The organism is Geomicrobium sp. JCM 19055 (assembly GCF_000698185.1).
Classification (GTDB): domain Bacteria; phylum Bacillota; class Bacilli; order Bacillales; family Marinococcaceae; genus Geomicrobium_A; species Geomicrobium_A sediminis.
The window spans coordinates 1-115,343 of record NZ_BAXL01000016.1; the positions used below are offsets into that span (position 1 = coordinate 1).

114 protein-coding genes, 33 pseudogenes and 1 other annotated feature (1 of these 148 running past the window's edge) are annotated in these 115,343 nt (G+C 43.1%); of the genes and pseudogenes, 141 read left to right on the top strand and 6 right to left on the bottom strand.

Features of this window, described 5'->3' with window-relative positions:
• Nucleotides 1-129 precede the first annotated feature (129 nt).
• Complete coding sequence (locus tag JCM19055_RS14265; protein ID WP_042360204.1) at nt 130-1,083, bottom strand: nuclease-related domain-containing protein; 954 nt, start codon at nt 1,081-1,083, stop codon at nt 130-132.
• A gap of 267 nt (nt 1,084-1,350) precedes the next feature.
• Here JCM19055_RS14265 and JCM19055_RS14270 point away from each other — a divergent pair, with 267 nt between their 5' ends.
• The 22 genes and pseudogenes from JCM19055_RS14270 to JCM19055_RS14370 all read left to right on the top strand — a co-directional run bounded on the left by JCM19055_RS14270 (nt 1,351) and on the right by JCM19055_RS14370 (nt 21,403).
• Nucleotides 1,351-1,596 (top strand): YlmC/YmxH family sporulation protein, encoded by a 246-nt coding sequence (locus JCM19055_RS14270; protein WP_042360205.1) that lies wholly within the window; start codon nt 1,351-1,353, stop codon nt 1,594-1,596.
• Nucleotides 1,597-1,675: 79 nt separating this feature from the next.
• Nucleotides 1,676-2,497: a peptidoglycan editing factor PgeF gene (gene pgeF, locus JCM19055_RS14275; protein ID WP_042360206.1), complete on the top strand. Its 822-nt coding sequence runs from the start codon at nt 1,676-1,678 to the stop codon at nt 2,495-2,497.
• A 5-nt stretch (nt 2,498-2,502) separates the two neighbouring features.
• Entirely contained in the window at nt 2,503-3,201 is a 699-nt protein-coding gene (locus JCM19055_RS14280) for a YggS family pyridoxal phosphate-dependent enzyme (protein WP_042360207.1), read from the top strand.
• A gap of 16 nt (nt 3,202-3,217) precedes the next feature.
• Nucleotides 3,218-3,635, top strand: a pseudogene (locus tag JCM19055_RS14285) (cell division protein SepF).
• 23 nt (nt 3,636-3,658) lie between these two features.
• Complete coding sequence (locus tag JCM19055_RS14290; RefSeq protein WP_042360208.1) at nt 3,659-3,913, top strand: YggT family protein; 255 nt, start codon at nt 3,659-3,661, stop codon at nt 3,911-3,913.
• A 146-nt stretch (nt 3,914-4,059) separates the two neighbouring features.
• A complete protein-coding gene (locus JCM19055_RS14295) occupies nt 4,060-4,671 on the top strand; it encodes an RNA-binding protein (RefSeq protein ID WP_052366383.1) in 612 nt (203 codons plus the stop codon).
• 37 nt (nt 4,672-4,708) lie between these two features.
• Nucleotides 4,709-5,239 (top strand): annotated as a pseudogene (locus JCM19055_RS14300) (DivIVA domain-containing protein).
• A 43-nt stretch (nt 5,240-5,282) separates the two neighbouring features.
• Nucleotides 5,283-5,504, top strand: a binding site (T-box leader).
• A gap of 189 nt (nt 5,505-5,693) precedes the next feature.
• Nucleotides 5,694-8,031: pseudogene (ileS, locus tag JCM19055_RS14305) on the top strand (isoleucine--tRNA ligase); the annotation flags it as partial.
• Nucleotides 8,032-8,082: 51 nt separating this feature from the next.
• Nucleotides 8,083-8,304, top strand: coding sequence for a zinc finger domain-containing protein (locus JCM19055_RS29925; protein WP_265182215.1), 222 nt, complete (start codon nt 8,083-8,085; stop codon nt 8,302-8,304).
• Between the two features lie 65 nt (nt 8,305-8,369).
• Nucleotides 8,370-9,017, top strand: coding sequence for a TraR/DksA C4-type zinc finger protein (locus tag JCM19055_RS14310; protein ID WP_265182216.1), 648 nt, complete (start codon nt 8,370-8,372; stop codon nt 9,015-9,017).
• A gap of 16 nt (nt 9,018-9,033) precedes the next feature.
• Nucleotides 9,034-9,513 carry a signal peptidase II gene (gene lspA, locus JCM19055_RS14315; protein WP_042360275.1) on the top strand — a complete coding sequence of 160 codons (480 nt, stop codon included), beginning with the start codon at nt 9,034-9,036 and terminating at the stop codon, nt 9,511-9,513.
• Nucleotides 9,506-10,420: an RluA family pseudouridine synthase gene (locus tag JCM19055_RS14320; protein WP_042360209.1), complete on the top strand. Its 915-nt coding sequence runs from the start codon at nt 9,506-9,508 to the stop codon at nt 10,418-10,420. Before lspA ends, JCM19055_RS14320 begins: the two co-directional genes overlap by 8 nt.
• A 190-nt stretch (nt 10,421-10,610) precedes the next feature.
• A complete protein-coding gene (pyrR, locus tag JCM19055_RS14325) occupies nt 10,611-11,147 on the top strand; it encodes a bifunctional pyr operon transcriptional regulator/uracil phosphoribosyltransferase PyrR (protein ID WP_042360210.1) in 537 nt (178 codons plus the stop codon).
• A gap of 141 nt (nt 11,148-11,288) precedes the next feature.
• Nucleotides 11,289-12,605 carry a uracil-xanthine permease family protein gene (locus tag JCM19055_RS14330; RefSeq protein WP_265182201.1) on the top strand — a complete coding sequence of 439 codons (1,317 nt, stop codon included), beginning with the start codon at nt 11,289-11,291 and terminating at the stop codon, nt 12,603-12,605.
• A gap of 28 nt (nt 12,606-12,633) precedes the next feature.
• Nucleotides 12,634-13,535, top strand: a pseudogene (locus JCM19055_RS14335) (aspartate carbamoyltransferase catalytic subunit).
• Nucleotides 13,536-14,615: pseudogene (gene carA / locus JCM19055_RS14340) on the top strand (glutamine-hydrolyzing carbamoyl-phosphate synthase small subunit). It begins immediately after the preceding pseudogene.
• 6 nt (nt 14,616-14,621) lie between these two features.
• A pseudogene (gene carB, locus JCM19055_RS14345) lies at nt 14,622-17,840 on the top strand (carbamoyl-phosphate synthase large subunit).
• Nucleotides 17,837-18,613 carry a dihydroorotate dehydrogenase electron transfer subunit gene (locus JCM19055_RS14350; RefSeq protein ID WP_042360212.1) on the top strand — a complete coding sequence of 259 codons (777 nt, stop codon included), beginning with the start codon at nt 17,837-17,839 and terminating at the stop codon, nt 18,611-18,613. The pseudogene carB and the gene JCM19055_RS14350 overlap by 4 nt, the downstream one beginning before the upstream one ends.
• Complete coding sequence (locus tag JCM19055_RS14355) at nt 18,610-19,527, top strand: dihydroorotate dehydrogenase (RefSeq protein ID WP_042360213.1); 918 nt, start codon at nt 18,610-18,612, stop codon at nt 19,525-19,527. Before JCM19055_RS14350 ends, JCM19055_RS14355 begins: the two co-directional genes overlap by 4 nt.
• A gap of 29 nt (nt 19,528-19,556) precedes the next feature.
• Nucleotides 19,557-20,251: pseudogene (pyrF, locus tag JCM19055_RS14360) on the top strand (orotidine-5'-phosphate decarboxylase).
• Nucleotides 20,248-20,905: pseudogene (pyrE, locus tag JCM19055_RS14365) on the top strand (orotate phosphoribosyltransferase). Before pyrF ends, pyrE begins: the two co-directional pseudogenes overlap by 4 nt.
• A 12-nt stretch (nt 20,906-20,917) precedes the next feature.
• Nucleotides 20,918-21,403: a GNAT family N-acetyltransferase gene (locus JCM19055_RS14370; protein WP_265182202.1), complete on the top strand. Its 486-nt coding sequence runs from the start codon at nt 20,918-20,920 to the stop codon at nt 21,401-21,403.
• 46 nt (nt 21,404-21,449) lie between these two features.
• On the opposite strand, the pseudogene JCM19055_RS14375 reads toward JCM19055_RS14370, so the two are convergent.
• Nucleotides 21,450-22,425: pseudogene (locus JCM19055_RS14375) on the bottom strand (dicarboxylate/amino acid:cation symporter).
• 195 nt (nt 22,426-22,620) lie between these two features.
• Nucleotides 22,621-24,329: pseudogene (locus JCM19055_RS14380) on the bottom strand (NFACT family protein).
• Between the two features lie 93 nt (nt 24,330-24,422).
• On the opposite strand from JCM19055_RS14380, the pseudogene JCM19055_RS29930 reads away from it, so the two are divergent.
• The 3 genes and pseudogenes from JCM19055_RS29930 to JCM19055_RS14400 all read left to right on the top strand — a co-directional run bounded on the left by JCM19055_RS29930 (nt 24,423) and on the right by JCM19055_RS14400 (nt 29,841).
• A pseudogene (locus JCM19055_RS29930) lies at nt 24,423-27,122 on the top strand (calcium-translocating P-type ATPase, SERCA-type).
• 394 nt (nt 27,123-27,516) lie between these two features.
• Entirely contained in the window at nt 27,517-28,317 is an 801-nt protein-coding gene (locus JCM19055_RS14395; RefSeq protein ID WP_052366385.1) for an SDR family NAD(P)-dependent oxidoreductase, read from the top strand.
• A gap of 33 nt (nt 28,318-28,350) precedes the next feature.
• A complete protein-coding gene (locus tag JCM19055_RS14400) occupies nt 28,351-29,841 on the top strand; it encodes a class I adenylate-forming enzyme family protein (RefSeq protein WP_042360217.1) in 1,491 nt (496 codons plus the stop codon).
• Nucleotides 29,842-29,886: 45 nt separating this feature from the next.
• Here JCM19055_RS14400 and JCM19055_RS14405 read toward each other — a convergent pair whose 3' ends face one another.
• On the bottom strand, nt 29,887-30,792 hold the full coding sequence (locus JCM19055_RS14405) for a VanW family protein (protein ID WP_052366386.1): 906 nt from the start codon (nt 30,790-30,792) through the stop codon (nt 29,887-29,889).
• 253 nt (nt 30,793-31,045) lie between these two features.
• On the opposite strand from JCM19055_RS14405, the pseudogene JCM19055_RS14410 reads away from it, so the two are divergent.
• From JCM19055_RS14410 to spoVM, 20 genes and pseudogenes are all read left to right on the top strand, one after another.
• Nucleotides 31,046-31,911, top strand: a pseudogene (locus JCM19055_RS14410) (YicC/YloC family endoribonuclease).
• 28 nt (nt 31,912-31,939) lie between these two features.
• Complete coding sequence (gene remA, locus JCM19055_RS14415) at nt 31,940-32,203, top strand: extracellular matrix/biofilm regulator RemA (RefSeq protein WP_042360218.1); 264 nt, start codon at nt 31,940-31,942, stop codon at nt 32,201-32,203.
• Between the two features lie 19 nt (nt 32,204-32,222).
• The gene (gmk, locus tag JCM19055_RS14420; protein WP_081831648.1) at nt 32,223-32,840 is read left to right on the top strand and encodes a guanylate kinase; all 618 of its coding nucleotides are present in this window, start codon (nt 32,223-32,225) and stop codon (nt 32,838-32,840) included.
• Nucleotide 32,841: 1 nt separating this feature from the next.
• A pseudogene (gene rpoZ / locus JCM19055_RS25655) lies at nt 32,842-33,040 on the top strand (DNA-directed RNA polymerase subunit omega).
• Nucleotides 33,041-33,142: 102 nt separating this feature from the next.
• On the top strand, nt 33,143-34,372 hold the full coding sequence (gene coaBC, locus JCM19055_RS14430; RefSeq protein WP_042360220.1) for a bifunctional phosphopantothenoylcysteine decarboxylase/phosphopantothenate--cysteine ligase CoaBC: 1,230 nt from the start codon (nt 33,143-33,145) through the stop codon (nt 34,370-34,372).
• A pseudogene (priA, locus tag JCM19055_RS14435) lies at nt 34,344-36,740 on the top strand (primosomal protein N'). The gene coaBC and the pseudogene priA overlap by 29 nt, the downstream one beginning before the upstream one ends.
• A gap of 55 nt (nt 36,741-36,795) precedes the next feature.
• Nucleotides 36,796-37,746: a methionyl-tRNA formyltransferase gene (fmt, locus tag JCM19055_RS14440; RefSeq protein ID WP_042360221.1), complete on the top strand. Its 951-nt coding sequence runs from the start codon at nt 36,796-36,798 to the stop codon at nt 37,744-37,746.
• Nucleotides 37,733-38,092: a transcription antitermination factor NusB gene (locus JCM19055_RS24205; RefSeq protein ID WP_052366388.1), complete on the top strand. Its 360-nt coding sequence runs from the start codon at nt 37,733-37,735 to the stop codon at nt 38,090-38,092. The genes fmt and JCM19055_RS24205 overlap by 14 nt, the downstream gene beginning before the upstream one ends.
• Nucleotides 38,065-39,150 (top strand): 16S rRNA (cytosine(967)-C(5))-methyltransferase RsmB, encoded by a 1,086-nt coding sequence (gene rsmB / locus JCM19055_RS14445; protein WP_081833730.1) that lies wholly within the window; start codon nt 38,065-38,067, stop codon nt 39,148-39,150. Before JCM19055_RS24205 ends, rsmB begins: the two co-directional genes overlap by 28 nt.
• Complete coding sequence (gene rlmN / locus JCM19055_RS14450) at nt 39,078-40,175, top strand: 23S rRNA (adenine(2503)-C(2))-methyltransferase RlmN (RefSeq protein ID WP_042360222.1); 1,098 nt, start codon at nt 39,078-39,080, stop codon at nt 40,173-40,175. Before rsmB ends, rlmN begins: the two co-directional genes overlap by 73 nt.
• A gap of 2 nt (nt 40,176-40,177) precedes the next feature.
• The gene (locus JCM19055_RS24210; RefSeq protein ID WP_052366390.1) at nt 40,178-40,579 is read left to right on the top strand and encodes a protein phosphatase 2C domain-containing protein; all 402 of its coding nucleotides are present in this window, start codon (nt 40,178-40,180) and stop codon (nt 40,577-40,579) included.
• A 131-nt stretch (nt 40,580-40,710) separates the two neighbouring features.
• Nucleotides 40,711-40,920, top strand: coding sequence for a hypothetical protein (locus tag JCM19055_RS24215; protein WP_193745446.1), 210 nt, complete (start codon nt 40,711-40,713; stop codon nt 40,918-40,920).
• Nucleotides 40,917-41,174 (top strand): hypothetical protein, encoded by a 258-nt coding sequence (locus JCM19055_RS29935; RefSeq protein WP_052366392.1) that lies wholly within the window; start codon nt 40,917-40,919, stop codon nt 41,172-41,174. The genes JCM19055_RS24215 and JCM19055_RS29935 overlap by 4 nt, the downstream gene beginning before the upstream one ends.
• 90 nt (nt 41,175-41,264) lie before the next feature.
• The gene (locus tag JCM19055_RS29940; protein ID WP_265182217.1) at nt 41,265-41,942 is read left to right on the top strand and encodes a protein kinase; all 678 of its coding nucleotides are present in this window, start codon (nt 41,265-41,267) and stop codon (nt 41,940-41,942) included.
• On the top strand, nt 41,918-42,070 hold the full coding sequence (locus tag JCM19055_RS29945) for a hypothetical protein (RefSeq protein WP_265182203.1): 153 nt from the start codon (nt 41,918-41,920) through the stop codon (nt 42,068-42,070). Before JCM19055_RS29940 ends, JCM19055_RS29945 begins: the two co-directional genes overlap by 25 nt.
• The gene (locus JCM19055_RS26555) at nt 42,054-42,233 is read left to right on the top strand and encodes a PASTA domain-containing protein (RefSeq protein WP_052366394.1); all 180 of its coding nucleotides are present in this window, start codon (nt 42,054-42,056) and stop codon (nt 42,231-42,233) included. Before JCM19055_RS29945 ends, JCM19055_RS26555 begins: the two co-directional genes overlap by 17 nt.
• On the top strand, nt 42,230-42,874 hold the full coding sequence (locus JCM19055_RS24235) for a PASTA domain-containing protein (RefSeq protein WP_052366395.1): 645 nt from the start codon (nt 42,230-42,232) through the stop codon (nt 42,872-42,874). The genes JCM19055_RS26555 and JCM19055_RS24235 overlap by 4 nt, the downstream gene beginning before the upstream one ends.
• A 12-nt stretch (nt 42,875-42,886) precedes the next feature.
• Nucleotides 42,887-43,749 (top strand): annotated as a pseudogene (rsgA, locus tag JCM19055_RS14465) (ribosome small subunit-dependent GTPase A).
• 4 nt (nt 43,750-43,753) lie between these two features.
• Entirely contained in the window at nt 43,754-44,401 is a 648-nt protein-coding gene (gene rpe / locus JCM19055_RS14470; RefSeq protein ID WP_042360223.1) for a ribulose-phosphate 3-epimerase, read from the top strand.
• A 116-nt stretch (nt 44,402-44,517) separates the two neighbouring features.
• Nucleotides 44,518-44,592: pseudogene (gene spoVM / locus JCM19055_RS14475) on the top strand (stage V sporulation protein SpoVM); the annotation flags it as partial.
• A gap of 82 nt (nt 44,593-44,674) precedes the next feature.
• Here spoVM and rpmB read toward each other — a convergent pair.
• Nucleotides 44,675-44,863: a 50S ribosomal protein L28 gene (gene rpmB / locus JCM19055_RS14480; protein WP_042360224.1), complete on the bottom strand. Its 189-nt coding sequence runs from the start codon at nt 44,861-44,863 to the stop codon at nt 44,675-44,677.
• 165 nt (nt 44,864-45,028) lie between these two features.
• Here rpmB and JCM19055_RS14485 point away from each other — a divergent pair, with 165 nt between their 5' ends.
• The 13 genes and pseudogenes from JCM19055_RS14485 to rnc all read left to right on the top strand — a co-directional run bounded on the left by JCM19055_RS14485 (nt 45,029) and on the right by rnc (nt 56,161).
• Nucleotides 45,029-45,391 carry an Asp23/Gls24 family envelope stress response protein gene (locus JCM19055_RS14485; RefSeq protein WP_042360225.1) on the top strand — a complete coding sequence of 121 codons (363 nt, stop codon included), beginning with the start codon at nt 45,029-45,031 and terminating at the stop codon, nt 45,389-45,391.
• A gap of 27 nt (nt 45,392-45,418) precedes the next feature.
• Nucleotides 45,419-47,092: a DAK2 domain-containing protein gene (locus tag JCM19055_RS14490; RefSeq protein WP_370543163.1), complete on the top strand. Its 1,674-nt coding sequence runs from the start codon at nt 45,419-45,421 to the stop codon at nt 47,090-47,092.
• 22 nt (nt 47,093-47,114) lie between these two features.
• Nucleotides 47,115-47,768, top strand: a complete 654-nt coding sequence (locus tag JCM19055_RS14495) for a DegV family protein (RefSeq protein ID WP_265182204.1) — start codon at nt 47,115-47,117, stop codon at nt 47,766-47,768.
• Nucleotides 47,731-47,982: a DegV family protein gene (locus JCM19055_RS29950; RefSeq protein ID WP_265182205.1), complete on the top strand. Its 252-nt coding sequence runs from the start codon at nt 47,731-47,733 to the stop codon at nt 47,980-47,982. The genes JCM19055_RS14495 and JCM19055_RS29950 overlap by 38 nt, the downstream gene beginning before the upstream one ends.
• Nucleotides 47,983-47,992: 10 nt before the next feature.
• Entirely contained in the window at nt 47,993-48,655 is a 663-nt protein-coding gene (sdaAB, locus tag JCM19055_RS14500) for an L-serine ammonia-lyase, iron-sulfur-dependent subunit beta (RefSeq protein ID WP_042360226.1), read from the top strand.
• A gap of 21 nt (nt 48,656-48,676) precedes the next feature.
• Nucleotides 48,677-49,564 carry an L-serine ammonia-lyase, iron-sulfur-dependent, subunit alpha gene (gene sdaAA, locus JCM19055_RS14505; RefSeq protein ID WP_042360227.1) on the top strand — a complete coding sequence of 296 codons (888 nt, stop codon included), beginning with the start codon at nt 48,677-48,679 and terminating at the stop codon, nt 49,562-49,564.
• Nucleotides 49,561-51,593 (top strand): annotated as a pseudogene (gene recG / locus JCM19055_RS14510) (ATP-dependent DNA helicase RecG). Before sdaAA ends, recG begins: the two are co-directional and overlap by 4 nt.
• Nucleotides 51,594-51,670: 77 nt before the next feature.
• Nucleotides 51,671-52,228, top strand: coding sequence for a transcription factor FapR (fapR, locus tag JCM19055_RS14515; protein ID WP_042360228.1), 558 nt, complete (start codon nt 51,671-51,673; stop codon nt 52,226-52,228).
• Between the two features lie 37 nt (nt 52,229-52,265).
• Nucleotides 52,266-53,261 (top strand): phosphate acyltransferase PlsX, encoded by a 996-nt coding sequence (gene plsX, locus JCM19055_RS14520; RefSeq protein ID WP_042360229.1) that lies wholly within the window; start codon nt 52,266-52,268, stop codon nt 53,259-53,261.
• A gap of 5 nt (nt 53,262-53,266) precedes the next feature.
• Nucleotides 53,267-54,211, top strand: a complete 945-nt coding sequence (fabD, locus tag JCM19055_RS14525) for an ACP S-malonyltransferase (protein WP_042360230.1) — start codon at nt 53,267-53,269, stop codon at nt 54,209-54,211.
• 53 nt (nt 54,212-54,264) lie between these two features.
• Nucleotides 54,265-54,963: a 3-oxoacyl-[acyl-carrier-protein] reductase gene (gene fabG / locus JCM19055_RS14530; RefSeq protein WP_042360231.1), complete on the top strand. Its 699-nt coding sequence runs from the start codon at nt 54,265-54,267 to the stop codon at nt 54,961-54,963.
• 113 nt (nt 54,964-55,076) lie between these two features.
• Nucleotides 55,077-55,313, top strand: coding sequence for an acyl carrier protein (acpP, locus tag JCM19055_RS14535; RefSeq protein WP_042360232.1), 237 nt, complete (start codon nt 55,077-55,079; stop codon nt 55,311-55,313).
• An 84-nt stretch (nt 55,314-55,397) separates the two neighbouring features.
• A pseudogene (gene rnc, locus JCM19055_RS14540) lies at nt 55,398-56,161 on the top strand (ribonuclease III).
• On the opposite strand, the gene JCM19055_RS25665 reads toward rnc, so the two are convergent.
• Nucleotides 56,088-56,438 (bottom strand): DUF1128 domain-containing protein, encoded by a 351-nt coding sequence (locus JCM19055_RS25665; protein ID WP_193745447.1) that lies wholly within the window; start codon nt 56,436-56,438, stop codon nt 56,088-56,090. The pseudogene rnc and the gene JCM19055_RS25665 overlap by 74 nt on opposite strands.
• Nucleotides 56,439-56,561: 123 nt before the next feature.
• Between JCM19055_RS25665 and JCM19055_RS24240 the strand changes: the two are divergent.
• The 83 genes and pseudogenes from JCM19055_RS24240 to dxr form a co-directional block, all read left to right on the top strand.
• Nucleotides 56,562-57,308, top strand: a pseudogene (locus JCM19055_RS24240) (chromosome segregation SMC family protein); the annotation flags it as partial.
• Nucleotides 57,309-57,385: 77 nt separating this feature from the next.
• A complete protein-coding gene (locus JCM19055_RS24245) occupies nt 57,386-57,814 on the top strand; it encodes a hypothetical protein (RefSeq protein ID WP_052366397.1) in 429 nt (142 codons plus the stop codon).
• On the top strand, nt 57,759-58,352 hold the full coding sequence (locus JCM19055_RS24250; protein WP_081833732.1) for a hypothetical protein: 594 nt from the start codon (nt 57,759-57,761) through the stop codon (nt 58,350-58,352). Before JCM19055_RS24245 ends, JCM19055_RS24250 begins: the two co-directional genes overlap by 56 nt.
• Complete coding sequence (locus tag JCM19055_RS24255; RefSeq protein WP_052366399.1) at nt 58,309-58,599, top strand: hypothetical protein; 291 nt, start codon at nt 58,309-58,311, stop codon at nt 58,597-58,599. The genes JCM19055_RS24250 and JCM19055_RS24255 overlap by 44 nt, the downstream gene beginning before the upstream one ends.
• Entirely contained in the window at nt 58,562-58,852 is a 291-nt protein-coding gene (locus tag JCM19055_RS24260) for a hypothetical protein (protein WP_052366400.1), read from the top strand. Before JCM19055_RS24255 ends, JCM19055_RS24260 begins: the two co-directional genes overlap by 38 nt.
• Nucleotides 58,845-59,945, top strand: coding sequence for a hypothetical protein (locus tag JCM19055_RS27475; protein ID WP_052366401.1), 1,101 nt, complete (start codon nt 58,845-58,847; stop codon nt 59,943-59,945). The genes JCM19055_RS24260 and JCM19055_RS27475 overlap by 8 nt, the downstream gene beginning before the upstream one ends.
• Nucleotides 59,839-60,153 carry an AAA family ATPase gene (locus JCM19055_RS25670; protein WP_193745448.1) on the top strand — a complete coding sequence of 105 codons (315 nt, stop codon included), beginning with the start codon at nt 59,839-59,841 and terminating at the stop codon, nt 60,151-60,153. Before JCM19055_RS27475 ends, JCM19055_RS25670 begins: the two co-directional genes overlap by 107 nt.
• Nucleotides 60,154-60,173: 20 nt before the next feature.
• A pseudogene (gene ftsY, locus JCM19055_RS14560) lies at nt 60,174-61,156 on the top strand (signal recognition particle-docking protein FtsY).
• A 198-nt stretch (nt 61,157-61,354) separates the two neighbouring features.
• Nucleotides 61,355-61,675: a putative DNA-binding protein gene (locus JCM19055_RS14565; RefSeq protein ID WP_042360233.1), complete on the top strand. Its 321-nt coding sequence runs from the start codon at nt 61,355-61,357 to the stop codon at nt 61,673-61,675.
• 13 nt (nt 61,676-61,688) lie between these two features.
• The gene (gene ffh / locus JCM19055_RS14570) at nt 61,689-63,050 is read left to right on the top strand and encodes a signal recognition particle protein (RefSeq protein WP_042360282.1); all 1,362 of its coding nucleotides are present in this window, start codon (nt 61,689-61,691) and stop codon (nt 63,048-63,050) included.
• A gap of 160 nt (nt 63,051-63,210) precedes the next feature.
• Nucleotides 63,211-63,483, top strand: coding sequence for a 30S ribosomal protein S16 (gene rpsP, locus JCM19055_RS14575; RefSeq protein WP_042360234.1), 273 nt, complete (start codon nt 63,211-63,213; stop codon nt 63,481-63,483).
• A 12-nt stretch (nt 63,484-63,495) separates the two neighbouring features.
• Nucleotides 63,496-63,726 (top strand): KH domain-containing protein, encoded by a 231-nt coding sequence (locus tag JCM19055_RS14580; RefSeq protein WP_042360235.1) that lies wholly within the window; start codon nt 63,496-63,498, stop codon nt 63,724-63,726.
• Between the two features lie 94 nt (nt 63,727-63,820).
• The gene (locus JCM19055_RS14585; RefSeq protein WP_042360236.1) at nt 63,821-64,249 is read left to right on the top strand and encodes a YlqD family protein; all 429 of its coding nucleotides are present in this window, start codon (nt 63,821-63,823) and stop codon (nt 64,247-64,249) included.
• A complete protein-coding gene (gene rimM, locus JCM19055_RS14590) occupies nt 64,233-64,766 on the top strand; it encodes a ribosome maturation factor RimM (RefSeq protein WP_042360237.1) in 534 nt (177 codons plus the stop codon). The genes JCM19055_RS14585 and rimM overlap by 17 nt, the downstream gene beginning before the upstream one ends.
• Nucleotides 64,763-65,488, top strand: coding sequence for a tRNA (guanosine(37)-N1)-methyltransferase TrmD (gene trmD / locus JCM19055_RS14595; protein WP_042360238.1), 726 nt, complete (start codon nt 64,763-64,765; stop codon nt 65,486-65,488). The genes rimM and trmD overlap by 4 nt, the downstream gene beginning before the upstream one ends.
• Nucleotides 65,489-65,598: 110 nt before the next feature.
• A complete protein-coding gene (gene rplS, locus JCM19055_RS14600) occupies nt 65,599-65,949 on the top strand; it encodes a 50S ribosomal protein L19 (RefSeq protein ID WP_042360239.1) in 351 nt (116 codons plus the stop codon).
• Between the two features lie 73 nt (nt 65,950-66,022).
• A pseudogene (ylqF, locus tag JCM19055_RS14605) lies at nt 66,023-66,872 on the top strand (ribosome biogenesis GTPase YlqF).
• 51 nt (nt 66,873-66,923) lie between these two features.
• A pseudogene (locus JCM19055_RS14610) lies at nt 66,924-67,684 on the top strand (ribonuclease HII).
• Between the two features lie 16 nt (nt 67,685-67,700).
• Nucleotides 67,701-68,630 carry a hypothetical protein gene (locus JCM19055_RS14615; RefSeq protein ID WP_042360240.1) on the top strand — a complete coding sequence of 310 codons (930 nt, stop codon included), beginning with the start codon at nt 67,701-67,703 and terminating at the stop codon, nt 68,628-68,630.
• Entirely contained in the window at nt 68,611-69,126 is a 516-nt protein-coding gene (locus JCM19055_RS14620) for a hypothetical protein (RefSeq protein WP_042360241.1), read from the top strand. The genes JCM19055_RS14615 and JCM19055_RS14620 overlap by 20 nt, the downstream gene beginning before the upstream one ends.
• 161 nt (nt 69,127-69,287) lie before the next feature.
• Nucleotides 69,288-69,443: a hypothetical protein gene (locus JCM19055_RS27480; protein ID WP_193745449.1), complete on the top strand. Its 156-nt coding sequence runs from the start codon at nt 69,288-69,290 to the stop codon at nt 69,441-69,443.
• Nucleotides 69,433-69,606 (top strand): hypothetical protein, encoded by a 174-nt coding sequence (locus tag JCM19055_RS27485; protein WP_193745450.1) that lies wholly within the window; start codon nt 69,433-69,435, stop codon nt 69,604-69,606. Before JCM19055_RS27480 ends, JCM19055_RS27485 begins: the two co-directional genes overlap by 11 nt.
• A gap of 159 nt (nt 69,607-69,765) precedes the next feature.
• Nucleotides 69,766-71,519: pseudogene (locus JCM19055_RS14630) on the top strand (ABC transporter ATP-binding protein).
• Between the two features lie 17 nt (nt 71,520-71,536).
• Nucleotides 71,537-73,340: pseudogene (locus JCM19055_RS14635) on the top strand (ABC transporter ATP-binding protein).
• A 97-nt stretch (nt 73,341-73,437) separates the two neighbouring features.
• Nucleotides 73,438-73,956, top strand: coding sequence for a GNAT family N-acetyltransferase (locus tag JCM19055_RS14640; RefSeq protein WP_042360242.1), 519 nt, complete (start codon nt 73,438-73,440; stop codon nt 73,954-73,956).
• Between the two features lie 153 nt (nt 73,957-74,109).
• Nucleotides 74,110-75,270, top strand: a complete 1,161-nt coding sequence (sucC, locus tag JCM19055_RS14645; protein ID WP_042360243.1) for an ADP-forming succinate--CoA ligase subunit beta — start codon at nt 74,110-74,112, stop codon at nt 75,268-75,270.
• A gap of 19 nt (nt 75,271-75,289) precedes the next feature.
• Nucleotides 75,290-76,201 (top strand): annotated as a pseudogene (sucD, locus tag JCM19055_RS14650) (succinate--CoA ligase subunit alpha).
• A gap of 62 nt (nt 76,202-76,263) precedes the next feature.
• Nucleotides 76,264-77,118, top strand: a complete 855-nt coding sequence (gene dprA, locus JCM19055_RS14655; protein WP_042360244.1) for a DNA-processing protein DprA — start codon at nt 76,264-76,266, stop codon at nt 77,116-77,118.
• A gap of 126 nt (nt 77,119-77,244) precedes the next feature.
• Nucleotides 77,245-79,336: pseudogene (gene topA, locus JCM19055_RS14660) on the top strand (type I DNA topoisomerase).
• 215 nt (nt 79,337-79,551) lie between these two features.
• Nucleotides 79,552-80,853, top strand: a pseudogene (trmFO, locus tag JCM19055_RS14665) (FADH(2)-oxidizing methylenetetrahydrofolate--tRNA-(uracil(54)-C(5))-methyltransferase TrmFO); the annotation flags it as partial.
• Nucleotides 80,854-80,924: 71 nt separating this feature from the next.
• The gene (gene xerC, locus JCM19055_RS14670; RefSeq protein WP_042360245.1) at nt 80,925-81,806 is read left to right on the top strand and encodes a tyrosine recombinase XerC; all 882 of its coding nucleotides are present in this window, start codon (nt 80,925-80,927) and stop codon (nt 81,804-81,806) included.
• Between the two features lie 11 nt (nt 81,807-81,817).
• Nucleotides 81,818-82,357, top strand: coding sequence for an ATP-dependent protease subunit HslV (hslV, locus tag JCM19055_RS14675; protein WP_042360246.1), 540 nt, complete (start codon nt 81,818-81,820; stop codon nt 82,355-82,357).
• Between the two features lie 42 nt (nt 82,358-82,399).
• Complete coding sequence (gene hslU, locus JCM19055_RS14680) at nt 82,400-83,806, top strand: ATP-dependent protease ATPase subunit HslU (protein WP_042360247.1); 1,407 nt, start codon at nt 82,400-82,402, stop codon at nt 83,804-83,806.
• 26 nt (nt 83,807-83,832) lie between these two features.
• Nucleotides 83,833-84,611: pseudogene (gene codY / locus JCM19055_RS14685) on the top strand (GTP-sensing pleiotropic transcriptional regulator CodY).
• Between the two features lie 638 nt (nt 84,612-85,249).
• Nucleotides 85,250-85,585, top strand: coding sequence for a flagellar basal body rod protein FlgB (flgB, locus tag JCM19055_RS14690; protein ID WP_265182207.1), 336 nt, complete (start codon nt 85,250-85,252; stop codon nt 85,583-85,585).
• 1 nt (nt 85,586) lies between these two features.
• A complete protein-coding gene (gene flgC, locus JCM19055_RS14695; protein WP_042360248.1) occupies nt 85,587-86,045 on the top strand; it encodes a flagellar basal body rod protein FlgC in 459 nt (152 codons plus the stop codon).
• A 28-nt stretch (nt 86,046-86,073) separates the two neighbouring features.
• The gene (fliE, locus tag JCM19055_RS14700; protein ID WP_265182208.1) at nt 86,074-86,388 is read left to right on the top strand and encodes a flagellar hook-basal body complex protein FliE; all 315 of its coding nucleotides are present in this window, start codon (nt 86,074-86,076) and stop codon (nt 86,386-86,388) included.
• A 29-nt stretch (nt 86,389-86,417) separates the two neighbouring features.
• Nucleotides 86,418-86,558, top strand: a complete 141-nt coding sequence (locus tag JCM19055_RS31985) for a hypothetical protein (RefSeq protein ID WP_370543164.1) — start codon at nt 86,418-86,420, stop codon at nt 86,556-86,558.
• A 28-nt stretch (nt 86,559-86,586) separates the two neighbouring features.
• A complete protein-coding gene (fliF, locus tag JCM19055_RS14705; RefSeq protein WP_370543165.1) occupies nt 86,587-87,765 on the top strand; it encodes a flagellar basal-body MS-ring/collar protein FliF in 1,179 nt (392 codons plus the stop codon).
• Entirely contained in the window at nt 87,759-87,992 is a 234-nt protein-coding gene (locus JCM19055_RS31990; protein WP_370543166.1) for a hypothetical protein, read from the top strand. The genes fliF and JCM19055_RS31990 overlap by 7 nt, the downstream gene beginning before the upstream one ends.
• A gap of 15 nt (nt 87,993-88,007) precedes the next feature.
• Nucleotides 88,008-89,021, top strand: coding sequence for a flagellar motor switch protein FliG (gene fliG, locus JCM19055_RS14710; RefSeq protein WP_042360249.1), 1,014 nt, complete (start codon nt 88,008-88,010; stop codon nt 89,019-89,021).
• A complete protein-coding gene (locus tag JCM19055_RS14715) occupies nt 89,014-89,538 on the top strand; it encodes a hypothetical protein (protein WP_042360250.1) in 525 nt (174 codons plus the stop codon). Before fliG ends, JCM19055_RS14715 begins: the two co-directional genes overlap by 8 nt.
• A 10-nt stretch (nt 89,539-89,548) precedes the next feature.
• A complete protein-coding gene (locus JCM19055_RS14720) occupies nt 89,549-89,797 on the top strand; it encodes a FliH/SctL family protein (RefSeq protein ID WP_042360251.1) in 249 nt (82 codons plus the stop codon).
• On the top strand, nt 89,784-91,079 hold the full coding sequence (gene fliI / locus JCM19055_RS14725; protein WP_042360252.1) for a flagellar protein export ATPase FliI: 1,296 nt from the start codon (nt 89,784-89,786) through the stop codon (nt 91,077-91,079). The genes JCM19055_RS14720 and fliI overlap by 14 nt, the downstream gene beginning before the upstream one ends.
• Nucleotides 91,080-91,535, top strand: a complete 456-nt coding sequence (fliJ, locus tag JCM19055_RS14730) for a flagellar export protein FliJ (protein ID WP_042360253.1) — start codon at nt 91,080-91,082, stop codon at nt 91,533-91,535.
• A gap of 11 nt (nt 91,536-91,546) precedes the next feature.
• Nucleotides 91,547-92,083, top strand: coding sequence for a MotE family protein (locus tag JCM19055_RS14735; RefSeq protein ID WP_042360254.1), 537 nt, complete (start codon nt 91,547-91,549; stop codon nt 92,081-92,083).
• A 23-nt stretch (nt 92,084-92,106) separates the two neighbouring features.
• Nucleotides 92,107-92,805: a hypothetical protein gene (locus tag JCM19055_RS14740; protein ID WP_042360255.1), complete on the top strand. Its 699-nt coding sequence runs from the start codon at nt 92,107-92,109 to the stop codon at nt 92,803-92,805.
• A complete protein-coding gene (locus JCM19055_RS14745) occupies nt 92,802-93,311 on the top strand; it encodes a flagellar hook-length control protein FliK (protein ID WP_042360256.1) in 510 nt (169 codons plus the stop codon). Before JCM19055_RS14740 ends, JCM19055_RS14745 begins: the two co-directional genes overlap by 4 nt.
• A gap of 18 nt (nt 93,312-93,329) precedes the next feature.
• Entirely contained in the window at nt 93,330-93,683 is a 354-nt protein-coding gene (gene flgD / locus JCM19055_RS14750) for a flagellar hook assembly protein FlgD (protein WP_052366403.1), read from the top strand.
• Nucleotides 93,670-93,819, top strand: coding sequence for a hypothetical protein (locus tag JCM19055_RS29955; RefSeq protein ID WP_265182209.1), 150 nt, complete (start codon nt 93,670-93,672; stop codon nt 93,817-93,819). The genes flgD and JCM19055_RS29955 overlap by 14 nt, the downstream gene beginning before the upstream one ends.
• Nucleotides 93,816-94,217 (top strand): TIGR02530 family flagellar biosynthesis protein, encoded by a 402-nt coding sequence (locus tag JCM19055_RS14755; RefSeq protein ID WP_042360257.1) that lies wholly within the window; start codon nt 93,816-93,818, stop codon nt 94,215-94,217. The genes JCM19055_RS29955 and JCM19055_RS14755 overlap by 4 nt, the downstream gene beginning before the upstream one ends.
• A 58-nt stretch (nt 94,218-94,275) precedes the next feature.
• A pseudogene (flgG, locus tag JCM19055_RS14760) lies at nt 94,276-95,110 on the top strand (flagellar basal body rod protein FlgG).
• A gap of 40 nt (nt 95,111-95,150) precedes the next feature.
• The gene (locus JCM19055_RS14765) at nt 95,151-95,363 is read left to right on the top strand and encodes a flagellar FlbD family protein (protein WP_042360258.1); all 213 of its coding nucleotides are present in this window, start codon (nt 95,151-95,153) and stop codon (nt 95,361-95,363) included.
• Complete coding sequence (locus JCM19055_RS29960; protein ID WP_265182210.1) at nt 95,360-95,485, top strand: hypothetical protein; 126 nt, start codon at nt 95,360-95,362, stop codon at nt 95,483-95,485. Before JCM19055_RS14765 ends, JCM19055_RS29960 begins: the two co-directional genes overlap by 4 nt.
• Nucleotides 95,457-95,786: a flagellar basal body-associated FliL family protein gene (locus tag JCM19055_RS14770; RefSeq protein ID WP_193745451.1), complete on the top strand. Its 330-nt coding sequence runs from the start codon at nt 95,457-95,459 to the stop codon at nt 95,784-95,786. Before JCM19055_RS29960 ends, JCM19055_RS14770 begins: the two co-directional genes overlap by 29 nt.
• Before the next feature lie 15 nt (nt 95,787-95,801).
• Nucleotides 95,802-96,794 carry a flagellar motor switch protein FliM gene (gene fliM, locus JCM19055_RS14775; protein ID WP_042360259.1) on the top strand — a complete coding sequence of 331 codons (993 nt, stop codon included), beginning with the start codon at nt 95,802-95,804 and terminating at the stop codon, nt 96,792-96,794.
• Nucleotides 96,787-98,013 carry a flagellar motor switch phosphatase FliY gene (fliY, locus tag JCM19055_RS14780; protein ID WP_042360260.1) on the top strand — a complete coding sequence of 409 codons (1,227 nt, stop codon included), beginning with the start codon at nt 96,787-96,789 and terminating at the stop codon, nt 98,011-98,013. Before fliM ends, fliY begins: the two co-directional genes overlap by 8 nt.
• 18 nt (nt 98,014-98,031) lie before the next feature.
• Nucleotides 98,032-98,394 carry a response regulator gene (locus tag JCM19055_RS14785; RefSeq protein ID WP_042360261.1) on the top strand — a complete coding sequence of 121 codons (363 nt, stop codon included), beginning with the start codon at nt 98,032-98,034 and terminating at the stop codon, nt 98,392-98,394.
• Between the two features lie 14 nt (nt 98,395-98,408).
• On the top strand, nt 98,409-98,741 hold the full coding sequence (locus JCM19055_RS14790; protein ID WP_042360262.1) for a hypothetical protein: 333 nt from the start codon (nt 98,409-98,411) through the stop codon (nt 98,739-98,741).
• Entirely contained in the window at nt 98,704-99,018 is a 315-nt protein-coding gene (locus JCM19055_RS14795; RefSeq protein WP_193745452.1) for a flagellar biosynthetic protein FliO, read from the top strand. The genes JCM19055_RS14790 and JCM19055_RS14795 overlap by 38 nt, the downstream gene beginning before the upstream one ends.
• Nucleotides 99,015-99,701 (top strand): flagellar type III secretion system pore protein FliP, encoded by a 687-nt coding sequence (gene fliP, locus JCM19055_RS14800; RefSeq protein WP_042360264.1) that lies wholly within the window; start codon nt 99,015-99,017, stop codon nt 99,699-99,701. The genes JCM19055_RS14795 and fliP overlap by 4 nt, the downstream gene beginning before the upstream one ends.
• An 18-nt stretch (nt 99,702-99,719) precedes the next feature.
• Nucleotides 99,720-99,990, top strand: a pseudogene (fliQ, locus tag JCM19055_RS14805) (flagellar biosynthesis protein FliQ).
• 7 nt (nt 99,991-99,997) lie between these two features.
• Entirely contained in the window at nt 99,998-100,771 is a 774-nt protein-coding gene (gene fliR, locus JCM19055_RS14810) for a flagellar biosynthetic protein FliR (protein WP_042360265.1), read from the top strand.
• A 1-nt stretch (nt 100,772) separates the two neighbouring features.
• Nucleotides 100,773-100,973 (top strand): EscU/YscU/HrcU family type III secretion system export apparatus switch protein, encoded by a 201-nt coding sequence (locus JCM19055_RS31995; RefSeq protein ID WP_370543167.1) that lies wholly within the window; start codon nt 100,773-100,775, stop codon nt 100,971-100,973.
• Nucleotides 100,954-101,865 carry a flagellar biosynthesis protein FlhB gene (gene flhB / locus JCM19055_RS14815; RefSeq protein ID WP_370543168.1) on the top strand — a complete coding sequence of 304 codons (912 nt, stop codon included), beginning with the start codon at nt 100,954-100,956 and terminating at the stop codon, nt 101,863-101,865. The genes JCM19055_RS31995 and flhB overlap by 20 nt, the downstream gene beginning before the upstream one ends.
• 3 nt (nt 101,866-101,868) lie before the next feature.
• Nucleotides 101,869-103,898: pseudogene (flhA, locus tag JCM19055_RS14820) on the top strand (flagellar biosynthesis protein FlhA).
• Nucleotides 103,888-104,472: a hypothetical protein gene (locus tag JCM19055_RS26560; protein WP_042360266.1), complete on the top strand. Its 585-nt coding sequence runs from the start codon at nt 103,888-103,890 to the stop codon at nt 104,470-104,472. The pseudogene flhA and the gene JCM19055_RS26560 overlap by 11 nt, the downstream one beginning before the upstream one ends.
• Before the next feature lie 11 nt (nt 104,473-104,483).
• A complete protein-coding gene (locus JCM19055_RS14830; RefSeq protein ID WP_265182218.1) occupies nt 104,484-104,945 on the top strand; it encodes a hypothetical protein in 462 nt (153 codons plus the stop codon).
• On the top strand, nt 104,942-105,376 hold the full coding sequence (locus tag JCM19055_RS14835; RefSeq protein WP_265182211.1) for a hypothetical protein: 435 nt from the start codon (nt 104,942-104,944) through the stop codon (nt 105,374-105,376). The genes JCM19055_RS14830 and JCM19055_RS14835 overlap by 4 nt, the downstream gene beginning before the upstream one ends.
• On the top strand, nt 105,373-106,428 hold the full coding sequence (locus JCM19055_RS14840; protein WP_042360269.1) for a chemotaxis response regulator protein-glutamate methylesterase: 1,056 nt from the start codon (nt 105,373-105,375) through the stop codon (nt 106,426-106,428). The genes JCM19055_RS14835 and JCM19055_RS14840 overlap by 4 nt, the downstream gene beginning before the upstream one ends.
• 102 nt (nt 106,429-106,530) lie before the next feature.
• A complete protein-coding gene (locus tag JCM19055_RS14845; protein WP_052366405.1) occupies nt 106,531-107,043 on the top strand; it encodes a chemotaxis protein CheD in 513 nt (170 codons plus the stop codon).
• 19 nt (nt 107,044-107,062) lie between these two features.
• A complete protein-coding gene (locus JCM19055_RS14850) occupies nt 107,063-107,722 on the top strand; it encodes a FliA/WhiG family RNA polymerase sigma factor (RefSeq protein ID WP_370543169.1) in 660 nt (219 codons plus the stop codon).
• A 17-nt stretch (nt 107,723-107,739) separates the two neighbouring features.
• Nucleotides 107,740-107,832: a hypothetical protein gene (locus tag JCM19055_RS32000; RefSeq protein ID WP_370543170.1), complete on the top strand. Its 93-nt coding sequence runs from the start codon at nt 107,740-107,742 to the stop codon at nt 107,830-107,832.
• A gap of 57 nt (nt 107,833-107,889) precedes the next feature.
• The gene (locus JCM19055_RS14855; protein ID WP_052366406.1) at nt 107,890-109,263 is read left to right on the top strand and encodes a DUF342 domain-containing protein; all 1,374 of its coding nucleotides are present in this window, start codon (nt 107,890-107,892) and stop codon (nt 109,261-109,263) included.
• A 29-nt stretch (nt 109,264-109,292) separates the two neighbouring features.
• Nucleotides 109,293-109,691 (top strand): hypothetical protein, encoded by a 399-nt coding sequence (locus JCM19055_RS14860; RefSeq protein ID WP_042360270.1) that lies wholly within the window; start codon nt 109,293-109,295, stop codon nt 109,689-109,691.
• A 156-nt stretch (nt 109,692-109,847) separates the two neighbouring features.
• The gene (gene rpsB, locus JCM19055_RS14865; RefSeq protein WP_042360271.1) at nt 109,848-110,585 is read left to right on the top strand and encodes a 30S ribosomal protein S2; all 738 of its coding nucleotides are present in this window, start codon (nt 109,848-109,850) and stop codon (nt 110,583-110,585) included.
• 97 nt (nt 110,586-110,682) lie between these two features.
• Nucleotides 110,683-111,565: pseudogene (tsf, locus tag JCM19055_RS14870) on the top strand (translation elongation factor Ts).
• An 88-nt stretch (nt 111,566-111,653) separates the two neighbouring features.
• Nucleotides 111,654-112,374 (top strand): annotated as a pseudogene (gene pyrH, locus JCM19055_RS29965) (UMP kinase).
• A gap of 35 nt (nt 112,375-112,409) precedes the next feature.
• Nucleotides 112,410-112,931, top strand: a complete 522-nt coding sequence (gene frr, locus JCM19055_RS29970; protein ID WP_265182219.1) for a ribosome recycling factor — start codon at nt 112,410-112,412, stop codon at nt 112,929-112,931.
• A 240-nt stretch (nt 112,932-113,171) separates the two neighbouring features.
• Entirely contained in the window at nt 113,172-113,840 is a 669-nt protein-coding gene (locus JCM19055_RS14885) for an isoprenyl transferase (protein WP_265182212.1), read from the top strand.
• 11 nt (nt 113,841-113,851) lie between these two features.
• The gene (locus JCM19055_RS29975; protein WP_265182213.1) at nt 113,852-114,358 is read left to right on the top strand and encodes a phosphatidate cytidylyltransferase; all 507 of its coding nucleotides are present in this window, start codon (nt 113,852-113,854) and stop codon (nt 114,356-114,358) included.
• Nucleotides 114,264-114,647, top strand: coding sequence for a phosphatidate cytidylyltransferase (locus tag JCM19055_RS29980; RefSeq protein ID WP_265182214.1), 384 nt, complete (start codon nt 114,264-114,266; stop codon nt 114,645-114,647). The genes JCM19055_RS29975 and JCM19055_RS29980 overlap by 95 nt, the downstream gene beginning before the upstream one ends.
• A 4-nt stretch (nt 114,648-114,651) precedes the next feature.
• Nucleotides 114,652-115,343, top strand: partial view of a 1-deoxy-D-xylulose-5-phosphate reductoisomerase gene (gene dxr, locus JCM19055_RS14895; RefSeq protein WP_042360273.1) — the 5' portion only. It continues 448 nt past the right edge of the window; 692 of the gene's 1,140 nt are visible here — the first part of the coding sequence; the start codon lies at nt 114,652-114,654; its stop codon lies beyond the right edge, outside the window.

Genomic DNA, 115,343 nt, shown 5'->3' on the forward strand with positions numbered 1-115,343 from the left:
GCGGATGCGAGGGTGTAGCGAGCGGATATGTGGGTGTAGCAAGCGGATGCACGGGTGTAGCAAGCGGGGGAGCTACTCACTGTAGCTAGAAAACGATATAATGTATTGCATAATGAAATTAATGTGAAGTCATTTTTGTTCCCATGGTAATATCAATCGATAACAGATTTTATTATTTGTATAGCGGGTGTAATGAGACATTTTCTGTAATGATCGTAGCATTGTATGTCGATCTTGTATGTTTAAAAATTGCCTGGCTTCTTTGTTTGTGCAATAGTGATTGATGAGTAGGGCATAATCAACAAGCCCCGCTTGAATATTATCATAAGAATAAGTCTGACATTTTTTACAGTAGAAACGTACGTGATTAGACGCTCGTTCCACTGGAATATGATTACATTGCGTACAAGGGACGCCGAGACGTAAGTTGGCATACGTAAGATTATAATCATGCAATACATTTCGCCACTTTGGTCGATGATTTGTGTTTATGAGTGATGTAATTTTGGCTATTTTCCGATGACCTGTCATTGAATCATGAACGTTGGATAAAAGTTTTGGAATAGCTTCTGCACGAATTACATAGCGTTGGATTTCTTCTTGCAGTCTAGAGGGATAAGAGAGTTCGGTGTAAGGAGAGGTCAGAACGACATAAGGACGAATGGTGATCGGGGTTGTAATGCGCTGTTGATGGAGGAACGTTTGAAATAACCGTTCGTGGCGTTTGACTTGATGAATCGGATTGTTTAACGTTTCGGTTTCATTACCAGATGTTTTTGTCACGGTTTCATCGTCGTGAAAATGAATGTGTCCTTTCATCTGTTTCGTATCAAAAAGATAAACGGTGTCGGATGTGAGTACGATGAGGTCGAGTTGAAAGTAATACGGTTCGTAACTGGGGAGTCGTTTGTTGTGGAGCACTTGCCAATGTGGGAGTTGAATGGCGTTTAGAAGATTGTAAAGTTGTATTTCACCGTTTAAACCAGCTTTAAATTTTTCAATGTCAGAATGTAGAGCGGGGACGTAGTCGAAGCAGCGTTTTTCTAGTGCTTGCAGTTGAAGCAATGTTTCATTAATGAGCAATGTGACACCTCCTAAATGAGTTATTCGACTCTCAATTGATTACCCCTTTATTATTAATGGATGAAGTGTACTGACTGTCGGATGCAAATACATTATAATTTCACATACCGTATTAATACTTGAAACAACCCACAAAAAACACCATGCGTTCATCAAGCGCAAGCAAGCGTAAACACAAGCGCTAAATAGATGGAAACCAGGCGTAAAACCTACCAAGCCATCATATGGATAAGCAAGGGATGTTTTTATTAGAAAGGAGTCCAAGTGATGCTTAAAATAACCGATTTACAAGTAAAAGAGGTTGTGAATGTGCAAACGGGTAAGCGGCTCGGGACGCTTGGTGATGTGGATATTAATTTATCGACGGGGATGATTGAATCTTTGGTCGTGACGGGAAATAATCGGATGCTTAATATGTTTGGAAAGGAAGAGGAGTTGATTATTCCATGGAGTCAGATTGCTAAGATTGGAACGGATGTAATCCTTGTCTATGTTTATGGCAATAACTCTTGACATTTTTCTGCAAAACTACCGTCAAACGCTCGATATGTGCTAAAATATAATGAAAGACTGCTATAAAGGAAGGCGTTTCATGGGGAAAGAACCGTTTGTGTATAATCCAGTCGATAAGCTATTTCATTTAGAACCTATAGATCAGCGGATTGTTGCTGGTTTTACGAGTCGTAACGAAGGCGTTAGTCGTGCTCCGTATAACGAAGCGAACCTCGGATTACACGTTGGTGACGATCATGATGATGTGATCAGTAATCGTGAGCGTTTGAGTGCGAAACTGGGCGTAAGCCTTGATGACTTTGTTTATTGTGAACAAGTGCATAACAATATCGTTCAGAAGGTCACGTCAAATGAGCGAGGTCTTGGCACGAAGAGTATGGAATCTGTCGTCTCTCACGCTGATGGTTTGTACACTCGAGATGAGCAGGTTGTTTTAGCGACGCTTTATGCGGATTGTGTGCCCCTTCTTTTTACTGGGGACCGTGGCACAATTGTAGGAACTGCACATGCGGGATGGAAAGGGACTGCTGGTAACATTGGCGGTGAACTTGTCCGTCAATGGGTTGAAGGTGAGAACGTTGATGTGACGAGTATTCATGCATATGTTGGGCCTTCCATTGGGAAAGAAAAATATGTTGTAGATGATCGTGTGATTGACCAGTTAAGCGCGGTGTTGCCAAGTGGTGTTACGACTTGGAATCGTGTAAGCGATGGTCAATATGAGCTTGATCTCAAACTGACAAATGCTCTTTTAATTGAGCAAGCGGGTGTTCCTCGTCGTCAAATAACAGTAAGTGGTTATTGTACAGCGAGTGAGCCGGACCTGTTTTATTCCCATCGTCGAGACGGCAGTAAAACGGGGCGTATGGCAGCGTATATTATGAGATCAAGTGGGAGTTGAGCGTCATGGTTGTAGTGAGCGACAATTTACTGAACATAAATCAAGAAATTAAACAAGCTTGTGAGCGTGTAGGTAGGCAACAAGAAGAGATTAACATCGTTGCAGTGACGAAGTATGTGTCAAATGAGCGTGCAGAAGAAGCTGTGGCGTCTGGTGTGAAGCACCTTGGTGAAAGTCGAGCAGAAGGACTCCTAGAAAAACGCGAGGCGATCACTGGTGCTGCTACGTGGCATTTTATCGGTCAGCTTCAAAGCCGGAAAGTGAAAGATGTGATCCATGAATGTGATTATCTTCATTCGCTTGACCGCATATCGCTTGCCAAAGAGATTCAAAAGCGATACAAAGGAGACGGGACTGTAAAGTGCTTCGTACAAGTGAACGTCTCAGGTGAAGAGTCAAAGTCTGGATTAACACCTGATGGTGTTATGAGCTTTATTGAGCAATTGCAAGCGTATGACGCAATTGAAGTCGTCGGACTTATGACGATGGCACCGTATGAAAGTAAACCTGAAGATACGAGGCCGCATTTTAAAAAGCTCAAGGAATTGCAACAAGAGATTGTAAAACGTGAGTTTGCACATGCTCCGTGTCGTGAGTTATCGATGGGGATGTCCAATGATTATACAGTCGCAATCGAAGAAGGTGCGACATTTATTCGAGTAGGCTCTCGTCTTGTTGGAGATGAGCGCAGCAATTTAGCGTAAAGGAGGTTCGTTCATATTGAGCATAAAATCTCGCTTTAAACGTTTTTTTTGATGTTGACGAAGATTATGTTGAGGAAGAATTAGATGCTCCTGTTGAAGAGTCAAAGTCTGACAGTGAGCAAAAAGATCGTACTCAAAATGTCGTAAGCTTGCAAAGCATTCAGCAGTCTGCCAAGATGGTTTTAATTGAACCGAGAACGTATGAAGAAGCTCAAGATGTTGCCGATCATTTGAAAAATCGACGATCGGTGATTTTGAATATGCAGCGCATTCAAAAAGACCAAGCCAAACGGATTGTAGATTTTCTAAGTGGCACGGTTTATGCCATTGGCGGTGACATTCAAAAGATTGGTGGGAACATCTTTTTGTGTACACCAGACAATGTAGAGATTTCAGGGGCAATCTCGGAGCTCATGCAACAAGATTTTGATTAGAAGAGGTTGGGGTGAGTGGTTTTATGGCAATGATCGGCCAGATCGTATTAATGGCGATGTCACTTTATCAAATTGCAGTAATTATTTATGTTCTTTCTAGTTGGTTACCTGGATTACGTGAATCAGGCTTTGGACAAGCATTAGCAACCATTGTTGAACCGTATCTAGAACCGTTTCGTAGAATTATCCCGAATTTAGGTATGATTGACATTTCACCAATCGTAGCATTGATTGCTTTGGCATTAGCGCGACAAGGTGTAATTGCAATCTTTTTCTAATCGATGGATATCTTTCAACATTTTCGTAAGGAAGAGCACGAATGGATTGTACAAGTACAAGACTTAAAAGATGCTGTTGAAACGACGTACGAAGCAAAGCTCACTGGTTTTTTTTAAATCCGAGGGAAGTTGACATTGTACAGTCGGTGATCGGTGCCGATGAAACCGTTAAGGTTGCTTTTTTTGGAGGGGTTGAAGGTGTTGAGCGTAAACGAGCGCTCATCTATCCTTTTTTTGAAGAAGTGTCGCCTGAGCGGTACAACATCGTTATGTTTCACGGGGCATTTGACCCGAAATTCTCAACTGTCTCACACCGAGATCTTCTTGGCGCATTAATGGCTTTAGGTGTAAAGCGAGAGATGTTTGGAGACATTCACGTTTTTCAAGGCAAGGTTCAATGGTTCGCAACAGAAGAAATGCAAGACTTTATTCTGATGAATCTTGAAGGTGCAGGGAAAACGCCGTTAAGACTTTCGACACTTCCGCTACATAATGCGTATGATATAACTGATGAGTGGGAAGAAAAGACAGGATTCATCTCATCGCTTAGACTAGATACTGCTATTTCAGAGATGTACAACTTGTCGAGAACGAAGGCAAAGGCATATATAGAGAATAGCCGGGTTAAAGTGAATTGGAGAACGGTGGAGGATCCGAGTTTTCAAATTCAAACTGGCGATACATTATCACTTCAAAAGCATGGACGTAGAAAGCTTTTTCAATCGATAGCGAAACGAAGAAAGGCAATTTACGTGTAACCTATGGTTTGAAGAAATAACTATGGAGGTGGCTTTCTTGGCATTAACACCGATGGACATTCACAATAAGCAATTTGCTAAAGGGTTCCGAGGCTATGATGAAGACGAAGTGAATGAGTTTCTTGATCAAGTCATCAAGGATTATGAAACCGTCATTCGTGAGAAAGAAGAGCTGTTTTCTAAAGTTAATGAGCTTGAAGAGCGTTTGAATCATTTCTCAAACATTGAAGAAACGTTAAGCAAATCGATCCTCGTTGCGCAAGAATCAGCAGAAGAACTAAAGCGTAGTTCTAAAAAAAAGAGTCGCAGCTTATCATTAAAGAGTCTGAGAAAAACGCTGATCGCATTATTAACGATGCTCTTTCGAAATCGCGTAAGATTGCGCTAGAGCTTGAAGAATTGAAAAAAACAAGCAGCCGTGTACCGGATGCGATTTAAGATGCTTATTGAAGCACAACTAGAGCTTTTAGATGATGAAGACTGGGATAGCCTAACAAACGGTGTAGAAGATGAAGAAGAGGAACATACAAGTCATACATACGAAGACCAAAAAAAGTCGCTGACTTGACGTTCATGTAGAGATCGACTATACTTTTAGCAATACTAACTAAATGTAAGCGTTGATTGGGACAGTAGTGATCAATAGACTTTTTGAGCGAGCGAGGGAAGGTGTGAGCCTCGTAAAGAGTTGATTCACGAAGATCACCCAGGAGCTACCGAACAGAAAGCGTTCGAATAAGACGTGAGTAGAGTTTGGCGTGACTAAAGCGATAATTAGGCTGAGTGGCTTATGAGCTATCAGGGTGGTACCGCGGGTAAACCTCGTCCCTAAGATTGGGATGGGGTTTTTTTATTTTGTACTGACTTAGGAGGAAAGAAATGAATTTCAAAAAAACGCTACGAATGCCACAAACGGAATTCCCGATGAGAGGAAACCTTCCAAATCGCGAACCTGTATGGCAAGGTGAATGGAAGAAGCAAAGCTTTACGAACAAGTGATGACGAAAAATGCGGATAAACCGATGTATGTGCTTCATGATGGACCGATCTATGCAAATGGAAATATTCACGTTGGACATGCAATGAACCGAATCGTAAAAGACATGATCGTTCGTCATCGCAACATGGATGGCTTTAAAGCACCGTTTGTTCCAGGTTGGGATGCGCACGGATTGCCGATTGAAACGGCGCTTACGAAAACAAAAAAAAGTTGACCGTAAGAAAATGTCCGTTTCTGAATTCCGAGCGGCGTGTGAAGCGTACGCGTGGGATCAAGTTGAAACGCAAAAAGAACAGTTTAAGCGTCTTGGTATGATCGGTGACTTTGATAACCCGTACGTCACATTAACACCAGACTTTGAAGCGAACCAAATTAAAGTGTTCGGTGAAATGGCTAAAGCGGGTCACGTTTATCAAGGGAAAAAGCCTGTGTATTGGTCACCTTCCTCTGAATCGGCACTTGCTGAAGCAGAGATTGAATATCATGACAAGCGTTCACCTTCGATTTACGTAGCGATGAAAGTAACCGACGGTAAAGGGGTCATCGACAACGGTTCAGAGTTCATCATCTGGACAACAACACCGTGGACATTGCCAGCAAACCTCGGTATTTCTGTGCATCCAGATTATGACTATGCGCTTGTTTCTGTCGCTGATCGAACGTTTGTTATTGCGAGTAAATTGTTCGATGAAGTAAGCGAAACGTTAGAATGGGAAGACGCTAAGATTGTTAAGACGGTTAAAGGTGCTGAGCTTGATCAAGTCGTTGCTGCACATCCGTTTTACGATCGTGACTCCCTTGTTATGACAGGACAGCACGTAACACTTGATGCAGGTACCGGCGCAGTTCATACTGCACCAGGACACGGGGAAGATGACTTTATTATTGGTCAACAGTACGGCTTAGAACCGCTTTGTCCTGTAGACAACAAGGGCGTTATGACCGAAGAGGCTCCGGGATTTGCAGGTATTTTCTATGATGAGGCGAACAAGCCAATCACAGAAAAGCTGGATGAGAACGGCGCGTTGCTTAAATTGAAGTTCATCACTCACTCTTACCCACACGACTGGCGTACGAAAAAGCCAGTAATTTACCGTGCGACTGAGCAATGGTTTGTCTCTGTTGAGAACATGCGTCAAGAACTTTTAGACGCGATTGCACGTGTGGATTGGCAACCGAAGTGGGGAGAAGTTCGTCTTCACAATATGATTCGCGACCGTGGTGATTGGTGTATTAGCCGTCAACGTGTTTGGGGCGTTCCAATTCCGGTATTCTATGAAGAAGACGGTTCTCCAATTATTACAGATGAGACGATTGCACACGTTGCTGATTTGTTCCGTGAACAAGGATCAAACATTTGGTTTGATTGGGAGACAAAAGACTTAATGCCGAGCGGTTATTCTTCTGAGAAAAGTCCAAATGGTAACTACACGCGTGAAACAGATATTATGGACGTTTGGTTCGACTCCGGTTCTTCACACCAAGGTGTTTTAGAAGAACGTGACGACCAGCACCGTCCTGCTGATCTTTACTTTGAAGGTAGTGACCAATATCGTGGATGGTTCAACTCATCCCTCATTACGAGCGTAGCCGTAACAGGAGATGCACCGTACAAAAAGGTATTGAGCCACGGCTTTACGCTTGACGGTAAAGGCGAAAAGATGTCGAAGTCACTCGGGAATGTTATTGATCCTGCGAAAGTGATGAAGCAACTCGGTGCTGATATTTTACGTTTGTGGGTGTCTTCAACAGACTTCCAATCGGATGTTCGTGTATCCGATGACATTTTGAAACAAGTGTCTGAAACGTACCGTAAAATCCGTAACACACTTCGCTTTATGCTTGGAAACTTAAGTGACTTTGATCCTGCAACTGATCGGGTTAAAATGAGCGACATGAATGACGTGGATTTGTTCATGTATCAACGTCTAAATGATGTCATTTCACGTGCTCAAAAAGGGTATCGGGAGTATGCTTTTGGGACGACGTATCAAGCGTTGCATCATTTCTGTTCAATCGATTTAAGTGCATTCTATATGGATGTTGCCAAAGATGCATTGTATTGTGATCATGAAAACGATGCCGAAAGAAGAGCGATGCAAACAGTGCTTTACGATAGCGTTGTTGCACTTACAAAACTACTTGCACCAATTACACCGTACACGGCTGAAGAAGCATGGTGTTTCATTAAAGATCGTGAAACAGACTATGTTCAACTTACAGAGATGCCTGACGTATTTACGATTGAGAACGAACGCGAACGCGAAGCACGCTGGGCACACTTGTTAAACGTCCGTACCGTTGTGCTTAAGGCATTAGAGGAAGCAAGGGCAGACAAAGTCATTGGTAAATCATTAGAAGCAAAGCTCGTTCTTACTGTGGATGAAACAGCTTATGCAATGTTAAACGAGATGAGTCACCCTGAGAAGTTGTTTATCGTTTCGCAACTTGAGCTAATTAAAGGCGAAGAAACGAATGTTTCCGTACAAAAAGCTGAAGGTGATGCGTGTGAACGTTGTTGGCACGTGAAAGAAGATGTGGGTGAAGATGAAAGCTTCAACACACTTTGTACACGTTGTGCAGATGTTGTAAAGACGTATGACCCTGCGATTTTGGAAGAAACGGCAAAATAAGCCTCGGTTAAATGACTCCCTATGAAGAGAAACTAACTTTGTAGGGAGGAATTTACGTGTCTTGGATGGAACAAATAAAGCATGATTTAGAAGAACGCAAAAAAGACATTGAGCGACGAGAACATGCCCACGAAGAAGATGGGCGGGATAATGAATTGTCGGTGTTTGACAATCATCCTGCCGATTCTGCGGATATTTTTTATGAGGCAAGTAAAGATGATGCGCTTCATATGCATCGCCACGTTGAACACGAAGAAATTGTTCATGCCTTAAAGAAATTTGAAAACGGTACGTATGGGATCTGTGAAGAGACAGGTGCTGAGATTCCTAAAGAACGACTTCTAGCGAATCCAACGGCGCGTACAGTTGTGAATCCGGAGAAACCTGCAGATCATAGCGGCGTCTTTCTTGGAACGGCACAAGGAAATCCGAGTCCGTATAGTGGTGGTCAGGTCGCTTCTGACGGAGTAGATATGTGGGAAGCACTGATGAATACGACTGAAGATCAAAGTTATCATGAAAGCGCGACGAGCGACTTTTGGGTTGAGAAAGAGCCTGGATTTACTGAGGAGTTTGAGCGCTATGCAAGTACTGGGATCGAAGGGTATCATGGAGCGGAACACGTACACGTCGTCAAGCTCCAGACGATGACTTTACAAATGAAATTGAAGGAGAAGAGCGGCAGTAATTATCTGCCGCCATTTTCCTTGTAAAGGAGAGACAAAGTTGATCGCATTATACTATCTGATTGCGTTAGTCATTATCGGACTTGATCAGCTAACTAAAATTATTGTCGATCGCAACATGGAAATTGGGGAATCGATTCCGATCATTGAACAAGTGTTACATATTACCTCACATCGAAATATGGGGGCAGCATTTGGAATTTTACAAGGGCAAATGTGGTTGTTTTTTATCGTAACTGCGGTCGTTGTCGTCGGAATCATTTATTACATGCCTAAGCTTATTAAAGAACATCGCGGATACGGTATAGCGCTTGGTGTTTTATTAGGCGGAACGATTGGTAACTTTATTGACCGGTTGTTTAGAGGTGAAGTTGTTGATTTTGTCGATGTGTACATTGGAAGTTATAGCTTTCCAATTTTTAATGTCGCAGACGCAGCATTAACTCTTGGTGTGATTTTCTTGCTCATTTTAATGTTTATGCAAGATCGGAAAGAGAAAAAGGAGCAAAGTAGTCATGAGTAAATTCGAATGGGTTATCGAAGAAGAAGCGGGAACCCGTATAGACAAAGTCATCGTTACCAGAACAGGAGAATCTAGAACGACGATTCAGGACTGGATTAATGAAAATCACGTAACGGTAAACGATGCGAATGTGAAAAGTAACTACAAAGTACAAGACGGTGATCGTGTCACTGTAATTCCAAAAGAAAAAGAACAACTTGAGGCAGTCCCAGAAGACATTCCACTCGACATTCGCTATGAAGATGAGCATGTTCTCGTTATTAACAAACCAAGAGGCATGGTCGTGCATCCGGCACCAGGGCATCCAAGCGGTACTGTCGTCAATGCATTGCTCGGGTTAAAAATGCAATTGTCGACGTTGAATGAGGAAATGCGACCGGGTATCGTTCATCGAATTGATAAAGATACGAGCGGGCTATTGATCGTTGCAAAAACGGATCAAGCGCATCAACATCTCGTGCAACAATTGCAAGGGCGTACGTTAAAGCGTACGTATGAAACGATTGTTCACGGTGTGATTGCACACGAATTTGGAACGATTGATGCACCGATTGGTCGTCATCACCACGATCGTCAAAAGATGACGGTGACAGACGTCCACTCACGTGAAGCAATTACACATTTTACCGTCATCAAACGGTACAAAAATTACACGCGCGTAGAATGTCAATTAGAGACAGGAAGAACGCACCAAATCCGTGTTCATATGGAATACATTGACCATCCAATTGCTGGGGACCCGAAATACGGTCCAAAGAAGACATTGCCAATTGAAGGGCAAGCACTACACGCAAAGGAACTGTCATTTATTCATCCAGCGACTGAAGAGACAGTAACTGTAACCGCAGAACTTCCTGATGATATGGAGCAATTAATCTACAATTTAGAACATTCATCAGAGCATTGACAAAAAAATACGTTCAATGAAATAATAACGTTAGAAATTAAATAGCCCTTTAACACAGTCCAGAGAGGCTGAGAAGGATACGGTAGAAGACACGTCTTAGGTGACGTCTGTTTTCTGAATATGTATACTCAACCCCTCTCTATTACGGAGCAGGGGTTTTTTTATATGTAGGGCGAAAGGAGATTCTTTCATGACAACCCGGACACAGACATTATTTGATGAAGCGGCAATGCGAAGAGCATTAACACGGATTTCTCATGAGATGCTCGAGAAGAACAAAGGAATGGAAGACGTACTTTTAGTCGGGATCAGAACGAGAGGATATCCACTAGCACAGCGTTTAGCAAGTAATTTGAAGCGTATTGAAGGCATTGAAGTTCCAGTCGGCTCCATGGACATTACGTTGTACCGAGATGACTTAACGCAAAAGAAAGAAGAACCAGAGATTCATCACGTAGATTTGCCAGTATCGGTTGATGGTAAACGCGTCATTCTTGTGGATGATGTCTTGTATACAGGACGTACTGTACGAGCAGCGATGGATGCATTGATGGATATAGGAAGACCTTCGCAAATTCAATTAGCAGTGTTGATTGATCGAGGGCACCGAGAACTACCGATACGAGCAGACTTTGTAGGAAAGAACATACCGACGTCGTCCAGTGAGACAATTCAGGTACAGTTAGAAGAAAGTGATCAAGTCGATCTCGTTAGCATTACAAACTAATAATGAATACTCTTTAACCCAGTCCCGAGAGGCTGAGAAGAGGTTTACCTTGTTTACACTTAAATTAGCTCATATGGCTACGTGTAACTCAAGGTCCATCTCTTTGCCGCCGGGTAAAGAGATTTTTTTATGGAGGTAAACATGAAGCCAGTATTAGACATACACGAACGCCCTAAACTCGCAAAATGGATCATTCTTAGCATGCAGCACTTATTCGCCATGTTTGGCGCCACAATCTTAGTTCCGGTATTAACCGGTTTAAGTCCTTCCGTTGCCCTCGTCTCGAGTGGACTTGGGACAATCGCTTACTTGATCACAACGAGAGGAAAGATTCCTGCTTACGTCGGATCATCATTCGCATTCATTAGCCCACTCATAAGTGCGATGACGTTTGGTGGACCTGGAGCGGTCATGCTCGGAACGTTCTCGGCCGGGATTGTTTACGGGCTCACATCACTACTCATTATGGCATTCGGTGTGAACTGGTTACTAAAGCTTTTACCTCCAATCGTCGTCGGACCCGTCATTATGGTCATCGGATTAGGTCTAGCATCAACGGCCATCGAGATGGCGATGAATTATGACGCAAGTACAGGTGAATATGTCGATACGGCATTACACTTTACAATCGCACTCATCACGCTTACCGTAACGATCGTTTCATCAGTCTTCTTTAAAGGTTTCTTACGACTCATCCCGGTCTTGATCGGACTCGTAACAGGTTATGTGATTAGCATTTTTGCTGGGCTTGTCGACTTAACGCCAGTTCAACAAGCTCCGTGGTTCCACATTCCAGACTTTGCGATTCCATACATTACGGTAGATCCGGTTTACTCGCTTGCGATCATCGGGATTATGGCGCCAATCGCACTCGTGACGATGGCTGAACATATCGGAGATCAAATGGTACTAAGTAAAATTACAGGTCGCAACCTTTTGAAAACCCCTGGTCTTCATCGCTCATTACTCGGTGACGGGATTGCCTCAGTCATTGCCAGTTTCGTCGGTGGTCCACCGAATACAACGTATGGGGAGAACATCGGAGTTCTAGCAATTACGAAAGTGTTTAGCGTGTTTGTCATCGGTGGTGCAGCGGTATTTGCAGTCGTGTTCGGCTTCTCAGGAAAAATTGAAGCGCTAATCGCAAGTATTCCAGGATCGGTCATGGGTGGTGTCTCCATCTTACTGTTCGGGATCATCGCGTCATCAGGTCTTCGATTAATCGTAGAAAATCGCTTAGACATGTCAGAGAACAGAAACTTAGTGATTGCCTCAACTATACTCGTTATTGGAATTGGCGGAGCGTTCATTGAAATTACAGAAGACCTAGTAATTCCTTCTATGGCACTAGCAACGTTTATCGGCATGATTTTACACGGAGTATTACCGAATAAAACGATCGGTTACGGAAATGGTCAATTGTTCGAAAGTGTTGAAGACGATCAAAACAACGGCTAACACAAATTTTAGTGAGGAGTGGTCAACAATGCGTCACTTTACAACGATGGAGCAGTTAGAAAAGCAGGACATTTATGAGTTACTTGAGGAAGCAAAGCGTTGCAAAAAACAAAATGGATTTAAAGCATCATCCGAAGCGTTTATTGCAAATGTTTTTTATGAACCGAGTACTCGAACGAAATTGTCATTTGAAGCTGCTGAAAAACGACTGGGCTATACACCGCTAAATGTCGATTGTGACCACTCAAGCATTCAAAAAGGTGAATCGCTGTACGACACCGTTCGAACGCTCCAAGCTCTAGGAGCAGCGGCTGTTGTTATCAGACACCCTGAAAACAATTATTACAATCAATTACAAGACATATCGATACCAATCATTAATGGAGGCGACGGTAGTGGTCAACATCCGTCGCAATCCCTTCTTGATATGTTCACGATTTACGAAGAGTTTGGTACCTTTCAAAGTGTTCGCGTTGCAATTATCGGAGATGTGTTACACAGCAGAGTTGCTGGATCGAATATTAACGCTCTTCAGAAACTCGGCGCAGAAGTGATTGTCGCTGGACCTAGTGAGTGGACGAAGCGAGTAGATCAATCACTAAACGTAATGACGGTAGATGAAGCAATAGCAAACGCCGACGTTGTCATGATGCTTCGAGTTCAACATGAACGTCATGTTGAAACGCTTGATATGAGAAATTATCACGAAGCTTATGGGCTAACAGTTGAGCGGGCAGAAACGATGAAAGATACGAGCATTATCATGCATCCAGGACCGTTTAATCGAGACGTTGAGATTGCTCGGAGCTCGTAGAGTGCCATAAATCAAGAATTTTTACGCAAGTGGAAAACGGAGTATTTTGTAGAATGGCAATAATCAATGCAATGGTACGTGCAAATTTAGTTCAGGAACTTAAAGGAGTGATGTAAATGGTACGCAAATTAATTTTAGAAGATGGGTATGTATTCACGGGCACAGGATTTGGAAGTGACAAAGAACAGAGTGGAGAGATTGTCTTTAATACTGGAATGACAGGTTATCAAGAAATTATGTCAGACCCGTCGTATGCAGGCCAAATCATTACCTTTACGTACCCTTTGATCGGTAACTATGGAGTCAATCGTTCAGACTTTGAAACGCTCGTTCCAGCTGTGAAAGGTGTTGTCGTGAAATCCCGTTCACCTTATCCGAATCACTGGAAGAGTGAAGAATCGTTTGATGAACTACTAACTCGCTTTGACATACCAGGGATTGAAGGTATTGACACTCGTGAATTAACGAAGCGCATTCGTGAAAAAGGAACCGTTCGTGCGATCATTTGCAATGATGATGTGAATGAAGAAGACGTTATCAAACGCCTAAAATCAGAAGCACCACTTACGAATCAAGTGGAAAGTGTTTCTACAAAAAATACATATACCGTTCCAGGTGGAGGAGGACCAAAAGTTGTCCTAATCGACTACGGAGCGAAACAGAACATTATGAGAGAACTATTAAAGCGCGGATGTGAAGTAAAAGTTGTTCCGTTTGATGTCTCAGCAGAAGACGTGTTAGCAGAAAACCCTGATGGTGTGATGCTCTCAAACGGACCAGGAGATCCAAGGGATGTCAAAGAGGCCGTCGAAACGGTAAAAGCACTCGTCGGCAAGACGAAGATCTTCGGCATTTGCTCGGGCATCAACTGCTGTGCCTAGCCCTCGGAGCCGAAGCGGAAAAAAATGAAGTTCGGACACCGTGGTTCCAATCATCCCGTTAAACACATTCCAACTGGTAAAGTGACGATGACTGCGCAAAATCACGGGTTTGCCATTAAACGAGAGTCGCTCGAAAACACACCGCTAATCGTAACGCATGTGGCAGTAAACGATGGTTCTGTAGAAGGCGTAGAACTGAAAGATCAAAGTGCATTTAGTGTGCAATATCATCCAGAAGCAGCACCAGGCCCAATGGACGCAAACGATTTGTTTGATCAATTTATGAACCGAATCTTACAACCAGCAGGGAGATGACGAAAAATGCCTAAACGTCAAGATATTCAAAAAGTACTCGTACTCGGATCAGGACCCATCGTAATCGGTCAAGCGGCAGAGTTTGATTATTCGGGGACACAAGCTTGCCAAGCGTTAAAAGAAGAAGGGTACGAGACGGTGCTGATTAACTCAAACCCTGCAACGATTATGACTGATACGAATATGGCAGATAAAGTGTACATTGAACCGTTGACGTTTGAGTTCGTCTCTCGAATTATTCGCCAAGAGAGACCAGACGGTTTAATTGCGACAATGGGTGGTCAAACAGCTTTAAACTTAGCGATGGAACTAAACAACCATGGTGTACTAGAACAGTATGGAACAGAATTACTCGGGACGGACCTCGTAGCGATTGAAAAAGCAGAAGATCGTGAAGCATTCCGCTCACTCATGCACGAACTCGGCCAACCAGTTCCGGCAAGTGAGATCGTTCATACCATTGATGACGGGATGGCATTTGCGAAGACAGTTGGCTTGCCGGTTATCGTTCGTCCAGCTTACACACTCGGTGGAACGGGTGGAGGAATTGCGAAGACGTTTGAAGAGCTAGCGGAAACACTTGAGTCAGGCCTCTCCTACAGCCCAGTAAATCAATGCCTCGTTGAACAAAGCATTGCGGGAATGAAAGAAGTCGAATACGAAGTGATGCGTGATGCAAATGACGATGCGATCGTCGTTTGTAACATGGAAAACATCGACCCTGTCGGGGTGCACACAGGAGACTCAATCGTTGTAGCCCCTTCACAAACGTTAAACGATCGTGACTACCAACGACTTCGCGATGCCTCGTTAACGATTATCCGTGCCCTTGGCATTGAAGGGGGTTGCAACGTTCAATTTGCACATGACCCTGATCGCGATGCTACTACGTCATTGAAGTAAATCCTCGCGTGAGTCGCTCATCTGCGCTTGCATCTAAAGCGACAGGATATCCGATTGCTAAATTAGCAACGAAGATCGCTGTCGGTTACTATTTGCAAGAGCTTAAAAACCCCGTGACGGAGCGAACTTATGCAAGCTTTGAACCGGCATTAGACTATATCGTAACGAAAATCCTCGCTGGCCATTTGATAAGTTCTCATCTGCAAACCGTAAGCTCGGTACACAAATGAAAGCGACCGGTGAGATCATGTCAATCGGTCGTACGTTTGGGGAATCGCTACTTAAAGGCATTCGCTCCTTAGACATGAAAGAAGATCACCTCTTAGTACCACGCTACGAACAAAAAAAAGTGATCAAGAGCTCATCGAGCAATGGGAAGCCGCTGATGATGAAAGGCTTTATGCGGTAGCAGAAGGGTTTAGAAGAGGGTATTCAATTGCCCAATTGCATGAGCACTCAAAAATCGATGAGTTTTTCCTCATGCACATTGAAGGACTCGTTCAACTCCACAAAGCGATCGAAGCGAAACCGAATGATAAAGAGATTTTAGCTGTCGCAAAAGAGAATGGCTTCTCAGATAAAGTGATCGCCTCACTTTGGAACGTGTCAGAGATGGACGTTCGAGACGTAAGAAAATCACATCAATTAACACCAGTTTTCAAAATGGTCGACACGTGTGCTGCTGAATTTGAATCAAAAACGCCGTACTACTACAGTACGTATGAGCGAGAAAATGAATCATTCAAAACCGATCGTCCGTCCGTTCTTGTCTTAGGATCAGGTCCAATCCGTATCGGTCAAGGTGTTGAGTTTGACTATGCAACAGTTCATGCAGTTTGGGCGATTCAGCAAGCAGGCTATGAATCGATCATCATTAATAACAATCCTGAGACGGTCTCAACGGATTTCAGTATGTCAGATAAGCTTTACTTCGAACCATTAACGTTTGAAGAAGTAATGAACGTCATTGATTTAGAACAACCTGAAGGAGTTGTCGTGCAATTCGGAGGTCAAACAGCGATTAACCTTGCGGAGAAACTGGCCAATGCGGGCGTGAAGATTTTAGGAACGTCGCTTGAAGCGATGGACACAGCAGAAGATCGTGATAAATTCGAGCGCGCATTAAAAGCACTTGATGTACCGATGCCACCAGGGAAAACGGCAACGTCAGTGGAAGAGGCAGTCGCTGCTGCGAACACATTAGGCTACCCAGTGCTCGTTCGTCCGTCGTACGTACTTGGGGGTCGGGCGATGGAAATTGTCGAACATGAAGATGAGCTGCGCACGTACATGGAAGAAGCAGTTCACGTGCATAGCGAGCACCCGGTATTGATCGATCGTTACTTCTACGGAAAAGAAATAGAAGTTGATGCCATTTCGGATGGTGAACACGTCTTTATACCAGGGATGATGGAGCACATTGAACGTGCAGGTGTTCACTCTGGTGACTCGATTGCAGTTTATCCTCCGCAATCATTGTCTGCGACAACGAAACAAGAAGTGATTGATCAAACGGTAAAGTTAGCTCGAGGCTTAGACATTGTTGGTCTACTCAACATCCAATTCGTTCTTTATAACGACAAAGTGTATGTGATTGAAGTGAACCCTAGAGCGAGTCGCACAGTCCCGTTCTTAAGTAAGATGACAGGCGTACCGATGGCACAAATCGCAACACACGTCATTTTAGGGAAAACGTTAAAAGAACTCGGTTACGATGAGGTGTATCACACTGAGCCGGATCGTGTTGCGGTAAAAGCACCTGTGTTCTCCTTTGCGAAGTTGCGCCGAGTTGACATTCATTTAGGACCTGAAATGAAATCAACAGGTGAGGTGCTCGGTCGCGATTTAACGTTAGAAAAAGCGTTATACAAAGGCTTAGTCGCTTCAGGGATGAACATTCCTAGAAAAGGAAACGTCTTGTTCACGATTGCTGATAAAGATAAAGATGAAGCGATCAAACTGGCGCATCGCTTCGATCGTCTCGGATTTCAACTGCTCGCTACGAAAGGAACGGCAGACGTTTTACAAAACGAAGGCATCTCCGTACAAAACGTTCATAAGATTGGTGAAGGTAAACAAGACATTTCATCGATCATCCGTGAAGGCGGTGCTCAACTTGTCATCAACACGTTCACAAAAGGCAAGCAACCAGCGAGAGACGGATTTAGAATTCGCCGTGAAGCGGTTGAACATGAAATCATTTGTCTCACATCAATGGATACAGCATTTGCACTTCTCCACGTGCTTGAAATGATGAGCTTTGCGACAGAGCCAGTGCCAAAACTGCAGCAAGCAACATCAAAAGAGGAGGTACACGCATGAAATCAGTTCCTCTAAAGGTCGTAAGAAATCAAGAAATTGCTGAAGAGACGTATGAAATGATTTTAAGCGGCGGACTTGTTCAAGAAATGAACCGCCCTGGGACGTTTCTCCATATTAAAATTCCTTCTAGTCATCACGTTTTGCGTCGTCCCATCAGCATAGCCTCAGTAAATCAAGAGCTCGGTACGTGTACACTCGTCTACAAATGCACAGGTGAAGGGACGAGGGCGTTAACGAACGTACGACCGAATGATTGTTTGCAAGTGCTAGGACCGCTTGGAGGGCAAGGGTTTCCAACAGAAGAACCGTCAACTGATCAGGAAGTAACGCTGATCGGTGGCGGTGTCGGAGTACCACCGATGTATTTTGCAGCCCGTAGTCTCTCAGAACGTAACATACCATTTCGCGTCATTCTTGGTTTTCAGAACGAAGCCGCTGTCTTTTATGAAGAGGCGTTTAAGCAGTTACAAGCAACGGACGTGACGATTATGACGGATGACGGAAGTTACGGAGAGAAGGGTACAGTCATTGATGCCTTGCAAAACCTCGAACAACCGTCCACATATATCTATACGTGTGGGCCAAGAGGGATGTTAAAAGCGGTTAAAGCTGCCGCGCATCATGATACAACCGTGTACGTATCACTAGAAGAACATATGGGCTGTGGCATCGGGGCTTGTTTCGCTTGCGTGTGCAAAACTGAAGATGAAACGTCGTATGTCAAGATTTGTACGGACGGTCCTGTATTCCAATCAAACGAGGTGTTACTATGAGCGAACGTTTAGCGGTGAATTTGCCTGGTTTATCGATGAAAAATCCAATCATGCCCGCATCAGGGTGCTTTGGATTTGGTCGAGAGTTCAGTGAGCTCTATGATTTAAGTTTACTCGGTGCGATTGCGATTAAAGGGACGACTGGTGAACAACGCTTTGGAAACAACACGCCCCGTGTTGCAGAAAGTCCGTCAGGAATGCTCAATAGCATCGGCCTACAAAACCCTGGTGCACAAGCAGTTCGGGACAATGAACTTCCATTTCTTGAACAATTTAATGTTCCGATTCTAGCGAACGTATCCGGTTCTTCTCCAGAAGAATACGTAAAGGTCGTCAACACGCTTAATGAGGCCAGTAATGTTGGGGCTTTTGAAGTTAACATCTCGTGTCCGAATGTGAAAACAGGTGGCATACAGTTCGGGACGGATCCTGAACAGGCGGCGATGCTAACGAGCTTAATTAAAGAAGCGACAAACAAACCTGTGTACGTGAAGCTATCGCCGAACGTCACGGACATTGCGGCGATTGCCAAAGCGGTAGAACAAGCAGGAGCAGACGGATTATCGCTGATTAATACGCTCATCGGCATGCGCTTTGATTGGCGAACGAAAAAGCCAATTTTAGCAAATGAAAAAGGCGGCTTATCAGGTCCGGCGGTAAAACCGGTTGCACTTCGAATGGTTTACGATGTAAGGCAAGTTACAGACTTACCAATTATTGGTATGGGTGGTATTGAATCAGCGAAAGACGTGATTGAATTTTTGATCGCAGGGGCTGATGCAGTCGCTGTCGGTACGGCGAACTTTACGAATCCGTTTGCTTGTATTGAAATTATTGACGAACTGCCAACGTGGTTAGATCAGCTTAATGTAAATCAAGTGTCAGAGTTACAGAGAAGGGGTGTTGTACTGTGACACATGCACCTCTTTTCATAGCCTTGGACATGAATAATGAAAAAAAACAGCGATGGCTTTTTTAGAGAGATTCGAAGATGTACGACCAGATCTTAAAGTCGGAATGGAATTGTTTTATTCAGCTGGACCGAAGCTCATACACGACCTGAAAGAACGAGGCCATCATCTGTTTTTGGATGTGAAATGTCATGACATTCCGACAACCGTAGGCAAAACAATGAAGCAACTGGCGTCTTTCGGCGTGGATGTGATTACGACCCATGCAATCGGTGGAAAAGAGATGTTAGTAGCAGCAAGGGAAGGCATTGAAGCGGGTACACCATCAGGCGCAAATCGACCGAAACTCATTGCCGTCACTGCACTGACGAGTACGACCGAAGACATGTTAAAACAAGACTTATTAATTCAAGAAAATCTTAAACAGATGGTTCATCACTATACGACTCGAACGGTAGAAGCGGGACTTGATGGAGTCGTTTGTTCTGTCCACGAAGTTGCGATGCTTCGGAAAACTTTCGGACATGATCTTTATACACTAACACCAGGAATTCGTAATCATGACGGTAATTTGCATGACCAAAAGCGTGCAGCAACAGCTGAAGAAGCAAGAGTTGCAGGGAGTAGTGCCATCGTTGTCGGACGTGCCATTACTGAGCATAACGATCCTCGCGTAGCTTATGAAGCCATGCTTTCACAATGGAAAGGAATGAGTGTTTCATCATGAATCGTAAACAACAACTTGCAAGTGAATTGTTAGACATTGAAGCCGTTAGCTTAAAGCCAAATGATCCGTTTACGTGGTCATCAGGATTGCAAGCACCGATCTATTGTGATAACCGCCTTACGCTATCACATCCGTCACTTCGTAGTGAGATTGCAGAAGGATTTAAGGCCGTTATTACTGAAAACTACGCTGATTGTGATGTGATTGCAGGGACAGCAACAGCTGGAATTCCACACGCAGCAATCGTAAGTGATCGCTTGGAATTACCGATGATCTATGTGCGTGGAAGTGCCAAGAAGCATGGCAAAGGCAATTTAATTGAAGGTAAGCTCTCTAAAGGTGATCGTGTTGTTGTCGTTGAAGATCTTATTTCAACCGGCAAAAGTTCCATTGATGTTGCTAATGCAATTCAAGAAGCTGGTGGCGTCGTTGTTGGTGTCGTAGCGATCTTTTCTTACGGATTAAAGATTGGTACGAAGAACTTCGCTGAACATAACATCTCGCACAACACGTTAACAGACTTTGAAACATTGATTGAACAAGCGATTAAAAAAAGGTGTCATTCAAGAAGAAGAACAAGTACAATTAAAGCAATGGCAAAAAAACGCCAGAAAATTGGCGATAGAGACCACAGTTGTGGTTTCTTTTTTGTAGGAGGAGCTATTGTTGAGGATTCGTGACATGGAACAAGCAGATTATGAACATATGCAGCCGATCTATCAAGCAGGGATTGACTCTTTGTTAGCAACGTTTGAAACAACGGTACCTTCTTGGTCCGAATGGGATGAAAAACACCACGATCATAGTCGTTGTGTGGCAGTGACTGACGAACGGGTAGTTGGCTTTGCGGCTCTTGCACCGGTCTCAAATCGTTACGCATATCGCGGCGTTGCAGAAGTGAGCGTGTATGTAGACGAATCGCAGCACGGCAAAGGAATTGGTAAGACGCTCGTCAATGAACTTATAGAACGTTCAGAAGAACAAGGGATTTGGACGTTGCAATCAGTCATTCTTAGTGAGAACAAGGCGAGCATACATATTCATGAGCAGTGTGGGTTTCGACATGTTGGTGTACGAGAGAATATCGCCAAGCTTAATGGAGAGTGGCGAAGTACAGTGATGATGGAACGGAGAAGTTCCGTTATTACATAAAAAAACCGTCTACGATTGTGATCGTAGACGGTTTTTAATTGTCTAATTAAGAATGTTTTCCGTTAACAAATCGATCAACGAGGAGTGCAATCGCACCGTCGCCAGTTACGTTCGTTGCTGTACCAAAGCTGTCTTGTGCCATATAAAGGGCGATCATAATACCGACCGCAGCTTCAGTAAATCCGAGCATTGTCGTGAGTAATCCGAGTGAAGCAATAACCGCACCACCTGGAACACCAGGAGCTGCAATCATAATGACGGCAAGGGCAAAGATGAATGGCAACATCCCTAATACCGTTGGTGTTGCTAAATCGCCGTACATCATCATAACCGTGGTTGCAGCTAATACGATGGTAATAGTACTACCTGCTAAATGGATATTTGCGCCGAGTGGAATGACCGTTTCTGCCATGCTTTCTCGAACACGGTTCTTCTTCGTTGCTTCGACGGTTACTGGAATTGTCGCTGCACTAGACATCGTACCGACCTGTAAAGTAGGCTGGTAGCATGTTTTTAAGCGCTGAAAATGGATTTTGACCAGCAACAGACCCGGCAATGGTAAAGGCGCCAATTAAATATAACCAATGCGTAGCAATCGCTAAAACTAACACGAGAGCAAATGACGAAAGTGTTTCCCAAACTGTACCGTCTGCAGCCATTTCAGCAAAAATACTTGCAATGTAAAATGGTAAGAACGGAATAACGACTTTCCACAGCAACTTTTCAATGATGTTTTTTCCTTCATCGAAAAATGACTTTAATGTCGGTGAATTCGTTCGTGCAATACCGATTCCGAACACAAACGCCATGACAAGTGCGGTAATTACACCGAGTGCAGGATCAATTTCTAATTCAAATAACGGCGTGAAGCCTGCTTCTTCTCCGACCATAGGAACAGATTCAGTAATGAATAATGGTAAGACGACAAGAGCAATAATAAGTGCGAATACACCTGCCAGAACCGAAGAGGTATACGCGATTCCCGTCGTAAGACCAAGGGTTTTGCCAGAACCTGCGCCCATGCTCGCAACGCCACTCGTAATAAAAATAAAATAACAAAAGGAATGATAAAGCCTAGAAATTGGCCAAAGATCATCTGGAAGGTCACGATCGCATCCATTACCCAAGACGGAAGTGAAACAGCGATAAGACCAACAACAATACCCCCGATAACACCTAGAAGCAGTTTCAAAATTAACTTCAAAGCAAGATTCCCCCTATTTCTTCAGTTTCCTTACGACGTGTTCTTCTGGTGTGACGAACAATGTTTTTTTGTTCGTCATACGTAACAAAACCAGGCTTGGCACCGCTTGGCTTTTTCACATGTCGTATTAATGTATAGTCAACTGGGACACTCCCAGATTCTCGTGCTTTCGAGAAGTAAGCTGCAAGTTGAGCGGCTTCGTGAAGTGTTTCTTCTTGGAAGTTGTCGCTTCGAATGACAACGTGGGAGCCTGGAATGTCTTTTGTGTGCAGCCACGTGTCGTTGCGATTTGAAAAACGCATCGTGAGAAATTCATTTTGTTTATTGTTTTTGCCAACAAAAATTTCGATTCCTTCACTTGATTCATAACGCTCTGGTTTTGGCTTTTGAGGCTTGTTTTTCTTTTTGCCACGATGTTTCTGCTTCAAGTAACCTTCTTCTTCAAGCTCGTCTCGGATGTCTTGGACTTCATGTTGAGAAATGTAATCCATTTGTTGAATTAAGTTGTCAAAGTAAAGAATTTCTTCATCCGTTTGTTTAAGTTGTTCTTTTACCGCATGTTGGGCACTTTTCGCTTTGTTGTACAACTTAAAGTAATGCTGCGCGTTGTCAGCTGGACTTTTTTTCAGGGTTAAGGGCGATCGTTAACGTTTGGCCTTCAGGGTCGTAATAATCAACGACTTCCACGTCACGATCTCCTAGTTTCATAAGATGCATGTGGGCGGTGAGTAACTCGCCGAGCTTTTGATTTTCTAATCCTTTTAATGAAGACTGTTCAGTTTGTTGGAGTTTCTTTTTCTTGCGCTCATTTTTTTTGGCGCTGAGTTTTTAAGAAACGTTCTAAATCGTGCGCTTGCTGCTTTACGCGATCCCGTTCTGCTTTTCCACTATAGAACTGCGCAATCATTTCGTTTGTTGACGTAAACGTCGTCTTCTCTCCGCCAATATGTGAGAGTGGTAAAAGATAGAAGTACTCTTTATTTTGAGGAGATTGATGGATCGTCGGTTGAATCGTGTGCGTCTTGAGCGTTGCCATCATGTCCAAGAAAGATTTCGCAAGGGTTGATCGATCGCCAATGCCTGCTTGCTCAACAATTTCTTTTGCTAAGAGGGGAGACATTCCTGAAAAACGACTCACGAGTTGCTTATCGATTTTGCCACTGTTCCAATCAATTGCCCGGTAGACATCATCAGTCATTGCAGACAAAGGATTTTGCTTTTCTTGTTGTGGAGGCTCGTATACGTTTGACCTGGTAAAAGCGTTCGATGACGGTTTACTGCTGGAGAAATATGTTTAATCGCATCAATGATATTACCATTCGCTGCAACTAAGACTAAGTTGCTATGCTTACCCATAATCTCAGCAATGAGTTTCTTCTCTTCACGATCACCAATCTCATCAGTTGATTCAATAGTAAATGTTGCCACTCGTTCTAGATCCGTTTGTTCAATCCGTTTAATGAATCCACCTTCAAGATGCTTTCTTAGCATTCGGCAAAACATTGGTGGTTCTTGATGATCGCCCGCAGGACTCGTGCTTTCATGCATGCGAGCAAAGCTTGGGTGAATGGAAAGAAGTACGGTTATATTTTGACGTTGATTTCGAATCGTCATATAAATATCGGTTGCGCTCGGTTGTTTGATTTTCGTAATTCTGCCACCAACAAGTTTTTCTTGCCACTCGTTTAGGACAGAACGTAGTACAAATCCATCGTAAGACATAATTTCACCCTTTCTAACCTCAACAGTATAGCATGTTTTCCAGACTCACTGAATAGGATGGATTGAGAAGTCCAAGCTGTGGGGTGGGAAGAGATGAAATGGCATCAAATCGATCCGCTTACGGTCTATAAGAAGTTAAACACGGAAGTAACGACCGGTTTGTCGGAAAAAGAAGCAGAAGAACGACTACACATCCATGGTCAGAATAAACTTCAAGAAGAAAAAGCAACTCCATGGCCGATTTTGTTCTTAGAACAGTTTAAAGATTTTATGGTTATTATTTTGCTTGTCGCAACGTTCGTATCAGGCTTACTGGGCGAATACATTGATGCCTTGGTCATCATGGGAATTGTTCTCGTCAACGCCATTCTCGGTTTTGTACAGGAGAGAAAGGCTGAACGATCGTTAAAAGCGTTAAAAGAATTATCTGCTCCAGAAATTACCGTATTTAGAGATGGAAAATGGACGAACATTGCTTCTCAATATGCCGTCCCCGGAGATATCGTACAACTAGAGAACGGAGATCGTATTAGTGCAGATATCCGCTTAATCGAGACGATGAGACTTGCTATTGAAGAATCATCGTTAACGGGTGAATCTGTCGCTTCTGAAAAAAATGAGCACATTGTTTCAAACAGTGAGGCAGCTCTTGCGGATCAACACAATATGGCGTTTGCCGGCACGATGGTGACGAGAGGACGCGGAAAAGGCGTCATCGTTCATACAGGAATGAAAACGGAGATGGGGAAAATTGCGCATTTGTTGCAATCGACTGAAAGTGTCTCCACGCCACTGCAGCGTCGTCTAGAGCAGTTAGGTAAAATCCTCATTGTCGGTGCGATTTTCTTAACAATTCTAGTCGTTCTACTCGGTATTATGCAAGGACAACCTGCATATGAAATGTTCTTGGCAGGTGTATCGCTCGCTGTAGCAGCAATTCCAGAAGGGCTACCAGCAATTGTAACTGTTGCACTAGCGCTCGGCGTACAGCGAATGATCCGTCATAAAGCGATCGTAAGACGTTTGCCAGCAGTCGAAACGCTCGGTTGTGCTTCCGTCATTTGTTCAGATAAAACGGGAACGTTAACGAAAAATGATATGACAGTAACAGAACTTTGGACATTCTCACAGCATGTACAAGTTGAAGGCGAAGGGATCGAAGGCAAGTTTTTAAGTAACCAAAAGCCAACAAAGGTTCAAAAGGACAGTGAAGATTTACTCACTTATGGACTGCTGTGTAACAATGCAGAATTACAACTTGAGGTAAGCGACCGCAAACAGCACGTGAAATCGTCGGATCAGTTTACCGTAAGTGGGGAACCAACAGAAGTAGCACTAGCTGTTTCAGCAGCAAGGCACAGCGTCTATCAGCAGCAATTAACGAATGAGTGGATTCGACTCGATGAGATTCCATTTGATTCAAATCGTAAACGCATGACCGTCATCGTTCGAAATCGCGAAGGACAAAAGTTTGTCATTACAAAAGGTGCACCAGACGTCTTAATCTCTCGATGTACGAGTGTTCAAGTAAGTGGTGAAGTGAAGTCGCTGTCAATGACGATGCGCTCCAAATGGGATCAAACGGTAAGTCGCATGGCAAAAAAAGCATTGCGGACGATTGCTGTAGCCGTTCGACCATTGCCTGAAGGGGCGACCGTTGGTGTAGACATTGAACAAGACATGACGTTAATCGGTTTACAAGCGATGATGGACCCGCCAAGGCTGATGTGAAAGATGCCATTAAAGAATGCCGTGAAGCCGGCATTAAAACCGTTATGATTACCGGTGACCATGTGGACACAGCAAAAGCAGTTGCAGAGAGTCTAGATATGCTTCCAGAACACGGTTCTGTTATGACTGGCAGTCAGCTAGATCAACTAAACGATGGTGAACTAAAAAAAAGCACGTCGCAAAACGTACGTATTTGCCCGTGTCACACCTGAACATAAGCTCCGCATCGTACAAGCGATGCAACAAAACGGGCACGTTGTTGCGATGACAGGTGATGGTGTAAATGATGCACCAGCATTAAAAGCTGCCGATATTGGCGTTGCGATGGGTAAGACGGGAACGGATGTAGCTAAAGAGGCTGCTGCACTCGTTCTAGCGGATGACCACTTTTCGACGATCAAAGCTGCCATTGCAGAAGGTCGTACGATTTATGATAATATTCGTAAGTTTATTCGTTATATGCTTGCTTCAAACGTCGGGGAAATTTTAGTCATGTTGTTTGCACTTTTACTCGGTTTACCGTTGCCACTCGTTGCGATCCAAATCTTATGGATTAACCTCGTTACGGATGGTTTACCAGCGATGGCACTCGGAGTTGATCGAGCGGAAAATGACGTGATGAAACGGGCGCCAAGGCATCCAAGAGAAGGGATCTTCGCGAGAGGTCTCGGAGTTAAAATTATTACACGAGGCTTTCTAATTGGTGCGGTGACCCTCATCGGCTTTGTCGTTACATTGTATGGAACTGCCGGTATTCCAGATTTAACGAAGGCGCAGACAGTAGCCTTTACTACGCTCGTCGTCGCACAATTGATTCATGTGTTTGATTGTCGTAGCGAATACTCGGTGTTCCACCGAAATCCGTTTAGTAACAAAGCGCTCGTCGTTGCCGTCGTTCTTTCATTCGTCATGATGTTAGCCGTTATTTACGTACCATTCTTACAACCAATCTTCTATACAACAGCACTTAGCTTAAACGAATGGTTCCTCATTGTTGGTCTCGCAGCCATTCCAACTGTTGCGTTAAGCTGGTCTGGTCTTAAAAAAAGGAGAATAGCATGAAGTGTTGCTCTAAAAGGTCGCCTTAAGATCTTGAGGGCACTGAAAAAGTCTCTAACTAAAGAACGGAAGCTCGAATTTAATCGAGTTTCCGTTCTTATGTTTTATAAACTGAACTGGAGTCATGATTTCCACTGCGAGCGGATTACATCGCGCATGGAGTTGCAGGACTCGGTGGCTATATTCACGGTGAACATCAAACAAATTCTGAAGTTAATGGGGAATAGATTCCCCATTAACGCTAAAATCATAAAAAAAACGGAAACACAAAAGTCGGTCATATGAACAGACGTCGTATTCATAAACAACGATGAAAAGAACAATCAAGTTACAGTAAAATAATTATGTAAACTAACAATATTCACATTATATGGTAAACTGGATCCGGGTGATTAACATGAACCAACTGGTAGAAGCATTGCTCTTTCCGAAAACCTCTCTAAACGAAAGACAAATAGCAAAAGCATTCAACAAGAAAACCGTTCTCATTACAGGTGCAAGCTCCGGTATTGGTAAAGAGATGGCATTCCTATTCGCTAATGCGACGTGCCACCTTCTCTTAGTAGCAAGAGACCATGAACGATTGGACGAGGTAAAACGAGTGGTTGAACAAAAACAAAACGCTACTGTATCCATTTATGCACTCGATTTACGCGATGAATTAGCACGTGAGCACTTTTTACATACGATTCAAAAAGAGACGGACGGTATTGATGTATTGCTATCAAATGCTGGACTGTCAATTCGACGATCGCTCTATGAATCATTGGATCGCTTCCATGATGTAAAGCGAACGCTGAATATTAACTATGAAGCACCTGCTGCAATTGTTATGTCGATGCTGCCGCTACTAGAGAAACGTGGTGGCCAGATCGTGAATGTGTCTACGATTAATTGCCAATTACCTCCGATGTCTCACTTTGCCGCTTATCAAGCATCAAAAAGTGCCTTTGATACGTGGCTTCGCTCGGTCACACCAGAAGTAAAGAAGCGTGGAATGAACGTAACGAGCATCTATTTGCCGCTCGTTCGAACGCCGATGATTGCGCCTACAAAACACTACGAGAAAATGCCTGCAATGTCGCCAGAACAAGCGGCGATAAAAATCATTGCTGCGACGATTAAACAGAAAAAACGTTATGAGCCGTGGTGGCTTACATTTGCGAAGCTTTATAGTTCAAGAAAAGTGAGTTTATAAAGTGATCGAGTTGTAAAAGGGGAGTAGCATCCATTGATTCAATTATTGAAAGCATTATATAACATTCGTTTACTACATCCAAAAGCACTGGCTACGCTCTTGTACTCCTGTGTACGTCGAGGCGTTAACGTTATGGCGTTGTTAGAATTTGCAAAACGAACGTATCGACACGCTCCGATGGTTAGAAGTGATGGTGTTGTGTGGAGTTTCGAAGATTTGCATGAGAAAGTGCTCATCACTGCTCGTAAATTGAGTAACCATGAAGTTGACATAAAATCAGGAGATCGGGTGGCTCTCGTCGTAACGAACAATACGTCGTTTACGACGTTGCTATTTGCTTGTACGTCGATAGGAGCTGATGTGTTTTTGATGAACCCGTCGTTGTCTACGAAGCAGCTTCATGCCTTTTGCACGGAAAATAACATAAAAGCCATCATTCACGACAGTACATACTCATTTACGGACAACGTGGCAGCACTTACCGTCCAAGAGATAGAGCAAACAAAAGCTGCTAAGAAACGTCCTGGTAGGGCACGTGTTAATCGGGTGATTATTCCTTCAGGAGGGTCCACTGGGAAAGCGAAAGCAATCGCGCACAAACCCTCATTGACGAATTATTTGGCTCCATTTCGTGCATGTATAACGACCCTAAACATGAAGCATCATCAACACGCTTACATCGCAACGCCGATGTACCATGGCTACGGGTTTGCGGTTTTTTTATTGTGTGTTGCTGCTGGGAAAGAAGTGATTGTTGATGAACGGTTTAACGCAAACCTCGTGATGAAGCGAATGACAGATCACAACGTTCATCTTTTAATTGTGACACCGACGATGCTACACGATCTTGTCCAAGTCAAATCACCAAAAAAGCTAACGATTCAGTGCATCGCTTCAGGTGGCGCGCCGTTAAATGAACCACTGATTCAGCGTGCTACCGAGTTGTTTGGCCCCGTTGTACACAATTTATTCGGTACGACAGAAACAGGGTTAAATTTCATCGCTACTCCAAACGATTTACGACAGGACCCAAGAGCGTTAGGCAAACCAATTAAAGGGATGAAAGCAAGAGTTGTAGACACAAGAGGCAAGGTGGCGAACAGTCAAGAGACTGGGTCATTGCAAATTTTAACGAAGAGCGGTATGGAAAAGGCGAAACAAAGCTGGTATTCAACTGGAGATCTCGTAGTGAAAGACGAAAAAGGACGTTATTATAGCCGAGGAAGAGAAGATGAACAAATCCTATCGGGAGGAATTAGCGTCTATCCAATTGAATTAGAACAACTGTTACACGAACATGAACAGGTTGAACGAGTGGCTGTTGTCGGTATCCCTGATGAGCGTTTTGGGGAGCGGCTACATGCCTTTGTCGAGCCTAAAGTTAGCGCGTTAACAGAAGAAGAGTTACGACGCTGGTTAAAAGAACAAGCAAGACGAGAATTAATGCCAAAAAAAATAACCTTTCGTTCACAGCTTCCGTACGAACAAACTGGAAAAGTAAACAAAAAGAATTTACGTGATTGAACAAAGAAAGCGAGATTCCTGAGAATCTCGCTTCTTAACCTCACCTTAAATGCTTTCGGCAGCCGTAACTTCAAACGTGACTTGCCCGCTAGATGCATCAACAGAACCAGTAATCATAACAGGGAAGTCGTGACCGTTTTCAAACTTAAAGTCCGCCCATCCCCAACTTACCATTGCATCGTCACCTTCTGGGACGTAACTGATCGGCAATGAATGGTGATGACGTTCAACAATGTCGAGTCCCGCACGTTCTACGGCATTGTAAAGGGTTGTGGACGTTTGGCAAATGCCACCACCCATACCATTGGTGAACTCCCCATCAACGATTACATTGGCTTCTTGATAGCCTCGTTCTGCAGTTGCAGGCCCAACGACTTCATGGAACGAAAAGCGGTCGCCAGGACCTAGAATAGAGCGGTGGATACTTTCGGTTGATAAACGAATGTTCTCAACTCTTCCCGTTGTGCTTGCATCAAAAGACGTTGAAAATGATCCAATTGTCTCATCGGAGATAGCTTGTAGATCATCGTCAGTAACGTTAGGAGACGTTACTTCGATCGGTAGTTTAATAGAATCATGATAATACGAATGATTCAATATATTCTCAACAAGAGCATTTTCGTCTAAGATCACTTGGTCTTGGCCGCCTTCGACTTGACCGTCGATGTTCTTAGGGGTTTTCATTGATTGATCATAACCGTTCTCGCCACGGGCAAGTTCTTTTGCAAAAGAGCGTAGCTCATCTTCTTGCAATTCATCTCGCGTAAATTCTACATGAAAATCTTCATCATTTTCGTCATAAACACTCACTTTATGAGTTGGAGTTTCACGTAATTCGTGAAGTGGTTTTTCTCCAAATACAGGTGCGCTTGCCATCACTTCTTCATCAACACCGCAAGCACTACTTAGTACGAATAGTCCTACAATAGGCAATAAACGTAACGGCTTCATACAATTCCCCTCCATAAAACTTGGTCGTAGTATAGACGTTTCAAATTGGGAAAAGTTTCACATCTTTTCTACTTATAATGTACCATAAATTCCCACCTTGTAATATATGTAATAGTAAAAAAACGACAACGAAAATCCGACTTCTTTTCAGCAAATTTCGCGGTTCTCTTTTTAAAGACAACGGTGAACTACTTGTTGTCTAAAGCAAAAACGTATAAAATAAAATGATGGAGTGAATCGAATGGTAAATAGTATGACTGGTTTTGGACGAGCAGAACAGACATTTTCAGGTGGAAAGTTACTCGTCGAAATGCGTACCGTAAATCATCGTTTTTAGATGTTCATATGCAGTTGCCTACTTCACTAAGACACATAGAACAAGACCTTCTAAAGCTTATAAAGTCTCGGGTAAACCGAGGAAAGTTTGATCTGAAAGTTGAGATTGAAGAAAATCGAGGTCGTCTAAAAAAACTCCAAGTGAATGAAACATTGTATGATGATTACATCAAAACAATGCGTAGATTTATGAAAACGGAGAATGTTGAACAGAAGATCTCGCTCGATTTAAGCTTAATTGATTTAGGGATCATTGAAGTTGTTGATGATGAGTCGACGACAAACGGTTTGGAGGAACTTGTTCTAAACACATCGAAGGACGCTCTCGTTCAGCTACTAAGCATGAGAGAAACAGAAGGAGAGTATTTGTACGGTGATGTTTATGAGCGATTGCTCGAGCTCGAACAGATGGAGCTTAAGATAAAAGGGCATGTACCTGAAGTAGAAACGATGTATCGTGAACGCTTAGAGTTAAAGCTAATTGAGTCGTATAGACTATTAGATGGACACGATGAGCGGTTGCATCAGGAAATTGCCTTTTTACTAGATAAGAGTGATATTACAGAAGAATTAACGAGACTACATTCGCACCGATTGCAGTTTTTACAAACGCTTACTGAACAACCCCCGATGGGTCGTAAGCTGGAGTTTATTCTTCAAGAAATGAATCGTGAAATAAATACAATTGGCTCTAAAGCCAACCATGCAGAAATCTCCAAAAGTGTCGTTTCGTTCAAAGCTGAGCTTGAAAAGTTACGCGAACAAGCGCAAAATATCGAATAAACGACGTGCAGAAAAGGAGGGTAACATAATGAACGTAAAACTCATTAATATCGGTTTTGGAAATATGGTTTCAGCAAATCGAATTATTACCATTGTAAGTCCTGAATCTGCACCGATTAAACGAATTATTCAAGAAGGTCGCGATCGTAACATGCTGATCGATGCTACATATGGAAGAAGAACGCGAGCGGTTATTATTTCAGATAGTGACCATGTTATACTGTCAGCGGTCCAACCAGAGACCGTTGCTCAACGATTGCATTCAAAAGACGAAGGCGAAGAAGAATCATAAGTGTAGGAGTGAACCGATGTTGAAAAAGGACAAAGGGTTGTTAATTGTTTTATCAGGGCCTGCAGGAGTTGGGAAAGGCACAGTTTGTAACGCACTAAGAGGCGTGAATGATCGAATTTCTTACTCCGTGTCTGCAACGACCCGCTCTCCTAGAGAAGGTGAGCAAGAAGGTGTCAATTATTTCTATAAGACAAAAGAAGTCTTTGAAGAAATGATCGCAAATGATGAGCTTTTAGAATGGGCGAAGTATGTTGATAATTATTATGGAACACCACTACACTATGTAAAAGAACAGCTCCGTGAAGGACAAGACATTATTTTGGAGATTGAAGTTCAAGGTGCTGCCAAAGTAAAAGAGAAATACCCAGATGGTGTTTTTATATTCCTAGCTCCGCCAAACTTAGATGAGCTGAGAAAGCGAATTGAAGGGCGAGGAACGGAAGATTCTGATCTAATTAACCAACGCATGAATGTTGCGAAAGCTGAAATTGAAATGATGGCGCAATACGATTATGTTGTTGAAAATGACCAGGTCGACAATGCTGTAAGTAAAGTTCAAACGATCATTGATGCAGAACACCTCCGTCAAGAGCGTGTGATCGATTATTATCGTAATTTAGTAGAGGGAAGTGAATAAGATGTTATACCCATCGATTGATTCATTGTTAAAGAAGATTGATAGTAAGTATTCACTCGTTACAATTTCAGCGCAACGCGCACGTGCACTTCAAGAGCAAGAAGAAAGAAGTTTTGGAGTGAACAAACCAGTATCAAAAAAAGAATGTCGGTGTTGCACTTGAAGAAATTCAAGAAGGCTACTTAAACATCAAAGCGTAACGGTCAAAGAGGCTGTCTATTTACAGGCAGTCTTTTTTTTATTTACATAGGAATTTGCTATAATAAATAGCAAAAAGAACAGTGCGGAAGGGTGTAGGACGTATGGACGGTAAGAAAATCGTGCTCGGTGTAACCGGAGGAGTTGCAGCTTTTAAAGCAGCCGCCCTTGCTTCGAAATTGAAACAAGCTGGAGCGAGTGTAAAGACGATCATGACAGAAAGTAGCAAAGAATTTGTTACACCACTAACGTTTCAAGCGCTCACGAGGGACCGGGTTTATGACAATACATTTGTAGAAGAAGATGTCTCAAAAATTGCTCATATCGACGTTGCTGATTGGGCAGATGCGTTTGTAATCGTGCCTGCGACCGCAAATTTCATTGGGAAATATGCTAATGGCATTGCAGATGACATGTTAACGTCCACGTTGCTTGCGACAAAAGCTCCTGTATACGTTGCGCCAGCAATGAATGTGAACATGTATGACCATCCTGCCGTGATCCAAAACCTCGAAACATTGATGAACCGCGGTGTGACATTTATTGAACCCGGTGCGGGGTACTTAGCGTGTGGGTGGATTGGCAAGGGACGATTAGCCGAGCCAGAAGATATCCTGAATTTCTTACACGGTGAATTCAGTGAACGAAAAGAAAAGACGCTAATGGGTAAAAACGTCCTCATAACCGCTGGTCCAACAAGAGAAGTCATTGATCCTGTACGGTTTTTGAGCAATCGTTCGACAGGTAAGATGGGCTATGCAATCGCCAAAGCAGCTATTGATTTAGGAGCGAAAGTGACACTTGTTAGTGGACCTGTGCAATTGGAGGCGCCGCAAGGCGTCACGCTCATTTCGGTAACGAGCGCAGAGGAGATGTATGAACAAGTGATGAAGCATTTTGACGATGCGGACCTTGTCATTAAAACCGCTGCAGTTTCTGATTATCGTCCAACAAAGGTAGAAGCGCATAAAGTAAAGAAACAAGCAGGCAACCTGACAATTGAAATGGAGCGGACGAAAGACATTCTTCGTACACTCGGAGAGAATAAACATCATCAAGTGCTCGTAGGTTTTGCCGCTGAAACGCAAGATGTAGAAACGTACGCAAAAGAAAAGCTTGAAAGAAAACGACTGGACTTAATTGTAGCGAATGATGTTTCGGACCGCTCAATTGGTTTTGAAAGTGATGAAAACCGTGTGTTATTGATTGATCGCGAAGGTGGCGTAAAGCGAGTTGATCAACAGAAGAAAGAGACGTTAGCATATACGATTTTAGAAAACGCATCGAAGCTTTTACGTGAGGAGAATCACCGTGTACACGAAAGTCATCGTTGATGTCGCTGCGGGAGGTGTCGATCGACCGTTCGACTATCGTTTAAAAGATGCTCATCTTGGCGTAGCAGCACCTGGAATGCGTGTGCTCGTCCCGTTCGGGAAGCGTAAACTAACAGGAATTATCGTTGAATTATCCGATACGGCATCCGTGAAAAACGTCAAGTCTATTAGTGAACTGTTAGACGTCACCCCAGTTCTTAGTCCAGAACTTCTAGATTTAGGGAGCTGGCTTGCTAAAGAAACGACGTGTTTCCAAATCACAGCACTGTTTGCGATGATTCCAGCGGCGATGAGAGCGAAAGCACAAAAATTTCTCGTTTTAAACGAGGAAGCAGATCACGTTGACGTTTCTGTTCAAGCGTTGTTCGGCCAACGAATCAAAATTCCATTCAAAGAAATTCCAGAAGATAAAACGATTCTGAAGGCCGTTTCTAGAGGGATTCAAGAAAATGTTCTGTCAGTGTATTATGAGCTAAAAGACGGTGCAAAGCATAAAGAGCAAAAGGCAGTAACAACGTTACAAAGCGCGCAACAACCAAAAACGGCGAAACAACAAGAGACGCTAGCAACGATTGAGCGAGTAGCAGATTCTGGCGCTGTTCCAGTCGCCACACTTATTAATGATCATGGACTCAGTCGCTCAACAATTCAAACGCTCATCAAAAATGAATTTCTTGAGGAGCATCAAATCGTTATTGAACGCAATCCTTATGAACGCCAAGCTGGCGATGGGCGGGAAGCGAAGCAAACACTCACCCATGATCAACACGTTGCGTATGAATCAATTCGTGATGCAGTTGAAGAACGATCATCGAAACCGATGCTGTTGCATGGAATTACCGGTAGCGGTAAGACGGAAGTGTATTTGCAAGCGATTGAACAAGTGCTAAAAGAAGGGCGAGAAGCGATTGTGCTCGTCCCCGAGATTTCACTAACGCCACAAATGGTTGAACGGTTTAAGCGGCGATTCGGAGACCATGTTGCCGTGATGCATAGTGCGCTCTCAAGCGGGGAGCGGTATGACGAGTGGATGAAGATTCACCGTAACGAAGTGCAAGTCGTTGTTGGAGCACGGTCTGCCGTGTTTGCGCCATTTAATAACATTGGTTTGATCATTATCGATGAAGAGCATGAAAGTAGTTACAAACAAGAAGATTATCCCCGTTATCATGCTCGAGAAGTGGCCATTTATCGTAGCCAAACGCACGAGTGTCCTGTCGTTCTCGGTAGTGCAACACCTTCTATGGAAGCTTCGCTAGAGCAAAAAAAAGACGTCTATACGTTACTTTCATTGCCAGAGCGTGTAAATAAAAAACCGCTTCCTGCCATTGAACTAATTGATATGAGAGATGAGCTTCGTGGTGGCAACCGTTCGGTGTTCTCTAGTCAGTTACTTGATAAAGTGAAAGACCGGTTAGCGAAAGAAGAACAGATTGTCTTGTTTTTGAACCGACGTGGGTTCTCGACGTTTGTGATGTGTAGAAGTTGTGGATACGTCGGTGATTGTCCGCACTGTGAAATCTCCCTTACGTATCATCAACGGGGCAACCAGTTGAAGTGCCATTATTGTGGGCATGAAGAGACGATGTATGAGGAGTGTCCTGCGTGTGAAAGTGAGCACATTCGCTTCTTTGGAACGGGAACACAAAAAGTCGAAGAGGAATTGCAAAAGCTATTACCAGAAGCGCGAATCATACGAATGGACAACGATACGACACGTAAGAAAGGCTCGCATGAAGCACTGTTAAAGCGATTTGGTAATCACGAGGCAGATATTCTACTCGGTACGCAGATGATTGCCAAAGGCTTGGATTTCCCAAAAATTACATTGGCAGGCGTCTTAACGGCTGATACGCTCTTGAACTTACCAGATTTCAGAGCACCTGAACGAACGTTTCAGTTGTTAACGCAACTCGGTGGCCGCGCGGGGCGAGACACGCGTGAAGGAGAAGTCGTCATCCAAACGTACACCCCAGAACATTATGCGATCCAGCACGCAAAGAGCCATGATTTTGAAGGTTTTTTTTGCGTATGAGATGCAACAAAGAAAGCAAGCAGGTACCCGCCGTATTATTTCATTTGCTTAATTACATTTTCACACGAAGAATTGCTCACGGCGATGAAAGCTGCTGAACGAGCGACTCGTTTTCTAAAGGAGCGTTTAAGTGATCAATCGGTCATCTTAGGGCCGACTCCGTCACCAATTAGTCGGATCAATGATAGATATCGGACGCAATGCATGATAAAATACAAACGAGAACCTAATTTTTCGGAGATTCTCAGCGAACTATTTACTCATTACCAACAAGAAGTGCACAAAGATAGTCGTTTTATGGCCATTGATCGCCATCCAAACATATTCATGTAGCCCCCACAACGTTGGGGTTTTTGCACGACAGTAAGGTTTGAAAGGATAGATAAGTATGAAAATCGTTTTTATGGGAACACCTGATTTTGCTGTACCTGTGCTTTCTATGCTCGTTGAAGAAGGTCATGACGTCATCCGTGTCGTCACTCAACCCGATCGTCCGAAGGGACGCAAAAGAGAGCTTATTAAAACACCTGTGAAAGTTGAAGCTGAGAAACATGATATCCCCGTGTTTCAACCCGAGAAACTTCGTGATGATGAAGCGGTAGAACAAGCCATCGAAGGAAATCCTGATCTGATTGTAACTGCCGCTTACGGTCAACTTTTGCCAGAATCGATTTTAACAGCTCCGAAATACGGTGCGGTAAACGTTCACGCTTCACTACTGCCTGCTTATCGCGGAGGCGCTCCGATCCATCAGTCTATCATCGATGGACAAAAAGAAACTGGCGTGACCATCATGTATATGGTGAAGCGATTGGATGCAGGCGATATGCTTCTTCAAGAAGCCATCAACATTGAAGAAGACGATACAGTTGGAACGATGCATGACAAGCTAAGTGCGCTTGGTGCGAAGCTCTTAAAAGAAACGTTGCCACATCTTGAAAATGGAACGGTCCAACCAGTACAACAAGATGAAGAAAAGGTAACGTATGCACCGAACATCGCTCGGGGTGCAGAACGTATTGATTGGACGAAATCTGCCCAAGCTGTTCATAACCAAATTCGTGGGATGAACCCATGGCCCGTTGCTTTTACGACGTGGAATGGTCAGTCGCTTAAATTATGGAAGTCTGAGCTTAGTGATGAGCACTTTGATGCGAATCCTGGAACGGTTGTGGAACGTGATCAAGATTCATTTACCGTTGTGGCGGGGGACCATCACGGGGTAAAATTACTTCTCGTCCAACCAGCAGGCAAAAAAGCCATGGAAGCCTCTGATTTTCTTAGAGGAAAAGGCCAATCCTTAAACGTTGGAGATGTACTCAAAGATGACAAAGAATGAAAACCCACGTTACGTGGCAGCGAAAACGCTCCAAGCAGTGTTCTTCAAAGGGGCGTATAGCCACCTCGCACTTGATGAACAACTTAAAAACCATCAGTTATCGGCTGTGGATCAACGGTTTGTAACAGAAGTGGTTTATGGTACGATAAAACGATTGAATACGATTGATTATCTTTTAAATGGTGTGATGAAAAACAAAGTCCACAAAAGTGATCAACGAATTCAAGTCATTCTGCGCATGGCAGTTTACCAAATGTTTTATTTGGATCGCATTCCCGAACGAGCAGCAATTCACGAAGCGGTTGAGCTTTCAAAACAGTGGGGAGAGTTGGTCTTAAAGGTTTAATCAACGGCGTTTTACGTTCGTTGTCAAGACAAGGGCTTCCTGATTTTTCTTCCATTACACCAAGTTCAAAACGAATTGCAATTGAAACATCTCACCCAGAATGGCTCGTTAAACGATGGATCAACGCTTACGGTGAAGAAGAAACGATGCGTTTATGTGCAACTAATAGCGAACGGGGCAAAACGGCGGTTCGAGTGAATCTAAGGGTTTCGACTGTTGATGCCGTTCAAATAGAGCTTTCTGAAGAAGGAATTGAAACGGTTAAAGGTGAACTAGCCACGGAGAGCTTAATCGTCACACAAGGCGTCGTCACGAAAAGTGCTGCGTTCAAAGAAGGACGACTTAGCATCCAAGATGAAAGCTCCATGCTTGTGGCAAGAGCATTAAACCCAAAACCTTCGATGAAAATGTTGGATGCGTGTGCAGCGCCAGGCGGGAAAACGATGCACGCTGCTGAGTTAATGAACGATGAAGGCGAGATTATTGCCAATGATGTGCATGCTCATAAAAAGCGTCTCATCGAAAAGGAAGCAAACCGATTGCAACTTTCGATCGTTCATGCAACGACTGAAGACGCGGTGAATCTTGCGGCAACGTATCAAGATGTGCGGTTTGATCGTATTTTAGTTGATGCTCCGTGTAGCGGTCTTGGCGTACTTCGAAGTAAGCCAGACATTAAATGGAATACGGATGAAAAAGAGATTCAAAAATTGCCAGCATTACAGCTTGACATTTTAAACGCCGCCTCCAAACTTCTCAAAGATGACGGAGTGCTCGTATATAGCACGTGTACGATATTGCCAGAAGAGAACGAACACGTCGTTCAAGAGTTTCTAAAGAACAATGAAGACTTTACTCACGATGAATCATTACAAGAACGAATAAAGATACAAAGCGAAAATCAAGGATATACAACGATCTTGCCACATCAATATGGCAGTGACGGATTTTTTTATTTGTGCAATGAAGAAGGGAAGTGCTCGTCATGGAAACGAGAACTAAAAAGCGAGATATTACGAAAACAGCAACAGATGGAAAACGATCAATTCTTTCATTAACGTTTGAGCAATGGGAAGAATGGATGAAAGAAAACAAAGAACCAAAGTTCCGTGCAAAGCAAATTTTTGAATGGTTGTATCGGAAGCGTGTCGAATCAATTGATGAAATGACCAATCTATCGATTACACTTCGAGATAAACTAAAAGAAGAATTTCGATTTACGAGGTTAAAAGAAGTGCTTCGTCAAACATCTGTTGACGGTACAGAAAAGTTTCTTTTTGAGTTACACGATGGATACTCAATCGAGACTGTATTAATGCGTCATGATTACGGAAACAGCATTTGTGTAACAACACAAGTTGGGTGTCGTCTTGGGTGTACGTTTTGTGCATCAACTCTCGGTGGCTTAAAGCGAAATCTTGAAGCGGGTGAAATTACAGCACAAGTATTAGACGTGCAACGTGCGCTTGATGCAAAAGGCGAGCGAGTTGACTCAATTGTCGTGATGGGTATTGGTGAGCCATTTGATAACTATGAGAATCTAATGGGCTTTCTTAGAGCAGTGAATCATGATGAAGGACTTAACATTGGTGCTCGTCACATTACGGTCTCAACGAGTGGAATGGTGCCTAAAATCTACAAATTTGCTGATGAAGGAATGCAAATCAATTTTGCGATTTCCCTCCATGCGCCAAACGATGAAATCCGCGGTCGCTTAATGCCGATTAACAAAGCATTCCCAGTGAAAAAGCTGATGGAATCGATTAAGTATTACCAAAAGACGACAAAGCGTCGTGTTACATTTGAGTACGGTCTATTTGGTAAGGTGAACGACCAAGTCGAGCATGCTGAAGAGTTAGCTGAGCTCATTAAAGACCTTAAATGTCACGTGAACCTCATTCCGGTTAATGACGTTGTTGAGCGTGATTATGTGCGTACGAGCCGCGAAGATATTTTTGAATTTGAACGTACGTTAAAAGAAAAAGGAGTACTCGTCACAATCCGTCGTGAACAAGGGCATGATATTGATGCTGCTTGCGGACAATTACGCGCAAAAGAACGCGCTGAAGAAACGAAGGTGTGAGTGTGAAAGTTGAGCTTCGAAGTGATGTAGGTAAGATGAGAGAACATAATGAAGATGTATGTGATTATTTTCTCTCAGATGATCTTCTTCTCGCAGTTGTAGCTGATGGCATGGGTGGCCATAAAGCTGGTGATGTTGCGAGTGAACTTGCCATTCAAACGTTAAGAGAAGCATGGAAGAAACAAGCACCACATGCAACAGAAGAAGCCATGACATCATGGCTTCTTCATACGATTACAGAAGCAAATGAACGCATTTATGAGCAATCGCTGACAAATACAGAAATGCGTGGCATGGGTACGACGATTGTTTGTGCACTCATAACCGAATCTGAAATGATTAGTGCTCACGTTGGTGATAGCCGCTTATACGTGAAAAAAAAGAACACCATATCTCACAAGTAACTCATGACCATACACTCGTAAATGAACTTTACCGTCAAGGCAGATTTCAGAAGAAGAAGCTAAAAATCACCCACAAAAAAAATGTCGTCACACGCGCACTCGGCACAGAGAATCAGTGCAACATTGATGTGTTGCAGCATGAATTAAGCGATACGGACACCGTTATTTTGTGTTCGGATGGGCTTAGCGACAAGCTATCAAACGATGATTTTGACGTTGTGTTAAATCAAGATAATCGTTTAGAAGATAAAGCCGATCAACTATTGCAACTTGCTCTTGACCGTGGTGGCGAAGATAACATTACGTTCATTCTCATAGACAAGGGAGCGAACGAACTATGATAGGGTCACGTATTGACGGTCGTTATGAAGTCATTGAAGCCATCGGTGGTGGCGGAATGGCAAACGTTTACCGAGCGCGAGATGTTATTTTAGAGCGTGATGTAGCGGTAAAGGTTTTGCAACCTCAATATACACATGATGAAGCATTTATACGTAGATTTAGACGTGAAGCTCAGGCGGCGACCAGCTTAATTCATCCAACGTTGTTGACATTTATGATGTTGGTGAAGAAGATCAGACGTTTTACATCGTGATGGAATACGTTGGTGGTAGTACATTAAAAGAAAAAAATAGTCCGAGAAGGTGCGCTTCCGTTTCAAGAAGTACTCCAAATCTTTGATCAAATTTCTTCAGCGATTGCGTATGCCCACGACCAAGGAATTGTTCACCGTGACGTTAAACCACACAACATTCTTCTTGATGAAGATGGCACGGTAAAAGTAACGGATTTTGGGATTGCAAGAGCGGCCTCAGCTGCAACGATTACACATACGAATTCTGTTCTCGGTTCTGTTCATTATTTATCTCCTGAACAAGCACGTGGTGGGGCGGTTACGTTAAAAGCGGACATTTATGCTTTAGGCGTTGTGCTTTATGAAATGATTACAGGGACATTGCCGTTTGATGCAGATTCTGCGGTTTCAATTGCACTCAAACATTTGCAAGAGAAGATTCCGAACGCAAAAGTGTTGCGTCCTGACTTGCCAGAGAGTATGAACAATATCATTCGTAGAGCGACTGTCAAAGATCCTTTGTTGCGTTATGAGACGGTACACGACATGTTGCATGATGCAGAAACGGCGTTGTTACCAGAACGGATGAACGAAGCGCCACTAGAACTTGATGATCAAAGTGAAGAAGAAACAAAAGTGCTGCCTGTATTAAGCGACCAACAGTCTTCTGAAGAAACAATTGTCGCTCCAAGTGAACAAACAGGCCAAGAAGAAAATGATGCAAAAGCAAATGAGCCTAAGAAAAAGTCAAAGCGTAAGCTTGGTTGTTTCCATTACTCGCATTTCTGATCATTGTACCGACAGCGCTCGTGCTAGGATTTATGGTCATTCCGTCTTGGTTTGCTGTAGATGAAGTACAAGTGCTGATGTGTTGGTACGAATTACGAAGAAGCAGAGCAGTTGTTAGAAGAGAATGAACTGATCGTTACAATTGAGCGAGAATATCACGATGAAGTTGAACGTGATGTTGTCTATTATCAAGACCCAAGAGCGGGAAGAAACGTGAAAGTTGAAAGTGCGATTACGCTTCGAGTGAGTGATGGTCCAGAAACGGTTGAAATGCAAGACTTAACAGGATGAGTGTAGAGGATGCGGTTGATCTTCTAGAGGAACTAGACATTGACGTTGAGACGACGAGTGAACCTTCTGATGAGCAACCACCAGGGTACGTCATCAGCCAGACACCTGAGTCTGGTGAAGAGGTCATTCAAGACGAGCTATCGGTTCAACTCGTATACAGTGAAACACCACAAATGACACTCGGAGACCTTACAGGCTCCAGTGAGCAAGCGGTGCGTAATTACCTTGAATCTCATCAATTGTCAGGTACATTTGATCGTGAATACTCAGAAACTGTGCCAGAAGGGCAAGTGATTACTCATGAGCCAGGACCGTACGTTACGATTGATGAAGGGTCTGGCGTGACATTCGTGATTTCTAATGGTGAACCGCCTGTCGAAGAGGAAGAAACGCAAACCCGCTATGCGGAGATCCCCGTAAATGTGACCGATCCAGAAGCTGGACAGTCCTATGATATTCGCATTGAATTTACAGATAGAACGACAGGAGGCGACCCAGAGATTTTCGTTGAGGAAGAGATCACAGAATCGACCGAATATCTCGTTCCTTTTGAAGTGAGTAAGAGTATACCAGGGACGTACACGTTGTATATTAACGACGAAGAAATGCAATCTAATACGCTAGAGTTCGAAGAAGACTAAGGAGGAGATTCGTTGCAAGCAGGCCAAATTATAAAAGCCGTCGGTGGATTCTACGATGTTTTACATGATGGAGAGGTTACGCGTTGTCGGGCACGTGGATTGTTTCGTAAGCAAAAGATTAAACCGCTCGTCGGTGACTTTGTCACGTTTGAAGAGGAATATGTTCAAACGGTCGAATCGAGATCAAATGAAATGCATCGTCCACCGATTGCCAATGTCAATCAAGCACTACTCGTTATGTCTTCGACGAAACCGGAGTTTAGTACGTATTTATTAGATCGATTGCTCGTCCATACAGAAGCGATGGAAGTTGAATCGATCATTATCATTTCGAAAATGGACCTTGCAAGTGAAGAGATAAAGCGAGAAGTTCGAAGCAAAGCCAGTCGATATGAATCACTTGGTTATACAGTCGTTTATACGCCAGGTGATGACGATCTCGAAGTAATTCGAGGTTTATTAAAGGACCGTACACCGTCGTTGCGGGGCAGTCTGGCGTCGGTAAATCAACGCTATTAAATCGTGTTGATGACTCATTAGACCTTCAAACAGGTGAAATTTCGCAACAATTATCAAGGGGAAAACATACGACACGCCACGTTGAGTTATTGCAAACGTGTGGAGGTCAAGTCGCAGATACTCCTGGCTTTAGCTCCCTTGATTTTACGGGGATTGACCTTGATGTTTTGGCAGATAGCTTTCTTGAAATTTATGAGGTGTCTAAAGATTGTAAATACCGCGGCTGTACGCATCGCAGAGAAGATCGTTGTGCAGTAAAGGCTGCGGTTGAAACAGATGAAATTGCACCGTATCGATATGACAATTATTTGTCATTTTACAACGAAAAAGAAGAAGAAGAAAAGCGGAGGTTTTAACACAATGGCAATGATCGCACCGTCAATCCTTTCAGCGGATTTTAAACAACTAGGCAACGACATCGAGGCAGTGAGCAATGCGGACTATATCCATGTAGACGTAATGGACGGAAAGTTTGTTCCTAACATTACAATTGGTCCTCTCATTGTTGATGCGGCAAAACGCTCAACGTCACTACCACTTGATGTTCACTTAATGATTGAAGATCCAGATCGGTACGTTGAAGACTTTGTCAAAGCCGGCGCAGACATCATTACGGTTCATGTCGAAGCTTGTACTCATTTGCACCGAACGATTCAACTCATTAAAAGCCATGGTGTTAAAGCGGGAGTTGCTTTAAATCCACATACTCCAGTAGCAATGGTTCAACATGTGATTGAAGATGTAGACCTCGTCTTGTTAATGACGGTTAACCCTGGGTTTGGTGGGCAAAGCTTCATTCAAGCTGTGCTACCTAAGATTGCTGAAGTACGTAGATTTGCAAATGAAGTGAACGAAGAGTTACTTATTGAAGTTGACGGAGGCGTTAACGAAGAGACCGCAAAACAGTGTGTAGAACACGGAGCAAACCTGCTCGTGGCAGGATCACACATTTATAAACAAAGTGACCGCAAGCAGGCGGTGGAACGGCTCAAAAGCATTACCGAGTAATTTTTTATAAAAAACGATGTACTATTTCCTTCTGGGTGAATATACATATAGAAGAATCCGTATGTGCCCGTCAGTGTTTGTCTTCGGAAAAAGCTGGCCTTCAAGGAGGAATTGGAATGAAATTTTATACGATTAAGCTTCCGAAGTTTTTAGGTGGGGTTGTTCGCGCAATGCTGAACTCATTTAAAAAAAGAGTAACCCCCAAAAAAGAAAAAGCACCGCTTAGCGGAGCTTTTTCTTTTTTTTCATTTTATAAAAACCGGTAAGTAGCGCTTAAACGCGCTCTACTTTACCGGCTTTCAACGCTTTTGCAGATACATATACTCGTTTAGGTTTCCCGTCAACTAGAATACGAACCTTTTGGACATTTGCGCCCCAACGGCGTTTTGACGAGTTGTTCGCGTGGGAACGGTTATTACCGCTTGATGGTCCACGACCCGTAACAAAACATTTACGTGCCATCAGAATCCCTCCTTTATTTACTTCTCCCTTACTTGCACTCGAACATCTTAGCATAAAAATATGGAAGAAATCAATATAGATTTATGAACAGTTGCTTTATAAAAGCTGAAAAATATAGTAAACTGTCGATAGTTATCATTACTGATGGATGAAAGGAGGATGGCTATGGCCTTAGAAATGAATTCTCAACTAGGTTCCATTGACATCTCAAAAGAAGTAGTTGCAACCGTTGCAGGAGGTGCAGCAACAGACTGTTATGGGATTGTAGGCATGGCCTCTCAAAAGCAGATCAAAGACGGAATCTCTGAGCTTTTAAAGCGTGACAATTTCTCACGTGGAGTTGTCATCCGTGAAAACGAGGGAGATCTTATGATTGATATGTACATCATCGTAAGCTACGGCACGAAGATCTCTGAAGTTGCTTACAATGTACAATCAAAAGTGAAATATCAACTAGAAAAATTACTGGGACTACAAGTAGAATCTGTGAATATCTTTGTTCAAGGTGTTCGCGTTTCTAATCCGTAACGGTTGGACTAAATGAGGTGTGTATAAGTGTCAAATACAATTAACGGCCAGATGCTTCTGGCCATGTTTAATGAGGGAGCAGTCGCTTTAGAGAAGCACGCAAAGCGAGTTGACGCTCTAAATGTCTTTCCTGTACCAGATGGAGATACTGGAACGAATATGAGCCTTACCATTCGCTCTGGTGTGAAAGAAATGAAGCAGCAAGATGCAACGAGTGCAAACCAAGTTGCAAAAACGTTCTCTAAAGGTTTACTAATGGGAGCACGTGGAAATTCAGGTGTCATTTTGTCACAACTATTCCGTGGTTTTGCAAAAGGCATTGAGCATGAGCAAGTGCTTGATGGACAAGCGCTTGCTAAAGCGTTCGACGGAGGCGTTCAGACGGCGTATAAAGCGGTTATGAAGCCTGTTGAGGGGACAATCTTAACGGTTGCTAAAGATGCAGCTGAGAAAGCGACCAAGTCTGCAAAGAAAACGAAGGATGCAGAGCAAGTACTTGTCGATGCGATTGAAGAAGCGAAAGCTTCACTTGAGCGCACACCTGATTTACTTCCGGTACTTAAAGAAGTTGGTGTCGTTGATTCAGGCGGTCAAGGACTCGTCTACATCTATGAAGGTATGCTACGTGCAATGCGCGGAGAAACGACAGCAGATGACGCTCCAGAGCAAGCATCGATGGAAGAGCTCGTTCATGTTGAACACCACAACATTCAAGGTGACATGAATCCAGAGGATATTGAATTTGGGTATTGTACTGAAGTGATGGTTCGCTTTAGCGATGACAAAACGAACGAGTCACCTTACGTTGAAGAAGATTTCCGCAATACGTTAAGCCAATACGGCGATTCTCTTCTAGTCGTAAGTGATGAAGATATCATTAAGATCCATATTCATGCTGAACATCCAGGTTTCATCATGAACGAGGCACAAAAGTACGGGGAGCTTATTCACGTTAAAGTCGACAACATGCGTGACCAGCATGCTGCACTTTCAAATGAACCTAAGAAAACTGAACCGCCCGTTCCGAAGAAAACTCAAGAAGAAGCCGAGTTTGCCATGATTGCCGTTGCAATGGGTGATGGGATTCGTGATCTATTCAAGAGTGTCGGTGTAGACATCGTGATCGAAGGTGGTCAAACGATGAACCCGAGTACGGAGCAGTTGACGAATGCAATTAAAGAAACGCACGCAAAGCATGTGTTTTTAATTCCAAACAACAGCAACATCATTATGACAGCCGAGCAAGCAGCTGAAGTGAGTGATCGTGATGTTCGTGTTATCCCTACGAAGTCTGTTCCTCAAGGATTAAGTGCGCTGTTTTCGTTTAATGCAATGAACAATGCCGATCGCAACCAAAAAGAAATGACGGAGAGCATTTCTCAAGTGAAAAGCGGTCAAATTACAAAATCAATTCGTGACACAGCAATTGATGGCATAGACATTAAGAAAGACGACATCATGGGCCTTGTTGAGAACAAGATTGTAAGCTCAGGAGATTCTTTAGAAGAGACGCTCATTTCTGTGACAAGCCAAATGGTAGACAACGATACAGAGATGGTAACGATCATTAGTGGTGAAGAAGCTGAAGCGTCTTGTACGGATGCGCTCGTCTCGTACATCGAAGAGAAGTATCCAGAAGTTGAGACTGAAGTGCATGAAGGGAAACAACCGCTTTACCATTACATTATTGCTGCTGAATAAAAGATAAGAGGGGATGGATGATATGACACGTGTAAAGATTGTTACGGACAGTACGGCTGATATTCCGAACGCGCTCGCTGAAGAACTAGACATTACCGTTATTCCACTAAAAGTAAACTTTTCAGCGGATGAGACGTATCTTGATGGAATTGAATTAAGTCCGACTGCCTTTTATGAGAAGTTACAACAAGCGAATCAAATGCCAACAACTTCTCAACCTTCACCGTATGATTTTGAAAAGCTTTACAACGAGATCTACGATGAATCAGAAGAAGATACCGTCATATTTTCCATTCATCTGTCTTCTAAATTGAGCGGTACGTATCAAGCTGCAACGATCGCTGCCTCAGAAGTAGAAGACAAAATTAACGTGCATGTGATTGATTCAAAACGAGCGAGCTATTCTATTGGCATAATCGTCGCTGATGTTGCGAAGCTTGCTATTGAAGGCGCTGATCAAAAGGCAATTCAAGACCGTATCGACGTTCTTCTAAATGAAACATCGGTATACTTTATGGTTGAAACACTTGAGTATTTACAAAAAAACGGTAGAATCGGTAAAGCACAAGCACTTATTGGATCCTTATTAAAAATGAAACCGATTTTATCTCTTTCGAAAGAAGGAGAAGTCTACCCGTTTGAAAAAGCTCGTGGCCGTAAAAAAAGCAATCGATAAAATTGTAGAAACGTTACAAGAAACATACAAAGACCAACCGGTAGACATCGGATTAAGTCATGCGGTTGCTCCTGAAGTTGGCGACACGGTTTTAGAAGAAATCAAAGCTCGTTTAAACACTCAATCGACAGTTAAGACAGAAATCGGTGCGGTAATTGGTACTCATGTTGGTCCGGGAACTGTTGCCGTGATGGTCACTCCTACAAAAGCGTAAGGGGATTGTTATGAAATATCGTAGTGTTACAGAGATTATTGGTCCAATCATGGTTGGACCGTCAAGCTCACATACCGCAGGTGCTGCTAGAATTGGACGTCTTGCAAGACTACTTTTTGATGGTCAACCGAAGCGTGTGAACATTCATTTATACGGCTCATTTGCGAAAACGTACAAAGGTCACGGTACTGACGTGGCGTTAATCGGCGGTTTGCTCGACTTTGATACGTTTGATGAGCGAATTCGCGATGCAAAGGAACATGCAAGCAATGCAAACATGCGTGTTCGCTTTCATGAAGAAGAAGCCATCCCTGACCACCCAAATACGGTCAAGCTTCGCCTTGAATCCGACGACAATGCGATGGAACTTGTTGGAATTTCAATCGGTGGTGGTAAGATTGAGATCATTGAGTTAAACGGATTTGCTTTACAATTAACCGGACATCATCCAGCACTTCTAATTGTTCATCAAGACCGGTACGGAGTCATTGCAAATGTGGCAAACGTACTAGCGCTTCATAAAGTGAACATTGGTCATATGAAAGTCTCACGAAAAGAAAAAGGGCGAGAAGCTCTCATGGTCATTGAAGTTGATCAAACGGTCACAGATGAGATTATGACATCACTTGAAAAACTTGAGCATGTAGACCAAGTCGCAAAACTTCACGAATAAATGATTGAGAGGTGGACGTTCATGTTTCGAAACGTCGCAGAGTTAATCGAATTGACTAATAGAGATGGAATCTCCATTTCAGAAGTCATGATTCAACAAGAGATCGAGGTGACAGGTCGTTCAAGGGAAGCCGTCTTAACGGATATGGATGAGAAGCTCACGATTATGGAAGAAGCCGTAAGACGTGGCATTGAAGAAGATGTGAAATCTGTTTCAGGACTCACCGGTGGAGACGGAAAAAAGCTTGAGAAGTATATCGAAAATGGCAACGGTCTAAGTGGTGACACATTGTTACGCGCAGTGAGTCGTGCAATGGCAACAAACGAAGTGAATGCAGCAATGGGAATGATCTGTGCGACACCAACAGCCGGCTCCGCTGGAGTCGTCCCAGGAACGTTGTTTAGTCTTAAAGACAAATTAAACCCAACTCGTGAAGCGATGCAACGGTATTTATTGACTTCAGGTGCATTTGGTCTTGTCGTTGCGAACAATGCTTCGATTTCGGGAGCTGCGGGTGGTTGTCAAGCAGAAGTCGGTTCTGCAGCAGGTATGGCAGCGGCAGCTGCTGTAGAGCTTGCAGGCGGTACACCGAAGCAATCTGCTGAAGCAATGGCAATGGCACTGAAAAATATGCTAGGCCTCGTTTGCGACCCGGTTGCAGGACTCGTTGAAGTACCTTGTGTCAAACGAAACGCAGCAGGTGCGTCGATTGCAATGGTAGCAGCTGATATGGCGCTTGCCGGAATTGAAAGTCGCATACCTTGTGACGAAGTGATTGATGCGATGTACCGCATCGGTGAGAGTATGTCAGAAACGTTAAAAGAAACTGCTTTAGGTGGGCTTGCTGCGACACCTACAGGCAAAGCGCTCGAATCACAGATTTTTGACCTTTCTGCTGAGCGTACATGATGAACACATCCGTCTCCTCGCTAAAAGGAATCGGTAAAGAAAGTGCCAAAGACCTCGAGCGCCTTGGCATTTTCTTTATTTCTGATCTTCTAGCACATCTTCCTTATCGCTATGAAAACAAAGAAGCACAACCGGTTGAACAGCTCGTTCATGATGATAATGTGACCGTTGAAGGAGTTGTAATCGGTGAAGCGAGAGTAAGTTACTACGGAAGAAAGAAAAACCGATTGAATTTTAAAATGAACAGCGGGGGACACGTGTTAAACGTTGTAGCGTTTAACCGTGCCTTTTTAAAAAGCAAGTTGCAAAACGAAGTCGCAATTACTGTGTCAGGGAAGTGGAATCGGCACCGAGCTCAAATTACCGCCCAATCTATTGAAGTTGGACAAGTAGAAGAGAAGAGGCCGTACGCCCCAATCTACGCCTTATCTGGAAGATTAACGACACGCCAGCTGACGCAATGGACAGAAGATGCGCTAGCGATGACCGATGCGTTTCCGCCAGAGCGATTGCCAGAGGCTTTGTTAGAGCGATATAAATTACCGGCGATCTCGATACGATTCAACAGTTGCATCGACCGACGGACAAAGAATCTTTAAAACATGCAAGAAGACGTTACATATACGAAGAGTTTCTGCTGTTTCAACTGCGTATGCAAGCGTATAAACGTTCAGTACGCCAACATGAACAGGCAACACCACTTCAAGAGGACGTAGCTAAAGTAAAGGCGTTTATGGATGCTTTGCCATTTGCGCTTACACAGGCACAAAAGCGCTCACTTGATGAAATTGTTCATGATTTGCACCAACCGTATCGAATGAATCGCTTACTACAAGGGGACGTAGGTTCTGGTAAAACAGTCGTGGCAGCGATTGCAATGTATGCAGTTATTACTGCGGGAAAAACGACAGCATTAATGGTGCCGACGGAGATTCTAGCTGAGCAACATTATGAATCGCTGCAAGAACTCTTTCGTGAATTCGACGTTTCAATTCGTTTGCTGACGGGCTCCACGAAGAAGTCTGAACGAAAACAAACGATTGAAGCATTAGAAGCAGGTCAGGTGAATGTATTAATTGGAACCCACGCGCTCATTCAACCTGACGTCCCAATTCCAAATCTCGGTCTCGTCGTGACCGATGAACAACATCGATTTGGCGTCAATCAAAGACGTGCATTGAAAGAAAAAGGCAGCCCAGATGTGTTGTTTATGACCGCAACGCCCATTCCGAGAACGCTTGCTATTACAGCATTTGGTGATATGGACGTATCAAGAATTGATGAGCAACCCGTAGGGCGTAAACCGGTAGAAACGTATTGGGCAAAGCATGATATGTTCGAGCGAGTCATTACGTTTATTGAAAAAGAAATTCGTGCCGGACGTCAAGCGTATGTAATTTGTCCATTAATTGAGGAGTCAGAGCAACTAGACGTACAAAATGCCATAGACTTGTATGAGCAATTGCAACAGATTCTTCCTAGCGTTTCCGTTGGACTCGTGCACGGTCGCCTCTCAAACGATGAGAAAAACGGCACGATGGAACGATTTTTTAGTAATCACGTGCAATTGCTCGTTTCTACAACGGTCGTTGAAGTCGGAGTAAACGTTCCGAATGCGACTTGTATGCTGATTTATGATGCGGATCGCTTTGGGTTAGCTCAGCTGCACCAGCTAAGAGGTCGAGTCGGTCGTGGAGATGCCCAATCGTACTGCATTTTGCTTTCAGACCCAACGTCTGAAACAGGAAAAGAACGAATGAAAATTATGACCGAAACAACAGATGGATTTGTGTTAGCAGAAGAAGATTTAAAGCTTCGAGGTCCTGGTGACTTACTTGGTAAGAAACAGAGCGGTATGCCTCACTTCCGTTTAGCAGATCCTGTCCATGATTACCGAGCCCTTGAGACAGCAAGACAAGACGCACAAACGCTCATACAGTCCGATGCGTTTTGGGCCGACGTTGAGTACGAGGCGTTACGTAACTATTTATCCGATACAGGAGCGCTTTCTGGAGAGAAACTCGATTAAAGATTTGTTGATTTTCTCTCCAGATTGTTGCAAACTACTATTAGGACCTAGTCATAGAAATGCGGTGCTTATTATTCATGAGAAAACCAAAGCATGTTCGTAAAGCTGAACTGAAGGAAACGATTCAAAACAATCCATTCATCACAGACGAAGCATTGGCTACGTCCTTTAATGTTAGCATTCAAACAATTCGACTAGATCGCTTAGAACTCGGTATACCAGAACTTCGTGAGCGATTAAAAGACGTCGCAAGACAACACCATGATGAAGTAAAAGCGTTAACAGATGAAGAAGTAATCGGTGAAGTCATTGATTTACAACTTGATGAGACAGCGATTTCAATCATGGAAATTCGAGAAGAACATGTATTTACGAGAAATGGAATTGCTCGTGGGCATCATTTGTTTGCACAAGCAAATTCACTAGCTGTGGCCATCATTAACGATGATTTCGTCGTAACAGGTCGTGCTAATGTACGTTTTTCTAAACCAGTAAAAGCAACAGAACGAGTCGTTGCCAAAGCAAAAGTTACCGCTCAAGACGACAAATGGACAACCGTAATCGTCGAAAGTTATGTCGATCAACGACGAGTATTTTCTGGAGAATTTCAAATGGCAAGAGGCCATCAAGACTAAAGTGATGAAGGTTGAACTGATAAAAGGAGCTTAAAGCATGAAGATTGCAGTAGACGCTATGGGCGGTGACAACGCCCCTAAAGCTCAAGTGGCTGGCGCAATGGCAGCTGTTAAAGCATTTGATCAAATTTCGATTGTTCTCGTCGGTGACGAAGAGCAAATTAACGAACATCTAAATGCGCACCCAAGAATTGAAATTTTGCATACCGATGAAGTCATTACAAACGAAGATGCACCCACGCGTGCGGTGCGTCGTAAGAAGAACTCATCAATGGTTCTTGCTGTTCGGGAAGTACGTGAAGGTCGCTGTGATGCCTGTATTTCTGCAGGCAACACAGGTGCGCTTATGACGGCAGGACTTCTTCACGTTGGGAGAATTGACGGGGTGGAGCGTCCAGCGCTTGCGCCGATGTTACCGACGATTGATGGCGAAGGATTCTTGCTTTTAGACGTTGGTGCGAACATTGAAGCGAGAGCGGAACACTTGTATCAGTACGGTGTTATGGGCGATGTTTATTTACGACAAGTGAAAAACCGTAAAACCCCTCGCATCGGTTTGTTAAACGTCGGTACAGAAGAAGGAAAAGGAAACGAATTATCGAAAGCTGCCTTTGAACAGCTTCAAGGTGGAAAGTTCGAATTCGTTGGCAACGTTGAAGCAAGAGACGTATTAAACGGTGTATGTGACGTTGTTGTCTGTGATGGATTCTCGGGGAATATCCTTCTAAAAACGATTGAAGGAACTGCTGAATCATTGTTCACGATCTTAAAGGCAGAGCTAACCTCAACGACAATGAACAAATTAGCAGCAGGAGTTTTGAAGCCTTCGTTTAAAAATATAAAAGAGAAGATGAGTTATTCTCACTACGGTGGTGCTGGTTTGTTCGGGCTTAAAGCGCCAGTCATTAAAGCTCACGGCTCATCAGACCATACAGCGATTTATCACGCAGTAAGGCAAGCGATGCAAATGATTGAAGAAAAAGTTCCAGAAGTCATCGCAAAAGAATTAAGCGATACGTCAGAGAAGGAGTGATTCACATGCGGAAGTTTGCGTTTTTGTTTCCTGGACAAGGGTCTCAAGTCATTGGAATGGGACTAGATGCGAAACAGACGAATGAATCATCGAAAAACGTCGTGGATGTTGCTGATCGTGTGTTACAATTTCCACTTTCGAAGCTCATGGAAGAAGGACCTGAAGAGGAACTAAAGCAAACGTCAAATGCACAACCAGCGCTTGTTACGACGAGCATTGCTGCTTTGCAACTTGTTAAGGGGCTTAATGTTACCCCGTCATTTGTAGCAGGTCATAGTTTAGGAGAGTACAGTGCTCTCGTTGCCGCAGGTGTATTAACGTTTGAAGATGCGGTTGCAGTCGTTCGTAAACGTGGCCAGTTCATGGAAGCAGCAGTTCCGAACGGAACAGGTACGATGGCAGCAGTTATGGGTGGTACGCGTGAGGATCTAAAAGCGGTCTGTGAAGCTGTTACTGCTGAAGGTGAAGCTGTACAAATGGCTAACGTTAACGCACCTGGTCAAGTCGTTATTTCAGGGACGACTGCGGGTGTGAAGACGGTCGGTGAACGAATGAAAGAAAAAGGTGCGAAGCGTACGATCCCATTAAATGTGAGTGGACCATTCCACTCTGCATTAATGGAGCCTGCTGCAAATGAGCTAGAACAAGCGTTAGCTAGCATTTCATTTCGAGATGCAACCGTTCCAGTCATTACAAATGTATCCGCAACAGGCGAACAATCAGGCGAACGGTTAAAAGCAGGACTCGTCAAGCAAATGACATCTCCTGTTCTTTGGGAAGATTCGATTCGTTATATGATTGGTGAAGGCGTCAATACATTTGTTGAAGTAGGAAGTGGACAAGTGCTATCAGGACTTGTGCGCAAAATTGATCGCAAAAATGTTGACGTTGTCTCTCTTCATACGAAAGACGATGTAGAGAAGCTAAACGCATTACTTCAGGAGGTTTAATCTATTGAAATTGCAAGGGAAAAAAAGCCTTAGTCACTGGGGCTTCTAGAGGAATTGGACGTGCGATTGCAATCGAACTTGCTAGTCTTGGTGCCGATGTAGCAATTAATTATTCAGGCAATCAAGCAAAGGCAGAAGAAACAAAGGCAAGCTGTGAAGCTCACGGTGTACGAGCGATAACAATTCAAGCGGATGTTTCTGATGAAACACAAGTGAAAGAAATGTTCAAAACGGTCACGGATGAATTCGAACGCATTGATTTACTCATTAACAATGCGGGGATTACACGTGACAATCTGGTTATGCGTATGAAATCAGAAGATTGGGATGACGTGATGAACACGAACGTAAAGGGGGTGTTTCTCTGCTCGAAGGCGGCATCTAGACCGATGATGAAGCAACGCGAGGGTGTTATTGTCAACATCGCCTCTGTCGTTGGATCAATTGGAAATCCAGGTCAAGCAAACTACGTTGCGGCAAAAGCAGGTGTTGTTGGATTGACAAAGACGCTTGCGAAAGAATTCGCAAGTCGTAACATTCGTGTGAATGCTGTTGCACCAGGCTTTATTGCAACTGAAATGACGGATGAATTGCAAGATGAAACAAAATCAGCATTACTTGAACAAATCCCACTTGCTACACTTGGTGAGCCAGAAGATGTTGCACGTGTTGTATCCTTTTTATGTAAAGAGGATAGTCGCTATATGACAGGACAAACGTTGCATGTTGATGGCGGCATGTATATGGGGTAAGACAAACCTCTCTAGTTTTTTTTACTAGGAAATCATCTATAATGACAATGGTTACATTCAATTAAATAAACAATCGAATTAAAAACACGAATGAAAGTCTAGGAGGAATTATCATGGCAGAAACAAATACATTAGAGCGCGTAACGAAAATCATCGTTGATCGTCTAAGTGTGGAAGAGTCAGAAGTGAAAATGGAGTCAACGTTTAAAGAAGATCTAGGTGCAGATTCACTTGATGTTGTTGAACTTGTAATGGAACTTGAAGATGAGTTTGACCTTGAGATCTCAGATGAGGAAGCGGAAAAGATCGCGACGGTTGCTGATGTCGTCAACTACATAGATGCACAGTAACCCTTTCCTTTCAGACAAGTTCTGCACATCGCAGAGCTTGTTTTTCCCGTTTTCTGATTGAACTTTTTAAAGGAGTAGATGAAAATGAGTCAACAGTCAGGGCGTAAACGAAAGGCTGAAAAGAAATACAGTGTAAGTGATGCGCATGCGAAAAAGTTCCAAACGATGCTAAGTTCCCTATCGGTTACGTTTATTGATCAACAATTGCTATATCAAGCATTTACACATTCTTCGTACGTGAATGAACAACGCTTTCGTGCAGACCAAGATAACGAACGATTAGAGTTTTTAGGGGATGCGGTGTTAGAGCTTGCAGTATCTCAACATCTATTCAAGCGTTTTCCACTCATGCAAGAAGGAGAGATGACGAAGTTAAGAGCTGCCGTTGTATGCGAACCTTCGTTGTTTGAACTTGCTGAGCGACTTGAGTTCGGATCATTGATTTTCCTCGGTAAAGGTGAAGAGATGAGTGGCGGTCGCAATCGACCTGCAATGCTTGCAGACGTTTTTGAAGCGTTTGTCGGTGCGTTGTATTTAGACCAAGGGATGGATGCAGTATACGCATTTCTTGAAGAAACCGTCTATCTAAAGATTGAAACGGGTAGTTACACGGACGTCATGGACTTTAAAAGCCAATTGCAAGAATTTGTGCAACAAGAAGTAGCGGACGGATTAGTTACCAAATTGTTGCTGAGCAAGGGCCTGCCCACAACCGCGAATTTGTTGCAAAAGTGTTCGTGAACGAAACGAGTTACGGTGAAGGTACAGGAAAGACTAAAAAAGCTGCAGAACAACACGCAGCACAAAAAGCACTAACTTTATTGAGTAAAAAAGTAGCGAATAAATGACAATCACCTTAAAACGTAATGGTTTAAGGTGATTGTACGGTTGACCTATTTTTTTTGCTTTAATTGCCCCGAGTTCTGATACGAGTGCATCAATTTCTCTTACGCTTAAATTCGGATGACTAACAACATAGTCATACACGTCTTTAATGTCTTCGTATTGATTAAGTGAGTAGTACTCAGGATCAAGAACAACTCGGTTTACTACTTTTAGTCGTTCCTGCAACTTTTCAAACATGTAAGTCAAATTCTCATGTGTAGCATGATCTAAATTCGTCATGGATGGCCTCCCTTTCCATTCTATTTTAGAGGCGATTTTCATGTTTGAAAAGGTGAGATTACAAAAAAGTCGTCAGATGGAACGAGAATAAGCACGACGTTAGAAAGAATTGAGGGTAAAGCCATGTATTTAAAAAGGCTAGAAATATCAGGGTTCAAATCATTTGCAACTCCATTGAAGATTGATCTAGACCCGGGAGTGACAGCAATTGTAGGGCCGAACGGGAGCGGGAAAAGCAACGTTTCGGACGGGGTCCGCTGGGTACTTGGCGAACAATCTGCGAAACAGTTGCGCGGATCAAAAATGGAAGACATTATTTTTGCAGGTAGTGAATCGAGAAAGAAAGTGAACCTTGCAGAAGTAACGCTCGTTTTGGATAACGAAGACGGACATATGAGTTCTGAGTTCGCTGAGATTAGTATGACGAGACGGTTGTTTCGCACAGGTGAGAGTGAATACTATTTGAACGGCACCGCCTGTCGTCGCAAAGACTTGCTTGATTTACTCATCGATTCAGGACTTGGCAAAGAAGCGTATTCGATGATTGGACAAGGAGAAGTTGAAAAGATTCTCTCTTCAAAACCTGAAGAACGTCGCGTCATGTTTGAAGATGCTGCTGGCGTTTTAAAATACAAATCAAGAAAACAACAATCAGAGAAAAAACTTACAGAAACGAAAGATAACCTTCAGCGTGTTGAAGATATATTAAGTGAGCTTGAACAACAAATCGAACCCCTTGAGCGTCAAGCATCTACTGCAAAAGAGTACGTCGAAAAGCGTGAGGAATACGAGAAGTTAGACATCTCGTTACTTAGTTTTGATATTGATGATAAACATGGGCAATGGACGAGTAAAAAAAACAAACTCCAAACCTTACAAGCAACTTTAGAGACGAAAGGTGCACAACTTGAAAAAAAAGCGTTCAAGAACAAGACGATGTAAAAGCATTGCTCAAACAAATTGACCAACAACTAGAAGAGAGTCAAAAAGAGCTTCTAGAAGTGAGTGAGCGTTTAACTCAATTAGAAGGCCATCGCGAGCTCATGAATGAACGAGGTTCAAATGCACACGTGAGGCTTGAGGAACTCGAGCAAAGAATGACTGCAATTGAGACGAGTTGGCAAGAGTCCAAGAAATCTCTTGATGCTGAAGCAAAACAACTTGAAGATAAAGAAGCAAATGATGCAAAGCTCGAAAAGCGTTGGAACACGATGCAAAAAGAAATGAGCAAAACACAAGAAGATTTCGAGACAGAACTTGAAGCGCTTAAAACGACGTATATCGATGTGTTAAATGAACAAGCTGCACTAAAAAAACGAAATGCGTTATCGAAAAGAACAGCAAGAAAAAGTGAAACGGCGAATGGATACACTTGATGAAGAATATTCGGGTGCCAAGGATTCGCTTGAAGCAAAACAAACGAATTTCGATCACTTGCAACAGCAAATCGAATCACTAGAAACGAAGAAACAAACCGTTCTTGAAGACGTGGAAGAGTCAAAGCAACACGTTGAGAAGATCCAAGAACACAAACAGAAACAAAGTGATCATCTTCATCGTGGCTATCGAAGTTATGAAGATGTGAAAGCACGGATCGACTTACTTGAGAGAATGGAACAAGAGCACGCAGGGTTTTTCCAAGGGGTAAAGGCTGTCATGCAAGGTAGAGATCACGGTCAACTCTCAGGTGTACTCGGTCCAGTCGCTTCACTCATTCATGCTACAAAGAAATTCGAACTTGCAATTGAGACTGCACTTGGTGGGGCGTTACAACATATTGTCGTAGACACCGATCAAAATGGACGAAAAGCGATTGCTTACTTAAAAGCAAAAAAAGCAAGGAAGAGCAACGTTCCTACCTCAAAATGTTATGAAGCCAAGGTTTGTTCAATCGAGTACGTTAAAGAAACTTGAGCAACAACCTGGATTTGAGTGCGTAGCAACGGCAGCGGTTTCAAATGAGCACCACGTTCAAAACGTCATTGACCACTTATTAGGTGGTATTATCATTGCAAGTGACTTAGAGAGTGGACAAGCAATTGCTAAAGTGAGTGAGTTTAGGCACCGCATCGTAACGTTAGACGGTGATGTCATTAACCCAGGCGGTTCAATGACCGGAGGTAGTGAAAAGAAAAAAAGGCCAAGAACTACTCGGTCGTAAACGTGAGCAAGGCGAATTGCTTGAGAAAAAGCGTGATATTGAAGCTGCAATCTCTGACTTGGAACAAAACGTAAAAGATAAAACGAACGAACACAATGAAGCCATGCAGTTGTTGCAAACAAAAGAGTCAACGCTTGAAGAACTAGTCGATTCGCTACAACGAGCGAAAGAAGAGTTGCATCTCCAAAGACAAGCGCTGCAACAAAAGCAATCCGAACACTCATTGTATGTAAAAGAAAAAAAGCGTGCTTGACCAAGAGCTCTTACAATGGACAGAAGAGAAGGAAACGAATGAACAAAAAGCGATTGAGCTCTCAGAACGCTCCACGTCATTAGAGCAAGAGATTAATGAAAAAGAAGCTGAAAAAAAACGTCAAGCACTTTCAGAGAAAGAAATGCAAGAGCAAGTGACGTTGCTTCGAATTGAACGCGCCAAGCAAAAAGAACAACTCGACCATCAAAAACAGACTGTGAAACGCTTGCAAACTGAGGTGAGCGAGCAGCAGCGAGAGTTAGTTAACATTAAAGAGGAACGCGAGGCATTGACGTACCGCCTTGAAGACGTTTCAGGTGGGTCGTCAACGATTGATGAAGACATTGAAAAGACGCGTGAAAGCAAAGAAAAGTGGCAAACGTATGTTGAAGCAAAACGTAAAGAGCGTGAAGAAACAAACGAAAAGCTTGGTTTAGTTGAACAAGCCGTAACGAGGTTCGATAGCGAGTACCGCGATACAGATCAACAAAGACAGCACATCGAGCTCGTCACAGAGCGGCTCGATGTTGAGCTTGATCACCTTCTTGATCGTTTACAAGGAGAATACGAGTTAACGTACGAAGCAGCCAAAAAGAAACGTGATCGTGAGATCCCGGTTGAAGACGCTAGAAAGCGGCTTAAGTTATTAGAGCGTGGTATTGAAGAACTCGGTTACGTAAATTTAGGGGCGATTGAAGAATATGAACGCGTGTCTGAGCGTTATCAGTTTCTAAAAACGCAACAAGAAGATTTGCGTGAAGCGAGACAAACGCTCGTTGAAGCCATCCGTGAAATGGATGAAGAGATGACGCGCAAGTTTCGAGAGACGTTCGTGCAAATTCGTGAACAGTTTAAAGAAACGTATCGTGTCATGTTTGGCGGCGGTGAAGCCGATCTCGTTCTAAGTGAACCAGATGACCTTCTAGAAACAGGCATTGATATATTTGCAAGACCGCCGGGTAAGAAAAAAACAAGCGTTGTCGTTATTGTCTGGTGGCGAGAAGTCATTAACAGCGATTGCGCTATTGTTTGCGATTTTAAACGTTCGCCCTGTTCCGTTTTGCATTTTAGACGAAGTCGAAGCGGCGCTTGATGAAGCGAATGTCAAACGGTTTGCGGACTACTTGCAACGCTTTTCTGCACAAACCCAGTTTATTGTAATTACCCACCGTAAAGGCACGATGGCAGCGAGTGACTCACTTTATGGGGTAACGATGGAAGAATCAGGTGTATCAAGACTCGTCTCTGTAAGGTTAGAAGAAGCAGAAATGCTTGAGCCAGCGATGTCAACGAGCAAATAAGAGAGGTAGGATTTTAGCGAATGAGTTTTTTTAAAAAGTTAAAAGATCGCGTAACAAATCAAACAGATTCGGTCACAACGAAATTTAAAGATGGTCTCCAAAAAAAACAAGAGATTCATTTTCTGAGAAAATGAACACGTTAGCAGCAAAATACCGTACAGTTGATGAGGATTTCTTTGAGGAGCTTGAAGAGCTACTAATTTCAGCAGATGTTGGTGTGAATACGGTTATGGAGCTTGTGGATGAGCTTCGTGAAACTGCAAAGCTTGAAAATGTGAAAAACAGTGCGGATATTTTACCAGTCATTAGTGAGAAATTAACCGAGAAGCTGGATTTCACAGGAGAGGATTCCGAGCTTTCGATGAATCAAGAAGGCATGACGGTCATTTTATTCGTCGGCGTTAACGGCGTAGGAAAGACGACGACAATCGGGAAACTCGCTCACCATTTTAAAGAGCAAGATAAAAAGGTCGTGCTAGCTGCTGGAGATACGTTTAGAGCGGGTGCGATTGAACAGCTAGGTGTATGGGGCGAACGTGTTGGTGTTGACGTTATTAAGCAAGCTGAAGGCTCAGATCCTGCGGCTGTTATGTATGACGCGATCCATGCTGCAAAATCTAGAAGTGCCGACGTCCTTCTTTGTGACACCGCAGGTCGCTTACAAAACAAAGTGAACCTCATGAAAGAACTTGAGAAAGTGAAACGAGTCATTCAGCGCGAAGTGCCAAGTGCGCCGCATGAAGTGTTGCTCGTTTTAGATGCGACGACTGGACAAAACGCTATGGCACAAGCGAAGCAATTTAAAGAAGCGACAGACGTTTCAGGGATCGTATTAACGAAGCTTGACGGTACAGCAAAGGGTGGAATCGTACTTGCGATTCGTAACGAACTTGACATTCCGGTGAAGTTTGTCGGGCTCGGTGAAAAAGTGGATGACTTGCAACCGTTTGATGCAGAACAGTTTACGTATGGTTTGTTCCAAACACTTGTCGAAGAGAAGTGAGTGAGAAGGAGCGAATAACTCCGTGTAAGTGCATGGATTGAAATTACGAGCAAAACGCTTGTCACACGTCTAGTGATTAGATCTGAAAATGTCCGAGAGTGTTCATAGAAACTCTCGGCAGTTTCTTGACACAAGGCAAGGGGAATTGTACCATTCTAATTGTAAAGGTTATTCACTTAACAGTAAGGGTGAAGTACAATGCTCGAGAAAACAATGAGAATGAACGCATTGTTTGATTTTTATCATGCATTATTAACAGACAAACAACGAAATTACTTGCAATTGTACTACTACGATGATTATTCCCTCGGAGAAATTTCTGAGTTATACGATGTGAGTCGTCAAGCCGTTTATGATAACATTAGGCGTAGTGAACTTATGCTTGAACAGTATGAAGAGAAGCTTCAATTGTTCAACCGTTATCGTTTAAGAGAAGAGCTTTACAAGAAACTTCGACTAGCGTCTGAAGACAGTGAAGTGATCGCTCTTGTAACAGAGTTAGAAAGTACGGAAGAGTAAGGGGGAGATGACCATCGCCTTTGAAAGTTTAGCTGAACGACTTCAGCAAACGATGCAAAAGATAAAAGGTAAAGGGAAAGTAAGTGAAGCCGACGTCAAAGAAATGGCGCGTGAAGTTCGTCTTGCTTTGCTAGAAGCCGATGTTAACTTTAAAGTGGTTAAACAATTTGTAAACCGCGTAAAAGAACGTGCGGTCGGACAAGAAGTGATGAAGAGCCTTACGCCAGGTCAACAAGTCATTAAAGTGGTTAATGAAGAATTGACAGCGTTAATGGGCTCAGAAGAAAGCAAGATTGAAACGGCACCGAAACCACCGACGGTCATTATGATGGTCGGTTTGCAAGGGGCCGGTAAAACGACGACGACGGCAAAGCTTGCGAACTATTTACGTAAGAAAAAGAATAAAACACCTATGCTCGTTGCAGCGGACATTTATCGTCCAGCAGCGATTGATCAATTAAACACACTCGGTAAGCAATTGGATATGCCCGTGTACTCTGAAGGAACCGATGTAAGCCCGGTAGACATCGTCAAGCGCGGTGTTGAAAAGGCGAAGGAAGAGCATCACGACACAGTGATCCTCGATACTGCGGGACGATTGCACGTTGACGAGAACTTAATGGATGAGCTAAAGGAAATGAAAGCTTCTGTGAATCCTGACGAAATTTTACTCGTCGTCGATGCGATGACTGGTCAAGATGCGGTAAACGTTTCGGAGCAGTTTAATGAACTCCTTGAAATATCAGGTGTCGTTCTTACGAAACTTGACGGCGACACGAGAGGTGGTGCAGCACTGTCAATCCGTGCTGTAACCGAGAAGCCGATCAAATTTGCCGGTATGGGTGAGAAGATTGACCAACTTGAACCGTTCCATCCAGAGCGAATGGCTTCACGAATTCTCGGCATGGGCGATGTGCTTTCACTCATTGAGAAAGCACAAACGAACGTTGATGAAGAGAAGGCGAAGGAACTGGAAGCAAAGCTTCGTAATGCAGACCTCACGTTTGATGATTTTCTAGAACAAATTGATCAAGTGAAAAGCATGGGTCCTCTTGAGGACTTGCTCGGCATGTTGCCAGGTGCCAACAAGATGAAGGGCATGAAGAACATGCAAGTCGACGACAGCCAAATTGGCAAAGTCGAAGCGATTGTTCGTTCAATGACTAAGCAAGAAAAGGTCGAACCGAAGATTATAAATGCAAGTCGAAAGCGTCGGATTGCCAAAGGAAGCGGTACGACCGTTCAAGATGTTAACAAGCTTCTCAAACAGTTTGAAGATATGAAGAAGATGATGAAGCAAATGACGTCACAAATGGGCGGAAAAGCTGGTAAACGCAAAGGAAAAGGCGGCATGCAGTTTCCGTTTATGAAGTAATTTAAGCGATTTATGCACTGAAAAGGAAAAACCCTTTACACACTCAAACATTTTGTCTATAATAGGCTAATGTGCGATGATTTCACCATGAACGTGAAGTTATAGGTGACCAGTTGTCATCATAAAAAATTTACAACATATAAGTTGGAGGTAATGAATTATGGCTACAAAAATTCGTCTTAAAAGAATGGGATCAAAGAAAAGACCTTACTACCGTGTCGTAGTTGCGGACTCTCGCTCACCACGTGATGGTCGTTTCATCGAAGAGATTGGAACGTACAACCCACTCGTTACAGATAACTCATTTACAGTAAAAGAAGACCGTGCTGTAAAGTGGATGCTTGATGGTGCTAAGCCATCTGACACAGTACGTAACCTATTCTCAACTGCTGGCCTCATGGAGAAAGTCCATGAAGCAAAGAACAGCAAGTAAGTAGGAATACGGATGCTACAAACACTCGTCTTGACCGTTGCCAAAGCACTTGTGGATCACCCTGACGATGTGACTGTTGAAGAGACAGAGCACGATGGAACAACGTTATTAACGCTGTCGGTTCATAAGGACGATGTCGGTAAAGTCATCGGCAAAAATGGTAAAGTTGCAAGTTCGATGCGTTCATTACTTGCTGCTTCCAATCGAGAGAACGGCAAAGTTCGTCTCAAGATTGCTGATTAAGGACGTGTTGAGGGGAGGCTAAGCCTTCCCTTTTTCTTTTATCAATGCTACGATTTTTACATATACATACTATCTAGAGGATGAGGTGGATTTCATGAGGATTGAAAAGAATGTACTTGTACGTCACGTACTTACAGAAGATTATCGCAAAAAGTTGCTCACAAAAATGGATCAAGAAAAAGATCGACTAACCAATGAAGTGGAGCAACTCCGTTTTCAAGCTCAAAAGCAAGCGAAAGAGCAAACAGATGCGAAAAACAAAGCACTCATAAAAACACGTTTTAACGCAGAGATTAATAAACGAACGCAACGGGTAGAAAGCATCACGTTCCGTGAGAACAAAATCCGCACGTTGCCAGAAGGATCTCTAGTTACAGGTGACACTGTCAAACGATATACAGACATTCAAGTAGGGGATCGCTGGGCTGATCATAAACTTGAAGACGAAATTATCGTAGAAGATGGAGTCATTAAAGAGATCCGTACTAAAGGAGATCACGCTTCACATGACGTCAAACATTGAATACTTTAATGTTGGAACAATCGTTAATACTCACGGCGTAAAAGGAGAAGTTCGTGTCGTTTCAACGACGGACTTTCCAGAACAGCGTTTTAAGGTTGGCAATGAATTGTCTGTCAAGTATAAAAACGGCAATCGTCAGCGCCTTACGATTACGAGCTCAAGAGCACATAAACAGTTCCAATTGTTAACGTTTGAAGGCATTAACGACAAAGACGAAGCAGACAAGCTTCGCGACGGGGTTTTAGAAGTCACTGCAGATGAACGAGAGGATTTGTCAGATGGTGACTTTTATTACAATGATATTATCGGTTTGAAAGTCGTTACGACAGACGGAGTAGAACTCGGGTTTGTAAAAGAGATTCTCGCACCAGGAGCGAACGACGTTTGGGTCGTTAAGAGAACGGAACCGAAGAAAAAGGACGTCTTGCTGCCTTATATCGATCAAGTTGTTAAAGACGTTGATTTCAACTCCAAAACGGTAACCGTAACATTAATGGAAGGGTTGCTTGACGAATGAAGCTCACGTTTTTAAGTTTGTTTCCGGAGATGTATCAAGGCGTTTTTTCGTCATCGATTTGGAAGCAAGCTGAAGAGAAAGGGCAAGTAACCTATTCCGTTACTGATTTTCGTCAGTTTGCTGACAACAAGCATAACAAAGTCGATGACTATCCGTTTGGTGGCGGGGCAGGCATGGTGCTTCGTGCTCAACCGATCTATGACGCGATTGAAAGCTTACAGCTTTCAAAAGACGCACGTGTTGTGCTCCTTTGTCCACAAGGGGAGCCACACACGCAGGAGAAAGCCGAACAACTAGCTACAGCGGATGAACTAGTCTTCATTTGTGGACACTATGAAGGGTATGACGAGCGAATCCGTGCTCTTGCAACAGACGAAATTTCAATCGGTGATTACGTGTTAACCGGTGGAGAGCTCGCCTCAATGGTAATTGCAGATAGCGTGATTCGTTTGCAATCTGGCGTTCTTGGTAATGAGCAATCAGCCAAAGAAGATTCGTTCCAAACGGGATTGCTCGAACACCCTCATTACACAAGGCCGGCAGAGTTTCGTGGAATGAAAGTGCCAGACGTTCTTCTCTCAGGTCATCACAGAAACATCGAAGAGTGGCGAAAGAAAGAATCCTTTCGCAGGACGTATGAACGAAGACCTGATCTTCTAGAAGACTATGATCAGTCGGATCAAGAAGAAAAATGGTTAAATGAATTTAAGAACAACGATTGAACTCTATCAATCGGTATGCTATGATAGCAGTTGTGGCGAAAGCCGTTGAATCCGATGTTCCGCTGCGGTAATCCCGTAAGAGCATCCGAGAAGGAAGGAGGAAACACCCAATGACTAATCTCATTAACGAAATTAACAAAGCTCAACTTAAGAGTGACGTACCTAGCTTTCGTCCTGGAGATACAGTAGCTGTTCACGTAAAGGTAGTTGAAGGTACGCGCGAGCGTATCCAAGTATTCCAAGGTCTTGTATTAAAGCGCCGTGGAAGCTCAATTAGCGAAACGTTTACAGTACGTAAGATCTCTTCAGGTGTTGGTATTGAGCGTACGTTCCCAGTACATTCACCAAGAATCGATAAGATCGAAGTGAAGCGTCGTGGACGTGTACGTCAAGCGAGACTTTACTACTTGCGCAAGCTTCAAGGTAAAGCTGCAAGAGTTAAAGAACTTCGTAGCAACTAAAGATTTTCAAAAGGAGCTTGCCATTGGTCAGGCTCCTTTTTATTTATAGTTCGTAAGGAAAGTAGGGAAGACGATGACAATTCAGTGGTTTCCAGGACATATGGCGAAAGCGATTCGCCTAATCAAAGAATCTTTAAACCAAGTGGATGTGGTCATTGAGCTGGTCGATGCACGGATTCCAGAATCCTCGCGAAATCCAGTGCTTGATGAAACCGTTACAGACCAACCCCGTGTTCTCGTATTGATGAAACCAGATATGGCTGACCCTAATGTTACGAAACAATGGCTACAACATTATCGTGACCTTGGTCAAACAGCACTGACTATCGATGCTAAGAAGAACATTGGAATCTCTGAGCTAATTGCTGCTGTAACAGAGCTAGCTGAGCCTAAAATGGAAAAGCTTCGTAAAAAAGGCATTCAACACAGAAGTGTACGAGCAATGATTGTTGGTATTCCTAACGTAGGTAAGTCCACACTGATCAATCGCCTCGTAGGAAAGAATCAAGCAACAACCGGCAATAAACCTGGGGTGACGAGAAAAAAACCAATGGCTAAAAGTTGGCAAAAAGCTAGAGTTGTTGGATACACCAGGAATTCTGTGGCCGAAATTTGAAGATCAAACGGTCGGTTTGCGTTTAGCGGCGACTGGCGCAATTAAAGATGAGCGCCTTGATTTTTCAGATGTTGTACTCTATTTGATTCGCTATATGAAAGAATACTACCCAAAATCTTTGTTAGAACGGTACAAGCTTCAAGCAGAACCAGAACATGAGATTGGCTGGTTTGAAGAAATTGGCCGAAAGCGCGGATGCCTCATGGGAGGCGGAGACATTGATTTTGATGCAACTGCAGAGTTGATTTTACGAGAATATCGTTCTGAAAAACTAGGGAGAATTTCGCTTGAACGACCTGAGCACTAAGCGGGGCGTCTGACGAAGGATCCCTAGTTTTCGTCATAGAGAGGGCTAATCATGAAAAAAGCAACGATTAAAGACATTAAATTAGAGTTAACAGGGGAAACGATCGAAGCAACCAGACTTGAAGAACTTCGCGCAGATTCACGAGCAGGTGTCCAGAATTTATTAAAGAGTTATGAGCAAAAACAACAGCTTCTACGTGAAAAAAAATGCAATCCTATACCGATAAAAGAAATGAAGAGTTTCAAATGTGCAATACGTGGCAAATCGCAGGTCTTGATGAAGTCGGTCGAGGACCACTTGCTGGACCAGTTACGACCGCTGCGGTCATGATTCCAGAAGACGTTTTTCTTCCAGGTCTTACGGACTCCAAAAAGTTAAGTAAACGAGATCGTGCGTATTTCTACGATGAAATTATGAGCCGCTGTACCGTAAGCATTGGTGAGGCAAGCGTTGAAGAAATTGATGAGTTCAACATTTACGAAGCCACAAAGCTAGCGATGGTACGTGCAGTCACTGGATTAAAAACGATTCCAGATCATTTGCTCGTTGATGCGATGACGCTCCCAGTCACGATTCGTCAGACATCACTTATTAAAGGTGATTCAAGAAGTATGAGCATTGCGGCAGCATCTGTTATCGCAAAGGAAACACGTGACGAATACATGAAAACGTTACACGAACAGTATCCACAGTATGGGTTTGATCAACATGTTGGTTATGGGACGAGTGCGCATTTACAAGCGATGGATGAATACGGTGTGTTGCCTGTGCATCGCAGGAGTTTTCGTCCTGTAGCAGATCGCTTAAATTAAAGAAGGTGAAGTCAAAGTGAATGTCAGTGGTCCACTACATAGTACTGAGAACCGCACACAACAGACGTCATCATTTCATGGTCTTCGCGTAGGCGAGTGGTTTAGCGGGAAAGTGAAGACCATCTATAATGGACAATTCGCGGCGATTGAGACGAAGAACGGTTCATTTGTTGCGCGATTAGAAGCGGCGCTTGAAGCGAACAAACGTTACGTCTTTCAAGTAAAGCAGACCGGTCGCGAGATTCAACTAAAAGTTATCCAACAAACGAATCAAGTTGATGTTAACGAAACGTTAGGAAAGCGTGCAGATCGTTTTGAGCGAGCGCTTTTCCATCATTTTGTGAAACATGAGGTAGCTTTTACGAAAGAACAGATGCAACAATTAGCGTCGCTGTTAAAGGAAGCGGGCACGGTTAAGCCAAATGCATTGCAAACGATGACGCTCATGCAAGAGCGCCAGTTTCCAGCAACGAAAGCAACGTTTGACGCGTTGCATACGTTTCAAACGTCTTCTTTGACACTTGGTGAACGTTTACATACGCTCAAACAACAATTACAGTCCCAATCAGAATCTCCGACGCGTTTTCTACAGTTGTTAGAACACGCTTCGACTTCGCGTGATGTAGGCAACCGAGATGTATTGCAAGTTTCTCGTTTGCAACACATCATACATGACGCCACTCGGGGAGAAGGTGTCAGACAACAAGGAGCGACAGAACTATTATCAAGGCTACAATGGGTTGAACGAGGGACGACGGTGGACGCCGAACATGCACGAACGTTCGAGCAAAAGCTAGTACAGATGAGTCAAAAAGAGCAAGCCTCCACAATGAGTCAACTGTTACATGCAAAAGGTCTCTCAAAAGACGAGCGTTTCGTCTTACAACAACTCTTTAAAGAGGAACGCATTCAAGTCGCTCAAGTACGTGATTTTTTTACGTGGTGAAAACCATGTATCACTGAGAGCGTTACTTCAGGCTGGTGCTACGTCAGAATTACCAGTACAACAAAAGGGGCAGTTAGCAACGGTGTTCCAACAAGTTGTTGGTGCAACAGTCTTCCATGAGTCGCATTCGCAACCGCTTATCGTACCGATGCACGTGAATGACACGTTTTTAGATGTGCTTATTATGCTGGACGACCCTAAAGAACAGCTTGAAGAAACAGAAAGAGTGTTATTTTTTTTAACATTACCGCATTTGAAAGATACAGTCGTTGATGTACGTCGTCAAAAGCAGCAACTAGCGATAACCGTCTATAATCAAATGGATGAACCTCACTGGATGAAACCGATATTAATGCCGCCATTTAAAGAAAAGTTAAAAGAACTAGGGTTTTCATTAACTTCATTTGAATGGTTACGAGCAAATGAACAACTACCGGTGTTAAAAAGTTCAAATCAAGAGATGACGACGAATCATCGATTGGACGTGCGCGTATGAAATCGAAACGAAAATTTGCAGCTGCACTACGGCATGATGCAACAAGCGATCAAGCACCGGTTGTAACAGCAAAAGGTCACGGTACCGTCGCAGAAAAAAATTGAACAAATTGCCAATGAGTCAGATACCCTGTTGTTGTAGATGAGGCACTCGCTGAACTGATGACGCACTTACATGTTGAAGCGCCGATTCCGTCTGAGCTATATGAAGTGGTCGCTGAAGTATTTGCCTTTGTCTATAAAATTGATCGTGAAATGAAAGAAATTCACGAAGTTGGGAATGTTACAGACAAAGGGGGTTCGACTCATGGCAAATAAGAAGAATTTACTTGATGTTCAAGGTGCAGCAGATATGATTAATCAATACAAAGAAGAAATGGCGCATGAGTTTGGTGTACACCATAGTGTGCAAGAACAAGATGCCAAAGCAAAAGATATGACAAAAACGATTCAAGAAGAAAAAAATAAAAAGAATGATTAAGTAAACGTTCAAGAGGTGGAAAGTCTAACTCTCCATCTCTTGAACGTTTATTTAAGTTTTTTTAAAATTTTTCCGAATATTCACTGGAAATTTATTTCGAAAAGCGTTATATTTACTTGGTGACTGTTTTCTGAACTTCGCTTGAAAGTAGGTGTAATTTTGCAAATATTTAAGGCTTTAAGACAGTATTATTGGCCGTATCGACGTTACTTTTTAGGATCTATTTTCTTTTTAGTGTTTGTAACTGGCTTTACGGTCGTCTACCCGATTTTCCTGCAATTAGCCATTGATGAAGGGATCGTTAACCAAAACTATGACCTCATCCCTATGCTAGCAATCGGTTTTATTATCGTCATGATGTTCAAAGGGTTAGCTGCCTTTTTCCATCAGTACTGGGGCGATGTTTTCGGGATAAAAACCGTTTATGAATTACGTAAAGCATTGTATGAAAAGTTGCAATACTTACCTTTTCGTTATTACGACAACGCTCGAACAGGGGATTTAATGTCACGGCTAACAGCCGATGTAGAAGGCTTTAGGTTCTTCTTGTCATTTGGGTTTGCACAATTGTTTAACTTCGTAATGATCATCGTCTTTTCTCTTATTGTAATGTTTTATTATTCACCTCAACTCGCACTGATTACTCTTTTTATGATGCCGATTTTAGCGATTACGGTACAGCGGTTTGATAAATTTGTACACCCTGCATTTAAAGAGATTCGCATATCAATGGCAAGCTTAAATACGCGTGTTCAAGAAAATGTTAGTGGTATGAACACAGTTAAATCATTGTCAAAAGAAGAGTTCGAGAAAGATCGATTTGATGAGAAGAACTCCCATTATCGCGATCGTTACTTGTACACGTCAGGCATTTGGTCAAAATATTTTCCGGTTATGGAATTTATCGGAAACATTGCGGTCGTGCTCTTACTTGCTTACGGTGCTATCTACCATTTATGGCACCCTAACGCCAGGAGCGTTTGTCGCATTTTTTTAGCCTCGTCTGGTACATTATGGGACCCTTAATGAATTTAGGTTTTATCATTAATACGTTTAGTCAATCTAAAGCTTCTGGTGAGCGTTTGCTTGAAGTATTAAATGAACCAGAAGATATAAAGGACCATGATAAAGCGATTAATGCAGGACGACTTACCGGTGATGTGTCGTTTGAAGACGTATCTTTTTATTATCCTAACGAAGACAAACCAGCGTTACAGCATGTCTCGTTTCAAGTGAAGCATGGTGAGACAATTGGTCTCATGGGTCAAACGGGGGCAGGTAAATCAAGTGTTACACAACTTATTGCTCGCTTTTACGAAGCCACAAATGGGCAAGTCAAGATTGATGGAAAAGCAGTGCAAGATTATACAATTAAAACGTTACGAGAAAATATCGGATTTGTTCTACAAGAACCGTTTTTGTTTTCATCTTCGATCCGAGACAATATTTCATACGGACGTCCGGAAGCCGAACTTGAAGAGATTGTGGAAGCCGCAAAACGAGCAGATGCCCATGAATTCATTGAAGCATTACCAAATGGTTATGACACCGTTTTAGGTGAGCGGGGAATGGGGCTTTCTGGTGGACAAAAACAACGAATTTCAATCGCAAGAGCATTGTTAGTTAATCCAAGTATTTTAATTTTAGATGACGCTACGAGTGCGGTTGATATGCAAACAGAAGTGAAAATTCAAAAAGCGTTTCGGGAACTTATGAAAGGGCGCACAACGTTCATTATCGCTCACCGCATATCAAGCGTTCAACATGCAGATCAAATCTTTGTGTTAGAAAACGGGAAAATGAAAGAACGTGGGAAGCACAATGAGTTACTTAAAGAAGCTGGCATGTATAAACGAATCTATGATATTCAATATCAAGATTTGCAAACGATCCAAGAAGAGTCCATACGGTGAAAGGAGGGAAAGTATCAATGCCAACAACGAGGGTAATGGAGCGTTTTCGATATAGTCAAGATACAGCCATTGAAAAACCGTTCAACTGGGAAAAGTTAGCACGCTTACTTCATTACATGAAAGAAAGTGGTTCTTTAATCGTAAAAGCGATCGTTGCGATGCTGATTACGACAACTGTGCGATTGATCGTCCCTCTCATTATCGGTCAATGGGCTTTAGATTTTGCACTAGCAAATGAAGATTACGGGCTTATGCTGCAACTAGCGGTACTTGCATTGTTTCTTTACATTTTTTTCTTTGTTTGCAAACCGACTAAGAATTAAATGGACGAATGAAATTGGACAAAATGCAATTCATGCGTTGAGAAAGCAATTGTTTAACCACATCCAAGGGTTATCTAACCGGTTTTTTGATAACCGTTCAGCAGGCTCAATTCTCGTAAGAGTCGTCAATGATGTGAATGCATTGCAAGAGCTTTTCACAAACGGAATTATTAACATGTTAATGGACATCATCATGCTCATTAGTATCGTGATCATTCTGTTTACGTTAAGCCCACCACTTGCACTTGCTGTGTTGATTGTACTGCCTATTATGTTTTTCATTTCGACAAAACTACGTCGTAACATTAGGCGGTCTTGGCAAACGGTAAGAATTCGTCAATCGAAATTAAACTCTCATTTAAATGAAAGCATTCAAGGTGTCAGAGTCACCCAATCATTTTCACAAGAAGAAAACAACATGTCCTTTTTTAGAGGTGTGAACAAAGAGAATTACGATGCATGGGATGAAGCATCTAAGAAAAGTGCGGTTTTCCGTCCATTTGTAGAAATGGCAAACGCACTCGGTTCAGCCGTTTTAATTTGGTATGGGGCGTATCTTGTTATGACAGGTTCAATCGGATTTGGTGTTCTTGTTTCTTTCGCATTTTTCCTTGGGATGTTCTGGGAGCCTATTTCTAGACTCGGCCAAGTGTACAATCAACTGCTCGTTGCGATGGCGTCTTCAGAACGAATCTTCGAGTTTCTCGATGAAGAACCGAACGTGAAATCAAAACACGATGGCAATGAAGCAACGAATCTTAAAGGGGAAATTCAATTTGAAGCGGTCACGTTTGCTTATGATGAAAGTCGTAAAGCGTTAAACCGTATTAGCCTATCAATTCCAAAAGGTCAGACGATCGCACTCGTTGGCCATACAGGGTCTGGGAAATCAACCATTGCGAACTTAATTTCTCGTTATTACGATCCTACAGATGGTCGCATTATGCTTGATGGCATCGACTTAAAAGATTACAAGCTCCATCGTTTACGTGAAGAAGTAAGCACGGTATTGCAAGACACGTTCATCTTCTCAGGAACGATCCGAGAGAACATACGCTTTGGGAAGCCAGATGCAACGGACGAAGAAGTGGAGCAAGCGGCAAAGGCAATTGGAGCGAATCATTTTATTGAAAAATTACAAAATGGATATGAAACGGAAGTAGAAGAGCGAGGAAACGTGCTTAGTGTCGGTGAACGACAGCTATTATCATTTGCTAGAACGCTATTGGCAGATCCGAAGATTATCATTCTAGATGAAGCAACCGCAAGTATTGATACTGAAACCGAAGTCAAAATCCAACAAGCATTAAAAACGTTATTGCACGGGCGAACGTCAATTATGATCGCACATCGATTATCGACTATTCGTGAGGCAGATAATATTATCGTATTAGAGCAAGGAAACGTCCTGGAAAATGGAAATCATGAGCAATTAATGAAACGAGAAGGTAAATATTATGATCTCGTTATGAGCCAATTCAAAGCTTTAACTGTATAATTGATCCAACTCATCAGTAGCGCGGGAAGCTGACGAAACCCAGTGATTTTTAGGGATGTCACCTACTCGCGCTTCTTCATTCGTTAAGGGGGGAATTATGGACGACATGATTACAATCCGTCAAGCCGTCGTTACAGATGTTGTTGATATTATTCGTCACAAACAGGTTGTCTTGCAAGAGAATGCTTCATTTATGGGACGAACCGCAAAGGAATATCGACCGACTATAGAACATGAGCTAGCAAGGATCCGAAAGCACCAAAATGAAACAGGTATAATGCTCGTTGCCATACACCGTGATGAAGTTATCGGTATGCTCACGTTCAGCAGGCCATCAAGACCGCATTATTCTCACAATGGAATGTTTGGGATGAGTATACAAGAACGTTATACAAATCAAGGACTCGGTCACAAGCTGTTAAACGAATTGTTAATATTTGCTACTAATGATCCAGCAATCGAGAAGGTCTCATTAGAGGTCTATGCGCATAACGAGCGAGCAATTGCTTTGTACAAACGGCTAGGATTCACGGTTGAAGGTCAAAAACCACGTCACCGTAAAGAGAGTGACGGCTCATACGTTAAAGACGTTCTCATGAGTAAAATTGTTACGTAAGACGTTTTTCGACATTTTCGGTACTTTAACCTTTAGTAGAAAACGTTTTATGCTATGATAAAAAATGTGTGAAATGAACTTATGACAAGCAGATTGCTTGTCTAGGACACATCTGATGTAACCGATTGTACTCATAGGGAGGATGGAAATAACATGAATATTCATGAGTACCAGAGTAAAGAATTGCTCCGCAAGTACGGCGTTGCTGTACCGAACGGGCACGTTGCTTTTACGGTCGATGAAGCCGTTGAAAAAGCGTCTTCATTAGGTACAGCCGTAACCGTAGTAAAAGCACAAATCCACGCAGGTGGACGCGGAAAAGCTGGCGGTGTTAAAGTCGCGAAAAACCTTGATGAAGTGCGTACATACGCAGATGACATTCTTGGTAAAACACTCGTGACTCACCAAACAGGTCCAGAAGGTAAAGAAGTTAAGCGTCTTCTTATTGAAGAGGGCTGCGATATTGATCAAGAATACTACATCGGCCTTGTGCTAGATCGTAGTACATCCCGTGTTGTCCTTATGGGTTCTGAAGAAGGTGGAACTGAGATCGAGGAAGTTGCAGAAGCGACTCCAGAGAAGATCTTTAGAGAGTATATTGATCCTGCAGTAGGTTTACAAGGATTCCAAGCAAGACGTCTTGCTTTTAACATGAACATTCCGCAAGATTCACTCGGAAAAGCGGTTAAATTCATGGGAAGCCTTTACCAAGCATTTGTTGAAAACGACTGCTCAATTGCTGAGATCAACCCACTCGTTACTACAAAGCAAGGCGACGTTCTCGCTCTTGATGCGAAGCTTAACTTTGATAGCAACGCTCTTTACCGTCAAAAAGGAATCACAGAATACCGTGACCTTGACGAAGAAGATGCAAAAGAAATCGAAGCTTCTAAGTACGACCTAAGCTACATCGCGCTTGATGGTAACATCGGTTGTATGGTTAACGGAGCCGGTCTTGCGATGGCTACGATGGACATTATTAAGTACAAAGGCGGCGAACCCGCGAACTTCCTTGACGTTGGGGGCGGTGCGACTGCTGAGAAAGTAACAGCTGCGTTCAAGATTATCCTTTCTGATGAGCACGTGAAAGGGATCTTCGTAAACATCTTTGGTGGAATTATGAAGTGTGACGTTATCGCAGAAGGTGTCGTTACAGCAACGAAAGAAGTTGGACTTGAAATTCCACTCGTTGTACGTCTTGAAGGTACAAACGTAAAAGAAGGTAAGAAGATTCTCGAAGAATCAGGGCTTAACATCACATCTGCAGATACGATGGCTGATGGTGCAGAAAAAATCGTAGCTTTAGTTAAATAGAAAGGCGGGGCCAAGTACAATGAGTATCTTAATTAATAAAGATACGAAGGTTATTGTCCAAGGAATCACGGCAGTACTGGACTATTCCATACAAAACAAGCGATTGAATATGGAACAAACATCGTTGGCGGTGTAACACCGAAAAAAAGGTGGCACCGAGATTGAAGGAGTTCCTGTATTTAACACAGTGTCAGAAGCTGTTGAAGCAACTGGCGCAAACGCAACAGTAATTTATGTTCCACCTGCATTTGCAGCAGATGCAATTATGGAAGCTGTAGACGCAGAATTAGATCTTGCAATCTGTATTACAGAAGGTATTCCAGTCCTTGACATGCTTAATGTTAAGCGTTATATGGAAGGCAAGAAGACTCGTCTCGTTGGACCGAACTGTCCAGGAGTAATTACACCTGAAGAATGTAAAATTGGTATTATGCCAGGATACATTCACCATAAAGGTCACGTTGGGGTTGTTTCCCGTTCTGGTACATTAACGTATGAAGCGGTAGAGCAACTTTCAAGTAACGGCATCGGTCAATCAACAGCAGTTGGAATCGGTGGAGACCCAGTTAATGGTACAGATTTCATTGATACGCTTAAACTCTTCAACGAAGATGAAGATACAAAAGCGGTTATCATGATCGGTGAAATCGGTGGTACAGCAGAAGAGGAAGCTGCTGAATGGGTTAGAGATAACATGACGAAGCCAGTTGTCGGTTTCATTGGTGGCGCTACTGCACCTCCAGGGAAGCGTATGGGACATGCTGGTGCAATCATCTCTGGCGGTAAAGGAACAGCTGAAGAAAAGCAAAAGACACTTCGCGCATGCGGAATTGAAGTTGCTGAAACTCCAGCAGTAATTGGCGAAACGCTCATTAACGTTCTTAAAGAACAAAACCTTTACGAAGCTTGCTTAACGCACGAAGTAAAGTAATTAAGGAAAAGCCCTTGTGACAAACAAGGGCTTTTTTTATAATACGATTACGGAGGTGTTACATGAACACAAAACGAAATCGTCTGCTTTACTTACACAGTACGAGGAAGTTATCGTCTAAGCACTTATTGTCGCTCTTAAGACACGTACCTGTAGAAGAAATCCATGCGCTAGACGTGGCCTCATTAGCTTTTCTTACGAAAGCAAAAACAGACACGGTGAATACGTGGACAAAGCATTGGAAAGAACATCCGTATTCAGACTTTAAACCACCCGAAATCCCTGCCATTACGCTCTTTGATCAAGAGTATCCCCGCCGCCTGTATGAATTACCAGATCTTCCCCCAGTACTTTATTATTCCGGAAACCTTCATTTAATACGTGCACAACATCTGTTAGCCGTCATAGGAACGCGTTCACCGAGCCGTTATGCAGAAACTGTTATGCCAACTCTACTTGATCCTGTTATACAACAAGGTGCCGTCATCGTCAGTGGTTTAGCGAGAGGGATTGATACGTACGCCCATAAGCTCGCAATCGGCAAAAATGGAACAACGATCGCAGTCATTGCAGGAGGTCTGAACCATATTTACCCGAAAGAAAATCAAGGCATTGCAAATCTAATGGCTACGAAACATCTCATTCTCTCCGAATACTTTCCAACCCAACCCCCAGAAAAGTGGCATTTCCCTGAACGAAATCGAATTATTAGCGGTCTTTGTGATCGATTGTTTGTCGTTGAAGCGGGTGTACGATCAGGCACGCAAATTACCGTCGATTGTGCATTAGAACAAGGGAAAGACGTCTATGCTCTCCCTGGAAATATCAATGCGCCAACGTCACAAGGAACGAACCAAATGATCTTTGATGGTGCTCAGATGGTCTTGTCTGCGACCGATCTATTATTTCAGGAATAAACCATTTTTACTGCTTAAAATCAAAAAATTTCACCGATTAAAAACATAGGATGTTTGACAAATTGTAAATTCATGTTCAATAATAGGGAAGGTTTACATTTACAAAGAAGGGGGAGGAAACTCGAGATGGCAGATTACCTAGTAATCGTTGAATCTCCCGCAAAAGCGAAAACCATTGGAAAGTATTTGGGCAAAAAAATATGCAGTAAAAGCATCCATGGGCCATGTCCGTGATTTACCTAAATCCCAAATGGGCGTTGATGTGGAACAGAATTATGACCCGAAATACATTACCATTCGAGGAAAAGGTCCTGTTTTAAAAGATTTGAAACAGGCGGCTAAGAAAGCGAAACGCATCTATCTCGCTGCCGACCCCGACCGCGAAGGGGAAGCGATTGCGTGGCACTTGGCGCATAGCCTCGACATCGACACAGAGTCAGAATGTCGTGTAGTATTTAACGAAATCACGAAAACCGCAATCAAAGACGCATTCAAACACCCGCGTCCGATTAACATGGACTTAGTTGATGCACAACAAGCGAGACGAATTCTAGATCGCCTTGTTGGATATAACATTAGCCCTCTATTATGGAAGAAAGTGAAAAAAGGGTTAAGTGCAGGACGAGTTCAATCGGTCGCTGTGAAGATGATTAATGATCGGGAAAAAGAGATTCAAGAATTTATACCAGAAGAATATTGGTCCATTACAGGACAGTTTTCGTACGGGAAAGAAACGTTCGAAGCGAATTTTTACGGTACGAAAGACAACAAAGAAAAATCAAAGAAGCAGCCACTTTCCTCTGAAGATGATGTTAAAGCTGTATTAGGTCAGCTAAAAGGTGATGAATTCCTCATCGATAGCGTGACGAAGAAAGAGCGTAAGCGAAACCCGGTTCAGCCGTTTACGACTTCATCATTACAGCAAGAAGCTGCACGTAAGCTGAATTTCAGAGCGAAGAAAACGATGATGCTTGCACAACAGCTGTATGAAGGTGTGGACTTAGGAAAAGAGGGTACCGTCGGTTTAATTACGTATATGCGTACAGACTCCACTCGTATTTCCGATACAGCTAAAGGTGATGCGAAAACGTTCATTGAAGAAAAGTACGGCAGTGACTATGTTGGTCAAGATATAAAGCCGAAAAAAACAAAATGAAAACAGTCAAGACGCACACGAAGCGATTCGTCCGACGACGGTTTCTAGAGAGCCGAAAGAATTAAAGTCTTATCTCTCAAGAGATCAACTTCGCTTGTATCGTTTGATTTGGGAGCGTATGGTCGCAAGCCGTATGGCGCCAGCGATCATGGATACGATGTCAGTAGACTTGACGAACGAAGGTGTCATTTTCCGAGCAACAGGGTCAAAAGTTAAATTCCCTGGTTTTATGAAAGTATATATTGAAGGAAATGACGATGGAAAAGAAGAAGAAAACTCTTTTCTACCAGATTTAGAAGAAGGCAAAACTGCAACGCGCGATGAGTTGAATGAGAATCAACACTTCACACAGCCTCCTCCGCGTTACACTGAGGCGAGACTCGTTCGTACGATGGAAGAATTAGGCATTGGTCGTCCGTCAACGTACGCCCCGACACTCGATACGATTCAACGTCGTGGGTACGTAGCGATGCAAGATCGCCGTTTCGTTCCGACAGAACTCGGTGAAATTGTATTAGACTTGATCGTTGAGTTTTTCCCGGAAATTTTAAATGTGAAATTCACAGCTAAAATGGAAACGGATCTCGATGAAATTGAAGCAGGAGATCAGAATTGGATTAAGATTATTGATCGCTTCTATCAAGATTTCGAAAAGCGTCTCGAAGTTGCTGAGAAAGAAATGCAAGAAGTTGAGATTAAAGATGAACCGGCCGGTGAAGATTGTGAACTGTGCGGGAACCCGATGGTCATTAAGATGGGGCGCTATGGAAAGTTCATGGCTTGCTCAAACTTCCCGGATTGTCGCAATACGAAAGCCATCGTCAAAAAAAATCGGTGTTGACTGTCCAACGTGTAAAAAAAGGTGATGTCGTCGAGCGTAAGAGTAAGAAACAGCGTACGTTCTACGGCTGTGATCAATATCCGGAATGTGATTTTGTCTCTTGGGATAAACCAATCGCCCGTCCGTGTCCTCGTTGTGAACACATGCTCGTTGAGAAAAAAAGTGAAAAAGAAGTCCGTGTACAGTGTACAAATTGTGACTATGAAGAAGAACCGAATTAAAAAGCTTGTAAGAACGAGAAAAAAATCGGTATATTGTTACAGCGCCCCTTTTCGATAAAAGGGCGTTTGCATGTCAAAGAATGGTAAAAAAAGAAAATACATAGATTGTCACTGAATGTTTGTTATTCTTCAATGAGGGTTATCATTTATACTAGATAGTAAGAAGAGTGAGAGACTTTTGAAAGGGAGATGGCGATGACAGCTAAGCAAGCAGTAACGTTGTTGGTGCAGGACTTGCAGGTAGTGAAGCGGCTTGGCAAATTGTAAGCCGAGGCGTGCCTGTAAACTTATATGAGATGAGACCGGTAAAGAAGACACCAGCTCATCATACTGAACAATTTGCAGAGCTTGTTTGTACGAACTCATTACGTGGAAATTCTTTAGCGAACGCGGTCGGTGTATTAAAGGAAGAAATGCGTAAACTCGATTCAATTATTATCTCTTCAGCAGATGAAAGTGCGGTACCTGCTGGAGGCGCTCTTGCGGTAGATCGTCATGATTTCGCTGGGAAAGTGACCGAGCGATTGCACGCGCACCCTCTTGTGAATGTCGTGCGAGAAGAAATTAGTGAAATTCCAAGTGGTCCGACAATTATTGCAACGGGTCCTCTAACTTCTTCAGCATTATCGGATAGCATTATCGGGTTAACCGGTGAAGAAGAACTGTACTTTTACGATGCAGCAGCGCCTATTCTTGAAACCGATTCAATTGATATGGATAAAGTCTATTACAAGTCTCGTTATGATAAAGGTGAAGCGGCGTATATCAACTGTCCGATGACAGAAGATGAATTTAATACGTTTTATGATGCGCTCGTTGCTGCCGAAACGGTTCCACTAAAAGAATTTGAGAAGAAAATGTTTTTTTTGAAGGTTGTATGCCTGTTGAAGTCATGGCAGGTCGTGGCCGTAAAACGTTATTGTTCGGACCGATGAAGCCAGTAGGATTAGAAGATCCAAGAACAGGGAAGCGTCCATATGCCGTCGTTCAACTTCGCCAAGACAACGTAGAAGGCACGCTTTACAATATTGTCGGATTTCAGACACATATGAAATGGGGTCCACAGAAGGAAGTTATTCGTCTAATTCCTGGGTTGGAAAACGCAGATATCGTCCGTTACGGCGTGATGCATCGCAACACTTTTATGAACAGCCCCCGTTTACTGCGTCCAACGTATCAATACAAAGATCGTGATGATTTGTTCTTTGCAGGACAAATGACAGGCGTTGAAGGGTACGTAGAATCAGCAGCGGCAGGACTTATTGCTGGAACAAATGCTGCAAAGCAAGTATTAGGTGAAGAATTGATTGTCTTCCCGAAAGAGACAATGATCGGTGCAATGGCGCAATATATTACAACGGCTGACCCTGATCATTTCCAACCAATTAACGCAAACTTTGGTCTCGTTCCTAGACCAGCCGAGAAGATGAAGAAAAAAAGAACGCTATGAATACCTCGGCCAAGTAGCACTGGAGTCCATTCAGAATTTTATGAAAAAAACAAGGCGTTTAGGTTGATATCGACAAAGTTATGTGGTACGATTTAGTCGCTTTATTGAGGTGAATGATCATGTGTACAAACGCACAAGATCCTTATCAGAAGTTTTTTTCAATATCTGCAAGTGGAGAAAAATGCCTCTCCCAATACACTTACTGCCTACACTCGGGGGTTAAGTGATTGGGAGGAATTCTTAAACGAAGAAGGCGTGGATGCAGGGTGCTTGAATGCTGAGCGTCTCCACGTACGACTTTACTTGACGGCAATGCACAATAAAGGGTTACAGCGAACGAGTATTGCTCGCGAGCTCTCGGTATTACGGACGTTTTATCGCTTCTTAAAACGGGAATCAATGATTCTTGAGAATCCAACATCGTTTACACACTTTCCTTCGCAGCCCAATCGACTGCCGCGCTTCCTCTATGAAGAGGAGCTTCAATCCCTATTTGAAGTTTGTCGTGGAGATGACCCACTAAAACAAAGAGATCTTGCGATCATAGAGTTGCTGTATGCAACGGGAATACGAGTGAGTGAATGCACGAATCTGAAGATGACGGATCTTGATTTCGTGACAGAAACCGTTCATGTCTTAGGGAAAGGACGTAAAGAACGATACGTTCCAGTCGGCGCTTTTGCGATTGATGCACTCGAGAGGTATTTTGAAGATGGACGAAAGCGTTTAATGCGCGAAGAAGCACAGCATGTGTTTCTAAATTTTCGTGGTCTTCCCCTTACTGATCGTGGTTTACGTCATACATTAACGAAACGTGTACAGGAAGCTTCGCACACTTTGCGAATCTCTCCGCATAGTCTAAGGCATACGTTTGCAACTCATCTGTTGAATGAAGGTGCTGATCTGCGTTCAGTACAAGAACTTCTCGGTCATGAGAACCTCCGTACGACGCAGAAGTATACGCACGTAACGACAGATCGTCTTCGTCACGTATACAAAGGTGCACACCCACGTGCCTGAAAGGAGGCAACATGGAACATTCATTCCATGCTACGACAATTTTTGCAATCCGACATAACGGTAAAGGTGCAATGGCAGGTGATGGACAGGTAACGTTCGGTCAAGCGACAGTCATGAAGCACTCAGCTAAGAAGATTCGCAGAATCTACAACGGTAAAGTTCTTGCAGGATTTGCAGGTTCTGTTGCGGATGCGTTTACGCTCTTTGAGATGTTTGAAGGCAAGTTGCAAGAAGCGAGCGGACAATTGGACCGCGCTGCTATTAATCTCGCAAAGGAATGGCGTAATGACAAAGTGCTTCGCAAGCTTGAAGCGATGCTTCTTGTCATGAACGAAGATAAACTTCTTCTTGTCGCAGGGACTGGTGAAATCATTGAACCTGATGATGGCATGATTGCGATCGGTTCTGGAGGTTTTTACGCCTTAGCAGCGGGACGTGTGCTTGCGAAACATTCAGCTCTTTCTGCAAAGGAGATCGCTGAAGAAGCACTTAAGACCGCTGGGGACATTTGTGTGTACACAAACCATGAGCGAATCATTGAAGAAATTTAACGGCTTAGTATCATTCTAAGAATGAAGGATAGGTGATGGCTTTTGGAACATGCCAATCAAACACCAAAGCAAATTGTTAATAAGCTTGATCAATATATTGTTGGTCAAAATGGTGCAAAGCGTGCCGTAGCTGTTGCGCTTCGTAATCGTTATCGACGAAGCAAAGTAGCGGAGAACATTCGTGATGAGATCACACCGAAGAACATTTTAATGATCGGACCGACAGGTGTCGGGAAGACTGAAATCGCAAGACGTTTATCCAAACTCGTAGGGGCTCCGTTTGTGAAAGTGGAAGCAACGAAGTTTACCGAAGTTGGTTACGTCGGTCGTGATGTTGAATCGATGGTTCGTGATCTAGTGGAAGTTGCCGTTCGTCTCGTCAAAGAAGAGAAGATGAAAGGCGTACAACCAGAAGCAAAAGATTTAGCGAATGAGCGTCTCGTTGAGCTACTTGTTCCTTCGAAAAAGAAAAGCCAAGCGTACAAAAACCCGCTCGAGATGTTTTTTAATTCCCAAGGGAACATGAATCAAGACGTTAACTTGGATGATGAGTCAGAGCAACGTGATTCAATCAAAGAACGCCGTACTAAAACGGCTTCTCAATTGGCCAATGGGGAATTAGAAGATGAACTCGTTACGGTTGAAGTTGAAGAGCAACAACAAGGGCTTATGGATATGCTTTCTGGATCTGGTATGGAACAGATGGGCATGATGCAGGATATGCTCGGTAGTATGATGCCAAAGAAAAAGAAAAAGCGTAAACTGCCTGTGCGCGAGGCAAGGCAAGTTCTTATTGACGATGAAGCACAAAAGCTCGTTGACATGGATGAAGTCGGCCAGTTAGCTGTTGAGAAGACAGAACAACTTGGCATGATTTTTATTGATGAAATTGATAAAGTTGCTGGTAAACAACAGTCAAGTTCTGTAGACGTCTCGCGAGAAGGCGTACAAAGAGATATATTGCCGATCGTTGAAGGGTCAACAGTGACGACGAAGTATGGCCCCGTGCAAACCGATCACATTTTGTTTATCGCAGCGGGTGCATTTCACGTATCAAGACCGTCGGATTTAATTCCAGAACTTCAAGGGCGCTTTCCGATTCGGGTAGAGCTGAACAACTTAAGTAAAGACGATTTTGTGCGAATACTTCGTGAGCCTGATAATGCACTTTTAAAACAATATTCTGCTCTTTTGGAAACTGAAGGTATAAACGTTGAATTTTCTGACGAAGCTGTAGTTAGATTGGCTGAGTTAGCAGAGCAGGTAAATCAAACGACGGAGAACATCGGTGCGAGAAGATTGCACACGTTGTTGGAACGATTGTTAGAAGACCTGTCGTTTGAAGCATCCGATGTCACGTTAGAAACAATTACTATTACCGCAAGTTATGTCAATGAGAAACTAGCAGATGTTGCAGGCAATGAGGATACCAGCCACTATATCTTGTAATTTATGATTAGGAGGATCTACAGGAGATGGAACTATTAACGAAATCTAGAAAGATCAACGAAATGCTACAAAAATCAGCAGGTCAACATGTCGATTTTAAGGACATGGCAGAAACATTACGTGACGTAATTTCTGCAAATATCTTTGTTGTAAGTCGAAGAGGGAAGCTTCTTGGCTATTCAATTCAACAGGAAATTGAGCACGATCGCATTGATCGTATTTTAGAAGAGCGTCAATTCCCTGAAGAATACACAGAAGGACTTTTCTCGGTGGCGGACACTTCGCCAAACCTTGACATTGACAGCAAATATACAGCTTTCCCTGTTGAAAACAGAGAACTATTCAAAACAGGACTTACGACCATTGTTCCAATCAACGGTGGTGGCCAGCGTATTGGTACACTTATTCTTGCTAGACTTAACGATTCGTTTAACGATGATGACTTAATTCTTGCTGAATACGGTGCAACAGTAGTTGGTATGGAGATCCTTCATGAGAAGGCTCAAGAAATCGAAGAAGAAGCACGTAGCAAAGCTGTCGTTCAAATGGCAATTAGCTCCCTTTCATACAGTGAGCTTGAAGCTGTTGAGCACATCTTCGAAGAACTTGATGGCAAAGAAGGTCTACTCGTCGCAAGTAAAATTGCTGACCGTGTAGGAATTACTCGTTCTGTGATCGTAAACGCACTTCGTAAGCTTGAGAGCGCGGGAGTTATTGAATCTCGCTCACTCGGTATGAAGGTACGTATATTAAAGTTCTTAACGGTAAATTCTTAAACGAACTCGAGCGTCTTCGTGAAGAGTAGAATCTATAAATAAAAGCATCGCAAATGTGAGTTCTCACATTTGCGATGCTTTTTTGTGCTTATGCTGCTATGTAGTACTTAGAAACTGCTAGTCAAAGTCGATGTGTCTTACTTCCTAAACGAAAGTGAATGCCGGAATTTTGAAGCTCGGAATGACTCAGATTCACGTCTTAAATTCTAGTCACAAAGAACTATAAATGCGATAAATTAATTATTCTTAGTATTAAGATAATAATAGTTCAAAGGAGAATTTGTCGTTTTTACAAAATATGTAATATGAAAATAAGAAAAGGACTGATTCAAATAGACTACAAAACTACCTTTCTACCATCTTTGAGTAATGCTAAAAGACTACTTATTTTTCAGACTAATTGGTAGTATTGACCTTGTTTGTTTGTTGAAACCTGTAATTTATAGTTCTATATTAGTGAAAATTGTAGTAAAAACTGTTTTTTTTATAGAAAAACATCCCAAAAGTGAATACAATTAAAGAGACGATTAGCGTATTACGGAAGTAACAAATGTTTCTAAACGATTAGAAGCTTTGTCATGATTTAAGCCATCGAATGGACGAGGAGGTTCAAAATGGCACTATTTTCAACGACGATCTCGTCGCTTGAACGGGGCATGAATGCTCAATGATGCAACAGCAAGCAATCGCATCAAACATAGCGAATGTGGACACACCGAATTATAAAGCAAAACAAGTGCAGTTTAAAGACGTTTTAAGCGAAGCCAAGGGAGAGCTTTTGGCACATACAACCGATGAGCGTCACGTACCTTTTACATATCACTCTGAACAAATGAAACAAGTAAACCCACGAAATGTGATGTACTCCCATAGTGGCAACAGTGTCGATCTCGACAAAGAAATGGCTAAGATGGCGAACAATCAAATTTACTATCAAGCAGTTAGTGATCGTTTAAACGGTCAGTTTAGTTCATTAAAGACAGCAATTCGAGGAGGAAGCTAGGTTGTCATTATTTACTGGAATGAACGCAACATCATCTGCGTTAACCGCACAGCGTTTACGTATGGACGTTGCAGCGAGCAATATGGCAAATGCAGAAACGACGAGGGCTACGATGGTAGACGGAGAATGGCAACCTTATGAACGAAAAGTCGTCACACTTGCACCGAACAAAAACGAAAGCTTTGCGTCAATTTTATCAGAGCAAAGAAATCAAAGCGTTTCAAATGCAGATGGTGTGAAAGTAACATCGATTACTGCTGATCAAACGCCAGGTAAAACGATCTATCAGCCAGGGCATCCAGATGCTGATGAAGATGGCAATCTACACATGCCAAATGTTGATCCTCTAAAAGAAATGGTCGATATTATGGGGGCGACACGTTCGTATGAAGCGAATGTAACGGTGTTTGATGCACACAAAAGTATGATGATGAAAGCATTAGAAATTGGACGAGGGTAATAGAAACTAAAAGTAGAGGTGAATGAACGTGACGATCCAGCACACATCGATGTTTGCGCCTGTGCAATCGATTGCCAAGGAAACGATCCAACCGCGTGTCGAGCGTACGACTGCTGACGCACATGAGTCGTTTGCAACGACGTTACAACAAGCCATTCAATCTGTAAACAACGAGCAACAGCATTCACAAGAGATGACAACCCGGCTCGTAAATGGAGATGTTGAATCATTGCATGATGTAATGATTGCTTCTGAGAAAGCCGGAATCGCATTACAAGCAACAGTTGAAGTACGAAATAAAGTCGTCGAAGCATATGAGACGATGATGCGAATGCAAGTGTAATGAATGTTAGGAAATAGGAGAGGCAGTTCATGAATGAGCGACTCATACAGTATCGAGACAAAATAACAGGTTTTTGGACGTCAAAAACGAGAAAAGAACAAGGGATCTTTGTTGCTTCCTTCGTACTCATTCTCGTCGTCATTATGTTAATCATCTTTTTTTACATTTAGAACGAGTTACGCCCCGCTTTATAGCAACATGTCTGTGAGCGAAACGGGTCAGATTAAGGAGACATTGGATAGTCGTGGTGTCCCAAACGAAATTCGAGATAACGGAACGACCATTTTTGTACCTGAAGAACTCGTCGATAACATAAAGGTCGAACTTGCAGCGGAAGGCTTACCAGCCACAGGTTCAATTACATATGATGATTTCCGTGATAGCTTAGGGTTCGGAATGACAGACAACGAGTTTTCGGTAATGGAAAAAGCGGCAATGCAATCTGAATTAGAAACGTTGATCCAAACGATTGATGGCGTGCAAGGCGCTACGGTAATGATCCAATTACCAGAGGAGACGATTTGGTTAAGTGATGAAGAAGGAACCGCTCAAGCTTCTGTCGTCGTCACGCTTGCGCCAGGGATGACACTTGACCAAGGCAATGTTCAAGCACTGTACAACTTAGTTTCCAAAAGTATACCGAACCTGCCTACCGATAATATCGTCATTACCGATCAATTGTTTAATAGTTATTTTTATGAAAGTCAAGAAGGCATGCAAAATATGCAAGCGTATGACCAGCAACGTGAAGTCCGTCGTACGATTGAAAATGACTTGCAGCAACGTTTGCAACAAATGCTTGGCCTAATGATGGGACAAGACAAAGTCGTTGTATCCGTGACAGCCGATGTTGATTTTACTCAAGAATATCGTGAAGAAGAACTCATTGAGCCTGTAGATGAAGATGCAACAGAAGGAATTGCCATCAGTGCAGAGCGTGTGTCTGAGTATTACGAGGGACAAGCTCCAAATGACGAAGGTGTTGCAGGTACAGGTGAAGATGATATTGCAAATTACCCAGGTGTCGTTCCTGGGGGTGACGGTGATTATGAACGGATGGAAGATCGCATCAATTACGATGTGAATCGAATCCATCGTCAAATCCAAGAAAGCCCATATAAGATTCGTGACTTAGGTGTACAAGTCGTCGTTGAGCCACCAGTTGCAGACGACCCGATGTCTTTACCACCACAAGCACTAAGCGAAATTGAATCAATGTTAGAGTCAGTCGTAATGACGAGCATTGACCAACCGCTTTTAGAAGAGATGGACGGCACAGTCTCAGAGAAGATTCTCGTTACATCACAGCCGCTATACGGGAAAGCTGACACAGAACCTGCCTCGAGCTTTACAATCCTACATGGGCATATGTGGTAACAGCAGTCGGGATCATCGCGCTGATCATCGGGATGGTGTTGTTGCTCAGACGAAACAGAGAAGAGTATGAAGAAGTTGAAGAATTGACGTATGACGAAGAAATTGAAGAAATTCCAACTGAAGATTTAACGCCAAGCGCAGAACGCAAAAAGAAATTGGAACAACTCGCAAGGGAGCGACCAGAAGAATTTTCGAAGTTGCTTCGTACGTGGCTTTCAGAAGACTAGGGGGCACACATACCAATGGTCAAAACAAAAAAAGAAATTACCGGTAAACAAAAAGCAGCTGCATTGCTTATCTCACTCGGCCCAGATGTTTCGGCACAAGTCTATAAACATTTGCAACAAGAAGAGATTGAACAATTAACACTAGAGATCGCAAATGTACGCAAAGTCGAAAACGACATCAAAGAATCGCTTATTAAAGAGTTTCACCAGTTAGCGGTCGCTCAAGATTACATGACCCAAGGTGGAATAGGTTACGCCCGTGACGTGTTAGAAAAAGCGTTAGGAAACGATGAAGCGATGGCGATTATCTCTAGACTTACGTCAACGTTGCAAGTGCGTCCATTCGACTTTGCAAGAAAGTCTGAACCTGTACAAGTCTTGAACTTTATTCAAAACGAACATCCACAAACGATCGCACTCGTCTTATCGTATTTAGATCCTGATCAAAGTGGACAGATCTTGTCTGAATTGCCTTCAGATTTACAAGCTGATGTTGCGAAACGAATCGCTACGATGGACCGAACATCACCAGAGATTATTAGCGAAGTGGAAAGTGTGCTAGAACAAAAGCTTGCTTCTACATTCACGCACGATTACACCGAAGCTGGTGGCATCGAGTCAGTCGTTGAAGTGTTAAACAGTGTGGACCGTAGTACAGAACGAACGATTTTAGATAGCTTAGAAATTCAAGATCCTGAGCTTGCAGAAGAAATTAAAAAGCGGATGTTCGTCTTTGAAGATATTGTCACGCTTGACAATCGCTCCATTCAGCGCATTATCCGTGATGTTGATAATGAAGATCTACAGTTGTCACTTAAGGTGGCAAGTGAAGAAGTTCGGGAGATTCTCTTTAGCAACATGTCGCAACGAATGGCAGAAACGTTCCGTGAAGAAATGGAATTCATGGGACCTGTACGCTTGAAAGATGTTGAAGATGCACAAACGAGAATCGTGAACGCTGTTCGTCGCCTCGAAGAAGCGGGGGAAATTGTCATCGCACGTGGTGGAGGAGATGATATCGTTGTCTAGGATCATTAAGCAAAGCAACCAAACAGACCATCAATCTCCGTATACGTTGCTGCTCCACACCTTTCACAAAGAGCGTGATGACGAACCGTTCGTCGAGACGAACGAAGCAGTGAAAGCTCAAACAGATACACTCGTTCAAAATGCTCGAACAGAAGCGAACCGTTTGCTTGATGAAGCGAACGCAGAAATCGAAGCGGCTAAAACAGCGATTCAAAATGAGCGACTCGCTGCTGAAGAAGAAGCAAAACGACTACATGAACAAGCGAGAAGAAGCGGAGAAGAAGAAGGATATCGTGATGGACTTGCAAAAGGTCAAAGCGAGTATGCTGAGCAAATTGCCCAAGCTACAGAAGTTGTCCAGTCAGCAAGAGTGGATTATGACGCCTATTTGCGCCATGCAGAAGTAGACATCTTAGATCTTGCTTCTGCTTTGGCTAAAGAAATGACGAACGTAACGATGCAAGAACAAGAGGGATATGCATCATTTTTGAAAAAAAGCAATTCAAGAAGTTCATGAAGAAACGGAAGTGCTCATCCACGTTCACCCGAGTCATTACGAAGCAACGATTCAAAGGCGATCAGAATACGAAGCGTTGTTTACAGTAGCTGAACGAATTCGTTTCTTCCCTGATCCGAATGTAGAGGAAGATGGATGTGTGATTTTGACTCCGAAAGGGCGAATGGATGCAAGCATTACGACGCAACTCCATCGCTTGAAAACAGAGCTAATAGCACTTTTAGAAGAGGGACAGGGGTCTGCGAATGAAAGCGATTGATCTGTTACCACAACTCTCATCAATTGACCGATTTCAATGGTACGGAACGGTCAAACGTGTCGTTGGACTGACGATTGAAGCGAACGGACCAAAAGCGGCAGTTGGTGAAGTGTGCGAGATTATCCAATCAGAAGGAAAGCATGTTCGTGCGGAAGTTGTCGGCTTTAAAGAAAACATATTACTGCTTATGCCTTTTTCAAAAACGGCTCGCATCCAACCAGGAAGCATCGTAAAGAACACCCGACATTCGCTACAAATTCAAGTTGGTGACGCATTAATTGGCAAAGTGTTAGACGGTCTTGGTGAACCGTTAGACGGTCAAGAGTTACCAAAAGGCTTACAGCGAATTTCTGTCGACCAAGAAGCGCCAAACCCGCTTACGAGACCAGCGATTACGGATGTCCTTCCTTTAGGTGTTCGTGCAATTGATGGGCTTCTAACGATGGGTGTCGGTCAGCGGGTCGGGATTTTTGCCGGAAGTGGTGTCGGTAAAAGTACGCTTCTTTCCATGATTGCTCGTTCTTCTCAAGCGGACGTGAACGTGATTGCGCTCATCGGTGAGCGTGGACGAGAAGTGAAAGACTTCTTAGAAAATGATCTCGGTGAACAGGGAATGAAAAACACCATTGTCGTTGTTGCGACATCAGACCAGCCTGCCCTCGTTCGAATTAAGGGCGCTGAGACGGCAACGGCGATTGCGGAGTACTTCCGCGATCGAGGGAAGATCGTAAACTTAATGATGGACTCGGTCACGCGCTATGCGATGGCGCAACGAGAAATTGGTCTTGCGACCGGAGAACCTCCGACCACAAAAGGGTATACACCGTCGGTATTTTCGATGTTACCGAGAGTATTAGAACGCTCAGGTACGAATGAATCAGGAGCGATTACTGCGTTTTACACGGTACTCGTAGATGGTGATGATTTAAATGAACCAATCGCAGACGCGGTGCGGGGGATTTTAGACGGTCATATTGTTCTCGATCGAGAACTCGCGAATCAAGGTCATTTTCCAGCAATCAACGTCCTAAAAAGCGTCAGTCGATTAATGAATCAGATCGTATCAACAAAACATCGTGATCAAGCGCAAGACGTACGAAGTCGATTAGCGATTTATGAAGAGACCGTTGATTTAATCCAAGTGGGTGCCTATAAAAAAGGCAATGATTCCGCCGTCGATTACGCGGTTGACACGAATGCAGCCATTAAGCAATTTCTAAAGCAACAAAATGATGAAGCACCTACATACGAAGAAGCGATTGAATCGTTACACCAAGTGTAGATGAAAGGAGACTATTATGACGTTTCCTTTTCACTTCAGAAGTTATTGCAAGTGAAAGAAAAAGAGCGAGATGAACAACAAAAGCACTTCGAAGTATCTCGTAAGCAGTTCGAAGAGGCAGGATACCGGCTGTACCATTTGCTGCGGGACCGAGAACAAATGATTGTCGGAGTTGAAGGGTACGCCACTTCGGGTACGACAATCGCCGCATTGCAAACAGCACAGATGGCGAGTGAGCGGATGGAAAAAGAAATTCTTCACGTTCAAGGACTTGCAAACGATGCACGAGCAAAGATGAATGTGCAAAAAGATGCACTCCATCATGCAACGATTGAATTAAAGAAATTAGAAAAACTAAAAGTGAAGCAACATGAAACGTATAGACAAGAAGAAAAGCTCTTTGAACAACAACAACTTGATGAAACAGCAACGCTTTTATACATACGACAAAGCTAAGGGGGATTTGCATGGGGACTAAAAAGACGGGATCACATCGGGAAAAACGATCTGGTCAAACGTTTTTGTTTGTTTTTCTTATACCATTCATTACCCTCCTCACCATTGGTGCCATCTTTCTTTATTTACTAGACGTTAACCCAATCAAAACCGCGCAAACATTTTTTGCGAGTGATGTGACGGAAGAAGAGACAGACGAGTTGCTGGAAGAGCGCGTATATGAATTAGAACAACAAGTCATTGCAAAAGACGAACAGATCGCTTCACTTGAGCGAGAGCTGAATCAAATTGAAATGGATCAAGCCTTTGTTGCTGAAAATCCGCCCAAATCGAGTGAAGAAGAAAGTGACTCCCTAAAGCAAACAGCGAACGTCTATGAATCCATGAATCCAAGACGAGCAGCAGATATTATGAATGAATTGTCTCTTGAAGACTTGGTGAGCCATATGTCGGTCATTAAAGAGAATGAACGTGCGGCGATTATTCAACATATGGAACCAGAACGGGCAGCTGAAGTAATGACAGCGTTAGCTACAACATCGTCTTAATTGAAAGGAGGTGAAACGAAAACGTGATCGCATCTCATTTGTTACCTCAAATGGAGATCCCAAAGCAAAATATGCGAGTGGACCAGAAGCAGTCAGATCGAGATACAAATGAACAACCACCCTTATCATTTGAACAACTGTTGCACGGTTTTGTAGAGAGCCCGAAAGAAGAGAGCACAGAAGAGCAAGACGGTAAGTCGTTTCACTCAATGGAGAATAGTGCATCATTTCAGCTGTTAGCACAACTTCAAGAAGCTGACAGCGAACGAATTGTTATGCCTGACCAACTGCTACAATACGTCGAGCAATTGGTCCAGTGGATAGAAGAAATCATTCCGCTCGAATCTGAACAGACAGAAGAGTACAATCTTGAACTCGTCGAACAACTAGAAGTGTTGTTGAGAGATATAGAACAGCTTGTACAAACGCCAAACCGTACAGTCCTAAGCGGTGAATCGTCTTCTTTTACAAATCGGGTTGAGACTGTAGCGGTTCTTGAAAGAAGTATTCGAGCACTTGAAGAGCGAGTTGAGACGTTCAGGCGATTACATACTGAACAAAGCGTAAACGCGGAGAAGAACGTCACCCGCGTCGTCGAGCGGCTAGAAACAGTGTTGCAAACCGTTCAAGCATCGTTAAACAACGCGACCGTTGAAGAACAACAACCGAACCGTTCGTACACGTTCCGAGTGTACTCCCTGGCCGAGAACAAACGGTTATGAGTCAACCGGAATTAATGATGCAGCAAACGCAGCAACGCCTCACAGCGACAGAACAACACGTCATTCAATTGGGGCAACACGCTTCCAACCGAACGGTAGAGCAGCAATTTATGAAGCAGTTTCAAAGCATTCTAGCGAAAGGGCATTTGCAACGCACCGGCACTGCGCAGACGCTTACCGTTCAACTAAGACCTGAGCATTTAGGGAAGATGACTGTCGCATTAACGATTCAACAAGGGCAATTAGAAGCGACAGTAACGACTGCAACGAAGGCAGCTAGAGACATTGTAGAAGCCCAACTTCCAGCACTGCGCCAAGCATTTGTCACGCAACAGTTACAAGTCGAGAAAGTGACCATTGAAGATGCGCAGTCTCAACACGATGAGGAAGAATCAAACGACGGTCATGCAACTAGTAAAGAGCGAGACCAAGAACGTGAAGAAACAGAAGAAGGAGCGTTCTTAAGCTTTGAAGAGTGGCTACGAGAAAGTATGAATGAAGAGTAAGGAGGAAGAGAGTTCAACATGAATGTAAATGTAATGAACGGCATTCAAGAACGCAACCAAATTCACGGTGTTCCGGTCGCTACGACAGAGTCAACGATGTTAGGAAAAGATGATTTTTTGAAACTGTTAATTGCACAGTTACAAAATCAAGATCCACTTGACCCGATGGACGATCGAGAATTTATCGCACAGATGGCTCAGTTTTCTTCACTCGAGCAGATGACGAACATGAACGCTGCGATGCAAAAGCTTTCTAACCAACAAGAATCAGCAGCGCTCGTGCAGCATAGTGAATTAATCGGTAAAAATGTGACGTATTACCGTGAAATTGAAGATGCAAACGGGTTTCCGAAAAAAAGTGTACGACGATAACGTTGTGACGAGCGTGCGTCGCTCAGAAAATGGCGTAATTGAGGTTCAAGTAGACAGTGGTCGCTGGATTAGTAGCAGTCAAATTACAGGAGTAACACCAGCTGAAGAAGCAGCGAACGAGGAAGAATCGCTGTGAACGTAACGTGGCATCAACTTCCCCACGCATTACCTGTAAAAACACGAGCAACAGCGACAAATGAACAAAGCCGTACTTCTGAAGGAACTTCGTTTCAAACAGCTTTGCAAGATGCACAAAAGACGAACCCAATCACAATTAGTAAACATGCAAAAACACGCATTGAAGAACGTGGCATTACGATTAGTGATCAAGACTGGTTGCGAGTCTCTGAAAAAGTGAAAGAAGCCCATACGAAAGGCATCAATCAACCACTCGTAATTACCGACAATGCCGCACTCATCGTTAGTGGCAAAAACCATACGGTCGTCACCGCTATGGCTCAAAGTGAAATGAACGACCGAATTATTTCAAACATCGACGGAACGATTATCGTCAAACCATCGCTGGACCTGTAAGAGGAGGCGAACCGTCTGCTGACCGATTGATGCGGACGATTAAAAGGAGGAACTACAAATGATTCGATCCATGTACTCAGGCATTACAGGCTTACAAAACCACCAACAAAAACTAGACGTGATCGGCAACAACATCGCCAACGTCAACACGTACGGCTTCAAAAAAAGGCCGCTATACGTTTGAAGATATGCTCAGTCAACAAGTACAAGGTGCAAGCTCAGGTACTGGCGGTGGGTTAGGTGGAACGAACCCTCGTCAAATTGGTCTCGGTTCATCAACAGGCTCAATAACGAACATCCATACGCAAGGAGCGTTGCAACCGACAGGCCGTGAGTTAGACCTCGGAATTGCAGGTGATGGGTATTTTAGGGTGAGTGATGGAACTGAGGTATTTTACACACGTTCGGGAGATTTTTATCGCGATAATATTGGCCACATTGTCAATTCGAACGGGTACTATCTATTAGGTGAGGGGGAAGGTACTACTGGTAACCCTCCGCCTGCAGCATTGAGCATACCTAGTAATGCTGAGGGCTTTAGTATAGGAGCTAACGGTTCAATCACGGTAATTGTAGAAGGAGAAAGTAATTCGGAACAAGTCATTTCATTAGCAACCTTCGCCAACCCTGAAGGATTAGAAAAAGTCGGAGGCAATCTTTATAGAACTACATCTAATTCCAATGACGTAACTGCAGAAAATGCAGGCATTATAGTTGGCGCACCTGGCACCGGAGGACTCGGCCAAATCGCTGCCGGAACGCTTGAAATGTCAAACGTTGACCTTTCAGAGGAGTTCGTTGAGATGATTACCGCACAGCGTGGTTTGCAAGCGAACACGCGAATTATTACAACATCAGATGAAGTGTTGCAAGAGCTCTTGAACTTGAAATAGTAAAGGAGGTCGTCACAGTCGTTGTGACCCGAACAATTCTATGATTCCACTTACACGCCTTGATGGACAACCGTTCTATCTGCAACTCGTTCACATTGTGACGGTTGAAGAGCTTCCTGATACGACGATTACGCTCGTAGGCAATCGCAAGCTCGTCGTTAGAGAATCGCTTCATGAGGTTAACGAAGCGATTGAAGCAAAGCTAATGATGTACGGTGTCGCTGCAGCATCAAAACAGGAGGAAGACGTATGAAAAAAGCTTTTATCGGTGCAACGTTTAGCCTACTTCTCGTCGTTATTGCCGCTTTTTCTTGGTATGTCTTTTTTTGGAGACGAAGCCGAATCCGTGGAAGGTTCAGAAGGACCGACGATTGATGAAATTGTGAGCAATTCTTGGGATACCGAACAATTAACGACGAATTTAAGTAGCGATCATATTATTCGTGCGTCATTTCGCATTGAAGGCGATCGCGAAGAGACTCGAATAGAAATTGAAAAGCGCGATTTTCAAATTAAAAATGCAATTATTCACCGTCTTGCCGGTATGAATGCAGATCAATTGCAAGACTCTGAAGGTTTACGAGAACTAGAACAAACATTAAAAGAAGACATTACGAACATGCTTGAGGGCGGCTCGGTCATCAATGTGTATACGACTGAACGAGTGATTCAATGAATGAGGTGAAGCAAAATGGCAGATGTATTGTCACAAGGGGAAATTGATGCTCTCTTATCTGCGCTGTCCACAGGTGAGATGGACGTTGAAGAACTGATAAAAGAAGACGAAGCGAAACGGATTACGAATTATGATTTTAAACGTGCCCTTCGATTTTCGAAGGATCAAGTTCGCTCGCTATCGCGCATTCATGAGAACTTCGCTCGTTTGCTTACGACGGTCTTTTCAGCGCAGCTGAGAACGTTCGTGCAAATTCATGTGACCTCTGTTGATCAACTGCCATATGAAGAGTTTATCCGTTCGATTCCTTCGACGACGTTATTAAGTATTTTTGATGCGTATCCGTTAGAAGGTCGGTTCTTAATTGAAGTAAACCCGAACATTGGTTACGCAATGGTCGACCGCATTTTAGGTGGACGAGGCACAGGAATGAACAAAGTGGAAACGTTAACCGAAATCGAGTCGAGAATTCTTTCTCAGCTGTTTAACCATATGCTCGATAGCTTCCAACAAGCATGGACGAGCATCGTAGATTTACAGCCAGTCATGGAAGATCTAGAAGTAAATCCCCAATTCGTTCAACTGCAAAGCCCTAATGAGACCGTCGTTGTCATTAGTTTATCGACGACGATTAATGAAACGTCTGGCATGATTAATGTTTGTTTGCCTTACGTCGTATTAGAAGAATTGCTTCCGAAGTTATCTGCTCATTATTGGATGCAATCGCCGAACAAAGAGCGCGATGAAAATGAAGTAAAAGATATTCGACGCTCGGTAAGGCAAGCGATGATCGATGTTGAGACAATTCTCGGAACTTCAGAAATGACAGTTTCTGAGCTTAAAGACCTACAAATTGGCGATGTTTTAGAGTTGAACCAAAGCATACATACTCCTTTAATGACAAAAGTCGGAGGAAAACCTAAATATTCGGTGCAGCCAGGACGAAAAAAACAAAGAATAGCTGTACAAATTATTGAAGAAATAAAGGAGGATGCAGACGATGAATGATGAGCCGCTCTCCCAAGAGGAAATTAACCAGCTACTTGCTGGGTTGGAAGAAGAGAAAGATGCGAGCTCGAGTGATGATGTGTACCCACCAGCGCCTTCTAAAGCATCAACGAATGTGACTCAATTTCTTACAGAAATTGAGAAAGATGCAATTGGAGAGATCGGTAACATTTCGTTCGGTACAGCTTCCACAACGCTATCACAACTGTTAAATCAAAAAGTGTCAATTACGACACCAGTCGTTGATGCGGTTAAGGCAGAGTTATTGCATGAAGAATTTCCAAATCCACACGTATCCATTCATGTGGAATACAAACAAGGCTTCAAAGGGGCCAATGTTCTCGTCATTAAACAGCAAGACGCGCAAATTATTGCGGATCTAATGCTCGGTGGAGACGGTACGAAGCCACCAGAACAACTGGAAGAAATTCATATTAGTGCAGTCCAAGAAGCGATGAACCAAATGATGGGAAGTTCATCAACATCACTGTCAACGATTTTTAATACGAGAGTTGATATTTCCCCACCAGGTATTAATATGCTTGATTTAGAAAAAGGCTCAGGCTTAGAGTATTTGCCACAAGAAGGCACGATTATTAAAGTGTCGTTTCGTTTGAAGATTGGGGAACTCATTGACTCAATCATTATGCAACTCATTACTGTAGAGTTCGCAAAAGAGCTCGTAGAGAAATTAATGAATCCAGCACTTGAAATGGCGCCTACGATGGATGCAGCACCTCCAATTCAAGAAGAAGCAGCTCCGGTCATGTTTCATACAAATGATGTTGAGCCTACGGAACAGCATACGCTTGACACTCCTGTAGAAAGACATGTGCCAAAACCAACACCAGAGCCAGTACCCGTACCTGAACCAAGACCCGAACCAAAAGCGGTACAGAAAACGATCCAACCTGCTGAATTTGCCAATTTTGAAGGTGGCTCTGAACAGAGTGAACAAAGTCGCAATCTAGACATTTTAATGGACATCCCGCTAGATGTAACCGTACAGCTTGGCAAAACGCGCCGTTCGATTCGTGACATCTTAAACTTTACGCAAGGATCGATTATTGAGTTAGATAAACTCGCTGGTGAACCAGTGGACATCCTCGTAAATCAGCGCCTCGTTGCCAAAGGCGAGGTCGTCGTTATTGATGAAAACTTCGGCGTTCGTGTGACAGATATCGTTAGCCGTTCGAAGAGAATAGAACACTTAAAATAAGGATAGGTGGGATTAACCATGACAAATCGAGTATTGATTGTAGACGATGCTTCGTTTATGAGAATGATGATTCGAGACATTTTAGAGAAAAACAATTACATCGTTGTCGGTGAAGCAGAAAACGGTCGTGAAGCGATTGAAAAGTACAAAGAAACGGAACCGACGTTTGTGACGATGGACATTACGATGCCCGAGATGGATGGGATTGAAGCACTCAAAGTCATTCGTGAGTTCGACCCATCTGCGAAAATCATTATGTGTTCTGCCATGGGACAACAAGCGATGGTCATTGACGCCATTCAAGCAGGGGCTAAAGACTTTGTTGTTAAGCCGTTCCAAGCGGACCGAGTCATTGATGCAGTGAAAAAGACGTTAGCGTAAGGGGGAAGACGGTTATGAGTCTAGTCAAACCATGGGTCGTTGCTACGACGATTGCCATTATCATGTTTTTTAATGGCAGCGCCCATGTGTTTGCCGATTCTTCTGTCGCAGATACATTTCGGGGTGAAAGTGGCGTTACAGAACCAGGGGACGAGCTTTCAGTCGTCGGCGAAAATGCAGCAGCAAGTGAGAGTGTGTGGAGCGTTTTGTTCAAACTCTTTCTTGCGCTTTTCGTCGTCATCGCATTGATGTACGTATTGTTGCGACTGCTCGGCAGAAAAAAACTATCAAATGCAATCATCGAATACGATGCAAAATATCGGAGGCATTCCTCTTGGACAAAATAAATCCGTTCAAATTGTACGTATTGGCGATCGGTTGTTGGTCGTAGGTGTTGGAGAGAACATCGCGCTGTTAGATGAAATACGTGATGAGGATGAAATTGAGCGTATTCTTAATCAAAAAGACGAGCAAACCTCTTCAGCGGACTGGCTGCAAAAACTTAAATCGATGAAGCGGACGCCTGAAAAAGACATCAACATTTACGATACGTTAAACGATCACTTAGAAGACGTTGATCGTGAAAAAACGAAAGATGTTGAACGGTTAGGAGTGCGCCGATGATTGATTTTGTAGTGGCGATCCCAGGAATTGATGCAGAATGGTTAACGGATGAACCAGAAGGTGTCGCAACGACCCTTCGACTCGTGTTATTACTAACCGTATTAAGTTTAGCACCTGCATTTTTGATTATGATGACCTGTTTTACGAGAATTATTGTTGTACTCGGCTTTGTACGAATGGGGCTTGCCACCCAACAAATGCCACCAACGCAAGTGTTAATTGGCCTCGCGCTTTTCTTAACCTTTTTCATAATGGGTCCTGTGCTTCTAGAAGTGAACGATGAAGCAGTTACGCCGTTTTTAAACGGAGAAATTGATCAAGAAGAAGCGTTTGAGTTAGCAAGTGCACCGATTAAAGAATTTATGGCTGAACATACACGAGAGAAAGACTTGGCGTTATTTATGGGTTATGCAGGAATGGAGACGCCAGAGTCGCTCGATGATGTGCCGTTAACGGCGCTCGTGCCAGCATTTGCGATTAGCGAATTGCAAACGGCGTTTCAAATTGGCTTTCTCATTTTTATTCCTTTTCTCGTCATTGATATGATCATCGCAAGTGTACTCATGTCGATGGGGATGATGATGTTGCCGCCAGTTATGATTTCATTGCCATTTAAAGTGTTGTTGTTCGTCTTAGTAGACGGTTGGTATTTAGTCGTCCAGTCTCTGTTGATAAGTTTTTAGATAAAGGAATGGTGTCGCGTGTCTCAAGAAACGGTACTCAGTCTCGCTGAGCGTAGCGTCATGGTCATAATAATGATTGCAGGTCCATTGCTGCTCTTAGCACTCGTCATCGGGCTTGGGGTGGCCATTTTCCAAGCAACAACACAAATTCAAGAGCAAACGTTAGCATTTATCCCGAAAATCGTCGCCGTTCTCGTTGGCATTGTTATTTTTGGTGCATGGATGTTAAATGAATTGATCTTTTTTTACTGAGCAGATTTATACGAATTTGCATCATTACATAGGTTGATGATCACATGGATGTAATCAACAGCTTGCCCGCGTTTTTATTAATTTTTGTTCGGCTTATCGCTTTATGGCAACGATTCCTGTTTTCTCATACCGAAATGTTCCGTCGTACTTCAAAATTGGGTTGTCGTTCTTTTTTTGCACTCATCGTGTTACTAACGATTGACGTTCCAGATATAAGTCTGGATGGCTCTTACTTTCTTTTAATCATCAAAGAAGTAATGGTTGGTCTCTTGCTCGGTCTGATTGCATCGATGTTGTTTTATGCAATACAAGTGGCCGGTGCGTTTATCGATTTGAAGATCGGTTTTCTCGTTGCGAATGTAATTGATCCACAAACAGGAGCACAGTCGCCGTTAACGGGTGGTTTCTTATACGCGTTTGCAATATTGTTCTTACTTGCGACCAACGGGCATCACTTGCTTTTGGATGGGATGTTTTATAGCTTTTCGTACGTACCCATTGAAGTAAGTAGCATTAACATTACAACTTCCTCGGTTCTAGAAACTGCCGTTGAAGCGTTTGTGACGATGTTTTTAATCGCGTTTCTCATGTCGTTCCCAATCGTAGGATCATTGTTTCTTGTTGATGTGGCGCTCGGAATGATGTCAAGAGCCGTGCCGCAAATGAACGTTTTTGTCGTCGGTCTACCGCTTAAGATTATTATCGGTCTACCAATTATGATGATTACGATGCCAGCGTTCTTCTACTTACTACGAAACCTAACCGAAGAAATGGCGATTGCGATGCGAACGATGATGCAATTGTTTGGAGGTGCCTAGCATGTTATCAATGGATCTCCAATACTTTTCAGGTGAGAAAACGGAAAAAGCAACGCCGAAAAAACGTCAAGATACCCGAAAAAAAGGTCAAGTACCTAAAAGTACAGACATTAATACAGCACTCATTTTATTGATCGTTTTTATTTTTTTTATTCGTGTATGCAGCGGTTCCAGCAAAATTCATGCAAGATTTGTTTTATGAAACGTACATCAACTATGCGTCCCTTTCATTTACCGTTGAAGATACGATGGGTATGTTTCAAGGAATTGTGATTCAGATGGGTGTTGTCATTCTTCCTATTTTACTCGTCGCAGCGCTTACTGGTGTGGTTGCTAGTATGGTTCAAGTCGGTGTGTTGTTCGCACCAGAAGTCATCAAACCGAAACTATCAAAGATTAACCCGCTAAAAGGGTTTAAGCGAATCTTCTCGGCAAGGGCGCTCGTTGAACTCGTAAAAGCACTTCTCAAAATCATCCTCGTCGGTACGCTAGCTTTCGGGATTTTGTGGATGTTTCGCGATGATCTTTTAATGCTTGGCTTATATGACGTGTTAGACGGATATTATGTTGTGAGTCTATTGACCGGAATGATCGGTGTTGCTTCTGCGATTTTATTGCTCATTCTTGCAATTCCTGACCTTGTCTATCAACGATTTGATCATGAAAAACAAATACGAATGTCAAAGCACGACGTGAAAGATGAGTTCAAGAAAATGGAAGGGGATCCTCTCATCAAAGCAAAACGCCGGCAAAAAGCGCAAGATTTAGCGATGCAGCGGATGATGCAAGAAGTTCCTAAAGCAGACGTCGTAATTACGAACCCAACCCATTACGCCGTCGCTTTAAAATATGATGATTCTTCAATGACTGCACCGAAAGTAATCGGCAAAGGCGTCGATTACATGGCCTTAAGAATTCGAAAGATCGCAACGGATCATGACATAGTGATCGTAGAAAATCGTCCGTTAGCGCGGGCGTTGTACGATGGAACCGACGTTGATGACGAAGTTCCAGAAGATTTATTTCGAGCGGTTGCTGAAGTACTTGCGTACGTATACCGCTTAGAAAACGAGACGAAACAAAGGGGGAACTAGCGCATGCGATTCCGTGATTTATTTATACTCATATTCGTAATCTTAATCGTGGCGATGCTCATTATTCCTTTGCCGTCTCCAATGATTGATGTTCTTATTATCGTCAATATTTCACTTTCTTTAATGATTATTCTTGTGGCAATGAATATGAAAGAGCCACTCGATTTCTCGATCTTCCCAACGGTACTACTTTTAGCAACCTTATTTCGCGTCGGCATTAGTGTTTCGACAACACGAGCAATTCTCGGTCGTGCGGAAGCTGGTGAAGTCATTGACACGTTCGGGAACTTTGTAGTCGGGTCGAATCCGCTCGTTGGGTTTGTCGTCTTTTTAATCCTCGTCGTCATTCAGTTCATCGTCATTGTAAAAGGAGCAGAACGTGTTTCTGAGGTTGGCGCACGTTTTACCCTCGATGCGATGCCTGGTAAGCAGATGAGTATTGACGCTGACTTAAATGCGGGCATGATTACCGACCAAGAAGCAAAGAAACGAAGAGAGAAAATCGAAAAAGAAGCGGACTTCTACGGATCAATGGACGGTGCGAGTAAGTTCGTAAAAGGAGATGCGATCGTCGGGATCGTAATCGTCCTCATTAACATTATTTTTGGCTTCATTATTGGAATGGCACAAATGGGCATGAGCTTCCAAGAAGCAGCCAGTACATATACATTATTAACTGTTGGTGATGGGTTAGTGACTCAAATTCCAGCACTTCTCATTGCTACCGCAACAGGGATCGTCGTTACGAGAGCAGCATCTGATGGCACGCTCGGTTCAGACATTAGTAAACAGATGCTTGCGTATCCGAAGTTGTTATACATTGCTGCAGCTGCAATATTCTTGCTCGGCGTGTTTACCCCAATTCCAATTCTTTTAACGATGCCAATTGCGTTGTTTTTAGGGATTGGCGGCTATGTGCTTGATCGAAAAGCACCGGAAGTCGAAGAAGAGAAACCGATTGAAGAACCAGAGGAAGAACCAACAACACCGAACAATGTCACCGATCTTCTCACGATTGATCCTGTTGAATTTGAGTTCGGTTACGGTCTTATTCCTCTTGCGGACTCCAATCAAGGTGGAGACTTGTTAGATCGCGTCGTGATGATCAGGCGTCAACTTGCCCTTGAGTTAGGGATGATCGTTCCAGTTATTCGTATTCGGGACAACATTCAATTAAAGCCAAACGAATACGTCATAAAAATTCGTGGCAATGAAGTGAGCCGAAGTGAATTGTTGCTGGATCATTACATGGCGATGAGTCCTGGTGTTGATGATGAGTCAATTACTGGAATCGAAACCGTAGAACCGGCATTTGGATTAAAAGCGCTTTGGTCGATGATTTAATGAAAGATGAAGCGGAATTGTCGGGGTACACAGTCGTTGATCCTCCTTCTGTCGTGTCGACCCACTTAACAGAAGTACTCAAAAACTATGCACATGAGCTTCTAACGAGAGAAGAAACGAAACAGCTCGTTGAACATATAAAAGAAACGCATCCAACACTCGTTGAAGAAGTCACACCGAATCCACTAAGTCTAGGCGATGTTCAGAAGGTGTTAAAACATTTGCTTAAAGAAAAAGTGAGCATCCGTAACTTGCCTGTTATTTTCGAGACGTTGGCGGATTATGGGTCAATGTTTAAAGATCCGCAAGTGATGGCGGAATATGCACGTCAGTCATTGTCGCGACAAATTACAAAAGCAGTTAAGCCGGTGCAAGGAGGCCCGCTGTATGTAGTCACGTTAAGCGGCTCTACTGAAAAAGCGATTGCAGATGCTTTGCAACAGACAGAACACGGATCTTACTTGTCGCTCACCCCAGACCAGTCACAAAAAATGATGATGTCGATTCAAGAGGAAGTCGTCAAGTTGACGCAAATGGGTCAGTCGCCAGTCGTTCTCTGTTCACCGGCAGTTCGAATGCACGTGAAGCAACTTATTGAGCGCTTTATGCCTCACGTACCAGTGTTGTCGTACAACGAATTGGAACCAGATTTAGAGATTCAAAGTGTAGGGGTGGTGAATGTCGCGTGAACGTAAAGAAATTTCGGGGCAAAACGACTGCAGAAGCAATGAAAAAAAAGTGAGGCAGGCGTTTGGGGAAAACGCGGTCATTCTCCATAAAAAAACCATCGTAGAAAAACGGTGGTTTGGTTTGAGGAATGTATCTGAAATTGAAGTCATCGCAGCACTTAGTCTTGAGCCGACGAAACAAGCGGAACAAAAAAAAGAACGGGTCATCGATCAAAGTGTAGACGTTACAAAACCAGTTGCACCGAGTTCATTTGACCATCATTTGCCTGAAGTCATTATTCAAATGAAGTCATTATTAGAGCGTCAAGGGGTCAAAGAACGGCTCGTGAATGTCGTCATTGAAGAAGCGTTAAAGCAATATTATCGGCAAAGTGAACGTCAAAGCCTTGATGAATTACTAAAGACGAGCTTATCTCCCTTTTTCAATGATCCATTAAATGTCGGTCGCTTAAAAGAATCATCAAAAGTCGCCGTTTTTCTAGGACCTACGGGTGTTGGGAAAACGACGACGATTGCAAAAGTTGCTGCCATGTACAAATTAAAGCAAAACAAAACCATCGGTTTATTACGTTAGATACGTATCGAATTGCAGCTGTTGAGCAGTTAATGACGTATAGTAAAATTTTAAACGTACCGATTGAAGTGGCATATAGTGCAGACGATTATAAACAAGCACTTGAGAAGCTTTCGCACGTAGACATTATATTTGTCGATACGGCAGGAAGAAATTATCTCGTTTCAGACCATGTTACAGCATTAGAGGCAATTGTTAATCAAACGAATGAACACACAGAATACCTCCTTACCTTATCCTTAACGACGAAAGAAACCGATCTTGATCAATTGTTGGAGCAGTTTCGTGATTTCCCTATTCATCAGCTCGTTTTCACAAAGTTAGATGAAACGAATACGTATGGCAGTTTATTAAATGTAACAAATGAATTAAACAAACCGATTGCCTTCATAGGGAATGGACAAGATGTGCCGGAAGACTTAACGATGTTTGATTTATCAACGATCATAAAGTTCATGCAAAAAGGAAGATGAATGTGAGAGATCAAGCGGAGAATTTGCGAAAACAAATGAACGCATTTGTAGACCATGACTCAACCACTTTTGCAATGATCACGAGTGATGACACGTTTCACGAAGGCGTGGATTTGTCATATGACGTTCGTTTTAATGACCGTATTACTGGTGACGAACATTTTGCCGTGCTTGTTATTTGTGCCTTTGAACAAGCACATTTATTGCAGTTGTATCGACGAATGAAGCGATATTGTAATCAGTTAGTGAACGTTTCGCAGTATGTGCTCGTCTCAACTGCCAAAGACGAATCGTTACAACTTGTACAAAACATCATTGAAACGTCTGAGACGTATTTAAACGTAAATGTTCGATTCAGTAGATCGTTGCGTGACATCCAAGACATTGAAGATGTGTGTCACACATTGGTTAAAGAACGGGGTGCCCCATGATTTCTGTACTCGTCGTAGATGATTCTGCTTTTATGCGCAAGTGGATGAGTGATGCGATTAACCAGCAAGAAGATTTACAAGTCGTTGCGATTGCCAAAAATGGCAAACAAGCGATTGAATTGATCACTAAAGGTACGATCACTGTTGATGTGATTACGATGGACGTTGAGATGCCAGAGATTGATGGTTTAGAAGCAGTCGAAGTCATTATGAAGGAAAATCCGACACCGATTATTATGGTGAGTACGTTAACCCGTCAAGGTGCAACTGAGACAATTCGTGCATTAACGCTCGGTGCGTTTGATTTCGTACAAAAGCCATCAGGGGCCATCTCTTTAAATATGGAGCTCGTTGAAGAAGAGCTGTTCACGAAAATTCGCCTAGCGAAACAAGCGAACGTACAGAGCTCGGGTATCGAGAGTGTACAACCAAACGCAAGTGTAAACGATGAGATCAATCGCTCAGCGACAAAGAAAGTCATTGCAATTGGTGCTTCAACAGGTGGGCCGAGGGTGTTGCAACACGTGCTAGAGCGACTGCCGCCACTTGATGTTCCCATTTTCATTGTTCAACATATGCCAAAAGCCTTTACGGAGACGTTCGCTCAACGACTCGATCGCATTTGTAAAATGCCTGTAAAAGAAGCTACAGACGGTGAGCGTGTAAAAAACGGTGTCGTATATGTTGCTCCAGGGGACCGTCATATGCTCATTAAGGAACTGATGTCTGGTACAAAAACGATTGAACTACGAGTCGACTCACCGTACGGGCGAGACATTCATCAACCGTCGGTGAACAGTTTATTTTACTCGTTAGCAACGATCGAGAAGACAACTGTCTTGGCTGTCGTGTTGACAGGAATGGGCAATGACGGAATGAACGGATTGACGTTATTAAAGAAAGAACAAGAGGTTACGGTCATTGCTGAATCGAAGCAATCAGCGGTCGTTTATGGAATGCCAAAAGCAGTTATTGAGGCAGATCTTGCAGATTATGTCGTTCCAGCAATGCAAATGGCTCCTGAAATGCTTAAAGTGCTTCGAAGTTTATAGGTCTTTGCTCTTTTTTTCTGTTCGTTTTCTCCTAAATAAAGTATGTTCATGGTACAATGGACTTAATTATTTTAACTTAATCGACGAATGGGTGATCGAGTCATGAGGGTAGAGCAACCGCGGATGTTGAGTGCTGGAATGGGTGAAGTGGTGATGGGGTTTAATGAGGACGTTCTTCACGTTTCGAGCCTCGGTTCTTGTGTCGCAGTTTGTTTGTATAGCAATAAGAAGAACATCGCTTTACTCGGCCATGTCGTTTTACCCGAATATAAAAGTCGTGGACAAGAACCAAGTTTGTCAAAGCCTGTCAAATATGCTGATATCGCTATTCCATATATGGTTCGTATACTTACAAATCGCTACAACGTACCCTTATCCGATTGTCGAGCCAAAATCGTTGGTGGTGCACAGATGTTCGCGGTCCTTCTTGATGTTGAAGATCGGCTGCAAATTGGCATGCGTAACGTTGCTGTTATTAAGAAAATGTTAGTTGATATAGGAATTGAACTCGTAGCTGAAGAAACTGGTGGAACAATCGGGCGAACCGTTCGGTTCCATGCGACGACAAAACAACTAACCATTCGCACGAAAGGCGATCAATTAACAACTTATTAAAAAGAGTGGGAGGAGACCAATGGCTAAGGAACGGTTAGAAGAAGCGTGGGAACAATGGATTACGAGTCGTGACAAAGACGCTGCGAACCAACTGATTCAAGCATACCTTCCTTTAGTAGATTACCACGTTCACCGAATCCTCATTGCATTGCCGAAAAATATGGAACGTGATGAGTTACGTTCACACGGCTTAATGGGGCTTTATGATGCATTGCAAAAGTTTGACCACGAACGAGAATTGAAATTCGATACGTATGCGTCGTTCCGTGTTCGTGGTGCTATTATTGACAGTTTACGTAAAGAAGATTGGTTACCGCGTTCGACGAGAGAGAAAATGAAACGCATCGAAGAAGCAACTGAACAATTAGAACAACGTCTAGGTCGTCACGTAAGCGAAACTGAAGTGGCACATGAACTTGGTTTAACGAGTGATGAAGTTTTAAAAACATCGATGGATAGCTATATCGCTAACTTCTTATCCATTGACCAAGAAACAAAGCCAGAGAATGATCAAGAAGATGCTTTTCAAACGATCTTAAAAGATGATAACAACGAAATTCCACATGAGAAACTTGAGAAGAAGCTCGTGTACGAGCAATTACAAGAACGTATTTCCTTACTTAATGAAAACGAAAAACTCGTGATCTCTCTTTTTTTTATTTCGAAGAACTTACCTTAACTGAAATCGGGAAAACATTGCGTCTGTCAACGTCACGAATTTCTCAGATTCACTCAAAAGCGCTCTTTAGATTAAGAACTGCATTCAAGAAAAGCACAGCTGTGTACTAATCATTTGTACACAGCAGTTTTTACATAACCTGTTAAATTCGATTGGGGGGAGAGAAAATGAAGCCTGAAGACTGTTTACGTTTGCAAATGAGCGATGATCAGATGAAAGCGAGTTGCTACAAAACCGCAACGATTAATGAACAGACAACATTCACACGATCTGAAATGATATCATTTTTAGAAAAGTCAAACATCAACTTTGGCGTAAAAGAAGATGTACTACAAAAGCTGACGGAACAGCCAAGACTTGTTTCATTTCCTCTAGTTCTTGCAGAAGGAACAAAGCCGACAAAGGGGGAAGCGGCCTATTTGCTACCTGTCGAACAACAACAAGGCGATCAAATCGATGAACGTTTACCAAAAAACCTTCGCAATGTAACAGTAATCCCGATGGCTGTTCAAGGTGAAGTAATCGGTAAAAAGGTCGCGGCAACGAGAGGGACAGAAGGAAAAACTGTAACTGGACGAGTGTTACCAGGAATGGTCGGTCATGACTTTGTCTTAAGAAATGGCAAAAATACGACTGTACAAGACAATAAAATCATTGCTAGTGTAAGCGGGCAAATGAGTATAGAAGGCAAACGAATTCACGTTTTTCCAGTCTATGAAGTAAACGGTGACTTATCTCTTGAAACCGGCAACATTTCGTTTAATGGCAATGTTGTCATTCGTGGTTCTGTTCCTGCAGGATATGAAATCAAAGCAGACGGAGACGTCCGAGTGACAGGGATTGTTGAAGGGGCAACGATTCGAGCAGGTGGTTCTGTATATATTGGTAAAGGCATTGCAGCGCAGGGGAAAGGCTCAGTAACCGCAGAATATGATGTTCAATGTGAATACATTAATCAAGGCGTTGTTACGGCTGGGAACAACATAATGGTTACTCAAAGCATCATTCATAGTCGAGTGGATGCAGGTCACTCGCTTTTTTGCTACAAAGGGCGGGGGAATGTGATTGGCGGTAAATGTTCAGCGGGAAGGTATATTCACGTCCGTGAGTCTGGAAACCAACTCAACACGCCGACGAGTCTGTATATCGGATTATCAGAACAACGGCTTACTAAAGAAATTCAATCAAAAGAGATGATTAAAACGGGCAAATCGGAACTAGCGAAATTGCAAAAGTTAAAAACCGCCCTTTCTGCGAAGGAATTGAAGCAAGGGAGCTTAGATGTGAAAGATCGTGTGTTGCTATTAAGAATTCGAAGCTCCATCGAAGACTGGTTAACGAAGATCTATCTTGCTCACGATAAAGTTAGTGAGATTGAAGAACAAGATCACGTTTATAACGACTCTGTCAGAATTGTCGTCGACAAACTGACACATATGAACACAGTCGCTCATTTCGGGAAGTATCGACGTTCTGTTACGAAAGACCGTAAATCAGTAACGTTTCGACTTCATGACGGTGAAATTGTTATCCAAACATGATAGGATCGAAGCACGAGAGGAGCGAGACAATGTCTACTTTTGTCGTTGTCAGCCTTTTTCTTCATCTTATTACAATTGCAGTCATCATCTATCTTGTGTACACGAAGCCTAAAGGACACACCCGTGAAGATGTGGATGAGATTGAACAATTGCTCATTCGTTATACGAATAAGATGAAAGAAGACAACAAACACGTATTAAGAGCGATTCAGAACAAACCTTCATTTGAAGAAGTGCTACAAGAGGTCACGCCAAACTATGACAAAGAGCCTGTGGAAGGCGTTATTAGTGACTCAAAAGAAGCTAAAGTAGTACAGTTGGCGAATGAAGGTTATAAAGCTGAACACATTGCCAAACAACTAGAAATGGGGACAGGAGAAGTGCAACTTCTTCTTAAACTTCAGCAAAACGACAAAATTTCTCAATGATTCTTCATAACACCCTTGCTCTTCTTCTTAAAGATGTGGTATATTTACTGACGGTGTTAATACACACGCTTGCGGATTCAAACTTCGGTGCCCTTAGGCGGTCAGGTTTGAAGATGATGCAATGCGGAGGAAAAAAACCGAAGGAGGAAATACATCATGGCAGTTATTTCAATGAAGCAATTGCTCGAAGCAGGTGTTCATTTCGGTCACCAAACACGTCGTTGGAACCCGAAAATGGATCGCTACATCTTCACAGAAAGAAATGGGATCTACATTATTGATCTTCAAAAGACAGTTAAGAAAGTGGACGAGTGCTACAAGTACGTTCGCGACCTTGCTGCTGACGGAGGAAAGATTCTATTTGTAGGTACGAAAAAGCAAGCTCAAGATTCAGTTAAAGAGGAAGCTCTTCGTGCTGGACAATACTACATTAACCAGCGTTGGTTAGGTGGTACATTAACGAACTTTGAAACGATCAGAAAGCGTATTAAGCGCCTTAAAGATCTTGAAAAAATGCAAGAAGACGGTACATTTGAAGTTCTTCCTAAGAAAGAAGTTATCCTTCTTCAAAAGGAAATGGACCGTTTAGAGAAATTCCTCGGTGGAATTAAAGAAATGAAATCTTTACCGGATGCGATCTTCATCGTAGACCCACGTAAAGAGCGCATTGCAGTTGCAGAAGCGCACAAATTAAACATTCCAATTATCTCAATCGTTGACACGAACTGTGACCCAGATGAAATCGACTATGTGATTCCTGGTAACGACGATGCAATCCGTGCTGTACGTCTTTTAACTTCTAAGATGGCTGATGCAGTTGTTGAGGCGACTCAAACTGAAGAAGTTGTTGAAGAAGAAGTTAAAGAAGAAGCAGTTACTGCAAACGAAGAATAATATACGGTTCAATTACTGGGGTGACAAGGGGAATACCCTTGCACCCCTTTTTTTAAACAGTTGTTAGTCTTAGGATCAATAAGGAGGATGAATGTGTATGGCAATCTCAGCTAAACTCGTAAAAGAACTACGTGAAAAAAACTGGCGCAGGTATGATGGATTGTAAGAAAGCTCTTACAGAAACAAACGGTGACATGGAAGAAGCCGTTGCATACCTTCGTGAAAAAGGCATTGCAAAAGCAGCTAAGAAAGCAGACCGTGTTGCTGCTGAAGGGTTAACAAAAGTTGAAATTAAAGGAAACAAAGCAGTCATCGTTGAAATCAACGCTGAAACTGATTTTGTTGCGAAAAACGAAGGGTTCTTGAACCTCGTTGATACAATCGCGGATCACTTGCTTGCAACTGAGCCTAAAGATGTTGAAGCAGCACTTCAAACAGAAATGACAAATGGCGGTACGCTTGAGAACTACATTACTGACCAAATTGCTAAAATCGGTGAGAAGATTTCACTTCGTCGTTTCACAATCGCTGAAAAAGACGACAATAGTGCATTCGGTGCTTACTTGCACATGGGTGGTAAAATTGGTGTTCTTTCAGTTGTTGAAGGAACAACAGATGAGCAAATTGCAAAAGACATCTCAATGCATGTTGCTGCAATCAACCCGAAATATGTAAACCGTGACGGTGTACCTGAAGAAGAAACAAACAAAGAGCGTGAAATTCTTAAGCAACAAGCGCTTAATGAAGGAAAGCCTGAAAACATCGTTGAGAAAATGGTTGAAGGTCGTTTGAAGAAATTCTTCGAACAAGTTGTTCTTATTGACCAACCATTCGTTAAAGACGGTGACCAAACGGTTGAGAAATTCCTTAAAGCGAACAATGCTACTGTAAAAACTTTCGTACGTTACGAAGTAGGCGAAGGTATTGAAAAGCGTGAAGATAACTTTGCAGACGAAGTAATGTCTCAAGTGAAGAAGTAAGTACAGATGTAGGGAACACTTTGTGTTCCCTATTTTACAACCTAAATGTTTTAAACACGCAACAAATTGTTAATTGGAGGAGCAACACATGCACACATACAATCGTGTCATATTGAAATTAAGTGGGGAAGCACTTGCAGGAGATCAAGGGTATGGCATTGATCCTAATGTCATTCAATCAATTGCAAAACAAATTAAAGACGTCGTAGGCTTAGGAACGGAAGTAGCCATTGTCGTAGGCGCAGGAAACATTTGGCGTGGTATGGCAGGAAGTTCGCAAGGGATGGATCGTGCGACAGCTGACTATATGGGAATGCTTGCAACAGTTATGAACGCGCTCGCACTACAAGACAGTTTGGAAGATATTGAAGTAGAAAGTCGCGTACAAACAAGTATTGAAATGAGACAAGTTGCTGAGCCTTACATACGTCGTAAAGCGATTCGCCACTTGGAGAAAAAGCGCGTCGTCATTTTTGCAGCCGGTACAGGTAACCCTTACTTCACAACTGACACGACGGCTGCGCTTCGCGCTGCAGAAATTGAAGCCGACGTCATTCTCATGGCGAAAAACAAAGTCGACGGTGTGTATAGTGCTGATCCTTTCAAAGATGAAACGGCAGTGAAATACGAAGAACTATCCTATTTAGACGTATTGAAAGATGGTCTTGGAGTGATGGATTCTACCGCTTCTTCACTCTGTATGGATAACGACATCCCGTTACTCGTCTTCTCAATTACAGAAGAAGGCAACATTAAGCGGGCAGTTGAAGGTGAAAAAAATCGGAACGATTGTGAGGGGGAACTCCTAATGTCAGCAGAAATTATGCAAGATGCAAAAGCAAAAATGACAAAGTCAATCGAAGCTCTAAACCGTGAGCTTGCAACACTACGTGCAGGACGTGCGAACCCAGCCCTTCTTGATAAAGTATTAGTAAGTTATTACGGCATGGATACACCACTTAACCAAGTGGCTACTGTGAGTGTCCCAGAAGGACGTTTACTCGTTGTTTCTCCATTTGATAAGTCATCCATTGCTGAAATTGAAAAGGCAATTTTGAAAGCAGATCTCGGTCTTACACCGAACAATGACGGTTCAGTTATTCGTATTACGATCCCAGCGCTTACTGAAGAGCGTCGTAAAGAGCTTGCAAAGCTCGTTCGTAAATACGCTGAAGATGCTCGTGTATCTGTACGTAACATTCGTCGTGATGCAAACGATTCTCTTAAAAAGCAAGAGAAAGATGGCGACATCACTGAAGATGAGTCACGTCGTGGTCAAGATGAAACGCAAAAGTTAACAAACGATCACGTAAAAGAGATCGATAGTATCGCGGAAGCGAAAGAGAAAGAAATTATGGAAGTGTAAGTTGCTTCATGCAGATAAAACCCTCTATTTGCAGAGGGTTTTATCTTGTACTTGCACGAAAAATATATTAAAATTAAACCTTCCGCAACCAATAAAAGTAAACGGTAGGTTGTTTACTTTTGTAGTATTTTACGAACACGAGGCTGGTGCGTACAATGTTGGAGAGGTTTTTAAAAAAAGCAAAATGAATCTCAAGAGGCGGGGACATTTCTCCACGTCCCAGAGCACGTAGCGATCGTCATGGATGGGAACGGGAGATGGGCAACAAAACGTGGCCTTCCTCGGAACATCGGTCATCGTGAAGGAATGAAAAGAATTCATGAAATCACAGAAAGTGCAGATGATATCGGGGTGAAAATCCTTACGATGTTTGCGTTTTCTACTGAAAATTGGGGTCGCCCACAAACCGAAGTTGATTTCATTTTACGTTTGCCAGAACGCTTTATTGAGAGCGAGTTACCGAAGTTAATGAAAAACAACGTACAAGTCAAAATGATGGGATCAAATGATGGTCTTCCGCAACACACGATAAATGCGGTACAAAAAGCAGTGAATGAAACGGCAAATAACGATGGAATCGTATTGAATTTGGCCTTGAACTATGGAGGTCGAGCCGACATTACTCGAGCTGTACAGAAGCTTTGTCTTGAAGTGGATGAGGGGAAACGTGACGCCAACAGTATTACCGAACAAGACATTACAGAGAGCTTGTTTAGTCACCAATACCCAGATCCTGACCTCTTCATTCGCACGAGTGGAGAAATCCGTTTGAGTAATTTCATGCTTTGGCAGATGGCTTATAGTGAATTCGTATTTACGGACGTATTATGGCCCGATTTCTCAAAAAAAGACTTCTTAGAAGCGATTGACGTCTATCAAGCGCGCAAGCGTCGATACGGCAGTCTATAAGGAGATTTCTTATGAAGCTTAGAGTGTTAACAGCAGTTGTAGGACTCGTCGTTTTATTAATTCCACTCATTGTTGGTGGACCGCTTTTTCTTGCCCTCGTCGCAGCAATGACCGTCGTTGGGTTTTTTGAGTTGCTTCGTATGAACAAAATTCCAATTCTATCAATTCCTGCAGCACTTGGAGTTAGTGCTGCCCTCGTTTTATTACTTACAGGACCGAACTTAGAACGCTTTAGCAATGAGACGACATTGGCATGGTTGATTGTCATCTTCATGTTGCTGTTACTCACAACGTTCCTTTCAAACAACCGTTACCATTTTGGTGCTGTTGCATTTGTTGCGTTTTCAGCGTTGTACGTAGGGATCGGTTTTCATTTCTTCTATGCGGCTCGCATTGAATTTGGTTTACCATACATATTTTTTTGTGTTGCTTGCGATTTGGGCAACAGACACAGGCGCTTATTTATTCGGAAAGAAATTCGGAAAAACGAAACTATCACCACATATTTCACCGAATAAAACGATTGAAGGTGCGACGGGAGGCTTGTTATTAGCGCTCATCGTAGGGGTTGTTTACAGTCTCTTTTTACCACCTTATGAATCACTATTCGTCACGATTGTAGCATTGATTGTCATCTCTGTTGCTGGACAGTGTGGGGATTTAGTTGAATCAGCGTTTAAGCGCTATTACGATGTCAAAGATTCTGGGCGAATTCTACCAGGACACGGAGGGGTGCTAGACCGCTTCGATAGTCTTCTATTCGTCTTTCCGTTGCTTTATGTTGTATCGGTCATTTTAGGGGGATAAGCATATGAAAAGAGTTGCCATCATAGGATCAACTGGGTCTATTGGTACGCAAACGTTAGACGTGATCCGTGAGCATCGTGATCAGTTCACAGTAGAACTACTCGCATGTGGACGTAACATTTCACTTTTAAAAGAACAAATTGCAGAATTTCAACCGAACATCGTCTTAATTGAACGTAAAGAAGACCTTTCACGTTTAGAAGGCCATTTAGGACAGGCAAAAGCATACGCTGGTGAAGAAGCAATGTTAGAAGCATTAATGTCACCGAGCATTGATTTTGTAATGAATGCAATGGTCGGAGCACGAGGCTTAAAGCCAACGATGAGTGCCATTAAAGCAGGAAAGACGATCGGAATCGCAAATAAAGAAACGCTCGTTACCGCTGGACACATCGTCACGGATGCGTGCAAGAAATACGGTGCTGAATTAATTGCCGTTGATAGTGAGCACTCAGCCATTTTGCAAAGCCTTCGAGGCAACCAAATGAGCGAAGTGGAACGAATCATCGTGACTGCGTCTGGAGGAAGTTTCAGAGATTGGTCGTATGATGAGCTGAAAAATGCAACGCTTCAAGACGCCCTTAAACATCCGAACTGGTCGATGGGACAAAAAGTGACGATTGATTCAGCAACGATGATGAACAAAGGTCTTGAAGTTATTGAAGCACGTTGGTTGTTTGATATTGATTACGACCA

What these genes read in the sequence shown, in the direction of transcription:
- JCM19055_RS14270 (WP_042360205.1), top strand. Translation starts at nt 1,351, where the DNA reads ATGCTTAAAATAACCGATTTACAAGTAAAAGAGGTTGTGAATGTGCAA.
- pgeF (WP_042360206.1), top strand. Translation starts at nt 1,676, where the DNA reads ATGGGGAAAGAACCGTTTGTGTATAATCCAGTCGATAAGCTATTTCAT.
- JCM19055_RS14280 (WP_042360207.1), top strand. Translation starts at nt 2,503, where the DNA reads ATGGTTGTAGTGAGCGACAATTTACTGAACATAAATCAAGAAATTAAA.
- JCM19055_RS14290 (WP_042360208.1), top strand. Translation starts at nt 3,659, where the DNA reads ATGGCAATGATCGGCCAGATCGTATTAATGGCGATGTCACTTTATCAA.
- JCM19055_RS29925 (WP_265182215.1), top strand. Translation starts at nt 8,083, where the DNA reads ATGAGTCACCCTGAGAAGTTGTTTATCGTTTCGCAACTTGAGCTAATT.
- JCM19055_RS14310 (WP_265182216.1), top strand. Translation starts at nt 8,370, where the DNA reads ATGGAACAAATAAAGCATGATTTAGAAGAACGCAAAAAAGACATTGAG.
- JCM19055_RS14320 (WP_042360209.1), top strand. Translation starts at nt 9,506, where the DNA reads ATGAGTAAATTCGAATGGGTTATCGAAGAAGAAGCGGGAACCCGTATA.
- pyrR (WP_042360210.1), top strand. Translation starts at nt 10,611, where the DNA reads ATGACAACCCGGACACAGACATTATTTGATGAAGCGGCAATGCGAAGA.
- JCM19055_RS14330 (WP_265182201.1), top strand. Translation starts at nt 11,289, where the DNA reads ATGAAGCCAGTATTAGACATACACGAACGCCCTAAACTCGCAAAATGG.
- JCM19055_RS14350 (WP_042360212.1), top strand. Translation starts at nt 17,837, where the DNA reads ATGAAATCAGTTCCTCTAAAGGTCGTAAGAAATCAAGAAATTGCTGAA.
- JCM19055_RS14355 (WP_042360213.1), top strand. Translation starts at nt 18,610, where the DNA reads ATGAGCGAACGTTTAGCGGTGAATTTGCCTGGTTTATCGATGAAAAAT.
- JCM19055_RS14395 (WP_052366385.1), top strand. Translation starts at nt 27,517, where the DNA reads ATGAACCAACTGGTAGAAGCATTGCTCTTTCCGAAAACCTCTCTAAAC.
- JCM19055_RS14405 (WP_052366386.1), bottom strand. Translation starts at nt 30,792, where the DNA reads ATGAAGCCGTTACGTTTATTGCCTATTGTAGGACTATTCGTACTAAGT.
- remA (WP_042360218.1), top strand. Translation starts at nt 31,940, where the DNA reads ATGAACGTAAAACTCATTAATATCGGTTTTGGAAATATGGTTTCAGCA.
- coaBC (WP_042360220.1), top strand. Translation starts at nt 33,143, where the DNA reads ATGGACGGTAAGAAAATCGTGCTCGGTGTAACCGGAGGAGTTGCAGCT.
- fmt (WP_042360221.1), top strand. Translation starts at nt 36,796, where the DNA reads ATGAAAATCGTTTTTATGGGAACACCTGATTTTGCTGTACCTGTGCTT.
- JCM19055_RS24205 (WP_052366388.1), top strand. Translation starts at nt 37,733, where the DNA reads ATGACAAAGAATGAAAACCCACGTTACGTGGCAGCGAAAACGCTCCAA.
- rlmN (WP_042360222.1), top strand. Translation starts at nt 39,078, where the DNA reads ATGGAAACGAGAACTAAAAAGCGAGATATTACGAAAACAGCAACAGAT.
- JCM19055_RS29935 (WP_052366392.1), top strand. Translation starts at nt 40,917, where the DNA reads ATGATAGGGTCACGTATTGACGGTCGTTATGAAGTCATTGAAGCCATC.
- JCM19055_RS24235 (WP_052366395.1), top strand. Translation starts at nt 42,230, where the DNA reads ATGAGTGTAGAGGATGCGGTTGATCTTCTAGAGGAACTAGACATTGAC.
- rpe (WP_042360223.1), top strand. Translation starts at nt 43,754, where the DNA reads ATGGCAATGATCGCACCGTCAATCCTTTCAGCGGATTTTAAACAACTA.
- rpmB (WP_042360224.1), bottom strand. Translation starts at nt 44,863, where the DNA reads ATGGCACGTAAATGTTTTGTTACGGGTCGTGGACCATCAAGCGGTAAT.
- JCM19055_RS14485 (WP_042360225.1), top strand. Translation starts at nt 45,029, where the DNA reads ATGGCCTTAGAAATGAATTCTCAACTAGGTTCCATTGACATCTCAAAA.
- JCM19055_RS14495 (WP_265182204.1), top strand. Translation starts at nt 47,115, where the DNA reads ATGACACGTGTAAAGATTGTTACGGACAGTACGGCTGATATTCCGAAC.
- sdaAB (WP_042360226.1), top strand. Translation starts at nt 47,993, where the DNA reads ATGAAATATCGTAGTGTTACAGAGATTATTGGTCCAATCATGGTTGGA.
- sdaAA (WP_042360227.1), top strand. Translation starts at nt 48,677, where the DNA reads ATGTTTCGAAACGTCGCAGAGTTAATCGAATTGACTAATAGAGATGGA.
- fapR (WP_042360228.1), top strand. Translation starts at nt 51,671, where the DNA reads ATGAGAAAACCAAAGCATGTTCGTAAAGCTGAACTGAAGGAAACGATT.
- plsX (WP_042360229.1), top strand. Translation starts at nt 52,266, where the DNA reads ATGAAGATTGCAGTAGACGCTATGGGCGGTGACAACGCCCCTAAAGCT.
- fabD (WP_042360230.1), top strand. Translation starts at nt 53,267, where the DNA reads ATGCGGAAGTTTGCGTTTTTGTTTCCTGGACAAGGGTCTCAAGTCATT.
- acpP (WP_042360232.1), top strand. Translation starts at nt 55,077, where the DNA reads ATGGCAGAAACAAATACATTAGAGCGCGTAACGAAAATCATCGTTGAT.
- JCM19055_RS25665 (WP_193745447.1), bottom strand. Translation starts at nt 56,438, where the DNA reads ATGACGAATTTAGATCATGCTACACATGAGAATTTGACTTACATGTTT.
- JCM19055_RS24250 (WP_081833732.1), top strand. Translation starts at nt 57,759, where the DNA reads ATGCGTTATCGAAAAGAACAGCAAGAAAAAGTGAAACGGCGAATGGAT.
- JCM19055_RS24255 (WP_052366399.1), top strand. Translation starts at nt 58,309, where the DNA reads ATGAAGCCAAGGTTTGTTCAATCGAGTACGTTAAAGAAACTTGAGCAA.
- JCM19055_RS14565 (WP_042360233.1), top strand. Translation starts at nt 61,355, where the DNA reads ATGCTCGAGAAAACAATGAGAATGAACGCATTGTTTGATTTTTATCAT.
- rpsP (WP_042360234.1), top strand. Translation starts at nt 63,211, where the DNA reads ATGGCTACAAAAATTCGTCTTAAAAGAATGGGATCAAAGAAAAGACCT.
- JCM19055_RS14580 (WP_042360235.1), top strand. Translation starts at nt 63,496, where the DNA reads ATGCTACAAACACTCGTCTTGACCGTTGCCAAAGCACTTGTGGATCAC.
- JCM19055_RS14585 (WP_042360236.1), top strand. Translation starts at nt 63,821, where the DNA reads ATGAGGATTGAAAAGAATGTACTTGTACGTCACGTACTTACAGAAGAT.
- rimM (WP_042360237.1), top strand. Translation starts at nt 64,233, where the DNA reads ATGACGTCAAACATTGAATACTTTAATGTTGGAACAATCGTTAATACT.
- trmD (WP_042360238.1), top strand. Translation starts at nt 64,763, where the DNA reads ATGAAGCTCACGTTTTTAAGTTTGTTTCCGGAGATGTATCAAGGCGTT.
- rplS (WP_042360239.1), top strand. Translation starts at nt 65,599, where the DNA reads ATGACTAATCTCATTAACGAAATTAACAAAGCTCAACTTAAGAGTGAC.
- JCM19055_RS27480 (WP_193745449.1), top strand. Translation starts at nt 69,288, where the DNA reads ATGACGCACTTACATGTTGAAGCGCCGATTCCGTCTGAGCTATATGAA.
- JCM19055_RS27485 (WP_193745450.1), top strand. Translation starts at nt 69,433, where the DNA reads ATGGCAAATAAGAAGAATTTACTTGATGTTCAAGGTGCAGCAGATATG.
- JCM19055_RS14640 (WP_042360242.1), top strand. Translation starts at nt 73,438, where the DNA reads ATGGACGACATGATTACAATCCGTCAAGCCGTCGTTACAGATGTTGTT.
- sucC (WP_042360243.1), top strand. Translation starts at nt 74,110, where the DNA reads ATGAATATTCATGAGTACCAGAGTAAAGAATTGCTCCGCAAGTACGGC.
- dprA (WP_042360244.1), top strand. Translation starts at nt 76,264, where the DNA reads ATGAACACAAAACGAAATCGTCTGCTTTACTTACACAGTACGAGGAAG.
- hslV (WP_042360246.1), top strand. Translation starts at nt 81,818, where the DNA reads ATGGAACATTCATTCCATGCTACGACAATTTTTGCAATCCGACATAAC.
- flgB (WP_265182207.1), top strand. Translation starts at nt 85,250, where the DNA reads ATGATGCAACAGCAAGCAATCGCATCAAACATAGCGAATGTGGACACA.
- JCM19055_RS31985 (WP_370543164.1), top strand. Translation starts at nt 86,418, where the DNA reads ATGAATGAGCGACTCATACAGTATCGAGACAAAATAACAGGTTTTTGG.
- fliF (WP_370543165.1), top strand. Translation starts at nt 86,587, where the DNA reads ATGTCTGTGAGCGAAACGGGTCAGATTAAGGAGACATTGGATAGTCGT.
- fliG (WP_042360249.1), top strand. Translation starts at nt 88,008, where the DNA reads ATGGTCAAAACAAAAAAAGAAATTACCGGTAAACAAAAAGCAGCTGCA.
- fliI (WP_042360252.1), top strand. Translation starts at nt 89,784, where the DNA reads ATGAAAGCGATTGATCTGTTACCACAACTCTCATCAATTGACCGATTT.
- fliJ (WP_042360253.1), top strand. Translation starts at nt 91,080, where the DNA reads ATGAAAGGAGACTATTATGACGTTTCCTTTTCACTTCAGAAGTTATTG.
- JCM19055_RS14735 (WP_042360254.1), top strand. Translation starts at nt 91,547, where the DNA reads ATGGGGACTAAAAAGACGGGATCACATCGGGAAAAACGATCTGGTCAA.
- JCM19055_RS14745 (WP_042360256.1), top strand. Translation starts at nt 92,802, where the DNA reads ATGAGTCAACCGGAATTAATGATGCAGCAAACGCAGCAACGCCTCACA.
- flgD (WP_052366403.1), top strand. Translation starts at nt 93,330, where the DNA reads ATGAATGTAAATGTAATGAACGGCATTCAAGAACGCAACCAAATTCAC.
- JCM19055_RS14765 (WP_042360258.1), top strand. Translation starts at nt 95,151, where the DNA reads ATGATTCCACTTACACGCCTTGATGGACAACCGTTCTATCTGCAACTC.
- JCM19055_RS29960 (WP_265182210.1), top strand. Translation starts at nt 95,360, where the DNA reads ATGAAAAAAGCTTTTATCGGTGCAACGTTTAGCCTACTTCTCGTCGTT.
- fliM (WP_042360259.1), top strand. Translation starts at nt 95,802, where the DNA reads ATGGCAGATGTATTGTCACAAGGGGAAATTGATGCTCTCTTATCTGCG.
- fliY (WP_042360260.1), top strand. Translation starts at nt 96,787, where the DNA reads ATGAATGATGAGCCGCTCTCCCAAGAGGAAATTAACCAGCTACTTGCT.
- JCM19055_RS14785 (WP_042360261.1), top strand. Translation starts at nt 98,032, where the DNA reads ATGACAAATCGAGTATTGATTGTAGACGATGCTTCGTTTATGAGAATG.
- JCM19055_RS14790 (WP_042360262.1), top strand. Translation starts at nt 98,409, where the DNA reads ATGAGTCTAGTCAAACCATGGGTCGTTGCTACGACGATTGCCATTATC.
- JCM19055_RS14795 (WP_193745452.1), top strand. Translation starts at nt 98,704, where the DNA reads ATGCAAAATATCGGAGGCATTCCTCTTGGACAAAATAAATCCGTTCAA.
- fliP (WP_042360264.1), top strand. Translation starts at nt 99,015, where the DNA reads ATGATTGATTTTGTAGTGGCGATCCCAGGAATTGATGCAGAATGGTTA.
- fliR (WP_042360265.1), top strand. Translation starts at nt 99,998, where the DNA reads ATGGATGTAATCAACAGCTTGCCCGCGTTTTTATTAATTTTTGTTCGG.
- JCM19055_RS31995 (WP_370543167.1), top strand. Translation starts at nt 100,773, where the DNA reads ATGTTATCAATGGATCTCCAATACTTTTCAGGTGAGAAAACGGAAAAA.
- flhB (WP_370543168.1), top strand. Translation starts at nt 100,954, where the DNA reads ATGCAAGATTTGTTTTATGAAACGTACATCAACTATGCGTCCCTTTCA.
- JCM19055_RS26560 (WP_042360266.1), top strand. Translation starts at nt 103,888, where the DNA reads ATGTCGCGTGAACGTAAAGAAATTTCGGGGCAAAACGACTGCAGAAGC.
- JCM19055_RS14835 (WP_265182211.1), top strand. Translation starts at nt 104,942, where the DNA reads ATGAATGTGAGAGATCAAGCGGAGAATTTGCGAAAACAAATGAACGCA.
- JCM19055_RS14840 (WP_042360269.1), top strand. Translation starts at nt 105,373, where the DNA reads ATGATTTCTGTACTCGTCGTAGATGATTCTGCTTTTATGCGCAAGTGG.
- JCM19055_RS14845 (WP_052366405.1), top strand. Translation starts at nt 106,531, where the DNA reads ATGAGGGTAGAGCAACCGCGGATGTTGAGTGCTGGAATGGGTGAAGTG.
- JCM19055_RS14850 (WP_370543169.1), top strand. Translation starts at nt 107,063, where the DNA reads ATGGCTAAGGAACGGTTAGAAGAAGCGTGGGAACAATGGATTACGAGT.
- JCM19055_RS14855 (WP_052366406.1), top strand. Translation starts at nt 107,890, where the DNA reads ATGAAGCCTGAAGACTGTTTACGTTTGCAAATGAGCGATGATCAGATG.
- JCM19055_RS14860 (WP_042360270.1), top strand. Translation starts at nt 109,293, where the DNA reads ATGTCTACTTTTGTCGTTGTCAGCCTTTTTCTTCATCTTATTACAATT.
- rpsB (WP_042360271.1), top strand. Translation starts at nt 109,848, where the DNA reads ATGGCAGTTATTTCAATGAAGCAATTGCTCGAAGCAGGTGTTCATTTC.
- frr (WP_265182219.1), top strand. Translation starts at nt 112,410, where the DNA reads ATGACAAAGTCAATCGAAGCTCTAAACCGTGAGCTTGCAACACTACGT.
- JCM19055_RS14885 (WP_265182212.1), top strand. Translation starts at nt 113,172, where the DNA reads ATGGATGGGAACGGGAGATGGGCAACAAAACGTGGCCTTCCTCGGAAC.
- JCM19055_RS29975 (WP_265182213.1), top strand. Translation starts at nt 113,852, where the DNA reads ATGAAGCTTAGAGTGTTAACAGCAGTTGTAGGACTCGTCGTTTTATTA.